The sequence below is a fragment of the Paenibacillus sp. V4I3 genome (genome assembly GCF_030817215.1).
Taxonomy (GTDB): domain Bacteria; phylum Bacillota; class Bacilli; order Paenibacillales; family NBRC-103111; genus Paenibacillus_E.
In genome coordinates, this window is record NZ_JAUSZA010000001.1 from 4,684,127 (window position 1) to 4,799,469 (window position 115,343).

A 115,343-nucleotide genomic window follows, 5' to 3' on the forward strand; every position below is an offset into this window, starting at 1 on the left:
TCGTCCCATGACACGACCGCAGATTTGTTTATTATCGATCCGAATAATCCAGATGCTGCTCATACGACAGTATATCCCGACAAATTCAGCTCAATACCCGTGTCTTGGCAAGGCGGCAAGATGGTTATCGGCAACGACGGTAATGTCTATGTGAGCATCGGTGCGAAATTGTACGCAGTTGACGCCAATTCTGCCAACAAAGACGCGGTTGCTTTAATCGGGGCAGGTGTGACGCTGCTGACAACGGATAAGTACGGAGATCTTTATTACGTGAAGCACGAAATTAATCTCTACAAGTACGATAAATAGTGGACTATTTAATTCTTGTTTATTTGACCATGTCATCGACATGGTCTTTTTTTCATGAGATTACAATGCTCCTGCATCTCTAGCTGAATAAAACGAAGGGAAGATTGGTCGATAGTTTAATTCTTCTCTGATGCGTGTTGTATCTACGATCATATCCCATGGATTGAACTCTTGCTGCATGGCTTCTGTTAATTGGTTGTCAGTAAAACCATGGAGTCGAAATAGTTCTTCAACCGTTATGGGGGAATCATCAGCAACGTTATAAATGTTGCCATCTATTCCATGCATGCATGCAGCAAGCAGCAAAGCTTGACTTACATCCGCATGGTGTACCATATGAAGCCGTTTAGCGAGGTTCCATTTGCTCATTATTGGCAGAAATTCTGTGACATGGGGATCATGTTCACCATAGACAAAACCAAACCGCAGAATACGAAGCCCCAATCCCTTCTCACGATGAAGACGGAGCAAGGCTTCTTCTGCTGCGACTTTGGTTTGAGGATAAGGGAATCCAGGTCGTAATTCGTCCTCTTCGCGGCTCGGTCTGTTAGGAGCTCCAGCTCCAGAACCATATACTAAATTGGTGCTCGCAAACACAAATCTTGGAACTTCTGCATCTAAGGCAGCACTTGCTAAAGCAATGCTGGCATCGATGTTTGACAGTTTCGCCGTAGCTTCATCTACACCGCGAAACTGAGCGGCCAGGTGCACCACGACGTCAGTGCCTTGTAAAGAACTTGCTAGACTTTCCGTCTGCAAAAGATCACCTTCGATAACCTCAACACCTAGCTGTTGAAACGTACTCGCCTTTGAAGCATCTCGGATCATTGCTTTAACGTTATGCCCGCGCTGCATCAAACGTGGTACAAAGCGGCTTCCTATTTTTCCTGTTACCCCAGTTAAAAAAACATTCATTTTCGATTACCTCCTCGGTTTTGTCAATGCTATACTAACAGTATTACAGAAACTGGAATCAGCAGCCTTCCTGTGTTAAACGTAGGATTGGCAGTGTCAGGATAAGGGGAGCAGCCTATGAAAGAGTTTTCTTCCAGCTTATCGCTGGGTGAATTTTTGCGGGCACGCAGAGAGCGTCTTACTCCAGAGGAAGTTGGGTTGCCGTCTTATGGCCGACGTCGAACGCCAGGGCTTCGGCGAGAAGAGGTGGCCCAACTTGCCCATATTGGTATTTCATGGTATACCTCATTGGAACAGGGGAGAGATGTAAATCCATCAGAGGAAGTATTAGATAGTTTGGCGGAAGCGTTACGGTTATCCGTTGATGAGTGCCGCCATCTCCATATGCTTGCGATGCCAGCGAAACTGGAGGTAGAAGAGGAACAAGAAGTGAGTACCGGGTTGGAGCAAACGGTGAGGGCTCTTGAACCTAATCCAGCTTTCATTTTGGGAAGAGGTTGGGATTTATTGATGTGGAATCGAGCGGCAGAACTTGTATTTCGACTACCGACATTCTCAAAGGAATTACAGCAGCGCCCTAATTGGTTGAGACGTTTTCTGACGGATTCGACTCTACAAACGAATAATTTGGATTGGGAAGCTAAAGCAAAGGTCATGATTGCGCGGTTTCGTGCGGATTACCCACTTTTCTCGAACGACGAAAAGCTTAAGGGGTTAATTGAGGAGTTTATGGAGGTAAGTGGATTATTTCGTTCTTTTTGGCCAAAACATGATGTTCAGACCGTCGCTGACTGCCACAAACGATGGAACGATCCCTTTATTGGGGAGATGGAATTTGAACATGTGACCTTACAGCCACCGACCAATCCAGAACTTAAGATTATGATTTACACGGCATCTCCATCTACGGCAGAGCGTTTGAAAACATTACTAAAAACTTGGAGCGGGTTATGAAAGCATTAAAAGAGACATTGAATATTACAAAATATCCCCAGAAAATGAGTACCCTTACAGAAGAGCTGGGATTAAGAAGGTATTGGACTATTTAAATATTAACAAGTCGGAAGCAATCGCGTTTGGTGAAGGTGATAACGATATCGACATGTTGGAGTATGTTGGATTGGGAATTGCAATGGAAAATGGTGAGGAAAGGTTAAAGAAGAAAGCTGATATAAGAAGCCGTATCAACCATTGAGGTAAGATACGGCGTTTCTTCAAAATTTCCTTTGCTTTTAAGTTAATTTCCAAAGCCTAGCTTCTTCGCCATGCTGTAGCCAGCAGGCCCGAAGTTATACCTTTTTCGCAGTTCAATCAGATTGGGTCCGAATGTCTGTTCTAGCGTTTCACGGTGCGCTTGCATAATCTCATGGATGTATAGGTCATGGATGATGACCTCGGTGATCGGCATGACGAGACCGGGGTGCATGGTCCAAGCGGCGCGGCTGTCCGTTCCAAGAGAAACTATACCGGCTACCACTTCGCTGTCGTCTATGCTCGCCACAATCCAACGGCCGCCGTATTCCCGTGTAATCTCTTCACTCGAATCGTGCGGGTACACTTGCGCAAAATCGAACTGTAGTTCTCCATATACGACGATCAGAATCTCGACGCCTCGTTCCGCAGCCCTCCGTAGTTCCGGTTCCAGTAGCTTGGCTTCTTCTGTCCAGATTTCTAGCAAAATACGCCCAGCTGCCCGATTAACCGCTTCCGCCGCCCGGCTCAAAATGGCTTCAAACCCGGTGATGTTCCAAATGTTTTCCCGATTTAAGGATACATAAGAGTAGTGGGCAAGCGCAGTTTCAGCAGCTTCGAATGAGGAGTCGATTTTGCTTTTTTTCAGCCGGATCAGCTCTTGAGGCGGCAGTGGCGTATACAACGAAGGATCTTCGTGACTGACCATAACTTCGCCGCGCTCCACCATTCCGCTTAGCACTTCATAAATTTTAGAACGCGGAACACCCGAGTTCAAAGAAATCGCATACCCTGATAAAGGAGATTTATCCAGAAGGGCTAGGTACGCTTTGGCTTCATATTCGGTAAAATTCAAATCCTGCAACATCTTAATGATTTCTAATTTCATTTTTTAACCTCCTACCCTCCGCGTCGTACATAAGTCCTATTCTTTCACTTATCTGATCTACTCCATTATTACACTTGACAGACGATAGTGCCAATGCTGTATCATGAATAATAGTAGCTACAAAAGTAGCTACTACATTCAATTCCTTAGAATTACTTGGAGGTACAGCATGGATACATCAAATGAAATCCAAAAGGTGCTAATAGCAAAGGCCCAAAAAAGCAGCAGCTTTTACCTATTCGCTGTCATTATTGCCATTTTGCTATGGAGCACCTCGTTTGTTGGGACTAAGATTGCATACAATTCCTTTCCACCTCTCACATTGGGGGCGGCACGCTTTGTAATTGCTTCCTTCATTTTAGGAGCGATTATGCTGTCTAGAAAAGAATTTATAAGGCCTGCACCGAAGGATATGGGTTTGATGGCGCTGAGCGGAATATTGGGAACGACTCTTTACTTTGCGCTGGAGAATATCGGGCTTGAACTGACAACGGCATCGAGTGCCGCACTGATCGTCGCTTCTTACCCGGCCATAACAGCGCTGCTTGAGTTCATTTTTTTTCGAGTAAAAATTTCCTGGCTGAAGGGGCTTGGGATTGTGATGGCAGTAGTCGGAGTGTATCAGATTTCGGGCGGCAGTTCGGGGGAGAGTTCAGGACAGCTGACGGGTAACCTAATTCTAATCCTGGCGGGCGTTGTCTTTGCAACTTATAACTTTACAACTCGCAAAGTTGTCAGAAACTACTCAATGGTAACCGTTTCGTTTTACCAGACGATTGCAGGGACGCTTGCATTCATTCCGCTTGCACTGATTGAGCGGTCAAGATGGCAGATGCCTAGTGTAGATTCTCTCTGGATGCTGCTCTATCTTGGGGTTTTCTGCTCAGTAGCAGCCTTTATGCTTTATAATTATGGGCTGCGCAACCTCAGTTCCGGTACTGCAATGGCGCTGATGAATCTCGTTCCTCTTTTTGGCGTGTTATTCTCAACCGTATTCCTACATGAAGTCTTGCATATATATGATTTGATCGGTGGAATGATTATAATTGTTGGGGTTATTCTGAGTGTAAGGGAAAAGTGAGCTAGTTATCGCAGTATTGATTTATATATTCCTTTAATTAGTGAACCTCAGAACGTTATTCCGCTAACGGGACACGAGAGCTTAATATAAATTAAGCTGGTACATTTCATGAGCAGATTTGCATACATGAACATCTACCAGCTTTTTATAACATTTATTCATCCATTTTGCTTGTTAGTTGACTTCTTGGATGGCATTAGCAGCTAAGTCCGCGAGCAGTTGTTGTCCTTCCAAATTAGGATGAACATCTTCAGGAAGAATAAGGAGATTTTGCTTCCCGATAAACGCTGTGAACGCATCAGCAATTTTGATGCTTGGATCTGCCTTAAAAGAACTGATCGCTACGTTTGCTCCATATAGCAAAGCACCGGCTTGTGCATCCATTCCATAAAAAGGATTATAAATTGTATATAATATAATCGGTGCATCTGTCAAAGTGCGAATATCAAAAACAATTTGCTGTAGATTTGTAACAAGATTTATCGTGATATTTTGCATTAATGATACATCCTCGAGTGTAGGTTGATAATTCGGAATCGTTAGCAGTTTGGCAATAATCGGACTTGCACCCTTTAAAAAGTCGGCACTTCCGATATTAAGTGTGATCACATCAGCATGACGAACTGCTTGACGATACTTTTCAGTCTTAAGAAGAGTTAGGAGGTTAGATGACGTATCTCCCGGAACTCCAAGATTTCGCACACGGTACTTTTCGCCTTCCACTGATAACTCCGGAAATGCTTCTTTCGACGGGTGATTGTTTTTTGTGTCTAAGTTATACCCAAAAGTGATGGAATCTCCGAGAGCAACAAGAGATTTTTGTTCCTGTGCAAACGCTGTCGGTACCATAATCGCAAAACATAATGCAAAAGATAACGCCAATTTTACTGTAGATTTAAACATAGTTTCCTCCTTAGTGGTTTGTATGATACATAATGTATCAATTATAAACTAAAAGTCCTGAAATGTCTGTCATATTTCGCCGTCTTGCCCGGAAAACGGTACTAAAGTACGTAGGGTTTTCGTATCCGACCATTTCGGAGATGAAACAATAGTCCAATAACAATAGGAGAGGCTACGGGAAAGCATAATAAAATTAAATAGATAATATTTTTACATAAAAAGGTAGTTTGTATTTTTTAACGAATAGTATATCTTAGTTGAATAAAACGCTTTAAATAATCCAGTAAGAAAGGACGTTTTGCAGTGCCACTTACAGAAAAGAAAGTATTGGATTCAAACAATGGGTTGGAATTGCAAGATTTAAGAAACGAAGAAATACATAGGGTCTGTTTCAAAGAGGCTTCTTTTAATAATATTGATATGAGAGATACTTCATTTGCTAATACGAATTTTGTGAATTCTAAGTGGGAACATATCTATTTCTCGGATGTAACTGTTAATATGATTCAGATGGGAGGAACTATATTTGAAAATATTGTTCGACCTAAAGCGGGAAAAAGTCAGTTGCTTGAAGAGCCTGGAACAGGAAATTGGGTAAATGTCGAATCAGTAATGTTTAAAAAATGTTGATTCTCCCTGCATTTTTAGGCATCATAACCTCATTTTTGAGAAATCGAATCTTAATGTACATTGTATTTGCTTGGTCGTTGCCTTACGGTCTTTATTTATCTGTCGCGTCAATACCAAGTATTTGGAACTTTTTTAGTGTAGTCCTTTTTTTATACCTCGTTTCCGCCTTAAGAATGAGCAAGAGCTAACTTATGGTTAAAGGGCTTTATTGAAATTTTAAATTGGGTCATCTTATTTGATTAAGGTTAGCATCTGATAGACTTGGCGTTGATCTCCTTTCAGACGAACATAGCGGCACTGCAACTGGGAGGAACCATCTCCGTCCAAATAGATGCCGTCTACCAGCCTTCGATCGCTAAAGCTATCGAGAATGGCTGTTCGGAACTCTTCAATGGTACAGTACGAAGGTGTTACAATCATATAAATGTTCTCTTGACTATCATAAACAACTGCCGTACGCATATGACCTTCGTTATAGGCTGGCATTTGCTCCAAAATCATATCACTCTCCCAGCCAAAGCTATCGTTAAGCTTCATGCTGACACCCCCCTGTGCCCAATAACGCTGCTTATCTGTTACGGTCAGTTCACCGGCATGCGTGACTACTTGAATCGAGAAGCGTTTAGTGACGTCATCCCAAACAAGCGTTCCACGCTTTAAGTTAGTGTCAATGCCAGTGTTGTACCAGCCAGATCCGTAATCGCCAGGCATTCCTTTCAAAGGTTGGTCATTGATAACTGCGATACTTAGCAGAGCTCCTTCCCAGAAAAAGCCTCCATTAATACCGTAATAGGGAGTTTTCGTTACATTCATCTCGATCGCCTGCAGTCGAACATTATCCGGAGTAGTCCGAATTGTATGCAAAACGACGCCATTGGAAGCCTTATGTTTTTCATAATGGTAATTACGGGGATTCGCAATATCCCTTTGATTATATCCAATTAACGAGACAAGCAATGCGGTGGTAATAAAAATAAGAATTACATGAAAACGATTGAATCTAGAAGGCAAGAATTTCGTTAATATTGAATAGTTCACAAGTACACTCCTTGTCGGATAAAATAGACCGTATCGGTCCCACCCCTTTAATAAGGGGAATTAACTAGATATTGAGTATGTGGGATACATTTTACAACACCATGTGCTGTGGAGGTAATGCGTAATAAAAGGATAGGATAAGCTATTCTCTAAATTCCCTCAATTTCCCTTTTTTTCCTTTTGATTGATGTAACTTAAAACATTTTTATATGTCCATACGCTTCCTGCCGGGATGTGTCGGCGTCCCGGAAGGTCAGCCTGTCGTGGATTTGGCCAAACAGATTGTTGAGCTCTCTAGTCTTGTCTTTCGTGGTTTGATAACATTTGCGGGTCACTCTTACGATGCCAAGGATGTGTTTGAAATGGAGAAGTTTGCCATTGCCGAAGGGAATGCAGCGCGTACAACCGCTCAATTGCTTAGAAACAGCGGCTTACGTGCAGATGTGATAAGCACCGGTACCTATCTCCCGCTTCTCTGACAATGAACGGGATCACAGAAATTCGTCCAGGTACCTATATATTTGGTGATTTAATGCAAGTGAGCTTGGGGGCACATGCTTTGGAAGATTGCGCATTAACCGTGAAAACAACAATCGTCAGCAGACCCTCTGCGGATCGAGCGGTTATTGATGCAGGCACTAAGGTATTTAACGGTGTTGATCCAAGCATTCCGGCATCCATCCTGAAAACGCATGGGGACTGGCATACCAACGACGATGAATCCCACCCAATAGCTTAGTCTTGGGGGTGGATTTTTTGTTTAGTCATTTTTGGGATCAAAATCGACGAGCAATATCTGCGAGCAGCCTGACTCCATCCCGCAATTGCCCCTCATTGACGAACGAATAGCTTAAGCGGATCCAGGACCGCATCTCTCTGAGCGGATCACAGATGATACCCGGAACAAAAGAGACCGAATGCCGGACGCTTTCTTTCAAAAGCTCTTCTACAGGAAGTGCTTCGGGAAGCTTCAGCCATAAATTGAAGCCTCCTTTTGGACTGACCCAACTCCATCCGGTAGTGGACAATTCCTCCTCTACAATTTCTTTTCGTATTTGAAGGGCGATGCGCAGCTTCTCCAAATGTTGCCTAATCCGTTCAGACTCGAAGTAGTGTAGAAAAATTTTCTGGTTGACTAGAGGAGTTCCGTTATCAGCCAACGATTTTGCGGTAATGAGTGGTTTTATCACGGACGGCCGACCGATGACGGCGCAAATGCGTAGTCCAGGTGCCACATATTTACTGAAGCTGCGGAGATATACAACCCACCCATCTGTATCGTATGAAAAAATGGGCTGAGGAGGCGGCTGATCAAAATACATCTCGTGAATGGCATCATCTTCTATTAGTAAACAGCGATATCGTTCAGCCAGTTCGACAAGCTGCTTGCGTTGGTCTGGAGGAACCGTAAACCCGGTCGGATTGTGAAAGGTAGGATTCATATAAAAGATACGGGGGCGGTGCAGTTTCATTAGCATTTCGACTCTCTCCAAATCATAGCCTTCGGGGGAAATGTCGACAGGAATAAACCGTGCACCCTGTTGGCGGAATATATCGAGCGCGGCACTATATGTCGGTCTTTCTACCAAGATGAAATCCATCGGTCTGATGTATACCCGAGAAATTAGGTCAATCGCCTGCTGCCCCCCAGTCGTAATCAATAGATCGCTTACTGTGAGTTGAATACTATGATGGCGCTTCATGTACTGGCAAAGGAATTCACGCAGTTCTTCATCCCCTTGTACACTGGAGTAGGTTCCCATTAATTTCGGATAGATGTCGAAAACTTTCTTAACATATTCGGATAGGTAAAGATTCGGCAGCAAATTCGGATCGATCAGTGATTGGGAAAATTGATAACTAACGGGTACCTGTTGAATTTCAGATAAGGAGTTTTTCAAGTGGCCGGAAGAGGCGATGGGGCTTCTCTCCGTATACTCGGAAATAACATGTTCCGTGAATTCTGGACTTACATAATAACCCGCTTTCTCCTTTACGTAGACCTTATCGTCTTGTTTAAGCAACTGATACGCTCGAAACACCGTTAGTCGGTGCACCCGGAGCTCTTGGGCAAGCAGTCTAATCGAAGGGAGCTTGTCATGTGCTTTTAACTCTCCACGCTCGATTCTGGTGACGATATAATCGTATGTTTGTCTAAAAAGTAGTTTGGTATCATTCGTCGATGTGTCCGTATTCTTCATACCTTGTTCACTCCCTAATTCACTTATTATATATCATGCCCAAGTAATCTGTTCTGTTATATTTCATCTGTTCTATTACCTATCTTGTATAATACATATCAAGAGGGGGAACATCCATGATTATTTTCAATTACTTGCTCGTATGTCTCATTTTTGGCACGACGTTTTTAGCGATAAAGGTAGGTGTCGACGCTTCAACGCCGCCTTTCTTCTCAGCGGGAATAAGGTTCTTTGTTGCAGGTCTGATACTGTTCTTTTGGATGGTATGGAAGAAAAAGGCCAACTTATCGCTATTAATTCACAAAGAAATGCTGCTCACGGGAATAGGCCTGACTTTCGGTACATTCTCGACATTGTACTGGGCCGAGCAATATGTTTCCTCCGGTTTCGCTGCCGTTTTATCAGCTACGGCTCCAATGATGATGCTTGTGCTGCAAACACTTGTCCTGCGGCAGAAGACAACGTCACGATCTGCATTCGGTTGCATCCTCGGTTTCGTTGGAATCGTATTGTTATTGCTTCCACACCTTACAATAACTGCTAATATAAGGTGGATAATCGGATGTGTCGCTATTTTGGTCGGACAGATCTTCTATTCCTCGGGTGCGTTATATTCCAAACGGGTCATTCAGCGATTCCCACAAGCATCGCCCATTGCGCTTAACGCGGCTCAGATGATTTATGGAGGTCTGCTGCTTCTTATTCTGTCTTTATTCACGGAAAACGTGGACATCAATAGCTTGTTGTCAGCAAGGGCGATCGGATCTCTTCTATACTTAATCGTTATTGGCTCGATGGTAGGGCATAGTCTTTTCTATTGGCTCGTCGCCAAAACGAATCCCGTCTTTCCGACTACATGGCTCTATGTTTCGCCGACGATTGCCCTCACATTCGGAGTGCTCTTATATGGCGAGACGATCACTTGGGTATCGGCAATAGGGGTGATAACGATTATCACTGGAACGGTTTTTGCTAATTTGGACAGCTTGAAACAATTGATCCATAAGAGGAGAACAGACTCAATACCCGTTAGACAGGCTAAAGTATTAGACTAAAGAGACCGTGGATTCATTCATCCAATCTTGCTCTACATGGAGATGTCTTAAATCGGGATCAATCGTCATATATGCTCAATTGAGGTTACTGGATGAATGAATCCATATTCGCGGTTGAATGATGTTGTAAAAAGTGCAACAATTGCTGCCTAAACATTGGTAACTACTATAACTCATCTACCCTCACGAAAGCTAAATGACTCTAAAATCTACTTTTGGAGTTATGCCTACCAGTTGTGAGAAGGCATAATGAATCAATCTTCAGTATCCTGAATATAAAGTTAACATATGGGAAGAAGCATGAAGAAAATGATGAGGTAATTGGATATATAAATTTACAAATTGATCGGAGAAATAGATCGTAAGGATAGGAAAGGGCAAAGTTCTTGTCTTCTTACACAAATAGAAAAAAACCACCATTTTGGGTGGTTAACGAGTTAAGGTTCATACATATATTCTTCTTCATTTAGGATGCTATATGCAGGATTTCCTGAAGCCTCTGAATAACTAAGCATCCGACTCTCGTTGAAAGCCGGGTGCATTTTTTTATCCATCAAAGGAACCAGATATTTTGCGTAGATTATTATTTAATTGTGGTTGGGCTTGGTTTGAGGGAAGAAGTTGTTTTTCGATGATAAAGTCCGTAATACAGAATGGCAGAGCATGCGACAACCATCCCAGCAATGAAGTACATCGTATGGTAATTCGTTCTTGAAGCAACTGCACCAAGCACATAGGAGCCAATACCGTATCCGGAGTCGAAAAGTAAGAAATAAGTGCCTGTCGCAAGCCCTCTGCGGTGAGACGGCGCGGCTTGAATAGCGATCGTCTGAAAGCTGGGAAGCATCGCCCCGAATCCAAGGCCCAGCATACCTCCTGCGACTAAAAATAGGATAGGAGAAGACGCCATACTTAGGGTTATCATTCCTAATGTGAAAAGGAAGACCCCGGGATACACTAATAAATGAGGACCTGAACGATCAAACCATTTACCTGTAAAAGGTCTGGATATAACAATCATCAAAGCGAACACCATGAAGAAGTAACTCGCATATGTATCCAACCCGATGGATTTGGCGTACACGGAAAGAAACGTAGTAATAGCTCCATAAGAAAAAGCCAAAACACTGCCTGCCAGAGAAATGGGCAAAGCCCGCGGCTCAATGAACTTTCTCCAACCAGACTCTGTTTGCACGGCCACTCTCGAGATAGCTTGAGGAATACGAATGGTCACCCCAAACAAGAAAGCGAGAAGCGCGAACACAATGCACACACCAAATAGAAGACTATTATTGTGATCTTGCATAATGGTGAGCCCCAGAAAGGGACCAACAACCATAGCCAAGCTCATGAAAAGGCTGAAATACCCAATTCCCTCACCTTTGCGCCGCTCAGGAACAAGCTCGATGGCAACTGCACCTGCAGCCGTTGTTACCATCCCGAAACCTATGCCATGAACAAACCTTAACCCTAACAAAAAAGTATATTGATGAACGAGTGGATACAACGCCGTACAAATCATAAAAAGCGCCAGCGAGAAAAGAACGATCTTTTTCCGGTTCCATTCATCCATCCACTTACCAGTTAAAGGCCGTAAAATGACGGTTGAAATAATAAAAACGGTCATGACCAGACCAATTTGCTGTTGTCCGCCGTGCAGCGTATCAGTGACGAAGATTGGCAGCGTGACGGCGAGGATATAAAAGGTCATAAATAAAAAAAAGCTGCTGACACAGACAGCAACAAAATCACGATTCCACAATTTTTGATCCTTATTCACTGTGACTCCTCCAATTCCTTGATGCATGCATTGGCTTGGTTGGTCAATTGGATGAGCATTCCTCGCAAAATCGATGTTTGTTCCTCCGTGAAACCGCTAAGAACCGAGGCGATTACTTTCTGCTCAATTGGCGTCAGGATATCATTCAAAGCTTTGCCTTGCTCTGTGATAAAAGTAAGAAACGATCTTCGATCCGTCTCATTGGCCCGTCGTTCCACAAATCCTTTGCGCTCCAATTGATCGAGGATTCGCGTGATATTCGTCTGATCCTTTTCAGCTCGGACCGCCAGCAACTTCTGCGTAATGCCATCTTCATCAGCTAAACGATTGAGTACAACCCATTGCTCTGTTGTCATATCATAGGGCTGAAAATGGCTGTTCAATAACTGTGTCAAACGTCTACCGGCATGGTTCAAAATAAATCCAAATGAGTTATCTAATCCCAAAATCATTCACCCCACGTAGTTAGTTGCTATAGCAATTATATTCCTAGCAAATAAATTCGTCAACCAAATGCGTTCCTAGATGTATAACTTTTTCGAAATCGGACATATTACTTTACGACGGTGATTCAGCGAGGTGTTGTGTCGCATATCATGCAGCGAACTACCAGGGAAGTTGTTATTGAATCTATATAGAAGCGAGGAGATGTGCCGCAGATTCATTAATGTAGTCGTGTACTACAGGAATGTGATGAGGTAGAGACCCAGCTAAGTAAGGTTCAAGGCAAAAGTACCATCAATCCTTTCACCGTCGAAAAGGACCCTGAAAGGGGTCTTTTTTCTTTGAAAAAATTAAATTGATTTTTGGGATTATATAATTATAATGGATATAAAAGGAATACTAATAAAGCAACGACGAGAAAGAGTAGTTGGATCCCGTTCTTTGGGCAGAGAACTCCGGTAGCTGAGAAGGAGTAAAGAAACGTCTGACGAATATGGTCTCAGAGCTGTGCATCGAACCCTCCTGAGAGGAAGTAGGCCGCACCGGGCGCACCCGTTAACGTGCCAGGTTATAATCACCTCATTTGGTGACGTACCTGTAGAGGCCGGTAACCGTGAGGGATCGGTAAATTTAGGTGGAAACACGTGAGCGATAGCTTTCGTCCTTTTATAGGACGGGGCTTTTTTTGTTTTCAAAATTTATTCGTTTAACAGGGAGGAATTGGAAATGAGTATTTTTATTGGAGGAGCTTGGCCATATGCAAATGGATCACTTCATTTAGGGCGGGTAGCGAGCTTACTTCCTGGTGACGTAATCGCCCGTTATTTTCGGGAAAAGGGAGAAGAGGTGCTTTATGTATCAGGAAGTGATTGTCATGGTACGCCTATTTCGATTCAAGCTAACAATGAAGGTGTTTCCCCTAAAGTAATTGCCGATCGGTACCATAATGAATTTATGGATTGTTTCCGTAAAATTGGATTTTCCTATGATCTATATACTCGGACGGATCACCCATTCCACCACGAAGTCGTACAAGAGCTTTTTGTTCAATTGCTGGATAATGGTGTCCTGTATAAAAAAGCAGTTGAACAAACCTATTGTGACGGCTGCGAACGCTTTTTGCCTGATCGCTATGTGGAGGGGAACTGTCCTCACTGTGGAAGTGCAGCACGTGGTGATCAATGCGACTCCTGTTCGACTATATTGGATCCTCTGGACCTTCATAATCGTTCATGTAAGTTATGCAGCGGGACTCCATCCTCAAGGTTTTCAGAACATTACTTCTTGGCACTATCGAAATTTCAGAATGAGCTAGAAGCTTTTGTTGATCAGGCGGACGGTTGGAGGGAGAACGCCATTGGGCTAACCAAGCGCTATTTAGCAGAAGGGCTACAGGATCGAGCTGCTACCCGGGATTTAGATTGGGGCGTAGATGTTCCCTTAGAAGGTTTTGAAGGGAAAAAAATTTACGTCTGGGTGGAGGCTGTTAGTGGGTACCTTTCTGCTAGTAAGCAGTGGGCAATTCAGTGTGGTGAATCATGGGAAAAGTTTTGGACGAAAGAGGGTGTCAAAGCCTACTATATCCATGGTAAGGATAATATCCCTTTTCATACGTTAATATGGCCTGCTATTTTGCTTGGTATAAGGAATCTACACCTGCCAGATCAAATCGTTTCTAGCGAGTTCCTTACTTTAGAAGGCAAGAAATTTTCAACAAGTCGAAATTGGGCAGTATGGGTGCCCTATATTTTAGAGCAGTATGAAGCGGATTCTGTGCGTTATTTTTTAATCGCAAATGGACCTGAAAATCGTGATACGGATTTCTCCTGGAGAGAGTTTATATACAGCCATAATGGGGAGTTACTTGGAGCGTTTGGGAATTTTGTGAATCGAAGTTTGGTATTTATAGAAAAATTTTATGAAGGGAAAATCCCTAATGGTGCGATAGATTTAAAAATTAAACGACAAATTGAAGACCTGTATCACCTTTGTGGAAACCTTATTGAACAAGGTAGGCTGAAAGAAGCGTTGGAGATCGTATTTGCTTTCATTAGAAGCTGTAATAAATATTTTGATGAACAAAAAGCGTGGATACAGATAAAAGAAAATGTGGACTCTTGTAGCAATACTCTATTTACTTGTGTTCAAGTCATTGCGAATTTATCGATGCTGTTGGAACCTTTTGTACCTTTTTCCTGTAAGAAGATACGAGGTTTTCTAGGCTTGTTAGAGCCTTTCTGGGACTATGTTGAGAGCCCGGCCGGCAGAGAACTTACACAAGTTGAAGTATTGTTCCAAAGGATTGACGTCAGTCGGATTGAAGAGGAGGTCCTGCGATTAAAAAGCCATTGAAAATGAAAGAAGGAGGATTTCTATGGGCGCCAGTGTAGTTGTTTTGGTGATTTAGGAGCTGCAGGGCGAGAGGCTTTTATTCCTCCCGATGACATAACTTTGCATCACCTTTACGTATGTACGGTTGAAAACGCCGAATATAGGCGTCATATCCTTTTTCGAGATTATTTGAAATAAGGGTCAAAAAAAGCGTACAATCCTGATGGAGTGTGCGCTTTTTTGCATGCAATGAAGGAGGGAATTACCTATGTAAGGTATTAGGGATCGATTAATAAATGCCGCCGAACAAAAAAAGAAAGAAAGTTTATTGTCAAATATATTGATATACTTAAGACTAGTAAGGAACAACTTAGAGGGGAGTATTTCATTGACTCTACAACAATTAAAGTACGTTATTGAGGTTGCAAATCGGGGTTCTATTAATGAAGCTGCCAAGCGGTTGTTTATTTCTCAGCCTAGTCTTTCAAATGCTATTAAGGATCTGGAAGAAGAAATGCAGCTTGCGATTTTTGAAAGATCTAATAAAGGGATCTCACTTTCTAAAGAGGGTATTGAATTCTTAAGCTATGCGCGACAGGTAGTTGAGCAGGCGGAATTATTAGAAAGCCGTTACCTCAATGCTAAGCCTTCTCCGCAGCATTTTTCTGTTTCCACTCAGCATTACGCTTTCGCGGTGAATGCATTCGTGAGTCTGGTCCGGGAGTATGGCCAAGATGAATATGAGCTAGCTTTGAGAGAGACCAAAACCTACGAAATTATTGAAGATGTCAAAAATTTACGCAGCGAGATCGGCATCTTATATTTAAATGAGTTTAATGGGAAAGTCATCAACAAGTTGCTCAAAACCGGGAATTTGCAATTCAACAGCTTATTAACAGCTAAGCCGCATATTTTCATCAGTAGTAAGAACCCGCTGGCAAAGCAATCGATCGTAACTATCGACCAGCTTCAGAATTACCCATATCTGTCCTTTGATCAAGGGGAGTATAATTCCTTTCATTTTTCAGAAGAGATTCTCAGTACGATGTCACATAAAAAAAGCATTCGTGTTAATGATAGGGCGACGCTTTTCAATTTACTGATCGGATTGAACGGATATACCATATCGACAGGGGTGTTAAGCGCCGATTTGAATGGAAATGAAATTATTCCCGTACCATTGGATTGTGAGGAAACTATCAATGTCGGTTGGATTTCCCATAAAAATGCTTCACTATCCAAGCTAGGAGCGGCATATATACAAGCACTTATGCAGGCGATATCCCAATAATATTTTGCTATAGCCATTAGCTATGACTAGATATAGTTTATTCCAGTTACACTATACCAACCAATCCGTGATATCTTTCTTGTAACAATTTGTAGAGGAGTTTTACAAGATGATGAAAAGCAGTGTATTGGGATATCCGCGTATTGGTGCGGATCGGGAATGGAAGAAAGCGCTGGAGGCTTTTTGGTCAGGCAAGCTCGAAGAATCAGAGTTTCACCGTCAGTTGCAGGAGATCCGTTTGAATCATTTGCGTAAGCAGCAGGAGAAGGGCATCGACTTCATCGCGGTCAATGATTTCAGTTATTACGATCATATTCTTGATACTTCCACAATGTTCGGCATTATTCCGAAACGCTTTCCGTATAAGGGCGGCACGGTACCATTATCTGTTTATTACGGTATTGCCCGTGGGACGAAGGATGCAACGGCTAGCGAAATGACCAAGTGGTTTAATACCAACTATCATTATATAGTACCGGAATTGGGTGAGGCATCGCCGGTGCTTACCGAAAATAGACCGCTTATGGCTTATCGGGAGGCTAAGGAGAAGCTCGGTATCGAGGGCAAGCCTGTTATCGTAGGACCACTGACATTCTTGAAGCTGTCAAAAGGATACAGTGTTTCGGAGACCGACGACTGGCTGGGACGTTTGCTTCCGCTCTATGTACAGATACTTCAGGAGCTTGTGAGAGAAGGGGTTCAATGGGTACAGATAGACGAACCGATTCTCGTAACGAAGTTAAGCGCAGCTGACGTGCAGCGATTAAAGACAATTTATGAGACGTTTACCGCATCAGTACCGAACCTGAACATCATGCTGCAAACCTACTTTGAATCGGTAGAGAACTACAATTATATTGTCGAGCTGCCCGTCAAAGGAATAGGGTTGGATTTCGTGCACGGTTTATCTGGCAATATGTCGTCGATTAAAGCGCTAGGCTTTCCGGCGGACAAGGTTTTAGGCGCAGGGGTTATTGACGGTCGTGGCATCTGGAAGGCGCCACTGCGCGAGAAACTGGCACTCGTAGAAGAACTCGCTGAAATCGTCACGGCTGAGCGACTCATCGTGCAGACGTCATGCAGTTTACTTCATGTTCCGGTATCGGTAAATCATGAGACGAAGCTCGTAACTGAACTAAAAGGTGCTCTCGCATTTGCAGATGAGAAGCTGGATGAGCTTGTACTACTGGCGAAAGCTGTCTCGCGAGGCGGGGGCGGAGTCACAGGCGAACTGGAAGAACGTGATCGTGCTTTACTGGCACTCAAGCTGTCAGATGAGCGTAACCGAAGCGACATTCAGCATGCGGTCGCCGCCATCAGCGCTCAACATCCTGAGCGCAGTCGACCTTTTTCAGAGCGTCATATTGCTCAGCAGAAGAAATGGCAATTGCCTATTTTACCGACAACGACAATTGGCAGCTTTCCACAATCCCCAGAGGTGCGCAAAGCCCGCCAACAGTGGCGCAAGGGTGAATGGAATAATGAGCAGTATGCAAACTTCATCCGAGAACAGATCGATATCTGGATCAAACTTCAGGAGGAAATCGGACTGGATGTTCTCGTGCATGGCGAATTTGAGCGAACCGATATGGTCGAGTTCTTTGGTGAGAAACTCGCGGGCTTCGCGTTCACTCAGAACGGATGGGTGCAGTCGTACGGTTCTCGCTGCGTTAAACCGCCAATTATATTTGGGGACGTAGCGTTCAAAGAGGCGATGACCGTCGAAGAAACAAAGTATGCTCAGACGCGGACCAAACGCCCCGTTAAAGGGATGCTGACTGGCCCGATTACGATAATGAATTGGTCCTTCGTTCGTGAGGACATCACACGCGAACAAATTGCTTACCAACTGGCCTATGCGCTTAGACAAGAGGTGGAAGCGCTTGAGCAGGCGGGCATTGGCATGATACAGGTCGACGAGCCTGCGGTTCGCGAAGGGCTGCCGCTCAAGGGGGATGACCAAGCGAAGTACCTGTCGTGGGCGGTCAGAGCGTTCCGCATGACAACTTGCACGGTACAGGATACGACGCAAATTCACACGCATATGTGCTATTGCGAGTTCCATGACATGATCTATTCGATCGAAGCGATGGATGCCGATGTAATTTCGATCGAGACATCCCGCAGTCATGGTGAACTGATCAATAGCTTCGAATTGAACACATACAAACTGGGCATAGGTTTAGGCGTATACGATATCCACAGCCCGCGTATTCCGTGCGTGGAGGAAATGACCAGTATGATCGAACGTGCCTTGCGTGTGCTGGATCCGAAGCTATTCTGGATCAATCCGGATTGCGGACTTAAAACTCGTGGAGTCGAAGAAACTGTCGATTCCCTGCGCAACATGGTTGAAGCTACGCACATCGCCCGTGCGAAGCATGTCCAAGAACCTATAACCAATAATCGCTAACTAAATATTCGTGTAAGGACTAAGATTTGGACTTTGGAAATCTTTAGAAAAAAAGAATCGGACAGCGCAGTTTTAAACTGCTCGCTATCCGATTCTTTTTAAATGAGTTTACTCTTTTTTGGACAATCCATAAGCTTCACGAATAAGTGTGAAATACTGTTCGGCGTTTACGATTTTATATTCCTCTCCGAGTGATTCGGAGATGGCCAAAATATCGTGGGGTCTCATCCCCCACGCGTTAACCCCGACGGAAAGGAACAACGGCGATTTACCGTCCCAGCTTTTCTTGGCCTCGGCTAGCATATTAACTCCATCCTGAACCGTTCCAATTCCTCGCATCATCGATACCGGAAGCGTGCCGTTCATGATTTCGATGCCGAATTGATCGCTTACAAGCAGGATGCCGGGAACTTTATAATTTTGCTCGTATGCGGCCGCTTCGGATGCGCTTATTGGAATGTCTTTGGTGACATCCCGGTTTATCACCATCGGAATGGTCATACCGGTCTGTTTGAGATATCGGTAGGTATCCTTCAGGAAATCCGGGAGCGTCTCTTCCGGCCATGGATGTGGATTGAAATAACCAGCACCGGACGGTCCGGCGACCAACAGGTCATTCTCTGTCGCCGTTTTCCGGTAATAATTAAGAACCATTGGAGCGGCATCGTAGAGTAATGGACTGGAAGTCCAGTTAATGGGTACTTTGCCGCGTGCAGGATCTTCCCATAGTATCTCGCGCATATGATTCAAATCGTATTGCAAATTGTCTCCTTCACCGAAAGTGAACGTCACATAGATTTTGTTTTCCAGCTTGAGCGGGTTGGGCTTGATCTTAGGGGCCGCTTCCACCTTCGTTCCCGAGAAGACGGTCATGTTATGGAACCAATCAGCAGCCAATACAAAGACGCTATACCTCGAGAGTAGGTCAACGGAGGCGGCTTCGCCTTCGAAGTCATTGCTAAACCAGCCCAGATAAGGTGTCCCTGGCTCTACATCGGACAGAATCTTCTCTAAGAGTGCTCGCTGATCCGGTACATCCGTCGAAAGCCAGAAAACCATTGCTTTGTTAGAGACCGCATAGTCTCGTAAATATCCATAAGGCTCTTTCTGCTCTGAAGAGAGAGGGCGAATATTGCCGACCGAAACTTTGTATTGATTCCACATCTCCACAGAGATCGTCAACTGTTGCGTGCCTGTAGTAGGTTTAAATTCATACATGAAGTAACTTCCATTATCTGCGAAGCGGTGATCTGCACCCGGTAAATGCTTGGAATTTTGTCTGTCATATAAGTACAATTCTTCATCAGGTGTACCGGCATCAAATTGAGCGATTACCTTCCCGTCTGCCTTTACGGTGATGGCATGAACGGCCGGTCCCCATCCGTCCTGCGTGAAGGAGTCGTCGAAACGAACGTAAACCGCTTCTTTCCCTAAAAACGAAGAAAGGTCGTATTCATACGTTCCCCGGTTACTGGCATCACGTATTTGCCTTTTCTCTTCTGCAATCGTGACGAAGGATTCGGGTAGACCCGGTGGGAGAGAGATCGATGTGTCCGGACTTAGCCCAATCAACATCCGTTGGGTCGTCTGATTCCATAAGTGCTCGTACTGCCATGTGTATGCATCAATTTTATTTTTGAATTTGCCCCGGAAATCTTCGATCACTTTCAATTGGTAGGGAGCTGCGGTTAGCTTACCCGCCAATTCAGGGCTGACGACAACGGCATTCTTGAGTCCCGCCAACGTGGTCGCGACGTTTATGGAATCTGGATTTTTTGGATCGTAAATGATGATTCCTTTTACTTCATTTTTATACAAATCGAAGACATCCATGCTATTATCGTGGAGCTTATGCGGCATGGTCATTTCGTTATACCAGGGGTCAACCTTGTTCTGAATCAGATAAATACGCGGGTTCTCTCGATTCACAATGCCCTGAAGAGTAGCCATCAGCAGTTTGACGTCTCCAGGTGCATTAGAGACATTGACAACGTCCAAATACTTGGGTTGATTAAACGTTGGAAGCGCTTGATTTTTCGGCCATTTAATTCCATCGGGGGTCACACTTTCAGCCTGAGTCGCGGAAATGCTGAAAGGCAGCATTGTCACACATACTAATACCATGCATAAAATTCTTAATTTCCCAATCAATCTGCTCACCTCATTTAGGAATTAATTACAGCGAAGCTGTTGTTGTTTCGACTTGACCTCCTTCTTCGAAGAGTAGCGTGCTTTGTAATGTCATGACATGTTTGTATTAATATGTTTAACATGTTGTATATAATATTTCAAGTGATTCGATAAACAATCTTATAAGAAAGCAAAATATTACCTTATTCTACAAGTTCAAAACTACAGTTATTACATATTTTGCAGTTGAAGAGTCTGCTTAAGTATGTATAAAAATATATTTAAAATATTATATAATACATAATAATGTTCTTGTGTCTAAAAAAGAGAAAGCAACAGGAAGAATTATCGTTTCGGCCAGCTCCATAAGAAAGCTGGTTCAATAAATCTAAAAATTACCAATGGAAAATAAAGGATACTCTGTTGAGTTCCTCGAATTAATATTGTTTGGTCGGATAAGACGAAAGCCAAAGTAGACAAATGGTTATCAGCAGGGTTAATACAAGGGGTGTCGGAGGACTGGTTCGGTCTAAATGAAACGATTACCCGTGCTGAATTCGCGAAGATCGTGGCTCTTTCAATAAGAGTAGAAATAGATACCACATTGAAGACTTCTAGTTTCAGCGATGTGAAAGCAGACGATCCGATATATGGGTATGCGCTCCCCTTTATAGAAGCACTTCGCCAAGCAGGTGTTACTGATGGTATAGACGTAGATCGGTTCAATCCTAGTGGAGAGGTGACTAAAGAAGAGTTTGCTATTTTTTTGGTTCGCAGTCAGGGTAAAAATGCTGAGGCAAAACAAACGCAGGGAGTAATCGATGAAACGATATCCCGTTATGCAAGAGGGTATGTGGCATTGGCTTTGAATTAGTTTCCATATTTAAGTTCTGACGGACAATTCAACGGCGCTATACCAATTGTTCGTCAATTGGTTCTTCTCGGATTGGATGACTTAACAATAAGTTATTGAGGCAGCGGGACTTCGAAGGTGGAGTAATTTCAAGAAAGAAAGTTGGTCAAAGAATGAAAAACCAGATTATTATTACTTTAATAGTGACAGTGAGTACGGCCATAGGGATATGGCTAATTTCTGTTTTGGGGCTATTCCCTTTTGATCAAGTAAAAGATACCCCCGTTAAAAAAGATTTGCTCAATCCAAGCACACCAGTAATTATAAATGAAACACCGATTAAGAAGTCGACTGAGAAAACGCTTAAAGAGTTAGTCGAGCAATACCGTCATTTAAAAGTTATCGATGCCCACAATCATGATGCATCTGATTCAAAGTATCTAAATATGCTGGAAGTTTGGAAGCGTAATGCCGTTAATCAAGTTGTTCTCTTTGGAGATATATCTGAGCCAAGCGCTTTAATGACCGACCAGATGTCATGGATGGCTTACAAAGATAACCCTGATGTAATTATTCCTTACTTTTCAGGCTTCGATATGCATGATAAATCGAGTCTCGATGTAGTGACACATAACCTGGAACAAGGATATTTTGGTTTAGGTGAAATTGCAGCTGCTTCTATGTATTCACCTGTGGTATCAAAAGTGGCATGGAAGGGTGAAAGCCCAATGGACGGCTATTTACCGGACATATACGAAATATGTGCAAAATACAAAGTACCCATTCTGTTGCATATTGACCCACCAAACGGAATTGTTATAGATAAGTTAGAAGAGGCGCTAGACAAACATCCAAACACAATAATCATATTCGCACACGCAAACGCGTTTAATTCACCGGAAAATATCAGAAAACTACTCGAAAAGCACCCTAATTTGTACGCGGATTTTTATGCGGGTTTCACCGCACTCAATCCAGGTAGTGCCAATAAGTTGGATGATTTCATACCTGTGATGAAGCAGTTTCCTGATCAATTTATGTTGAGTACGGACTCTGGATTTGATATTGGTGAGGAGGCTGCAATTGGTGCGATGTATCAGTTATTAGATAAGCTTGACGACCCTAAGCTAGCACGAAAAATTGCACATGATAACCTAGACGCCATTATTCGTAACCAACCAGCTACAGAGACACAGATTGCGGAAATCCGTAAGAAATCCAAAGAAACAGGACAAAGTTATGAATGGAGTCATCTATCGAAGGTAAAGGCCGGACAAATTCTTTGGAGCAAATAATAATATCGATTTTCTGTTATTATGTAGTAAATAGTTATTTCCGAGGTGTTTATCAATGAAAACAATTGGGCTAATAGGTGGAATGAGCTGGGAGTCGTCCTTGCTTTATTACCAAATCATCAATCAGCGTATTAAGGAGAAATTAGGCGGGCATCATTCCGCAAAAAGTCTTATGTATTCGGTGGATTTTCATGAGATCAAGACTCTTCAACATGAAGGGAAATGGGATGAAGCCACAAAAATCATGATTGATTCAGCACAAAAACTCGAATCTGGTGGTTCAGATTTCATTGTCATATGCACGAATACGATGCACAAGATGGCAAAAGAAGTAGAAGAATCGGTCTCAATACCATTACTGCATATAGCTGATGCAACGGCAAATGAAATTGTTAAGTGTGGAATTAAAAAAGTCGCTTTACTCGGTACTGCTTTTACAATGGAACAAGATTTTTACAAGGGTAGACTGATTGAAAAATTTGGTCTTGATGTTATCGTTCCAAATGAAGCCGCAAGGAAGATTGTACATGATATCATCTATCAAGAACTTTGTCTCGGAATTATTAAAGAAAATTCTAAACGATCCTACTTAGAGATCATTAATAGTCTTGTCCAAGATGGGGTAGAGGCCGTTATCCTTGGCTGCACAGAAATCACCTTATTAATATCTCAACTGGATTGCAGGGTGCCTATATTCGATACAACGAGGATCCATGCTGAATATGCAGTAGATTTAGCTTTGAAAGATTAAATAGACAGTATGTAAAGGAGCTGTGCTACTTAATGAGGGTTACTGTTTTAGGTTGTGGAAGATGGGGATCTTTTTTAGCTTGGTATGCAAATAAAATAGGACATGACGTCATGTTATGGGGAAGAGAAGAATCAAAAAATTATCAAAGATTAGTTCATAGTAGAACAAATGAATATTTACAATTACCCCAAAACATACATTTAACAGATAGAATTGCTGAAGCAATTGGGTTTGCCGAAATCATTTTTATCGCTATTAGTGCTCAGGAACTTAGAGGTTTTGCAAAGCAGTTAAATACCATGAGAATTACAAATAAGATCTTTGTTTTATGTATGAAAGGACTTGAAATGGAGTCTGGAGAAAGACTCTCACAAGTTTTTATGGAAGGGATACAATCACCTGTAAATTTAGCAATTTGGGTTGGACCTGGGCATGTTCAAGATTTTGTTAAGGACATTCCAAACTGTATGGTTATTGATTCAGATCACATGCACATAACTAAATTGCTTGTGGACAGCTTCGGAAGTGAGATTATAAGATTTTATTATGGGCAAGATTTGTTAGGCAATGAGATAGGTGCTGCAGCGAAAAATGTAATTGGAATCGCAGCAGGTATGTTGGATGGATTAGGTTATACAAGTTTGAAAGGAGCCTTGATGGCTAGAGGAACAAAAGAAATTGCAAGATTAGTCAAGGCAATGGGAGGGAACGAATTAACCATTTACGGATTAGGACATCTTGGTGATTACGAAGCGACCGTGTTCTCTAATCATAGTCATAATCGACGTTTTGGTGAGGCATTTGTAAAAAAGGAACCTTTCGAGAAACTAGCTGAAGGAGTAGCAACCGTAAAAGCATTATTACGATTGTCCACTAAATATGATGTGGAGCTACCCATTTGCCAGGCTGTTAATTCAGTACTCACTGAAGGTAATGATCCAAACGAACAACTAATAAGATTATTTATGAGACCCGTGAAATTTGAAGGTATTTAATTAACTATCATAATTTTAAAGACACAAATTAGAGAAGATGATATCCTTATTTAGGTAGACTTTTGTCGAACTGGCCCGAATGGCGGTTCGAAAGTCATTTGATATAAGGGAGATGCAGCCGTGGACACAAGACAATGGATGTCGGTAACACTTTTTCTCGCAACGGCGCTGATGGTGTTCGTCTCTTTCTTGTCTTACCGGAAACGCTATCTGCCTGTTGCCAAAACGATGGTTCTGATCATGCTGGCAGCGGCTTGCTATGCGTTCGGCTACGCGTTTGAGGTGTTGAGCCGAAGCCTGAACGATGTGAAGCTGTCGCTTCAAATCGAATACTTGGGCATTCCATTCGTTACTACGCTCTGGTTTTTTCAGGTCATTCAATTTACTGGGACGGCGGCTCGCTACCGCAAGCGTCTCGCCCTAGTGCTGTTCGTTGTCCCCGCAGCGGTATTTTTTCTCCATTTGACCAACGATTGGCATCACCTAATCTATGAGCGTTATATTCGGAATGTGAGCGATTCGGTTCCTTTGTACACGACTGTCAAGGGGCCTTGGTATAAGGTGCATACCGTCTATAATTATTCCGTACTTCTATGCGGAATGTTACTGTTTATACCCATGTATTGGCGAGCTTTACCGATCGTGCGAAAGCAAATCGTCATCCTCCTGTTGGGCGCAGTCGCGCCTATGGTGTTCAATTTGTTCTTTTGGTCCGGAATGGACGTTGATTTGACGCCGTTTGGATTCGCTGTATCGGGGATCGCCTACGTATGGGGGATTTTGCGGTATAATTTTCTTCGATTAACGCCTCTTGCGATGGCTAAAGTGTTCGAAACGATCCGGGATGGAGTCGTCCTGTTCGATTATGAGGATCAAATCGTTAGTTACAACGAAGCAGCCGAAAAGGTCCTTCCCGAACTCGGTTTGCCGAAACGTTACCCCATTGGTATGGAGAAGGTTTTGTCAGAAAGTCCAGAACTGCTTAAACGTATTCGTGCCGCTAGTGATAGGGACGAACGCTTCCCGTTTCACAGATTCCATGCACACCGTAACAAGCACTACAACTGCAGTTTGTCACTGATTTATGATTCGGGCAATGTCCTGATCGGAAAGATTCTGATGTTCAACGATATTACGGAGATGAAGGAGAGCGAAGCCCGGTTGCGTGAGAACGCCCGGCAACTGTCTGAGCTAAATGCGTTCAAGGACAAGCTTTTCACCGTCGTGGCGCACGACATTCGCGATCCGATCGCACTCCTCGTGAGTTTGACCGAGCTGCTGGGCGATGAACTAACTGCCGCCGACTTTGAGCACGCCGAATTGGTGAGAGAGCTTAAAGGACAAGTGCAAAGCACGTTCCATCTCGTCGAAAATTTATTGGATTGGTATCGCAGCCAGAAAGGGAAAGTCGTGTTTCGTCCGTTAGGCTGGAATTTGCAGCAGGTCGTCCGGCAGGCTTTATTGCTTTCTGGCACGAAGGCTGGCATGAAACAAATTCGGATGACAGAGCAGATCAACGAGAAGCTAACGGTTAGAGCGGATAAAGAGATGTTGGATCTTATTCTACGAAATTTGCTTTCGAACGCGATCAAGTTTACAGGAATTGGTGGGGCAATTGAGATCGGGGCCGTTCTTGAAGGCGATCAGATCATCGTGTCCGTAAGCGACAATGGTGCGGGAATCGACGTTAAAACATCAGATCTGCTGCGTCTAGAAGAGCCATTCTTAAAGGTAATGGTGAACGGGGACGATTCGGAGGATATGAGATTCGGACTGGCGTTGATCCGCGAATTCGTTCGTATCCATGGTGGCAGCCTTTGGTTCGAGAGCGAGCCTGGGATCGGGACGACCTTCTCATTCACCTTACCCGGCTCGGCTGGTGTGCGGGAAGCGTTCGACGACGGAGGAATGGAGGAAGAAGTTTATGAAAGTGATTTTGGTGGACGATGAGCCGATGATGCATTTGATTCTGCGTAAAATGCTGGTCAAGCTGCCAGAGGTTCACGTGGCGGGCGCTTTTACGGATACGAAGTCCGCAGCCTCCTTTCTAAATGACAACACCGACATCGGTTTGGCTTTTGTTGACATCTCCATGCCGGGCGGGAGTGGGATGGAGTTCGCCGCCAGGATGGAAGCTTTGGCTTCTCCGCTGCAAATCGTCTTCGTCACGTCACACAAAGAATTTGCCTTGAAAGCTTACGAACTATCTGTGGTGGATTACCTGGTCAAACCCGTTTCCCAGGAACGATTGCAGAGGACGGTAAATCGTGCGTTGGCGAGCCAACGGGGCATTCATTCACCGTCGCTGTCTGCTCCCGCTTCCGAAAACTCTGGCAGGATCGTCCTAACGATGCTGGGTGATGTCGTCGTGAGCAACGATGCGGGCCGTGTCAAGTGGATCTCGAGGAAATGTGCGGAGCTATTCGCGTACTTGCTGTTTTATCGTGGCAAACGAATTCCCCGTTCAAGGCTAGTTATGGATATTTTCGGAGGGATGCACCAAACCAATGCGGAGAACTACTTAAATACGACCGTCTATCAATTGCGGAAGTCTTTGGAACCGCTTGGCATGCGCGAGGTCATACGATCTGAGAATGATGGCTATGCGCTTGAATTAAAGGATTCCGTTATCGATTACGTGGAATTCGAAAAGCAAGTAGAGGAGATGCCATCCATTGACGTCGGAAATGTGGAGAGGGCGCTGCACATTGAACGGCAGTATACGGGCGATCTGTTCGGTGACAAGGCGTATGTATGGGCCATTCACGAAATGGTGCGCTATGCGGAAATGTACACCTCTTTCGTAAAACGGCTTGCCGAAGTGCTTATTTCGTTGCGGGATACGACTTCCGCGTCGAAGCTGCTGCTCAAACTGAACGAGCGCAATCAACTGGACGAATCAGTGATACGTCATCTTATGACGATACGCGAGATGACCGGGGACAAAAAAGGTTTGACCGCTCTGTATACCGATTATGTTCGGCTTCTCAGCAGGGAGCTTGGCATTCGTCCGTCCGAGGAACTGATACATTTATTTGACATGTTAGTAAGTCGATTAACCAACAAAAAATAAATATTTGTGTAGATTTGGGTTAAGTAAGTGGGAGAAATATGAGTTGAGTCTATGGGAAGCAAGCTGCCGCAGGTACATAGTGCGATAGCTTGCTTTTTTTCTTGTGAAATTCACGAAATAAATGGAAACATTTACCTTGAAGTTGCGTCTAAATTAAGGAGTTATATTTGAAAGAATAGGGATGGTGCAACACTTTGAAAAAGTTTCTTTTAGGATTGATATGTGGAATCACTATAACAGCATCAACTGCGGTTTATGCATCGGACACGATTCAGACGTACTTGTTTCCAGTTAGATATGAAATTAATGGCCAAAATAAAGAAATGGAAAAGGAATATTCAACTTTAAATTATAATGGGCATGCTTATGTTCCTATCCGTTTCATCGCCGAAAATATGGGGGCATTTGTGGTTTACAATGAACAAAATAATGAAATTAAAGTCAATCATTTTCCAGCAAGCATGGATTTACTAACAGATAATAAGTATCCAAATATCCATTTTGGCCTTATAGATCTTTACTTGGATGGAGGTTATACAGGTATAAGGGGGTTATTATCCTTAGATGACATAGAAGAGCTGATAATAAAAAAAGAGTACAAAATAGATTTCAAACTAAATTTTTATGACAAAAATAATGAATTAATTGGGTCTGCTTTAGGTTCAACCAAATATGGATCTTCAGATGAAAAACGAACCATAAGTATGGGTGAAATAAAATATGTAGCAGCTGGTGAGGTAGGTGATTTTTCTAAGTATGCTTATATGAAACTTGAAATTTTAAACATTGAAGAGCAGAAATGACGTAGTAAACAGTGACGGTTGCCCCGTCTTTTATTATTCATGAGGATTGAAGCCCACTTTTTCTGTCAAGACTAGTTAGCATGACTTTTATAAAGCAGGATGAGTGGTGAAAATGAAAGATATTACTTTTAAGGCTATGGCCGTCACAAATGAAATTGATCTGAACAAAATCGCCATCCACTGCGGCATTCCCAAGAAATACACATGGGAACAGCCTTTAATCCTAAGAGGCGATATACTTAAATCGATCCTAAAAAAAGAAATTGACGCCTATCAACAAGTGTTGGTGTTTTCTTTTGGCAGTGTAGTTTTTGTAAATCACACACACAAGGATGAGATCACTGGCTTTTTGAAATTCATCCAATCCTTCGAACCAGATATTGAGCTCCAGCCTGCTGACAGATACACGGACGATTACAGTCTTCACATCGAAGAAATCGATAGCATGGAGTTAACTGACAAGTATGTAGTTGTAACTGAGTATGAATCCTTTTACCCAGAATTAATCTCCACTGTCCTTGCCAAATCGGTTGCTCTTGAGAAGATAGAGGAACAGCTTGGGAAAATTCATGATGGCCTCGAAATTATGATTGAAAGACTTGAAAAAGGAAATCTTCGTGTCGGCAACAAAGAATTGGCAAGAACGACTGCAAAAATCGTACGTCATGAGTACAACACCCTTGCTTACATCATGATTTTGGATAAACCTGATCTGACTTGGACCAACAGTACGGCTAGCCAATTTTACGATGGGATGATGGTTTTTTTTGAATTGAACGATCGATTTAAAATACTGAAAAGCAAAACGGATATTTTATATCATATCTTGGAAGGTTTTTCAAATATCAGTCATTCCATTCGAGGGCTATTCGTAGAGTGGATCGTTGTGATTCTTATTGTTATTGAGGTTGTATTAACGATATTACAAATCATAGGTTGGATTCCCTCGCATTAAAAAAGCACAATGAACCAGGAGAAAATAGTTCCTGATCCATTGTGCTTTTTAGCTTGACTTAGACAAAGAAAATAAACAGAAAGCAACTCCTTTTTGTGATTTGCGACCCTTAATAAATGTTTCTTCCGAAGTTTATAGGGACAGCCTGGTGCTGTTCCCTATTTTTCGAGCGTGTAAGGCGACATCTAGAGTCGGATCAACACCCCTAAATTTGTAATGCTGCATATCGTTGCCATGTGCGGCGCGTAAAAGGAAGAGGAGGTTATCTTGAAACATGAAGAAGAAACTACAGGCTCTTATCTCCGTTTGTTCCCTTGGTGTAATGGGGATGGCCGCACCAGTTGGTGCTCAATCGTTAGGACAGGGCACACAAAGTGACCAAGTATTGGATATGCAAGAACGATTAAGCGCACTCGGTTACTTTAAAACAGGAATTACCGGTTATTACGGTAACCAGACTAAGGATGCTGTAAAGAAATTTCAAGCCAGTTATGGCTTGTCAGTTGATGGTGAAGCCGATTCCTTAACTCTGATTAAACTCAATAAAACGATTTCACCCAAACAGTCGGTACTAGAAGAATTGGCGCGAATCATTCATTCCGAAGCACGAGGGGAGTCCTTTTTAGGACAAGTTGCCGTGGGAGCTGTCGTTCTTAATCGAGTTCAGTCCGAAAAATTTCCTGATTCCATCACTGAGGTTATTCATCAGCCAGGTCAATTTTCAGCCGTTGATGATGGTCAGTTTAATCTTAATCCAAATTTATCAGCCTACCGCGCGGCAAAAGCCGCTTTGAATGATTTGGATCCAACAACTGGGGCGCTATTTTTTTACAATCCTGATATTGCCCAAGCATCTTGGAGCAAAAAAAGAACCGCCAAGATTACTATTGGTAATCACGTATTTACCATTTAAGAGTAAATATAACGAGAAAAGTCGCGTAAATCGCGGCTTTTTTTGTTATTAATGACATTAAATATAATTCGTTAAAAGTGGAAACTATAACCATTAATTGACGTCTAACTAATTATAAGAAGATGGGTGAATACGAGTTTAAGCAAGCGGGGACAGTAATTAATTATTTTAAGGATATAAGTGAAAAAAATACGAATTTGAAAAGAGTAGGAAGTGTAGCTGATTCATGAGAAAATTAATATTCGTCGCGTTTTTAAGCTTGTTTTGGTTGAGTGCGTGTTCATCTCAACAAAAGTATACTTCCGTTATCGAAGCCATTAAGTCCGAAGGAATCAATATCACTCAAATTGAATCACCCCAGGAAGCTCAACTTAATGAGACCAACCCCCTAAGTTATAAACTCGATAACAATGAAATCATAAGGGTTTATGACTTTGGTTCGAAAGAAAAAAGAGAACTTGGAAAGAAACGTTTCCAAGAACATCAACAGCTTCTTAGCTCCTATGCACCAATCGTGTATCAGACGAGCAATTATTTAGTTCTTTATTACAGCAACGTTAATAATTCAAAAACTGCAACTCCAAAGCTGAGCGAAACGAAATATGGTGAAAAAATACAAAAAGCAATAAATAGCGTAGAATAGTTATTTTTCAGGTATCATGATAGCTCAAGGAAACCGTCTGCCGCTGCTACAACGGCAGCCTTTTCTGCTAATGAGTAAAGACAGGAGTGTTTAATTAAAATTAAATTTTCAATAAAGACTTTCACAGTTTGATGTTAAACTCTAAATACCGTTAATCAAAAAAATTTATCTTTTGTCAAGGTGAGAAAATAAGTTCAAGTTAGGAGTCTTGGGTTAATATGAAACAGAATAAATATGATGATCTTGGATTTTTCGAAAAATACAGTGAGATGCCTCGCTCGATTGGTGGACTAAATGCTGCGGGGGAATGGCCCGTACTCCGTACGATGATTCCCGCGCTTCGAGATAAAAGAGTTCTTGACCTTGGATGCGGCTTTGGATGGCATTGCCAATATGCACGAGAACAGCAAGCACGGTCAGTGGTTGGCGTTGTCTTAAAGTACATCATTGTCTTGTATCAGGAGGAACTTTTATACTTTCGGTTGAACATCCGGTCTTTACCGCAATTGCTGCACAAGACTGGCATTATGGTACGGAGGGCGAGCGATTGCACTGGCCTGTCGACGACTACCAGAAAGAAGGTCAACGGCAAGCGAGATTTCTGGACAATGATGTCGTCAAATATCATCGGACTATCGCTACCTATGTTAATGCGTTAATTGATTCAGGATTTAGGATTATGAAAATATCTGAACCTCAACCAAATCAAGAAACATTGGACAAGTATCCAGAAATGAGAGACGAAACTCGTCGTCCCATTTTCCTCTTGATCGCAGCAGTCAAGAGTTAGACATTTCAGCTAGGGTAATTACTCCGACTGTAAATAATAGCATCATAACAACAGGCTGCCGGCATTATCGAGGCCGCTGAAAAAGTTCAAATCATATAAACAGGGTACCTTATCACAATTCTGAGGAGAGGTACCCTGTTTTCCTGTATAATTTAGTTAACTAATTTCAGGTGGTGTCTCGGATGATTTCAAACCAACAATCCCTTATTCTTAGTCCATTTATGGCCATTTATGATATCGTAACTTGAAACTAGTCATTTAGACATACTCCTCTTTAGACTGATGATAGAGAACCTTTTAAACCAGACCTATTATAGCAATCCTTATAGGATATTCAAAGATAGGCAAAAAAAAGTCGGTTTCCTAAAACGAAGGTATCATGGTGTTTATATTCAAATCCACCTCTGATCACTGGTGTTCTCGAGAAGGGGTGGGAAAGTGCTATTGACAATATACGTTTGTATAAGTAAAATCAATTTTGTTATTAGTAAATATTACTATTAAATATAACAATTCCAAGCTATAAAGCGCAATCCTCAATTTGAAACGAGATAATTGCCGTTCTTAATAGGGGTGTTTGGTTTTATGTTGACTTTAATCGTAATTTTTACAATAAAATTCAGGGGGGTTGAAAACTATTGTCAACGTGGGACTTATCAGAAACGCGCCATCATGTACTAATTTGCAACGGCGCCAGCTGTATGCGCAGGCATGGGGAAGAGGTCACACAGGCAATTCGAGATGAAATTACCCGAAGAAGGGCTGACGGGCTCATCCACACGAGCAGGACTCACTGCAACGGACGGTGTCAAGATGCCTGCGTAGTCATTGTATACCCCGAAGGGGTTTGGTACAAGGACGTTACACCTGAGATAGGACGGCTTCTTGTTAACCAACATCTACTCGATGGGAAGCCAATTGGGGAACAACATACACATACCTACGACGCAGACGATAAAGGCAGCTTTGTACGTTCGCCGAATGCTGCTAAGGGAGAAGATAAGCAAAAGATGTGTGATAGAAAGGTGTAGACGCATCCAATAATCGTAAAATTTACTAATACAGTACGTAAAGGAGAAGAGATTGAAATGAGCAAGGATCAATTGTACGACATATGGTGGCAGGAAAAGGCGGAAGGCGAACAAAGAATGGAGGAAGAGCATCTTCGCCATTGGAAGAAAGTGCTAGGATTTGTGGAAGAGGAAGATTTGCAACGAAGCGATGTGCTCGATTTTGGATGTAATCAAGGGGGCTTCCTTCGTTTTCTCTACGAGCAGCGCCCGTTCCGGGAAGGAGTAGGTATTGATCTTGCACGTCAATCGATTGAGGTGGCTAATTCACGCAAAGGAAGCTTACCGCTACATTATGAAGCAACATCCACTCCGGAGAAGTTCGAACATCGCTTTGATCTTGCCTTCAGCATTTCTGTCATCTATCTGATCTCCGATTTGAAAGAGCACGCCAGGAAAATAAAAAAAGCACTGAATCCTGGGGGCATCTATTACGCTACGTACACAGATTATAGAGGGAATCCAAGTTTACCGGATATTAAGGATAAAATTAACAGAAGTGGTGCTGTCCCGATGAATTTGCATTCACTGGATGAGATTGCTGGAGCGTTCTGGAGCGAAGGATTCGAAGTGGGTATCCGACGTATGATTCCAACTAATTATACCGAATTGTCTTCAAATGATCGTTGGTTCCGTCGCATTGAAGATCGCATGTTGTTCGAATACGAGCAAGCCTACATATTCCGTTTCATTGCTCCAAGTAACCAAAATTAAAAAAGGAGATCTTATCCCATGTTTTCATACATAAAAACGAAGTTACCCTCTATTCTTATGCTGATCTTAGCCATAAGTCTAACAGCTTGTTCAACAAGTGTTGACAAGAAAGCAGGAGATATTGACACCCAGAAACAATCAGAGACGACTCCGAAGATGATTACGATGGCTTGGAATGCAGATGTTGGAACTCTTAATCCCCATTTATACGGTCCGAGTCAAGTGTTTGCCCAAGCTATGGTGTATGAGCCACTTGTTGACTATGTGGAAGGTGGCAAAATCGTTCCGCGTTTAGCCGAAAAGTGGGAGGTTTCAGATGACGGACTCATGTATACGTTCCACCTTCGGAAAGATGTAAAATATTCCGATGGCTCTGTATTTAACGCGGGTAATGCAAAGAAAAATATAGACGCCATTATGGCTAACAAGCAGCGGCACAGTTGGATGGGAATTGTCACTGTGCTCGATAGAACGGAAAAAATCGACGATTATACGATTCGTCTGATTCTAACGAAGCCGTACTATCCTTTGCTCCAGGAACTAGCATTTGCTCGCCCATTCCGATTTTTGGCGGATGCTGGGTTTCCTTCGGATGGCAAGACTTCGGAGGCGATCGTGAAGCCGATTGGAACCGGACCCTGGGTGTTATCTGAATATAAGAAAGATGGGTATGCTGTATTTAGTCGCAATGAGAACTATTGGGAAATAAAGCCCAAACTTGCTTCAGTAAAAGTACTCATCATCCCGGATTCCGAAACGATTGTAACTGCTTTCGAGAAGCATGAAATTGATTTGATAGTTGGTGCTGGCATTATTAGCATGGACAACTTTAAATACTTGAAAGATTCAGGTAAATACAACACAGGCGCTTCAGAACCGCTAACCACAAGGTCAGTTATCCTGAATAGTGCCAAAGCGCCAACTTTGGAGATGAATGTACGACTGGCGATTCAGCATGGAATTGATAAAGCGAAGATGATCCAAAGCGTCACTTTAGGTTTGGAAAAGAAGGCAGATACGATCATGGCTAGTAATTTCCCTTACTCGAATATTGATCTAAAGCCATATGCCTATGATCCGAAGAAATCAGAGCAGCTGCTAGATGAAGCAGGATGGAAACTTCCTTCAGGTAAGTCAGTACGAGAGAAGGATGGCAAACCACTATTGCTTGACCTTGTGTATGTAAGTACCGATGCGATCCAAAAGCCGATGGCTGAAATCATTCAAGCTGAATTGGCAAAGATTGGTGTTCAAGTGCAGGTCAAGGGCGAAGAACTGATGGTAGGCAATGGAAGATTGAAGTCGGGTGATTACCACTTGAACTTCTGGAGCACCTACGGGGTACCTAATGATCCGCATAATTTTGTTACAACGAGTACACAAGCGAAAACAGGCATACACGAAGCGCTTCTTGGATTGTCGACGAAACCGCAAATCGATGCCCAGAGCAAGGAAGTGTTGGCAAGTACCGATGAGAAAAAGCGAGTAGAGCTATACCGCTCTATTTTGACTCAGATTCACGAGGGAGCCGTGTTCTATCCAACTGCTTACGAATCCATGATAACTGTTTATCATAAAAACTTAACAGGCCTTAAATTCAACGCGACCAAATATGATTTCCCGTTTGGTACGTTGGATATTACAACTAAATGAGTAGTTCAGTACTAAGATATGTGCTAAGACGTCTGGCGGGATTGCCTGTTCAGCTGTTCTGTATTTCACTGCTTGCCTTCATCCTGGTCCGGCTCGTTCCGGTTGAACCAGCCGAGGTGATACTTCGAATGTCAAATTTGACACCTACCGAAGAAGCAGTCGCCTCCATGCGCAATGAACTAGGAATGGACCGTTCTCTTCCGGTGCAATTTGCCAATTGGTTATGGAAGGCTTCTCAATTTGATTTTGGAAATTCGTTTGTCAGCAAAACACCGGTTTGGAGTGATGTTATTGGTAAATTCCCAGCCACGCTTAGGCTTGCAGTGACAGTCATTGGACTGTCACTGCTCATTAGTATTCCGCTCGGAGCTTTTTCCGCATTGTACAAAGGAGGATGGTTCGATCAGCTCTGCAGACTTCAGTCTTTTATTGGGATATCCATACCTCGCTACTGGTTAGGATTTTTGCTTGTTTATTGGTTTGCTCTGAAATTAGACTGGCTGCCAACACAGGGGAACCATAGCTGGAAGCATCTCATTTTACCTACACTCACACTTGCTTTTTCGCAGGTTGCTTTCCTCTCCCGTCTGCTTCGCGCCAGTATGCTTGAAAACATGAAAGAGTCATACGTACAATACGCACGAATAAGGGGAATACGTGAGTCAGTCATTTTATTTCGTCATATTCTTCCCAATTCGCTGCTTCCCATTATCACAGCGACTGGAGTCATGTTTGGCCATTTGCTGGGCGGAACGGTCATTGTTGAGCAAATTTTTAGTTTGCCGGGGCTTGGTCGGTTTCTGATAGAGTCCATCTTGAACCGGGATTATCCGGTCATTCAATGTTATGTGCTGCTGATGGCCGTTGTGATTGTTACGATTAATCTTATTGTTGATATCTTGTACAGGATCCTGGATCCACGTTTGAACATTAAGGAAGGAGTGTAGACAATGATTGGTGCGCTTCGAAACAACAGCTTTCTCCCAAGCATTCGATATAAGGGACTCCAAATTGGCTGCGGAGTCTTGTTAGCAGGAATTGCTTTAACAGGTATCGCCGCTCCGTGGCTCGCTCCGCACGATCCGAACCACGTAGAACTGCTGCATAAGTTTGCTTCGCCATCTCTCGAATATCCATTTGGAACGGATCATCTTGGTCGTTGTGTGCTGTCAAGACTTCTTATTGGGATCAGGACCTCGCTAGGTATTTCCATTGCTGTGATGGTATTTACCCTCTTGATCGGAATGGTAGTGGGAACCTTCTCAGCGCTCAAAGGTGGCTTGGTTGATGCGACATTCATGAGGCTGTGTGATTTGCTGCTTGCTTTTCCTACGCTCGTGCTTGCGTTTGCGCTGCTCGGCATTTTTGGAACGGGGGTTAAGAGTTTGATCATGGCTCTTGTTTTATCACAATGGGTGTATTACGCTCGCATGGTACGGGGGATGGTGCTCTCTATCCATACACGAAGTTTTATTCAGGCGGCAATCGTAAATGGAACACGTCGCTGGATGCTTTTATGGCGTCATATTCTTCCTAACATTTCTACACAGATTCTTGTATTGGCCGCGCTTGAAATCGGTACGGTTATCCTCGAAGTAACCGGATTTTCATTTCTCGGTTTAGGCGTTCAGGCTCCGACGCCGGAATGGGGGATGATGATGAACGAAGCGCGTCAGCAGCTTCGTCAACATCCCGAAATGATGTGGATCCCCGGTCTTGCTGTCATGTTCGTCGTGATCGTTTGCAATGTGCTTGGCGAGTCGCTTCGAGACTACTACGATCCTAAGGGAAGGTGAACGTATGGAAGCGAATCGATCTGTGTTAACAGTCCGTGATTTAACAATAGATCTCAGAAAACCGGAAGGCATTACACGTATAATCAACGGGGTAAGTCTGGAGTTGCAACCAGGATCAGTGCTAGGAATCGTCGGGGAGAGCGGTAGTGGCAAATCGATTACGTGTCTTGCTTGCATGGGTTTATTACCACCAAATGCGATGATAAGCAGAGGAAGTATCGCACTTCTTGGACGGGAGTTGACAATGCTCGCACAGGAAGAGTGGCGTTCACTGCGAAGATCACGTTTGTCCATGATCATGCAGAATCCGATGGCCGCGTTTAATCCCATACGCCGAATAAGCGACCACTTTGTCGAAACGTTAAGGGGGCAAGGGAAGATTAGTCGGGAGGAAGCCTGGGAGCTGGCAATAACCTCATTAGAGCAGTTGAATCTGCCTAGACCTGCACTACTGATGAATCAGTACCCCTTCCAATTGAGCGGAGGCATGCTTCAACGAGTCATGATTGCTATTGCGATGACTGCTCGCCCTGGTGTTCTAATCGCAGACGAACCCACCACTGCTTTGGATACGGGGAGTCAACTGCTCGTATTGCGCGAACTCGGAGAGTTGTGCCGGAATGCCGGTACTGCTTTGATCATCGTGACACACGACTTAGACGTTATCGCAGAAATTGCCGATGATGTTGCGGTCATGTATCAAGGTGAGATTGTGGAAACAGCATCGGTCCATCAGTTATTTAACAATCCTGTACATCCATATGCCCATTTACTCGTAAATACTAGAATCTGTTAATTCGCAGTAATAACGTCAAAGATTGGGGAGGGGATCCGAATGAACTTGCTAGAGGTGTCTGGAGTATCAAAATCTTACCAGTCTGAACGCACCTTATGGGGGAAAACAACCCACTCAATGGTCCTGCACGATATTTCTTTCGATATGTTGGAAGGCGAATGTCTCGGTATCGTCGGGGAAAGCGGATCGGGCAAGAGCACGTTAGGCAAGCTTGTGCTCGGCTTGGTACGACCTGACAAAGGGCGAATCCTATTTCAAAAGAGGGATTGGCTGAATGAATCTGCTAGGGATGCCCATGCGCTTCGCCGGAATTTGCAGGCCGTGTTTCAGAACTGCTCGGATGCTTTGAATCCCCGGATGACAGCTCGTCAAATCATTGCCGAACCTTTGCTCAACTATGAGCGATATTCGGCTCGGAAGCTGGATCTCGTTTGCTTGGAATGGCTGGATGCAGTAGGTTTGGCTTCATCAGATGCGGACAAACTACCGCATCAGTTTAGCGGGGGGCAGCAGCAGCGATTATGCATTGCTCGTGCGTTGGCTCTGCACCCAAAGTTAATTGTGTTAGACGAAGCGGTTAGTAGTCTCGACAGGATCCTACAGGCACAAATTCTTGAGCTATTGCAACACTTCAAGATGAAGTATAGACTTTCCTACCTCTTTATTTCTCATGATATCAAGGCGACTCGCTACTTGTCTGATCGTGTAGCGGTCATGGATCGTGGGGAGATTGTTGATTGGGCAGATAGTCCAAACCACTTAGAGCAATTACAACATTCTGCTTCTAGAAAGCTGCTGGATTCACAGCTTCCTTCACATCCAGATCAGCGGACAAGACGAATAGAGGTGAAGAAATATCGAAAGGCAGGTAATCGTTAAGACGGGCAGGATCTATTTGAATATTGGACAGTTCGTTACTACTATTCTATTGATGTAGTTTGTGAACAAGGAGAATACGTTAATGTCCCTTCGGAATAAGATGATGCGTTATTTCTATGAGTAGATTAAATACTTTGATTTTCAGCAGAATCCGCTGTTATAACAAAACATCGCATTACATTCACCGAACAAAATCGACAGCTAATGGAACGGGAGCTACCCACGATAAAAGCTTGATCATATAGTTAGCCAAACTATTAGAAAATATGATTCGAAAAGGACACATGTTCTTTTTTTGTTGTGCGCCTCACAGTCGTACAATCTAAGTGGTTCAAATCCACTCGGTAACTTTACCCTTTAAAGTGCCGTAGCCGAAGTAGAGGTCCTACTCGAATATGAGTAGGATTGGCAGGGTGTCTCTCTTGATAGGGAATCCGAAGGGCCTGCAGGCAAAGTCCAGCCCGGAATGTGGTGAACCAGAGGTGGCGGCGATGCTGGGTGACCCGCCAACAAAACGGGGAAACCTATACGACTAAGTATATCTTGTAGGAAAACAAACAAAGGGATATGACCTACAGGACTCATCGACGTGAGTAGGGTCAGAATGTACAGATAACTGAGGGAAGTCTCGTAGTTTCCTTGACGCAAACGTGGATAAGGTAGGGGAGGTATAACCTTAAAGGGAAAGCCGAATCGATGGGCTGCGAGATGGAGGATCGTTCCGTAGTAGTGAGTAAGTCCGAGCCGATGAAAGCAGGTAACAGTCTGGAGGAAAAAAACGCGAGTCGCATAACCTGCTCCCACTTCAAAAGAGGGAAGATAGAGGCAAAGGGAATGTGCTTCGTCAAAGACTCATGGATTTTAGCGAGCACATCGGCCGTCCCTCCGTTTCAATGTATAAGTTAAAAATGAGTGGGAAATAATAAGAAGTAAGCACTACCCTTAACCCAATTGCTATTTCGTAGGACCGATTCCATGGCTTACCCATGACGGAGGTTCCTATCGACATTTCTTAGCTTTTGTTAAGGAGGAGATGCTTATGTTAAAGTACAGAACAAAGGAAAAAACAGTAGAAATCTCAGCTCGCTTCGTTATTGCAATTGCTTCGGCAATTAGCACAATAGTCGGAGTACTAGCAGTATATCTATCGAATTAGTTCTGTGCCTGAATGGCCGTCCAATTGGGCGGCCTATTCTAATTCCCCACCCCTTAATTGCTGCTGCTGCTCAACGATCCTCAGCATCCTTGGATTAGCCGCGATCTGAGCGGAAGCAATCTCATAGGCCTCAAGATCAGCCTTCCTGAACACTTCCATGAACAAATACAAGTTCTCTTGAATGAGATCAAACTCGAATGCCTTCGATCTCATATCATCCATGAATTTGCTGTTCTCTCTGAGCTCACGGTTCAATGAGGTGATGTTCTGGATGTTTCGCCTGAGCTCAATAACAAACCCTTGCTTCCACTGCTCCAGATAATCAGCCTCGGCCCCATCTTTCTCATGCTTCTGTTGAATGGCTGCGAACCGCTGTTCAAACATCTCTGGCAGCTTATTAATGAATTCGAAGCGTTCCAATAAAACGGGTGTCGTTTGATACTGGAGCTCAATGATATCTAAATCAAAGTTTGTTATACGCTCGACCCGGGAATGCTCCTTAACGACTACATCCTTCTTCTTCACTAAGTCGATGGTCTTGATATACTCATTCACAGCCACATGGGAAATAGCCTGCTTTGCTTTCTTCGAACAAAGCTCAGCAATCTGTCTGGAAGACTTTCCGGCAGCGAGCCCTTCGGTGATCAACTTCTCTAGCCCGAACTTCTCAATCTTGCTCTGTCTACCCATCGAATCACCGCTTTCTGCTGTTAAGTTATGTTAAGATATAATTCTGTTTTTGTAAGGCAACTGTTAAGTAAACAACGAAAAAAACCTTACGTATGAAGGCTTTGTGCTGTTAAGTTATTTTTTTACACTGTAAAGCACAATGGACGACAAAAATGTGATGATTCTGCACACAACAAAAAAAGCCTAACTTAATAAGGTTTTTTTGTTAACTATTTCCTTTTAATATAGTAAAGATTTATTGGCGTAAAATAATGTTCATTTTTCCTCGAAAAAATCTACTAACATACTCAATGAATGGTTATCATCTATGTCTAACAATTTAACTGTCTCCTTATATCCATAAACAATTTCATCTATAAGAAGATTCTCAATTCTTACTTTTTCATCTGATGCCTTTTCCCATTTTTCATCATGAATATTTGATTCTTCGAGGTGGATTAACATTTCATAACGAAACAATAAATTCAATAGTGTTTGGCTAGCTAGACCTCTATTAGTCTCGGTTAAAACTTGTATAAACTTTTTCCTATCAAGTATTCCTTGTTCTTCATTTTCCTGGTGATCTATCACCTTACTATTGAATAAGTCTACTGTTTGTTTTACTTTTCTATTGGTTGTTGTCAGTATTGGAGCATAAAGAAGAAGTTTCAACGGTTAGACGAATGGACTCGCATGAGGGTGCGTGCCTTTATGCGTCAAAAGAAATCTACGGTTTCTAACTGGCTGATTCCTAACAAAGTATTGGAATCGGCGGAAATGGTATTTCTAACAAACTTACTCACCACACGTTCCTATTTCAGGAGTGAAATAGGCGCAATCCGGCGACGGATGAAGAAAACTCACTCCTAAAGATGGGGAACTGACGAAGGAAAGCCGTGTGAGGGAAATCCGCATTCACGGTTTGACGGGGAGTCCGAGGGAGTAATCCCTCGTATTACCCTACTTTCAAATATCCTATCTTAAACATAAGCCAAGCAGGTCACAAGGGATTACGGTATATGGTCAAAGATCCGATGGCCGCGAAGAGCATGAGCGCAATATTCACAGTGTATTACAGTATAAGCCGTAGCTATTAATGGATAATGGTGCTGATTTAACAATCTCTATTCCGATTATTGTAATAAATGACAGCTATTTGAAGCAAATTATTGAGAACGAGCACGGTGTAGGACAGACGATTGTCGAAGGTTTTGTGCGTACGACGAATTTGATTGTACCTACCCGACGGTTTGTTATTATCGGATATGGAATGGGAGGCCGAGTACTATTGCATTCGGCCTCCCAATTACGTAAATATCGAGCTAAAGTAGCCAGTTAAATGCTAAAGCAATTAAGCTATCGACTTTAAGGATGCAGTCTAACAATCGAGGTGTCTAAAGTATGAAGGAGCTTCTGTTGTCATTAGGAGCAGGTTTAATTATTGGTGTTTTATTCAAGGTGTTGAAGCTGCCTTTGCCCGCACCGCCTGTACTTTCGGGTATTCTTGGCATTGTAGGTATTTATGCAGGCGGCAAGATAATGGAGTTGTTTATAAAATAGGAAACAGGACTGAATGAAAAAGGAGGAGGAGCTTTGACGGGGTTCATCCTTCTTTTTCTATGTTAACGAAGATTTTGCATAAACTTTGGATAAAAGGAAGCGATTTATATGAACAAATCCAGACTTTGTTTAATAGGTGCGGGTTTTCATGCATCAACGAATATTTTCCCTTCAGCCATTGAAGCCGGAGCGGAAATAATTGGAATTGCTACACGAAGTTTGGATCGATCAAAAGCTGCTCTTTTGCGTTTCGGAAGCAATGGAAGACCTTATGACGTAACTGATTACGAATGGAACGCTTGGCGCTGTACGTTCATTTGAAGCCAGATTCGCAGTTGACTGTACGCCATTTTGCAAAAACGAAGAACAATTCATGAAACTGGCCGCCATTCATATCATCGAATTGATGCGACATTTGTTTGGCGAGGTTTCGCAAGAAACTGGGTTTAGCAATAACATAAATGAGTTGATTTCGCAAAGTATTTCAAGACGTGGTGCCATGGCAAACACTAGAAGAGAACGATACCGTCCTTACGCCATCAGCCTCAGCGATGTCAGGGTGTTATAGAGATCTTTATTTACGCGGATTTGTCGACAAAATGAAACATTTTATGGCGCCAAAATAGATTAACTGGGCAGGCTAATTGAATAAGGTATTATTTACATACGAACAAATGTACTGTATATTTGTTCGTATGAGAAAACTGCATGTATATAAAACAAATAGGTATGGATTATTGAGAAATTAAAAGGAGTGTTAATCATTAACGGGATAGAACTTGTTATATTGAACTTGGAAGAAGTCCGACGTAGAAGTATAAAAGTGTGGAGCGTTATTCCTCTAACTATGCTGGATTGGAGGCCTGATGCACAAGCCTTAAGCATGAAAGAAATGATCCGACACGTATTGGATGGCGAGCATTATTATCATCTTGCATTACTTAATTGTGGAAGTTTGCCTTCTTATGATTCTCCTTATGACAATCGGGAATTTTCTTCGGTGGAGGATGAACTGATATTCGCACAAGTGTACAGAGAACAATTCTTGAATACCGTTAAATTGTTCACTCCTGAGGATTTGTCAAATATTAAAATTAATCGAAGTGACGTAGGGTATGTTCGAAGTTTAGGAGATATGTTAATGAGGATCGCATACCACGAATCCGTTCACACCGGGCAACTGCTAGATTATATGCGAACGGCTGGAATCGATCGGCCTCAAATTTGGGACTGAATGAGGTTGGTGGTGATGGGAATTCACTTGTTTTGGACAAGAAGAAACGACTAATGCCGCTTACAAAATGCTCTTGGAAAATTTTGAGTCATGTTCTCTATGATTTCACATGTTACAATTTGTGAGATCCATGTGGATCAAATAACTCAGAAGGCCGAAGTTTCATGTGAAGCACGGGGGACCCATTATTTGGGGTGAAGCCGCGTCAGCGGCCGGGTGATTACTCTTTGATCCGAATCCGACAGCTAACCTCGCAGGCCGCAAAAAGGAGAGGTTTATTTTGAAACGTTACAAAAAGCTTGTGGTTACCGGCGCAATAGGATTGAGCGTCCTCGTAGGTTCGAGCGCATCAATGGCCGCATCAGCAACCCATTCAGTATCAGGCAATGATACCATGTGGTTAATATCCAAGAAGTATGGCATCAGCTTATCTTCGCTTATTAAGGCAAACCCTCAGGTTGCCAATCCTAACGTGATTTGGTCTGGTATGAGCCTCAACATTCCTGGCAGCACGAGCACAAATGCAGGTACCAAAACGCCAGTTACGAGTGCGCCATCCCAATCAACTTATGCTAGCCAAGTCGTTAACTTAGTTAACCAGGAACGATCTAAAGCAGGACTGCGTCCATTAACCAGCAATAGCGCACTTACCGCAATGGCTTTGGACAAAGCGAAGGATATGTACAACAATGGTTATTTCGATCATACTTCTCCGACCTATGGGTCTCCTTTTGATATGATGAGCAAATACGGCATTCGCTATTCCTATGCAGGTGAAAACATTGCAAAAGGTCAACAAACGCCTGAAGCTGTCATGAAAGCTTGGATGAACAGCACGGGTCATCGTCAAAACATTCTAAGCCCCAACTTCACCCAAATCGGTGTTGTCTTTTATAATGGTGAGTGGGTTCAGGAATTTATAAGTAACTAGCTTTTTTCTAAACATTCAAGGCACACGATATGTGTGTCTTTTTGCATGCCATTTTAGGCTCTTTGTTGACTTGTATGGGACACAAATAGATCGACCTGCCCCATTGTTACAGAGTCGATTAGATAATCTAAAACGCAAAAAGAGGGTCTAGGATAACTAGCCCTCTTTCTTTATATACATCGCTTATCGGCGATGTTCATCAAATTTCCAATCCATGGTAATATTTAAACAACCACAATTAAAAACTAGGAGCAGCCAAATGGAACAAATTTTTGAGTTTAAGAAAACCATGTGAGCTCAAATGATTCTTTCCAATAGCTGTTCCATCAGGATTGAAAGGTTGGTGTCATAAATGCAGTATTTCATAGGCATCGTTCCTCCCGACGAATATCTAGAACGAGTAGTTGCGTTTCAAAAACGTTGGTTGAGTAATGGTCTTCCGAATGTCGTTGAGCCTCACGTGACTGTTAAAGCACAAAGCGGGCTTACCCTAGATATGGCTTGGCTCGAAAAGGTAAAGGTTGTATGCTCATCGTTTTCAAAGTTTCATTTGTCGCTTTCCGAACCTGCTTTATTCGGAAATCAAGTTATCTTCCTCAGTGTTCAATCAAATGAACTATTAGAGCTTCACAAAAAGTTAGTGAATGTAGTAGCACCATCAAATGAACTTATGCAGCACTATGTTGAATTGGACCTTTATACTCCTCATTTGACTTTGGGGCAAACGTATTGGGGGATGAAAGAATCAGAAATATTGGAAATGAAATCTGAGGCGGGATATGTCCTTGCTCCTTTTCCAACATTCACAGTCTCTTATGTCAGAGTTTATAAAGAAGTACAACCCAACAAATACCATCTGTATGAGGACATCAAACTGGCCTAATAATGAGAATGTATGTTCCTGTATATGGATTTGTGCTATGATCTATCCATTATGACTAGGAGGTAATCTAATGAATTTCCGTAGTACAATCAGCGAATACGAACAATTTTGCAGTTGGACAAATATTTTGCACCAACTAAGTGATAAGGATTGGCATAGCCCAATTCAAGTAGGAAAGGCGTCGATTGCCGAAATCATTGCGCATCTTAGAAATTGGGATCTTCATCTAATGAACGTAGTCATTCCTTCGATCAGGGAAGGCAAAGGAATGGAGTTTCCCGATTTCAATTCTTTCAATAGCAAAGCTTATCAATACGCAAATTCGGGTATATCGAAAGATCAACTCCTTCAAGAATTCTCAAGCGATAGAATGAAACTGATGGATCTATTAAAGAGCATGAAATGCGAGGATTTACTGCTAGAAGTAACAGCAAACGGTGTATCAAATTGCCCTAAAACTGGTACGCCATACTCTTTGCTATACATAATTCAAGAATTTACTGAGCACGATGATCATCACAAAAAGCAAATTTTAAGTGTTCTAGATTAAGCTAACGTACAATGATAGTGAAGGAGCTTGCTTCAGCAGCTCCTCTTTTCTATTAAACGGGTGAGATATTTGTAGAGCAATCAAAACGTGTTGATTATCTAGCAATGTTCATCTATTATAATGATAAAAAAATAGAGATAATGGAGTGATTTTTATGGATATTAAAGTAGATGATTTAACTGGATCTAAAGTGATTGCATTAATCGGGGAACATCTTCAGAATATGGAACTTTTATCTCCGCCAGAAAGTACACATGCCCTAAATCTTGATAAATTGAAAAAACCAGAAATTACCTTCTGGAGTGGATGGGAACAAGATGAATTAGTTGGTTGCGGGGCAATTAAGGAACTTGATAGTCAACACGGAGAGATAAAATCAATGCGAACTTCTTCATCACACCTAAGAAAAGGCGTTGCAAGACGAATCCTTGAACACATCATTGAAGAAGCCAAGCGACGTGGCTATCAACGACTAAGTTTGGAAACGGGCTCAATGGATGCTTTCGAACCAGCTAGACGACTGTATGCAAGTTTTGGGTTCCAATATTGCAAGCCGTTTTCGGATTACATAGAGGACCCAAATAGTGTATTTATGACAAAAGAGTTATGAGTTTATTTATATGTCACGAAATTTCGTTTGAATATTAGAACCTTAAGGATGATACAATGGATAATCATATAACTATTCAGGCTTTAAAATATGGAGATTTACTACATTATGAATGGAACACAACTTTATTAGAGAAGACTGATTCACACGTTTTTGTCTTAGGCGAGTACGGAAGAAAATTAAATCATTACACGAAGCAAAAGGTATTTACCATAGAGGCTTGGACTATTGAATATTTCTCATTTCATTCATGGTTTACTGTTAGTGCCGATGTAGTTGGCGGAAAAATACAACAATATTATTGCAATATAAACCAACCTGCGAAGATTAATGGTAACATTGTTTCTTTTGTGGATTTAGACCTAGATTATGTACAAAGAAGCGGTGAATGGAAAGTTGTTGACGAAGATGAGTTTGAGAGCAATGCATTTAAATTTGCATATCCAGAAGCTCTAATTCAAAAAGCTAGGCAAGAGTTAATAGGCTTAAAGGAACTTATTAGAAAAAAAACGTTTCCTTTTGATGGATCACTCGAATTGTTTATTGACCGTATTCCAAGATGAATTATGGAGGGTAATGGTGAACAAAACACTTCTATGGGGTAGTATCTCCGCCACAATAATCAGTTTAATTACATGGAAAATACTTGATGTAAATAAGCTATTTACATTATTAATGTACATCGTACTAGGCACGTTAGTCTTATCCGCAATATTATCTGGGGCTTTATTAAGTGGGGATAGAATAAGAGCAAATTACCATACAGAAGATGCCAAAGACAGAAATGAGAGAAACAGATTCATAAGCAGAATGTTAATCTTTGTTTCCCCATATGCTGTATTAGCCTTCATTGTATATTTGATCAAGTGAGGAAATTCTCATTCTATTTTATAGTGTTACAACTATCTCACCTTTTGATGATATCAACTAGGGTAGAAGTCAAGAAGTGTCTAGCTGTAGAAGTATTGTTTGACATGAGTTCCATGGGAGCAGGACAGCCTGCAATTATAAGTGCTCAACAAATTGTAGATAGTTGGGAAGAAGGTTTGAATAAGCTTCAAGCCATCCATCATCAGTGGGTAACTATATTGTGGACGTGTCAGGAAATGAAGCAGATCTATTTTGCTATGGGACAGCAAGCCACTATTTACCTAATCCGACCGGCCAAAATGTGAGAATATTTGTTGGGTCATACAATTTTCATTTGACACAAATTGAAAACGTATGGAGAATTGATAAATTCAAGTTTAACTAAAAATACATAGATGGAAACAAAGATTTATAATTCATAGTAATTCAAACAGTAGAGACGAAAGGGTGGAAGATATGCCATTTTTATCATTAACGAGTTGGAGCTTACATCGGAATTTGGGACCTTTGCGGTGGACCCGCTGGGATGAGAACGCACGTACTCAAATAACGGCTACCCAAGACCAACCTGAACTCATCTCTCTGCTTGAATTACCGGCGGTTCTTGCGAAGAAAGGTTTTAGATCACTGGAAGTGTGTCATTTTCATTTTCCGGATACAAGTGAAGCCTATTTGCAAGAATTGAAACACGCATTCACGGAAGCGGGTCTCCAGTTTTACACGCTGCTAATTGAATACGGTGATATTTCCAACTCGGATGATTTGCGCAGACAATCGGACATCGCATGGATCAAAGGATGGATCAATATTGCTGCACGAGCAGGAGCTGAAAGGGTACGCGTGATAGCCGGTGATGCGGAACCTACGGATCAAGAAGCTTTGGAAAGATCAGTTGATGCACTTCTAGAACTAAGTAGTTATGCTGCTGCGCAAGGAGTACGCGTTGTTACAGAAAACTTTCATTCACTCACATCAATCGCGGATAATTGCCTTGCTTTATTGGAAGGATGCGGGGAGCTCCTTGGACTAACCTCGGATTTTGGCAATTTTAAAGGAAACGGGAAATATGGTGAACTTGTCAAAATGATTCCGCACAGTGAGTCGATCCATGCCAAAGCACAAACGAATGCGGATGGATATCCGGATGAAGCTGAGTTTAATCGCTGTATGGAAGTTGCCAAGCAAGCTGGGTATGAAGGTCCTATAACTCTTGTATATGACGGACCTGGCGATATGTGGGAAGGCATTGAGCGTATAAGGAAGCTTGCAACACCGTATTTGAATTAAATCAACATTACATGCCGCTTATAATGCGGCTTTTTTAATTTAATGACCAATTAGGAGGTTTTTCTTATATTGTATCGGACTTTAGGCAAATCTTACGCAAGCATACCCGTAATCGGACAAGGGACTTGGAAGTTTGGTGAAATTAAGCAGAATGAAACACAAGAAATTGATGCATTAAACAGGGGTTAATAAAGTTTGTTGGAGTAAGTGTAATTTTACAACAGAACTTATGCAAGAAGCCCAAAGATGTTTGGGTATTAGTCTGTAACCAGGTTGCCTATCATTTGAACGATAGACGTATTGAGAGCAGTGAGCTGCCTTATTGCCAGCAAGAAGGAATTACTATAATGGGGTATTCTCCTTTTGGTTATGCCCCACATATTTTTGGAATGGCTGGTTTTCCTGAGGTTGGCACAAGTGAACGTGATGTTTTAGATAAGATTGGAATAGGAAACATATGATTGATAATGTAGATGCATTAGGATGGGAGTTACAGAAAGAAGACCTTGATCTTATTAACGTTACATTTCCAAAGCAACTTAACTGACCAAAGGGGATGGTTTGTTTGATAAGACTTATGAAATATGATGATCTTACATTATTTAAGAAAGATGTTATTTCTTTTTTAGAACAATTTGAAGTAGAAAACAATTTAGTATTAGGTATCTTACATTCTTTATCTGAAAATGATGAAATTCCTCTTTTTATGGCTACTGTAATAAAGGACAATGACATAGGGTTGGTCTTACTTCAAACACATCCTAATCAAATTATTTTATCAAAATCAGTTTCTTTAACATCAAAGGAAATACACGTTATAGGAGAAAAGTTAATTAACACAATCCAAGATATACCTGGCTTAATAGGTGAAAAGAAATTAACTATTGAGCTAGCTATGTATATTGCGAACGTAAAAGGGATTCAATCAAGTGTCCTAATGGACCAAAAAATTTATAAATTAGAAAAAGTAAAGAAAAAAACAACTACAAATGGAAAACTTCGGAGAATTATAGAAAATGATCATCACACAATTAAAGAGTGGGTGTATCAGTTTTGTAATGAAACTAACCAACCTGTAAGTTTAGAAGAAGCAGATAAAAGAGCTGCAAGAATGATAAATAAAGGAAGTTTAGTTGCATGGGAAGTGAAAGGAGAATTGGTTTCCATGGCTTCTTCAACACGTCCAACCCAAAATAATATTACAATCAGCTATGTTTACACCCCAATTAGCGAAAGAAAAAAGGGGTATGCCTCTGACTGTGTTTCAGCTTTCACTCAGTTCTTGTTAGATCGTGGTTATAAAACAACAAGTTTATATACTGATCTCAGTAATCCTACTTCCAATAAAATTTATTTTCAAATTGGATATGAAACGATAATGGATTCAATCGTTATCCATTTTAAATAACAGAAGGTTACCGATAGCAATGAATCGATAGCCTTTCTAACTCCCATGAAAATTAAAAAGCCCTGGTTCTTAAAAAACGGCAAATTAAAGCAGACCCAGGGAAACACTTTTTTAAAAAAGGCTGAGCCTCTGCTTGAACATAATGGAGTTGGGTGGTAGTAAAGCGACTTTCTTCGAAAAACAAAGGTAAGGCTGGTGCAACCAGTCAAAAAGGATTAATCTCCCATAAGTGCTACCCATATTGGGTGCGACAGTCTGTGATGCACCGTGACGGTTGGAGTCAGACTAACGGTTGGGCTCTAATGGCACCATAGTTTATAGACCTTCTTCTCCCAGCGATAGTAGAAGTATTGACAGACTTTATCCATTTTCATCCTCTGTGGTGCAGCGCTGGTCTTGCGCTGCATGAACGGCTAACGGAAAGTATAATGCAGTAACACGCTATTTTATTACAGTTCACCAATCTATCATGGAATTAGAACATACAAGGAGGAACCTATGGAGGATTTCAATCAAATGGCGAACCGTTTTGTGAAGGCACACTTCGGTGACCGTGCCCAAAATCTTATGCCCCTCGCTGCTGGTGATTGGTCGAAAGCCTATTCCTTCATGCTCGACGGGCATGAAATGGTTATCCGCTTCGGTTCCTATGTGGACGATTTTGAAAAGGACCGTGTGATGGGTACACTTTCCTCGGACATACTTCCGATTCCTAAGGTTCTTGAGGTTGGCGAGACGGAGAGCGGCTTCTACGCTGTATCCAAGCGAGTTTCGGGAAAGCATCTCGATGAACTGAACGGGCCTGAGATACGACTTGTCCTGCCGCAATTGTTTGACGCACTCTATGAACTTCAGAAACTTGACCTCACAGACACAGAGGGGGTTGGCCTTTGGCGTCCAGATGGAACTGGTCTGAGTTGGGGGGATGAGCTTCTCTCTGTAGCTGAACCCAGGGATCGACTAGCGGGCTGGCGCGAGCGACTTGACGATTCGCCTCAGGAGGCACTGGTCTTCGATGCTGGAGTAGAAAGGCTGCGTCAGTTCGTGACACAGCTTCCAGAGAATCGAGGAATCGTCCACAACGACCTCTTGAATCGAAACGTGCTGGTGGACGGAGGGAGGTTAACGGGGGTAATCGACTGGGGAAATGCGTTCTATGGTGATCCTCTTTACGATAACGCTTTGTTTCTTTATTGGTGGCCTTGGTTTCCGGAATGGCAAGAGATTGACTTGCAGGAAATTCTAGATAATCACTGGGACAAACATGGGGGACGGCCTACACAATCAGAAGAGCGTCTTCTCTCCTGTCTCATCCACATCAGCCTCGACCATATCGCCTACAGTGCTTTCAGGCAACGTCCTGAAGATATGAGACGCCACGCCAAGCAATTGATGACCTACATTCTCTGAGATAATTAAGCTTTGAATCAAAAACATGGAGGGAAATCTTTTGGATGAGTTGAATGGATTATTTCGTAAAAGAATTGACATTCCAGAGAATCAAAAACTTACATTTGAAACATTAGATATCATTCTTAGGAAAACAGCAACAGCCCTTCCTTTTGAAAATTTAAGTATCATTTCAAATAAAACAAGTGCTATAACAAAAGAGGATTTGATTACCAAAATGCTCGTAAAAAATGAAGGTGGTCTATGCTATCAATTGAATCCTCTGCTTTATTTTTTCTTAATTGAAAATGGGTTTAATGCAGCGTTAGTTCGTGGAGAAGTATACAATTATGCAACGAAGGACTGGTCAAAACTTGGAAGAACTCATGTTACTATTCTAGTGCAGCATGAAGGTCATACGTACTTGGTTGATACCGGATTTGGTGGAAACCTACCACTAAAACCTGTGCCGCTAAATGGAGAAACTACCTCCTCTGTGAATGGAGAATTTCGAGCCAAAGCAATGGAAAGTGATTATGGGGACTATATTCTTGAAATGAAACTAAAATATAAAGATACAGAGTGGAAAATAGGGTATGCTTTTGATATTAAACGACCATTAGAGAATTTATCTGAATTGAATGAAGTCCAAGGAATCATAGTCCAGCACAAAGAATCACGATTCAACAAAACCCCACTGATTACCCAACTTACAAGCGATGGAAATGTAACGTTAACCGATACTTCTTTCACACAATGGATTAATGGGAAATCGAAAAAAGAACAGATTGACAACGATAAATTCAAAGAGCTAGCAAGACAGCATTTTGGATTTCAAGAACTATGAGAAGCAGTGTTGATGCGGCTCTTTTTGATTTTCGTTCCGCGCTTGAGAATCATTGTGTTACCCGAAATAGTGTATGTTCCAGTACCGCTCTTAGAAGTGGACGAATGGGTACCGGATACGGTAACATCCAGGCTGGCTATGCATATCTGTAATTCCTTATTATCAAGAAATAAGCTTATGTATCCTTTTAAGGCACATAAGCTTATCAATAAGTTATAAACTTATAAAACGTTCAAATATACGTGCTTCCAAAAGTTCTGGAAGTGGGAGGAAGTAACCTGTATCAACAGAAGACTTACACCATTCATACAAAGTCTCATAATGATTCTGTGCAGTCATACCGCCAAACCAATATTGCTTTGTAGGACCTAGGATACAAACCACATTCGTTACATCGCAAGGTCCTAAACAACCCGTAAATGAGAGCTGCATTTTTTTTGATAGTTTATCATTTTTCCAATTGATTTTTAGCCATTCAACGGGGACTTCGGCAGCTCCCAAGTTCGTTTGACCGCAGCAACATCCATTAGCACAAATTAAAACTTGTCCTAAAACTTGAAATTTTGTGTTCAGATTCTGCAATTAATTCCCGTCCCTTCTTATGCAAAGGATGGTTTTCTTTTTGTACCAACTAACCCCAAAACAAAACCCAATATCAAAACAATTAGCATTAATGTCCCAGCTCTTAATTGTGCCGATAAGTTTGGTTGTACGGGGGGAACTTCAAACGCGAATACACCATCCAAAGGCGCTGTCAGAGTTGATTTTTGTCCATTGGGTGAAGCGTGAAAGTTAAGATGGAAATTAGCTGTATCTGGAAAAGCATAGTCAAAATCTAACTTTCCATCTTGAATCTGCGTCCGATTTGAAAACATAGTTATGTTATCGTCCTCGTGATAAAGCGATAGGGAAGTATCCATCCCTTGGATGTATTGACCGGTCTTTGAATCTTGAAAAGTAACATTAAAATGAGCGGGTTCTCCCTTTTGAACAGGATCCATAGGGTTTAACTTTAATTCAGCTTTAACTCCATTTTTTTCAACTACCATAATATGATTGGCCGAAGTCGCTTCGTGCGCCAATGAAGTTGAGGAAAGGGTACCAGCAACTAATAAACTTGCAATTAAGAGTAACGCTGCGGCTGACGATGAATAACGGTTTTTATATTGTGATTGTTTTTTAAATGGATTTTCCAATCGTTTAGCAAAAATTCCACTGAGCATTGCTAACAAAAAGATTGCTATGAACAAAACGATTGTTCGTACGATTTGCCCAAGAGGCACATCTACTTTAATGGGTAAGGTAATTTCAATTGGTTTTTCTATTTCATTTGATGTTGCTTTTATTTTTGCTTCGTATGAACCAGCGTCCCAAAAAATAGACTCAATCTCAAGTTTTCCGTCATACAAAATCGAATCCATTTTATAAACAAGCCCAGTTCCTTCATTATCATCACGTAAGTAACCCACATTGAACCAAGGATTTGTTGCCTTCGTTTTAACAATTTCTAATTGGACATTAGCGTTATTTAAGGGTTCCTTGGTTACAGGATTGGTAAGTTGATATGAGAATTTGGCTGGTTCATGTGCAACTGGATTTTGTGGTACTAAATAATCCCCTTTTTCTTCATAACTTTCGTAGATTGCAACTCCAAATACAAAAGTACCTAGTATAAGTACAGGTAAGATGAGCAGCATCAGAAAACGTAATAGATTGAACTTCATTATTGTCCTCCTTGAAATAATAGTCTTTGAAAAATTTAGCCACACGGGGGAGAGGTGTTACGTTAGTGACAAGGTACTATGGTGACACTGTGACGTGCAGGATGAACAGCATCATGTAACGACATAATCGGTGTGAAGAATAATCCGTACAAGGTCAATGGAATCCAAGAAAGAAGCAAAATCCACTGTAAAACAAACATTATTTTGGCGACATTTTGTCCAATTGATATAGAAGTAAGTCTTTGAATTGCGATATTCATTGTTTCACCTCCTCTGAAAGATTTTTCAAAACATATCCCCCGTATGGCTAAATTTTTCATAGAAAAATGAAAACCCCAACCTAATAGGTTGGGGTAAGAAATTACGAGAAATTCATCCTGTAGAAAATAACAGGGACCTCTTCTTACACCGAACCTTATTCCACGAAGGCTATGTATGATGGTGTTCAAACTAGGTAGGTCTCCTGGCTCACAGATTAACGCTCTCTTTCGCCTTCCCCAAAAGTATGATTGAGTGGCAGTATGAAAGAGATCTCTGTTTTACAGTGGCGGGTCCGCTCGGGATTTTCACCCGATTCCCTGTTACCCCTTGCTCTCACAAGGGCACCTAGAATGTTTATACTATATTGTTCTAACTATGATGAATTTAATCCTATATATGGGTGAAAGTCAATAGTTAATTAGTCAACCGAGGAAATATCCCCAATTTTTCATAGCCACGTAGTTTTGTTTGAAAAAGAGGTACGAGTTGTTCGAGGTGTTTCGGATTCCGGATAACCGACAAAAAGGGTTCCGATGATCTTCTTGTTTTCTGGCGAACCGATAAACCGAAATAACCGTTCATCACGAATGAGTCCAACGCCGCGCGTCCGCCATACCAATCCCAATTCAAGCTCACTTGCCATAAGCCACATCGAATGTATTGCGCATGCAACGGCATATTCGTTATCTTCGGAAGAGTCTACATCATCTGGGATGATATCCGAGGTTACAACGACGAGAAGGGGGGTGCTCTGTATCACACTCATTGATTCTTGAACTAGATTAGGTTTTGAGGGGAATCTTTCAGTTAAAAAATCGAAGGCGATTTTTTCATACTGTTGTTTTGCTTCTTCACGTATGATGTAAAAATGCCATGGCTCACGTAATCTATCATTAGGAGCCCATGTGGCAGATTCCAGTAATTTCAAGATTTTCTCCTCTTCGACTTCACGTGGATTGTATTTTCGAATTGCTTTTCTGGCTTTTAGTACCTCTAGAATACTCAATTAACGGCACACTCCATTCGTTTGTTAGTTTGCATTGATAATCATTATTATTTTTGAATTGTAATTTGCTTTCATTTTGATTGCAACAAAAAAATCGCTACGACTCTTGAATCTCAATATTTAATCTGAATATTTGATAGGAAAAAAAGTAACGGAAAACACGACAATAATAACTTTGAAGACCGCCCTTGTCGGCGGTCTTTTTAGGATCTAAGTTCTTGTCTTTTTCGCAAGATTGATCGGAGGATTGATTATAATTGTCGGGGTTATTCTCCGAATAAAGTGACTTGTTTAAGGGTACCATAATGGAAATCATTAACAGGAGGATGTGCCCTTGTATCATTTGTATACTCATAATGATCTGGATGGAGTAGGTTGCGGTATAATAGCTCGATTAGCATTTGGTGAAAAGGTAGAAATCCGTTATAACTCTGTCGGAGGCTTGAATCTACAAGTAAAACGCTTTTTAGAAAAATCAAGAAAAAAGAGCTATTTGTTTATCACTGACTTATCCGTGGATGAAACGAATGAACAGGGACTTAACGAGTTTGTGAAATCGGGAGGAAAAGTTAAACTTATTGATCATCATAAAACTTCGCTTCATTTAAACAAGTATCCGTGGGGAATGGTACAGATTGCGTATGAAAATGGAAAGCTCGCATCTGCAACTTCTCTATTTTATGAGTATCTGATCCAGAATGGTTTGTTGAAGCCAATGAAGGGTTTAGATGAATTCGTGGAAATGGTCCGTCAGTATGATACATGGGAATGGGAACAGAATGAATACAACAATGCCAAGCGATTAAATGATCTCTTCTATCTAATTTCCATCGAAGAATTCGAGGAAAAAATGGTGGCTCGCATTCAGCAAGGCGAGAACTTTGCATTCGATCCCTTTGAAGAAAAAATTTTGGATATGGAAGAAGAAAAAATCGAACGCTATGTCCGCAGAAAAAAGAGAGAAATTATCCACTCCCGAATAGATGATCACCATGTAGGCATCGTTCATGCGGAATCTTATCATTCTGAACTTGGAAACGAGTTGGGCAAAGAAAATCCTCATCTGGATTACATCGCAATCATGAATATGGGCGGTAAAAAGATAAGCTTTCGAACGATTCACGAACACATCGACGTCTCGGAAATTGCGGGTATTTATGGAGGAGGAGGCCATGCTAAAGCTTCCGGTTGCTCTATGACAGAAGAAGCCTATCAGTGGTACGTAGCTAAACCATTCCCGATGGAACCTATTCGCGCGGATGCGAATAAAAATACATTTAACATGAAAAATTCAGTTTATGGATCACTTTATGAGAATAGAAATGAACAACAAGTGTTTATTTTTCCTTCGGGAGACAGATGGGAAGTCGATGTGGATGGGGTCGAATCCAACCAACATTTTTCTACTTTCGAAGAAGCAGAGCGATATGTAAAAAGGGATTATGCAGCTTGGTTAGTTCGAGACGAAACGTATGTTTCATTCCTAATGGAGCATATGGCCTCAAGAAAAGCAAAAACCCTTGAGAATGTGTAAAAAAGTGCCTCCCAGTGGCATACGTCCAAGCAAGCACTTTGTACCGCACATATGAATATACCGTAGTGAAAAATCACCGAGGGGAATGAGTAAACATGGGAGCAGTAGGTTATGGTGAGGGTTATGGACGTTCAAGTGCATTTATCTTGGTTCTTTTTATTCTTTTGGTAATCATCACATCAGCTTTTGTATGGTAATTCCTTCATCCAACACAAAAAACATCTAGAAAACAAAAACGGCCCTATCGCGAAATCTATGCGAACATGGCCGTTTTTCTCGTTGTTCCATGAAAGCAACCTTTGAATGCCTCGATAAAGGTATACGCATTTTTAAGAATCCATGAATACTCTTTTATCCAGCTGGAGAAAATAACCTTTGAACTGAGGGGCAGCGTGATGAAATATTGGGTAAAAATCCAGAAATTAAGGAAATGGAGCTCTCGTCGATACAAGAAAGAAAAAGTTATTTTCAAACACTTTTAAACAATACGGAAGATTTGGTCATACATACATTGAATTGGAATCAACGACAAGTCAATTTGATTTATTTGGCAACCTTAACAGATCAAGATACGATCCTAGACAAGCTCATCTTTCCATTAAAGCGAATCAATGAAGGCGAGTTTCTAGACGTCATCCCTCTGGGACAGCTTCAAATTACTTGCTTGATCGAACAAGCAGTGGAAGCCCTTTTGAATGGCGGCTGTGTCGTCGATTGTGAGGGTGAGACCGATTTTTACATTTTTCATGCATCCTCTTCGTTTGGACGGAGCATCACAGAACCGATCAATGAGAAGGTGTTCGGAGATTCGCATGAAGGGTTTATTGAAAGGTTAACTACGAACCTTCATCTAATCCGAAGAAAAGTGGTCAACAAGGATTTGATGATTCGTTATTTGATGGTGGGCATGGAGACGAACACACGCTTGGCGATGGTTTACATCGAGTCATTAGCAAATCCGGAAATTGTGACCGAGTTAGAAAAACGAATAACATCGATCCGTATCGATTATATTGCTTCATTAGGTTTTGTAGAGCAGCTCATTGAGGATGCCCCTTTCTCCCCATTTCCGCAAATTTTAAGTACCGAAAGAGTGGATAGGGTAGCAGCCAATTTAATGGAGGGAAGAATTGCCGTATTAGCGGAAGGTTCAGCGAAAGCGATCATTTTACCAATCAATTTCTTTGCTTTTTATCAGTCACCTGATGATTACAATGCCCGTTGGATTAACGGAAGCTTCTTCCGTTTGTTAAGGGTTTCCAGTTTCTTCATTGCCATTACCCTACCAGCTGGATACATTTCAGTTGTCTCTTTTCATTTTGAGACCATCCCGAATGAATTGGTGCTTCTCATGCAAAGTGCTGTACTGGAAATTCCGTTTCCTCCAATTATTGAAGCTCTATTGATGGAAATAACCATTGAAATGTTAAGAGAAGCAGGATTGCGATTACATACTGCAGTAGGGCAAACAATCGGTATTGTTGGTGGGCTTGTTATTGGAGATGCCATCGTGAAAGCGGGGCTGGTGTCCAATATCATGATTATTGTGGTAGCATCGACAGCCCTTGCCTCATTTGTTGTGCCATCCCATGAGTTCAGAGAGACAGTGCGTTTTCTGCGCTTTCCGATGATGCTTTTGGCTGCTACTTTCGGCTTTTTGGGAATTACGTTCGGATTTACATGTATTTTGATCCACTTGTGTAAGTTAGAGGGGTTTGGAACGCCCTATTTTTACCCCTTATCTCCATTCAAATGGAGGGATCTGAAAGACTCTCTCGTCCGGTTACCCATATGGAAAATGAACCGGCGTCCTGCGGACAGTCTTCCCCAAAAAAAGCTGCGAGAATTATTTTCTAGGGGATGGGTGAAGCATGAGCGTAGAAAAAGATAGGATCTCCAAAAAACAGTTGGCTTTTTTCACTATACAAACAGCGATAGGTGAGGGAGCGTTAACTGTTCCTTATAGTGTCTACTCTGAAGCATCGATGGATGGATGGATTTCCATGCTGCTGGCGGGATTTGCGAGCCACCTGGCCATTATCTTGATATGGATGATCTGCAGGACATATCCAAAGAAGACGATGATCGAATTTCTCCCCCAGATGGCAGGGAAATTTGCAGGTCATCTTATTAGTGTTCTTTATATTATTTATTTTATTGGAATAGCAAGCGTGGTCCTTATGAATTACTGCCGAATAATTAATGCCTGGATTTTCCCGACGACACCGAAATGGGTCATTATGACATTGATGATGGTTACCAGTTATTATCTAGCAAAAGAAAAATTGAAAATAATTGCCCGCTTTGAAACGCTGGTTTCTATCCTTCTAATCATTATTATCATTTTGATCATTTTCCCTTTTAGCAAAGGAAACCCTTTGTATATTTTCCCCATCGGTCAATCCGGGCTTAGTAATATGATGAAAGGTATGAGAGAAGCGGTTATTACGCTTGCCGGTTTTGAGCTTTTGCTCATGGTTTACCCTCAAGTCAAGGGGAAAGACGGAGAAATATTAAAAACGATGTTAATATCATACACTTTTGTCACCCTCTTTTACGTAATAATAATCCTGTCATGCTTTATGTTTTTCAGTCCTTTGGAGCTCAAAATCATTCCAGAGCCTGTTCTATACATGCTTAAGGCATTTTCTTTCAGGATTGTAGAAAGATCGGACTTACTGTTTTTATCGCTTTGGGTTGTGATCGTCATGACGTCTATTGTCAATTATGTTTTTCTAGCTTCAACAGGGATAACCCAAATATTGAAAATAGATAACAGTTCTAAGGTGACTTTGCTGGTCGTTGCAGTTTGCTTACTGCTTGCGCTGTTACCGCATAATTTTTTGTTTATCAGCAAGCTCAATAAATGGTTTTCTTATTTCGCTTTGGTCATGATCTATTTGATACCCATACCGTTATTACTAATGACCATCCTAAGGGGAAGGAGGAAAGCAATAGAATGAAAAGAATCCGGCCAATATTACTCGTCATAATTTCCATGAGTCTCTTAACCGGTTGTTGGGATCAAACGTTATTTAAAAACGTTCGTTTAATTCTAGGGATAGGTTTTGACAAAGCAGAAGGTGAAAATGTACTAGTCACCTTTGTCTTACCGGATGTCTCGGATAAGAAGAGAAATGCACCCGAAATCATATCGGTTACTGGTGAAACTGCTCGAGAAGCAAGAGGTAACTTAGGAAAAAAACTAACCTTGGTTCCGGACGGGGCCAAGAACCGGTTTCTTATGATTGGAGAGCAGTTGGCGAAGGTTGATATCTATTCAGTTCTGGATGTTTTTTACCGCGATCCGAAAAGTGCTTTAAACGCTAAAATTGGAGTTGTCGAAGGTCGCGCCGAATCACTTTTGCAAACAGGCTACATGAAAAAGCCAAATTTCATCTTGAACCTGGATAAGCAAATTGTCAGTGCAGAAGCATTCACGATCATTCCAGAAGAAAATATACAATCGATTTGTACAGTTTTATTCGATCCTGGACAAGATGTGATTTTGCCGTATTTGGCAATGGGGGAAGGAACCCCTCTTATTAAGGGAATAGCATTGTTTAACAGTAAATCCTTAACAGGGACTCTAGACACTAAGGAGTCAAAACTCTGTTTATTAATGGCTAATCGAATGGGTAAAAAGGCAAGCCTGACATTACCAATTCCTAATAAACCGAAGAAAATAGGCAGCAAAATGACATTCCGTGTATTTCATACAAAACGGAAATTAGATGTTGATATAATAAATGGCAAGGTCGTGGTCACCATCGATCTGCAGCTGAAGGTAGAAGCGGAAGAATTCTCTCCAGATCATCTAGATGAAACCGGAATGGTTTCCAAAATGAACGAGTTTTTCTCAAAAGAGCTAACACAGGAAGCTCAGAAGGTCATTCAGAAGCTGCAGATGGCCAATTGCGACGTCTTTGGAGTAGGGAGAAGGATCATAGCTTTCCATCCTGATTATTGGAAGACTATGGATTGGAACAGCACCTATCCGCTTATTACGATTCAACCCAATGTGAAGGTAGAAATATCGAGACCCGGAATTATTTTTTAGACCTTACAAATTATTGGGGTATCAATTTAATCATCTAATAAACCAGACCTTGAATTTTTGTTCATTAACTTAGGCAAACTAAGCGTTGTTCGCTCATAAAAATGTGGAGGTGTTCGTAATGCGTCAGGTAAATAAAACAATGGTCGTTGCATCAACTGCAGCCGCGGCAGCAGTCATGGGATCAGTTATTTTTGGCGTTTACAGAGCAAGAAACAGCAACATTCTTGAGCGGATAAAGAACAGATTGACCTAAGGAAAGGGGGCGGGAAACCGCCTCCTTTTTACCATGTATTTATTTACAGCGAAGTGTCATCGGAGAGATTATAGTCGTGAAAACAAGAAGAACCAGCTCTAAGACGCTGGTTCTTCTTGTTTTCGCTCATTGTGATTTTCTCCCCAAGCACACATCACTTCTGTTACAGGGATCAATGTTTTGCCATATTCACTAAGTGAATATTCTACTTTTGGAGGGACGGTGGGGTATACCGTTCTATCGATCACACCATCTTGTTCCAAATCTCGAAGATGTTGCGTAAGCATTTTTTGGGAGACATTAGGGATTAGCTTTTCCAGATCGTTGTAACGCTTGGTTGATTCCATCAAATGCCATAAAATCATTGGCTTCCATTTTCCACCTAAAACATGAATGACTGTTTCAATTGGACATTCGCGTTGATGAATCATTGGTAAATCACTCCCTTACTTTTAAGTAAGTGCCGTACTTTAAAGTGCGTTCTTAACAAAATATTATTACCGATATACAATAAAGTCAATCAAATAAAATGGAAAAAGGAGACAGACAAATGAATAAAAATTATTGGGGACCAAAGTCAGTAACATTTTGGTTAGTGGGTGTAGTTACGTTGTTGATGTTGTTTTTAGGAGTAAAAGGCTTTATCCTGCCAGAAGCAGCAATTCGAGATTTTGGTATACCACTGCATGACACTGCGGATAGATATCTTGTTCATATAAAAGCAGATCGTGATCTGTTTATTGGTATCTTCCTTCTAGCCTTGATGGTACTTCGTATGAGAAAAGCATTACTTGTTGTTATGTTTACTTCTATCTTAATGCCTATAGTAGATGCAATATTGGTATTAATGAATGCAGTAGATAAAACACCTTCTTGGATTCATATTGTTACTGCGGTATATGGACTTGTTGTAGGTTGGATGTTGTATCGAGAAGAACAACGAGCTAAAATAGTTGATAATAGGACAGTATCATTCGGGTAAGATACCCCCGGAGAACCCGTTCCGGTATTAACAGAGCATTTATAAAATAGGGAAAATAACATGTATATTTATCTATTGTTCATCCATAAGCAGCTTACGCTTCTGCAGCAGACGCAGGGCGATGATTTGCCTGACGCGTACCGAATGAGCCGCAGACGCTCCGCCTGGCTGGAAGGGATCGCGAATCTTGCCGCTAGTATTATGGTCAATTAATACGAAGAATATAGCAGAACTATTTGAGGAGTTGTGAAAATGAGTACTTTAACTAAAGCAATACTAATAGCCGCGAAAGCTCATGATGGTCAAACAGATAAAGGTGGAAATCCATACATATTACATCCTGCAAGATTAGCAACTAAAGCCAACAGCGAAGAAGAATCTATTGTAGCAATGCTACATGATGTTGTGGAAGATTCAGATACTACTCTATTTGATTTAAAGAATGCAGGTTTTAGCGCAGATATTATAGAAGCACTGGATTGCCTTACAAAAAGAGCAGATGAATCATATGAAGACTTTATCAAGAGGATCAAATTAAACCCCCTAGCGAGGAAAGTGAAGCTTCTGGATCTAGAGGATAACAGTGATATTGGTCGAATTCCTAACCCAACAGATAAAGACTATGCAAGGATTGATAAGTATAAGAAGGCAATTGCAGAACTGAAATTCTAATACAACAAAATTGAATGAGAATAACATAAATACAGCATGAGAGGATTGCAGATGTAATGAGTGATACGGTTAATCTTACTATTGGAGGCTCCTATGTTTTTGCTCCAGATAATCCAAGAAAGACGAAGAATCGTGGTAGGAAATGCACCATCCTTTCTTTCGAGTTGGATAATAACTATGAACTAGAAGTTAGGGTTATATATCATGATACGAATAGAGAAGCACTATTAAAAGTAAGTGATTTAAAGTCAATAACTGAATGAAACAAATATGCTAAGAAGTGAAACCCTGAAACGGCAGTCGGTCTAATTGATCGGCTGCTGTTTCGTCTCCTAATTGGAAAAACTGGGGTAGGAAGTTGATTTAAGTGTATAATATAATAGGAATTTTATAGAGATAGAAATAGAAAGAGAGTGAGAAATCATATGATAACAAAATCCTTATCACAATTAGTAGCAGCACTAGATTTAAAGCCTCATCCTGAAGGCGGGTGGTACAAGGAGCTATGGAAAGCTTCCTTTGAGATTCCAAAAGAGGTGCTTGATGAAGCGTACACAGGTTCCCGATACGCGGCTACTTCCATTTATTTCGTGCTTCATCCAGATGAGTTTTCAGAGTGGCATACGGTTTTATCGGATGAACTTTGGCTCTGGCATTCAGGTAGTCCACTGTTGTTAACACTTGGAGGTACAAAAGACAAGCCCGAGGAAACACAAGAGATCATTCTAGGACCAGATGTCCTTAAGGGACAGAGTCCACAAGCCTTAGTTCCGGCCAACGTTTGGCAGACGGCAAAACCGATAGGAACCGAGCCTGTTTTTGTCTCCTGTGTTGTTGCACCGGGGTTCCATTATGATGATTTTAAGTTAATCCAGAAATAACCTAACAGGAAACAATATTCAAATATCTGAATAATAACAATAGAATAGTAACCAAAAAATAGGGACAGGCTGAATCGACTTATGATTCCTCTGTCTCTTTTGCATGCATGAATTGTGTAATATGCGAGAAAAAAAGTATCATTCTCCCCTTAGGAAAGTTGAAACGCCTATCTCTTGCGATTCTTACGCTCCATTATAATGTTCATATATAGAGAAATCGGAGACTAAGAACCAGATGCGCTGAAGGATTTCGACGCACTTTTCTTAACTCTTTGAACCTAAGAGGAGGAAGACAGAAATGAATTATTATTTAACGAATCAGGAATTAGTGGATGCTGGAAAACACTATCTTCAAGAGTATCCAGAGCTTGCGGAGGCTTCCATTGAGAAAGCGGAGCAAGCCTGTAAGAATATGTTTCGCGTTCCTTATACGATGGACATGGATCATTGGGTTTACATGGGGGATCCCATAGATTGGCTATATAATCCTTCTAACGATCTCGAATTCACGTGGGTACTCAATCGGCATTGGTACATGCTGGATTTGGGCAGAGCCTATTTGATGACGCTAAAAGAGGAGTACGTCCACACATTTATTAAACACCTGCGTGGTTGGAGGCTGCAAAATCCCGTTCCAAACAATCTTCCCTACGACAAAGCTACTTTCTTTCAACAACCGGGGCCTTGGCGCTTATTAGAGGTGGGCTTGCGTGTTCAATCATGGATATCCGCTTTTAAATACATGGAAGGGAGTCCGGTTATTTCAGATAGCTTCAGAGAAGAGTTTCTATTGGCACTAGTCGAGCATGCGAATTATTTGACTAGTTATTTGGGGAGCACGGAAATCAATCATGCCATCATGCATATGCAGGGCTTATTTATAATAAGCGTTTTTTATCATGACCATCCAAGAGCCGCATTTTGGCGGCAGTTTGCAACCGAGAGATTGGAGTTGTGCATGGTTCATCAGATTGGCCCGGATGGCGTGCAATGCGAATTAACGACGCATTATCATAATGGGAGTATTGAAATGTTTGGTGCTCCCTATTTGCTCGGGAAGGTATCCGGCTATCCGATGTCGGAATGGTATGCGAACAACCTTCGCAGAATGGGGGCATTCACACATGCGCTGATCAGACCCGATCACGGGTCTACAGCTGCAGGTGATTCCGACCTGTTAAGTTCCGGTACGGAGCGTCTTGCCTTATTGGGTGCGATCCTAGAAGATGAGCAGTTTATCTCAATGGGCGAGATTAGCGCTGAAATTCTCTGGATGTTCGGTAGTGAGATGTATGAAACGTTCAAAAAACAACAGCAATCCTTCAACCCGCCGCTTCCAACTACAGTATCCTTCCCTCAAACGGGGTTTTATGTCACAAAGGATGAACAAAACTATTTGTTCTTTGACGCCGCCTCCATGGGAGGGGCCCATGGACATGCTGATGCGTTAAATTTGGAATGGATGTGGAAGCGTAACTTGCTCTTTCTCGATCCAGGTAGGTATACCTACGAAGAAGGGGAGTGGCGCCGTTATTTCAAGAGCACTCGGGCACACAATACCGTTACAGTGGATGGACTGGATCAGACGCCTTATGTTTCCTCACAGGAATGGGGAACGCCGCTAGCGGAATGTGTGACGAACCGATGGATCACGGGGGAAGAGTATGATTTTATCGATGCCTCCCATAATGGTTACATGAGGCTTGATGCCCCAGTTCTTCATCGCCGATGGCTGCTGCTTTGGAAAAAGAGCAGTCTGATGATCATCGTGGATTGGCTGGATGCCGAAGGGGTACATGACATTGAACAGAGGTTTCAACTTCCTCCCTCTGCGAATGTTCGAATCTCTGATGAAGGCAATACAGATATACTGAAGTCAACTATTGACTATTCCTCAACCATTCAGTTACAAATGCATTGGAAGACAAGCAGCGATCCTACCTGTGATTTTGCTATTGTCAGCGAAAAAGGATGGGTATCTGAAGTATATGGAGTCAAAAAGGAAACATCCACAATTGTCGGTAAAGGAACAATGACCGGTAAAATGGGCATTGTGACCGTATGCACACCGGTTGACTTAGAGGAAGAAACGGTACCGCCACTCATAACTAGGCTGGATATTGACCATATCCGGCAAGATGTATCGATCTCAACTACAGATAAAGATGGAAGTTTGGATATTTATCTCGATTGCAATGAAATTAACTGGATTCGCAGGTAACCAATTTTTCGTATTTGATCATATTGGAAATAAGCCGCAGAGAAATCTTTTGCGGCTTATTTCCGTTAGACGAGGATAGAGAGGTAGCTTATTTCATCAATTAAAACAGTTGAATTGTCCTACGGACACAGTTGAATTGCCGCTCCCGTACCTTATCGAGGTTGTACTATGCTTGGAATACAAAAACCAAAAGGAGCAGATGCACGATGCGAAAAAGGCTTTCTCTTTTTAATTCCTATGTATTCATTTTTCCTAGTCTATTTTTGACTTTGGCGCTTGGGATCTATCCGATTGTATGGGCGCTTAGCTATATGTTTTACGATTATCAGGGGTTCGGAGCAAAGAAATTTATTGGACTTGATAATTTTTCGAGATTATTGCGCGATCAGGAATTTTGGCACTCTGTGTATAACACGTTCATTTATGCGGGCGGAAAAATTATCATTGTCCTGCCGATTTCACTTGTACTTGCCGTCATTTTGAATCGAGGACTGAAAGGCAAAGTGTTTCTGCGCGCCGTCTACTTCATGCCGACCATTATCAGTACATCGGTGATGTCGATCGTATTTTTCACCATATTTAATTCGTATAACGGATTACTCAATCAATTTCTGATCAAATATGGTTTGATCTCCAAAGCGGTGGATTGGCTGGGACCGAATTACGCTATGATGACGGTGATTATTACGGCTATCTGGGGTGCTATCGGCAACTATATGCTGCTTTTCATCGCGGGGCTCCAAGGCATTCCCGATGATCTGTATGAGAGTGCATCAATCGATGGAGCGAATGCGGTGCAAAAATTTTGGAGCATTACGATTCCTATGCTTGGGCCCGTTCTACAAATGATTATAATGCTCGCCATCATCACAGCACTCAAAGGTTATGAGAGCATTATGGTCCTGACCGAGGGCGGTCCCTTCGGTAAAACCGATGTCATGTACCTATACGTGTACAAATTGTTTTTCCCGGTTTCGGCTTCTACGGCAACTGTGCAACAAATCGGCTACGGAAGCGCAGCGGGGTTTGTAACGGCTTTGATTGTCGGATTAATTACGATCGTCTATTTCTATATGTCCAAACGGTTGAATCGGGATTAAAAAGGGGGACTGCATGATGCATACAAATACGAAATTAGGCGTTATCAGAAGCGGTCATTTCACTGGACAAACCTTGAAATGGGTATTTTTGCTGGTTATAGCTTTCTTTACGCTATTTCCAATCGTTATGGCCATTCTGGGTTCATTTAAAACGAATGCAGAGTTAACAACGGGAGCAACCCTGTTGCCCTCTGTCTGGAAGTTCTCTAATTACGCAACGGCTTGGAAGCAGGCGAATTTTGCACGGTTTACGTGGAACAGCCTCTTTATCAGTACAATTGTGACGATCGGCACGCTGCTTATCGCCTCTATGTCCGCTTATGCTGTCGATCGCACGAGATTCCCTGGCAAACGATTGTACGTAATCCTGCAAGCTAGTACGATGTTCATTTCTATTGGTGCAGTAGTATTGAGGCCGCAGTTCGATCTGATGGTCAAACTTGGCTTGAACAAATCGCTCTGGGGGGTCATCATCATCTTGATCAGCGCGCATGCCACGGTCTACTTTATGCTGATCGGCTTTTTTAAGGCGATTCCCAAAGATCTGGACGAGGCCGCCTACATTGATGGATGCAATTTCTATACGGTTTACTGGCGGATTATTCTTCCGCTGCTGAGTCCCGCACTTGGCGTTACTGCCTTGTTTACGTTCCGCGGCGCATGGAACGAATACATCTTGCCTCTAGTGTTCACAATGACGAATCCGAAACTGCAAACGCTGACGGTGGGGCTGGCAAATTTACGCTACGGGATCGGTGCCGCTGCTGAATCACACCTCATGATGGCGGGCGCGTGTCTTTCATTCCTTCCGATCCTAGTTGTATACGTATTGGCGAATAAGTCATTTATACAGGTAACAGCGGGGAGTGTAAAAGGATAACTGAATTGCGGATACCGCAGGAAAGTGTTTTATCCCACTATTAAAAGTTGATTTGTCCTTCACGGTACCAAGTGTTAAGGAATTATGATGAAAGCAGTTACATTTTTGTTATAAATCAAGTCTTAAGGTAAACTAAATTAGGAGGGTTTTACAACATGAAGAAAAAAATGGTGTTAAGCACACTGCTTGGCGTTACGCTGGTCGCTTCATTAGCGGCTTGCGGTGGACAAACGGAACAGCCAAAGAGTACAGCTGCGGCTACTTCCGCTGCAGCAGGAGGACCAAAGACGAAGCTGACTTACTGGACGGTTGACCGTCACGATGCCGATTACATGAAGGATGTCATCAAGAAGTTCAACGAAACGAATAAGGATAACATTGAAGTTGAAATGACGGTTCTTGCCGATAACTTTAACCAATCGATCGATATCGCTTTTGCAAGCAATCAAGCGCCCGACATTTTTAGAACAAATGATTTTTCCGGGTTTGTGAAGAAGGGCTATTTACAACCGATCAACGACATGATGACGGACGAAATGAAGAAAAGGTACGATAAATTGCTTGTGGAAGAACTGAATATGGTAGATGGCAAAATTTATTCGCTGCCGCACACAGGGCAATATTGGAGATTGATTTATAACGTCGATCTCTTCCAAAAAGCCGGAATCAAAGATCCGCCGAAAACGGTAAAAGAACTGGTTGAAGATGCTAAAAAAATTACGGAAGCCGGTAAAGATATTGGCGCATACGGCTTCGCGGAAAACTTCAAAAACGCCAACTCGGCTTTCGCTCGGATCGTTAATCCAATCGGATCGTTCAGCGGAACTTCCGAGGTAGACGGATACAATTACAAAACAGGCCAATTCGACTTCTCGGTGTACAAGCCAATTGCCGAGGCGCTTCGTCAGATGAAGCAGGACGGCAGCATGCTGCCGGGCGTTGAATCTCTCGATATCGATCCGCTGCGTGCACAGTTCGCCGCTGGGAAAATCGGCATGTATTTTAACCACTCCGGCGAGCCGGGTGTGTACCAAAATCAATTCCCGACAAAAATTAACTGGAGCGCAGCATTGCCTCCTACCATCGATGGCAGCCAACAGGGAACTGTATCCGTCATTGCCGGTAACTATATTGGCATCAGCAAAAACACAACAAATAAAGACAAGGCTTGGAAATTCTTGCAATATATTTATAATTTAGATTTCCAGAAAGAATACCATGAGAAAGGGTTCGGGATCTCCATTGTGCCGGATGTCAACTCTGGTGCGAAAAAGCCGTCCATTCCGGGCATTGAAGGCTTCCTGCCAAGCAAATTTGACGCGCTATACGCCCCTACTCCACTATCCGTGACGGAGGCAAAGGTAGAAGGCAACAAGTCGGGTAACGCCATCCTTAAATATATGATGGAAGGCGGAGATGTGGACAAAGTGCTGAATGACTTGACAACCCGCTACAATGCAGGTCTTGAAAAAGCACGTGCCGCTGGCGATACGAAGATGAAACCGAATCCGAGCTTTGATCCGAATAAGCTGCAGGGCAGCCTCGCAAAATAAGGTCAAATACAGCAAGGGGCGCGCAGCCGAAAGCAGCGCGTCTCTTCTCTTTAGAAAGGGTGGGGGCAGCTTGAAAAAATGGTTTTACCGGCTTTCGCTCCGCCGCCGGTTGTGGATTTCGTTTCTGATGCTGACTATTCTCTCAATCGCGCTAACGGGTACGATGTCTTATTGGATTGCCTTTCGATCGACAGAAAAGGAAGCGTTTCTATCCAGTCAGAATACGCTTAATAAATCCGCGAGCGTGCTTGACGAAAAGCTTCGGCATATCGTTGTGACGGCTTCAACCATGATGCTCAGTGATTCGTTCAAGATGGCTATGGAGGACGTGTACGCGAGAGATTCGGGATCTTATTATACAAGGTTGTCATCTCTGCAAACGCCGCTTGGACAAATGAAACTGATTGAGCCTTCCATTCAATCTGTCTTGATCTACACGCCTGTAGGCGAACTATATGCTACAACCGATCTCCGTAACAATCAGAACCGATTCAAGGATACGATATTTTCGCGTTATCTAGATAGGCCCGAGCGTGTCATATGGGTGGAAGATCATCAGGATCCGCTTTTTTCAGGAAATCAGAGGGTCATTTCTTTGATCATGAAACCGATAACAGAATTTAATGTTCAAGATGTTTATGTTGTAGTTAATGTAAAGGAAGACGTAATCCGTAAAGCTGTCACCGACGACTTGCTCGATCCTGCGGACAACTATTTTCTAATGTCAAGGAGCGGTGACGCCGTGCTTCCGCTTAATTCCCAGACATCTTCTTTTCAACATGATCCTGGATTCATGAATTTGCTGCAGGGCCAAGACAGAGGCTTTTTCAAATATAACATGGGGGGGAACTCTTATTTAGTTAATTATTCAAGGCTAACCATGGTGGATGATTGGACGATGGTCAGCGTTCAAACACAGTCGGAATTGCTTCGTCAGGTGAACAATATCAAAACGACCACATTATTGATCATGTTGTGCTGTGCCGTATTGGCATTCTTGCTCTCTAATGTTATCTCGAGTTTATTATTGAAGCCTCTGCACAAACTGCAGGGGCTGATGAAGAAGGTTGAGCAAAATAACCTCGATGTGCGGTTTACCAGCAAATATGAGGATGAGGTTACACAGGTCGGATTAAAGTTTAACCGTATGCTGGAGGAAATCTCTTCGCTTATTGATGACGTCAAGGAAGCCGAGTTTGAGAAACGTAAAATGGAGGTCAAAGCACTGCAGGCTCAAATAGATCCCCATTTTTTGTATAACACATTAAACACGATCATTTGGAAGTCAGAATCCTCCCAGAATCAAGATGTCACGGAGATGATCACCTCACTGTCACTGCTGTTCCAATTGGGACTCAACGGTGGGAACGAGTTAACGACACTAGCCAAGGAAATTGATCATGTTAGGCAGTATTTAAATCTTCAGCAAAAATGCTATGAAGGTCTGTTCGATTATACGATTGAGCTGGAGGATGATTCGCTGCTGGAGAAACCGATATTGAAAATTATTTTGCAGCCCTTAGTGGAAAACTCCATACTGCACGGATTTGAAGAAATGGAGGAAATGGGAAAAATCAGGATTTCAATTACATGTCTGAGCGATACTCTGCGTCTACGTGTGGAGGACAACGGTGCTGGCATGGACGTCCAAACAGTAAAGGCTGACATACGGATAGAACAATCTTTGAAAAAAAGCTATGCCCTCCGTAACGTTTATGGACGTTTGCGGCTTCATTACGGTAGTGAAGCTGATATCGACTTGAGCAGCGAACCCCATGTATCTACCTCGGTCACATTAACAATACCACTAGCAGGGGAGGGATATAACGATGACGACAGAACTTAGGATGTGCGTAATTGATGATATCAAGACCGTAGTGCAAGGAATCTCGGACCAAATAAATTGGGAGTCTCACGGCATTCGCATTGTAGGAACAGCGAGCAACGGTGAGAAAGGTATTGAACTCATCCATCAAACGGAGCCCCATATTGTTTTGACCGATATTCGGATGCCCAAAATAAACGGTTTGGAGATGACCAAGCAGGTATTGAAAAAGTTTCCACGTACGAGAATTGTTTTTTTAAGCGGCTATACCGATTTTGAGTATGCGCAGCAGGCTGTTCAGCTCGGAGCATTCGATTATATTGTCAAACCGTATACGCCGCAAAAAATTATCGAAGTGGTCTTAAAGGCGAGAAAGTCGATTGAAGAGGAAATGGGGGAGACTGAGCGCTATCATGAGATGGAAAGAAAGCTGCGGGAGAGCTTGCCGTATTTAAGACAGGAATATTTTCAACTGCTGCTGCAATTTCGAACGACACCCGAACAAGCGGCCAGACGTTGGGACTTCTTGAACATCGGACTGGAGCGGGAGCGCTTTGTTGTTATGCTGACGGAAATCGATCAGTTCACTGAACAAACCGAGACTCTTCCTGTGCAAGAGGTAGAGCTGATCCGGTTTACTGTGCAAAACATTTTGGAAGAAAGTTTAAGGCGGTTCACCAAAGGATTTGTGTTCCGTGATAACACGAACCGGTTTGTAGTCATATTCAATCCGCCGGATTCACTTAGCGTGGAAGCCATTTCGGAGCAGTGCCGTGAAAATGTTGAAAAGTATTCCAGATACACCATATCCCTGGGTCTTGGAGAAGAAGTAAAGGCGATACATCAAATTTCGCACTCCTATGCGCAAGCACTCGCGGCCCTTTCTTATAGTTTCTATACTGGCGGCAATACTGTGTACAGTTATCGACATATGAGCCCGATCCACCAGACAGCGCCGCGCTACTCTCCAGAAAAGGAAAAAGAACTTTTTTATTGCCTGCGGTCTGGAAACTTGCATAAAGCATGTGCTATTGTGGACGAGCTATTTGAGGAAACCGTTACTGTTTCCGTGCCACCAGCTCCCGAGGCGGTTAAGGGGTATTGCGATGAGTTGGCTTTTCTGATCAATCGTGTTTTCTCCGAAAAACTGACGTTTGAAGAAATGAAACAGGTCGAACGTCATGTTATGTACTTCAAAAATCTTTCATCCTATAAGCTAAAGGAACTCCAAGAAAACATCAAGGAACTGTGCAAGATCGGCTGCGAAATGATTCAAAAACGACATGTGGAAGATGCAAACCAAGTCGTGGAACAAGTTATTGAGCACATACGTCAAAATGTGGCATCGAACATGACTGTTAATGATTATGCCAAGCTGGTATATTTGAGCGGCAGTTATTTTGCCAATCTGTTTAAGAAAGTCACGGGTATGACCGTCGTTCAGTTTGTGACAACAGAGCGGATGGAGCAGGCCAAGATCTTGCTCGCCCAAGGCAAACAAGTTCAAGAAATTGCGCAAGCACTCGGATATGAAGACAGGCCGCATTTCAGTGAACTGTTTAAAAAGCATACAGGCATGACACCATCTGAATTCAAACAGCTATATAGCGCAAAAGGATAGAAACCGACACAATCACAAATGAAAAGAACAAAGTCGCAGAAAATGCGGCTTTGTTCTTTTTAAGAGTAAGACGATTAAGAAGTTGTCTTCTTGCCCATGACCAGACTCAGAGTGATTGATACATTATTTTCTGTGTCCAGAACAACGGTATGTGGATTCTTCATCCCAAAATCATCAAAAGTCACAGAGGTACTGCCCCCAAGATTAATAACATCCTGGTTATAAACAGCATCGGTCTTAAATATTACGTCTTTCGTTATATTTTTAATTGTGAGAGTTCCTAGCATGTCAAAGGAGACTTTCTCACCTTCTTTCCATTCTTTCGGAAAGTTATCGATTGATTTGAGCGTAAACTTGGCTTCAGGGAACGTTTGTGCATTTAAGTATTGCTGACCTTTAATGTGGCCGTCCCTTTGGGAATTACCAGATTGCAGCGAATCGATACCAACGAAGGCTTCTGCTTTCATTTTGGCCAGTTCAGCGGTGTTTAATGCCCATTTTCCTGTTACTGTGCTGCCTTCAAAGTTAACTTTTTCCTTGGATGTGGTCACTGAGAAGTAGACTTTAGAATCTGGCTGAATGCTCCAGTCCCCGTTCAATTTTCCTGTATTAACAGCAGCAGCTGTACTGACCTGAGTAGAAGAGCTATTCACAGGTATAACTTCCCGAATGGTCACATGATTGCCGGCATAGTAATCATAAGCATAATAAGCTCCACCTATTACAACAAAAGCTCCAACAGCCAACGTCGTTAGTTTTAGTTTCATCTTTATCCCTCCATGTGGATGTAATCTATAAATACTATTTTATAAAAGGAATACCTCTGTAACATTACCTCCACTTCTTGAACACTACACAACGTAGTGTTTTAGTGCAAAAAATAATGAATCGACACTATAAAGTGTAGTGTTGATAAGTTTGATTTTTATACTAACAATATTATCTGAAAATCTACTGAAAACAACCTTAAAATAACCTGAAAGTTTTGGTTTTTCGAAGTACTGTTCTCTAATTGGGTTACATTTTGGGGCATGGATGGCTAACGGGAAACTATGTCGAACAAAACAAAGAGCAAATCTGCCACTGCCGTCCCGAGACCGAATCCTTATTCGCCGTCAAGAGGTGTATATCAAAGTAAACACTGGCAAAGCGGGTTCCAAAATGAAGGTAAAACAATGCAATCGAGATTATTGAAGACTGATCCAAATAAAATAAACAGCGGCAGTCTAGGGCTTAAAAATAAAGTCCTTGACTGCCGCTGTTTATTATAGAACCCTCGGTATGGTGAATTTTCTTACGAATGCACGCTCATTCGCAGGATTTCCTCTTTATTTATATATTTTCAACGGTAGATGAATCAATGATTGGCCTGGAGCAGAAGTAGTCAAATTATTCTCCAAGTCAAATGACTCCATTGGTTCTATACGAGAAATTTTTTGTAGGAATGCCGTTAAGGCTATGTTCAATTCTAATCTTGCAAGAGGTGCGCCAAGACAAAAATGCGGTCCATTTCCAAATGTTAAATGCTTTTTATTATTATTACGATGAATATCTAGAACGTACGGATTCTCAAACATATTTTCATCCATATTGGCTGCACTCATCCACGCGATGACAACATCCCCCTTTTTTAATTCAATACCCAAAATATTGTTATCCTCTTTAACCGTACGATGCCTTTTTGAGATCTGAAACCGGTAACGAAGCATTTCTTCAACTGCTTTTGGAACGAGTTCCAAGTCATTTCTTAATTGTTCATATAACGTGTTATCATCGTACAGAAGCGAATAAAAGGTACTTGAAAGCGTGTGACTTGTTGTTTCGACGCCTGCCCCTAACAAAAGCATGGTTGTTCGAACGACCTCATCTTCCGTAAATCTTTCACCCTCTATCTCAACTTTCAATAAGTCCGAGATGATATCATCAGAGGGATTTAACTTTTTTTGAACAACAATAGGATACAGGTATTGGTAATACTCCTTGGCAGCAGACTGCTTTTTATATTCGATCTCATCCTGGTTTTCTTTGATATTAGGTTGAAATAGAATATCAACCCAATTTTTAAACAAGAAACTATCCTTTGAGGGGACACCAAATAAGTCGGCCATTACCATACAAGGTAAGGGCCCTGCCAGTGCTTGGACAATGTCGACAATGGCATTTGCCTCCATGTCATCTACAAGTTTATTCGCAATTTGCCTGATTCGTGGTTCCCAATTTACTAAGCTGCGTGGTGTAAAAGCTGCTGACAACAGCGTACGAGATTTTTGATGTTGGGGAGAGTCCATGCTCGAAATCATTATTTTACTTGGGGCCGTTCCTTCTTTATTTTTCGCACCAACAGTTACCGTTGTTCTTGAGCCTTCATTTGAAAATATTTCATGGTTGCTCAATACCTGTTTGACATCATCATACCTAAAAACATTCCAGGTATCTGTTTCTTTATGAAAATAAACGGGGTCATTACTCAGCTCTTCTTGTACCAATCTAGAGGAAAAAATTCCTCAGATCTCGTTTGAAACTTTGTGATGTCTTGCAATGAAATAAGTTCTTTGTACATAAAGAAATTACACCTCCGAAATGTCTATAAAATAATTTACAGTATGTTATATAATAAACAATCTGTAAATTAAATTATATCCAGAAATAGTATGTTTACAAGCGATATACTTTGACAAAGTGTAAATTAGTTTATACGGAAAACTTTTATGTAGTTTATCTTGAAAAAATACGACGTAAGACCGGAAATTGTAGCCTACTTTGTAAAGGAAAGGAAAAGGATATTTATGTAGAGTATTTTTCGCGTTCGGAGCTATCCCGAAGGACATAGAAGTGGATGGGTTCCTTTTTTATGGAACTGCATTCTAATGTATACTTATACTCACCTGTTTAATCTTTCAAGTTTATCGTGGACTAAATTTACAATGTGTATTATACTTTACACAATATAAATTATATCTGGCTTACTAAATAAAAGGACAGGAAAGGGATATATGGATAATAGAACGTCCCGCACCGATCCCCGCATACTCCGCACACGTCAATTACTTAAAGACGCTTTTGTGGAATTGCTTCAGGAAATGGATATCGAGAAAATTTCGGTAAATCGCATCGCTGAACGCGCCACTATCAACCGTGTTACCTTTTATCTTCATTATCGGGACATTCCGGATATGCTGGAGAAGATGGCGGATGATATGATCGAGGACATTAATGGAATTTTGAAATGCGCGCCTGGAAATCAGAATCCCACAGAAGAAGAGAGTTGGCCGTTACTGATGAACTTACTCGAACATATCGCCGAACATGCTAAATTTTATAAAGTCATTCTCGCGTCGAAACGTACCCCGATCTTTACGGATCGATTGTTAAAGCTGCTGACGGAATTGGTAACCTCAAGAATAGAGAGAATGGGGAACGAATCTTTCCTTTCCAAAGCAGGTATTCAAAAGGATATTGCCATTTGGTATGGATCTTCAGCCTTGATCGGTACGATCGTTGCTTGGCTTCGTAAGGATATGCCGTATACGCCGCTTTTTTTGGCCAAGCAATTTGCTTTGATGCGCTCTCTAAAATATAGTTAACTTTCAAGACCTGCTGATCAAGCAGGTCTTTTTGTATGCAAAAAGTCGTGTAAGCGTTAGTCAATTAGTCGTCATACTATTAGTTGACCTGAATGCATTGCAATAGAATGAGATAGAGAACTCGATGCAATTGACTATACCACTAATGTCATGGATTATCATCATAGTACCCCCTAAGGAGATGATGGCACGGCTCTTCCGCTCCGTATTCTTTTATTTTTAATTTGTTTTTTGAATCCAAGGAAGCTCTAGATATTGATCGAGATGAATTACCACAGTTATTAGATTTGTACAAAAACTTGGTGCTTACCGTGTTAATCTATCCTCAAGAATAAGGTCCAGGTGTAGACGTTAAACCAAACTTGACCACTTAGTATTTCAAAAAGTTGATCACATCAATGATCTCTGTCTAAGACTTACTCTTTGTCTGACAATTAGATGTGAGTGGGCTTTTATTTGCTTAAGCAACTTTATTTAGTACTTGCTTGTTGTAGGCTTGCCATTCCTTCTTGCATTCGTACATTCGGTCCATCCAAGGTTACACCGTAGGAAATCGACTCCAGATATGTTTGCTGCTTTTTCACATACGCATCCCCCTTAGGAACAATCTGGTTTTTCTCGATGTAATAAGGGTGAAAGGACATGTCGATACGGTCGCCGTTCAGCGTTAGGTAGAGCAGTCCCGTATCCGCCTTCGGACCACTTACATAGTCAGGAAAGAGGAAATTACCAATGGAATAAGCGATAGGCTTCCCTTTGTAAAACTCAAACCCTTGCAGCACATGCACATGACTGCCAATGATCGCATCGGCCCCAGCATCAATCATTTGACGAGCGAAGTCGCGCTGCCACTTTTCTGGCTGGTTTTTCATTTCCACCCCCCAGTGGATGTAAGCCAACACATAATCTGCGTCCTCACGTTCACGGGCTATGGCATCCAGCACTGGTTTCCTATCATAGGCTTGGGCGATCCCCGGTTTATTCGTCCCAGCAAACCAATCTCCTGTTGGTATGAAGCGAGAGAATGCCAGGAATTTCACCTTTTTTCCTTTTAGAATGATGCTCTTCGCGCTGTATGCTTCTTTGGCATTAAGACCGCCCCCCACATAGAGCAATCCCGCCTTGTCCAGGTTATCGAGTGTGTCCAGGAAACCTTTCAGTAAAAAATCCATCGAATGATTATTGGCGACCGAAACCATGTCAAATCCTGCATTTTTTAGCCCTATAAGTGATTCCGGATTGGATTTGAAATTATAAATCTGGTTGCTATCTTTGTCATTCTCAAGCGTAACTGCGCTTTCCAGATTGACGAATGCGAAGTCGCTTTTTTCTACTTCTACTTTAACATGCACAAATGGAAAATCAGGGCCATGCTGGGCGATTGCTTCTTTAACAGACCAGTCAAACATAGCGTCTCCCGCATATAGGATCGTTATTGGTTCTTGCAGAAGGGGTTGAGGTTCTGGTGAGGCAATTGAAGTTGGAAGTAAAGTTGGTATAGGAGTATACGCCGGCGCTTGTGTTTCAGCGGGTGTTGTAGATAAATGGTCATCAGTTAACTGTTCGGAAGACATTTCTATTTGACAACCGTATAGCAAAAATGCAGTTAACGCGGCTAAAAGGAAAGGCACATGCTTTCGGGACATCTAAACCCACTCCCTCAATCGAATCGATACATTTATTGTTATTTCATATATATATTACAATTAGTTAATGCAGATGTTATCGATCGATGAGTTAGAGAAAAATAAAAATCGGCGTACACCTTATAGTTCTAATATCCATTGTGAAACAATTACAAGCACACTCCGTCTATACCTTTGATGTGAGAGTGATGAGAATTAGTCGAAAGAAGGATTAAATATGAGAAAGTTGCTATTTGTTATCTTTTTAATCTTGCTAACAAGCTGTACTCCGTTTGAAAAAGCAAAGAATATCTTACGGCCAGTCGTTAGTTCAAATTGCGGCGGGATTATCGATTGGGTTGATTTTTTAATGATCAACGATATTCATTATGGAGCCGAGCAGCAGATCGGAAATCAGTCAATGCAAAAGGGGAAGAAGCTGGGTGAAGTTCAATACCGAGTGGCCGATAATGTAACGTGCACCGACTACCAGACTAAGAATGGGGATGCTGCATTTTTACAGGAAGGAACGGAAATTTATGAGATTCAGGGATATTCAGAGAAATTTCGTGTGATGGCAGGGGGTAAAGTATATGAAGTTACAGAAAACCACAAAGCCAAAACCATTGAAGACCTATATGACATCAAAGGAAAAGTGGCTAAAATCATCATCTTCCGCGATACTCATGATCAGGACATTCGAACGATCGATCCGACAAAAGTAGAAAGAATCACGAATTTGTTCCTGGAGTGTGAACTAATTAGCCTTCCAGAAATCTATAGACGCGGTGTACCTAAAACTACTTTCCAATATTTTATGGAATTCATTTTACAGGATGGCACATCAGTAAGGACAATGTATATGGCCGGAAGTGAGGTATTCAGTCGAGGAGCATATCTTGGTCCGGAACTGGAAAAAGAATTGAAAGCCATCACGATGAAGGAATGGAATCAATAGTGAAGAGGAAGAAGCATATGAAGCAAACAGCGACCATGGACTTGAAAAATACCGATATTTTTAAGGAAATTCATTTGATACTTCTCATGTAAAGGGCAGTAGAACACATAAAAATGTGACTTTATTCGATTGTAAAATTGTGCACTGAATTAAGTATGGAGAAGAGGTTTCGTCCAGTTTACGTCGAAATATCTTAGAAAGATAGTTACTATCAGGTTAGATCACTGTATGGATTCTCCGCAAAGAGGTTCATCCAGCGAGTTGAGATACTCAAAACCTGCAAAAGTGCAAGAATTTGGCAGAAAAAGTGCATGAATTCAAAATAAAGGTAGAAATACCTGTACTATCCTTCACACTGCCGATTCAGCGGAAACACAAAGGTTGGGAAATCACGCTGTGGACACCAGATTCCCTCAAAACTAAGAAGAAAGGTCGCGATACTTTGCCCGTCTTTGAATCGAATCAATCTCATAAACGTAAGGAGAATAATAATAATCAGAACTCACAACAAAAGGAAAGTTTATCCCTAAATCAAAATGAGACGCTGCAATTGCAACAGATTAAGAGTCAACGTTCTTCACCTGTCTTGCCTTCGAACATCTTGCAGCTTCAGAAAGCATACGGAAATCGGGCGACCGAGCAATGGGTGAAATCTCGTTTCCAGTCTGATCTGCCGATTCAAAGAGCCGTGGACAAAGAGAATAAGACCGGCTTGCCAGACCAGTTAAAGAGTGGTGTTGAGAATCTCTCAGGCTTATCGTTGGATGATGTGAAGGTGCATTACAATTCTGCCAAACCAGCAGAACTAGAAGCTCTCGCATATGCTCAAGGCACGGATATTCATGTAGGACCCGGACAGGAGCAGAATTTGCCTCATGAGGCTTGGCATATTGCACAGCAGAAGCAAGGAAGAGTCAAGCCAACCCTCCAGATGAACAAGCATGTACAGATTAATGATGATGCAGGGCTGGAGAATGAAGCCGACCAGATGGGCGCGAAGGCGATGCAGCTCAAATCTGTAGAGACAGCCACGGCCATCAACGGCAGTGAACGTGCGCAAACGGACGTAGTTCAGCTGCGCGGAGAGAATCCCCATGCACAAGCCGGGGCGCTCGGAGGGTGGGATTTAACAGCACATCATATTGTTGCTCACTCCAAATTAGAAGATTCCTTGAAAAAATTGAAAGAAAAAGAAGAAGCTGGAGAAGGTACGCCATATACAGATGTGTTGCTGCATGCAATCCCGGATAAGCTAACGAAAAATATGTTAGATAATCTGAAAGTGGTTGTGGAAGATTCAGACGATAAAAGAGAAGAGTATAGACAAATCTTATTGGACAAAAGCAGGGGGCACAACGAAGAGGTATACAATATAAGACTTGGGGATGTTCGGAAATCATTTTTTGAATGGCAGGGTGGTAATCAATATATGGGACCGAATACATCCATTCGTGCAGAACCAACCTCTAATAAAGATGACATCGATTTCGATGGCGAATATTTCGGCAACTTGACCAATGACAAATTTAAGAAATTGACTGAATTGGGAGGTAAACTGGATCAAGATAGTGAAAAGGACAACATAGAGAAAAATCTTAAAGCCATTCTGGATATTACCAAAAACGAAGTTCCCAATGTGTTTGACGCCAGCAAATGGACAGAAATAGGTTCCCTTGCAACTTTAACTGAGCTTTCCAAGAACCTTGAACTGAAAAGAGACCATATTCTTAAGTACTCCTTTTTTAAATTAGGTATGGATGAAATCGGTTTAGGTAAAAAGTATTCAGATATAACGAATTCTTCCGGAGAATATAAATACAAAGGATTGCCCATGGAGCTGCAAGCAAAGGGTACTTCCGGTTATATCCCTGTAGCTAAAGCTCAAACCATTGTTCCTAAGGAAGAAAGCTCCAAGACACTTCTTTCTTTGCTTGGTGATCTGAAGGTGCCGGTGACGACGGATGGCGCTAAATATGTGATTCCTGTGGACGATGACATCATTAAGCTAGTAGCGGGTAAGAAATTTAAAGTCAAAGGCTATGAGGACAGTATTCCATATATGAAAGCGGAAGGAGAAGGCGCTCAGCTTGAAGCAGCGAAAGGCTTGGTTGATAAAAAGCTAATGAAAGTCGTCAAGGAATTAGACTCTTTATATACGTATTGCGAGAAATCCGGAACGGCAACATCCAGTTACTTGCCTAAAGAGCTTTATGATGCTTTAATGGCTAAAAAAGTGTAAATGAGAACATAGAACGGAACTTCACAGTTCAAGGCAGTATGGTTACTGTAAAACCAAGATTCTCTAGCTTACGAACGGATTGTTTGATGATGACATCTTGCTGTCGTTTTTCAAAATAATCAGCACCTCGGAGGAAGATAAACTTGAATGGTAAGTAAGCTACTGTTTTTTTCGTTTCATCAACCTCTACTAGTCAGATGCAAAATTGTATTTGGCTTTATTATTTCGCTTCTTTAAACAAAACCACATCTTATGTAAATTCTACCAGTAATGTATAATAGGGTTTTACTAAGGTTAGGTTTTACTAAATCCCGAGTTGGATACCGATTTATCTTTATTTCCAAACCTGTAGCGTAACCTATCCTTACACTGTAGGTTGTAAATAACTAGTACTCTAAATGAGAGGATGATTCCATTGTTCAAGAAGTTTGCGGCGGATGCATTAGGTTTAAGTGATATCGGTAAGGTAATTAGTCCGAGTGATTTTGACAAGGTAGATTCAGATGATTATGTCATGCATGAAGATGGCGAGAAGATTTTTTTCATCATCAAGTCGAAGAAGGACGAATACTGCTTTACCAACCTTGCCCTAATCCACCTTGATGGAGATAGTGCTATTAGCAGCAAGCGTATGCTAAAACGTTACAGCTACCACACAAATGCAATTTCCAAGGTTTATATGGAAACTGCAGGAACTATCGATCTTGACGTCGAGATCAAGTTCCTAATCGGTGACGTCAATTTCTCGATTGATGTGGACAAGAAGCAAATTGAGCAGATCAAAGACTTGTATAAAGCCTTAATTAATATTTCCGAGACAGTAGCACATAACGAGGACTTGTTTGGTTACGCGAAGCAAAGCATAGTTATTGCTAAGGAAGCGACAGGTCGTATCACAACTCAAACTACTTCCCCAGTAGCCCAATTCGATGCAATCAACGAATCAACCTACAATTGGTTGAAGGGTAAGCACTCTGAATTAAAGATTAAGGATTTCGGTTACATCTTCGAACGCTATATCAACAACTAAATGGTTATCCATCGGTGTTATAAATATTAATATTGGAACGGTGCAATTGCCTGTCTCACTGCTAACGTATCAACTATCTTTTCTTTCATATTTAATTCAGTTCAATAAACACATTCAAAGGCTGCCGATCATGCCGGCAGCCTTTGCTCACCTAACCGGCAGATTAGTTAATGTAGTTGTAGGAAGTAAAATGGAAACTGTCAATCAAGATCCGAGACGGATAAGGGATTAAAGTAAAAAGATTCTATCTTTTAGTAAAGCGGTTACATTTTTCGACAGCTTCGATTAGCGTAATATTATATTGTAAGCGAATAAATAAAGAACAGGGAGGTCAAAGAAATGAAGTTGTTCAGTAAGATGGAAAGTTTAAGTTTGGTTACTGTCCTAACGGTGTCGCTTGCCGCGTGCGGCAGTACGAAAACCGAAAGCCAATACTTGCAATGTCGGAATTGGGCCTCACTAAGTTACGTTCGAATTTGTTGAGTGGAACTTTGTATAGTCGAATGTTCGGTTGTAGTAATATTAGCGAATTGACTCAGCTTTTGTCCAAATTGCCTGAAGATGCGGCGGATTATGTGCATGGTACAAGAATTAAGAAAAGGAACGAGATTGTAAATAATGTACTGGACTATATGATAAATGATTTCCGAAACCCCGAAGTCTCTTTGGGTTCCGTTTCCCAAAAGTTCCATCTTAATTCCAGTTATTTAAGTAGAATCTTCAAACAGGAAATGGGGCAAGGCTTTACCGATTATTTGCTAAAACTTCGTATTGATGAAGCCGTTAAGCTCATGAACGAGACGAACTGGAAAGCTTATCAGATTGCGGAGAAAGTAGGGATAAAGGATCCTTATTATTTTAGCCACCGATTTAAAAAAGTAACGGGAGTTTCCATCCAAGAATACAAGAGAACTTCACAAGACTAGAATATCCTGCTAATCCTAACATTTACTGAAGGGGAACTCTAATTATCGGTTGAACGAAAAGAAGAAAATTGGATACAAAAAATGAAGATCGCTATCCCACTTGTCTGTTTAGGTGGTTGGCGATCTTCTTGATTTCATTGTACAGAAAGGGGGCCATATTCGAAAGAACATATTCATTGGCCTCGTTCTTAGACCAGATTCCTTATTACGTTGAATGATTCAGTCTTAATCCAAAGACAAGACCTTAACACCGTAAGGAGGGATAATCAGACTTCCTGCCGCAAGTCGTTTGCCTTCCAACATGGGACGCACCCCGATGGAATGGTTATTCGAATGTCGTCTAGTAGTGGCGAAACAGCAACTTGTGTCTACCAGATGGACTATTAAACAAGTGGCCGAGTATACCGGATTCAACCAGAGTAGCTACTTCATTGCGCGTTTCCGGGAGCACACCGGATTGACACCGCAGGAATATCGGCGTTTGTTCAATTCATGATTATACAAAGAAGCATGTGATTAAGTATATACCGTTAGAGTAAGTAATAAATAAGGGGGGAACTGTCTAGAAGAGGGCAAACTAACGATAAAATATGCAGCGTGCGAGGGGGGGCTTGGAGAGGATGATTGGAGATCTCACAGGGAAGAAAGAAAATAAAAAACAAAAAGAAGAAGCCTCAGTTGTTGTTCAAACCTAAAAGGACCGTCAGGATGATCTTCCTGACGGTTTTTCTTACGGCATTGTTTCGGGCTGTCCTCCGCCGTTCAAATGGCAGAACTGGCAAAAAGGCGTGCCTTACTGAAAGCTATGTTTCAGCCTTGGAAGCTCGCTCAGTACACAATGTTCCATAAAGTGACTGCCTTCTGTTTTTTGTACTAGTTCAACAACCCCGGTTCATTCTGAGGTTCTTTTTTGCATGCTCGCCTTTGACGGAGGATAGCCTTTAATGGATCTGAATACATTACTGAAATAGCTGATGTCTTTGTACCCGCAGCGTTCCGCCACTTCCGAGACGGAAAACCCGCCACCTGATAGCATCATTTCCGCGTTGTTAACCCGTATGATGTTGATGAAGTGCTTGACGCTGAAGCTCGTGCTGGTTTTGAAGAGCTTGCCGAGATATACAGGGTGCAGATTGACCACCTTGGCGACGGTCGCCAAATCCAGCTCATTTGAGTAGTGGTCGATGATGAACTCCTTGACTTTGTCGATCCGGATATCGAAATGGGATTTCGGGGAATGGTGAAAGGAAATCGCCAGCAACCGGTGGAGGATCAAATGAAAGATGCCCCTCGCGAACATCCGATATCCGGGCTGCATGCCGCTCCAAACGCGATTAAATTCAAGGATGTAGTTTAAGATTTCGCTTGAGATTCGATTTTTGGTTACGGTTTCGAACGGAAATCGGATTTCACCGTAGGGCTGCAACAGAGTAAAGTTGAAGGCGTAGGAATGCATAGGATCATCTTTGAAGGTATGCGCCTCGCGGATACTTCCCTGGGGAATGTAAAGCATATCCCCTGCTTCCACCGTGATTTTCTTGCCGTTAACAAAATAATTCGCTTTTCCTTCGACGATGAACGTCAGGTCGTGAAAATCGATTTCTTGTCGGATGATTTCCCATTCGGGGAAACAGCGGCGGTCGACGAATAAGAACACCTCGGGGACAATTGATTCGAACTGCTCGAAGTCCATGGCAAAGATCAGCTCCGGGATTATTCAGGATCACTTCCTTTCTCGGGAAAGGAGGCACTATGTCCATCATAACATGCCCATATGGCGCTTAAAAAGATATTTAATAATTACAACTTTTCTTGTATTCTTCTATGGCAAAAAAATAGGCTATTTTGTAAAATAATATTAAATAAATGGTGTCATGCTACAAATGAAACCCCACCAGTTTGCGATTGGAATATTTAATAATTACAGGTTTTTATGACTCGAATAAGACGGGGAACGGCAATTGAGGTTCAGCTTGTATGCGGTTTCTGAAAGCGTATACGAATCCAAACGGCTGGTGATGAAGCGCGATTGCGAAGATTTTTTTGGTGTGATTAGGGGACAATTTTCCAATAGAAAGTGGTAGGTGATTGTATGTCAGTTGCGAATAAGGCGGTTTTACAGACCCCTCTTCTGAGACACGTTAGGAAGGAGTGGAAGTTATATTCCTTTCTAATTATTCCCGTTATTTACTTTATCATTTTCAAGTACGTTCCTATGCTTGGTAATGTAATCGCTTTCCGTAAGTATAGAGGCGGAACTAACTTGTTCGGGACGGAATGGGTAGGATTATCTTACTTTACCATGTTCATGAAGGATCCCTCCTTTTGGAGAGCCTTCCGCAACGATTTGTATTTAAGTGTCTTGTATTTAGTCATTCGTTTCCCGCTCACTTTGATTTTTGCGCTGTTGCTGAATGAACTGCGGCGGATTCGCATCAAGAAATTCGTACAGACGGTATCGTATCTGCCTCACTTTATCTCCATGGTCATCGTCGCGGGCATGACCAAAGAATTGCTATCCATGACCGGGCCGATTAACACACTGCTCACCAATCTGGGTTTGGAGAAAATTGCATTCATATCCTTACCGCAATGGTTCCCGACGATTTATGTGACGTCCGGCATTTGGCAAGGGCTCGGTTGGGGCACCATTCTCTACTTGGCGGCGATGACCGGCATCAATACCGATTTGTACGAGTCGGCCAAAGTGGATGGGGCTAATCGGTTGCGGCTAGCATGGCACATTACGATTCCAGGTATTTTGCCGACGATCATGACGCTGCTCATTCTCGATATTGGCGGCATATTGGGAGCGAATTTTGAGAAAATCCTGCTCTTGTACAATCCATTAACCTATGAGTCGGCAGATGTTATCTCCACTTACGTCTACCGGATGGGGATCACCGGCGGGAACTTCAGTTATGCCACTGCAGTTGGTCTGTTCGAAGGCGTCATCGGTCTTATTCTGGTCACGTCGGCGAACTACATTTCCAAGAAAACAACGAATTCGAGCTTGTGGTAGAAAGGAGTAGTTCAGATGAAGGAGTCAGCGTCCTACCGTATGTTTCAGATTTTTAACGGATTCATCATGGCCCTTGTCGTCGTCATGACTTTGTATCCGTTCTTATATCTAGTCGCTCAGTCGTTCAGCTCGGAGGCTGCCGTATATGCAGGGAAGGTCACCGTATTCCCAGTTGACTTTACGGACCAAACGTACCGAGCCGTGCTAAGCAGACCTGAATTCTTCAAATATTATGGCAATACGATCCTGTATGCCATTGTAGGCACGGTGATATCAGTAGCGGCGACGGCCGTTATGTCTTACCCGTTGTCGAAGGATAGGTTGCGTCTTAATAAATTTTTTATCCCTTTCGTCTTGTTCACGATGTATTTTGGCGGCGGGCTTATCCCGAACTATATCTTGGTCGCAAAAACGCTGCACATGAGGGATACCATCTGGGCCATTATCATACCCGGCGCCATCAGCGCCTTCAATGTCATCCTAATGAAGACCTTCTTTGCAAGCTTACCGAACGAATTGGAAGAGGCGGCTAAGGTCGACGGCCTAGGCGTCTACCGCATCTTCCTAAGGATTACGCTTCCGCTCTCCAAACCGATCCTGGCAACGATGGTGTTGTTCAGCATGGTCTCCATCTGGAACAACTGGTTCGGCCCGTCTCTCTACCTGGAATCGAAGGATAAATGGCCGGTCGCCCTCTATTTGCGGCAGATCATCGACAGCGCGATTAATCCGACGGAAGCCGGACTTAGCAGCGATGCGACCGCTCAGATCGCGGCAACCATTAAATCCACTGCGATGGTGTTGACCTCTTTGCCGATTATTTGTCTCTATCCTTTCGTGCAGAAGTATTTTGTACAAGGTATGATGATTGGTTCCGTAAAAGGGTAAACGCGTTATGTTTGTTTCGGAAAGGCTGCAATCGCGGGTTGTTACTAATAGGCATCTATATGGCAGCGTTTCTGTTATATAAAATAAATACATTTGAAAGGGTGGCACTGAATGAAAAGATCTGCAAAAGCAGTAGGGATCGCATTGGCGGTTATGATGGCCGTCGGCATGACAGCATGTACGAATAGCGACACGAAAGAATCGTCCAGCAGCGCATCCCCAGGCACGAGCTCCGCAGCACCACAGAATTACACCTTTGGCGAAGGTCAAACGTTCCGTTCGAATGATCCTGTGAACTATTCGATTATGTTCAGCGATCAACCGACCTATCCGTATAAGAAGGAATGGCGGCTCTGGAGCGCGATCACAGAGAAAACGAACGTATCGTTTGACGTAAACGTAGTGGCTGCTACCGAATACGAGAACAAGAAGTCGCTCTTAGTCAACAGCGGCGACGCTCCCTTTATTATTCCCAAAACTTATGACGAATCCGCTTACGTAGCCGGAGGCCAAATTGTACCGATCAGCGATTGGGTGCAGTACATGCCGAACTATCAGAAGGCTGTAAAAGCTTGGGGAATGGAAAGAGACCTGCAGCAGAAGCTGAAATCGGACGGGAAATATTACGTGCTGCCAGGGCTGTGGGAATCGCCGGGCGCAGGATATTCCTACATGATTCGCAAGGACATTTTTGAAAAAGCGGGAGTCGACGTCAAAGGTCAGGAAGGCAAATGGACTTATGAAGACTTTTATCAAGCCCTCAAGAAAGTGAAAGAGTTTACCGGTGCGAAGTACGTAATGTCCGATGAATTCACCGGAAAATCGACGCTGAATATTACGGCAGCTCAATACGGCGTAACCGGCGGTTGGGGAGTTGCCAATGGCACGCGCTTCAACGAACAGACGAAACAGTTCGAATTCGCAAATTCGACCAATGAGTTCAAGGAATATGTGACGTTCTTAAATAAGCTGGTCAAAGAGGGGCTGCTCGATCCGGAGTCCTTCACCCAAGACGATAAAACCGCACAAGCCAAGTTCTATAAAGGCGATACTTATGTCATGAACGCCAACTACCAGATACTGGCCGATTCCAAGACCAAGATGCAGGTGCCGAATACCGATCTGTATATGATCGTTCAACCGGGCGGTCCGAAAGGGATGCTTCAAATCGAAACGTCCCGTCTCGAGAACGGAGTTATGATCAGCCAGAATGCGCTCAAGAAGCTCGGCAAGGACAATTTCATCAAAATGCTTCGCTTTGTTGACTGGCTGTGGTATTCGGACGAAGGCCAAACGCTCAGTTTGTGGGGCGTCGAAGGCGAGACCTATACGAAGGATGCGAGCGGCAACATCACGCTCAAACCGGATATCTCCTTTAACGGCATGAACCCGACAGCAACGAAAAAATTAAACGTCGACTTCGGCTTCGGCGGCGGCAACTTCGCGTACGGCGGTTCCACTAAACTGCGGATGTCCAAAATGACCGAAGGCGAGAAAGACTACCTCAGCCGCATTCAGACTCATCGTAAACCGAGAACGCTAGCTCCGCCAATCATGGGTACCCCGGACGAAAGCGAACAAATGAACCTGATCTCAAAGCCGCTGATGGATTATGTGGATACGATGACCCTGAAGTTCGTCACCGGCCAAGCTAATATTGCAAACGATTGGAATGCCTATGTGGCTCAGGTCGAAGCACTCGGCGCTTCCCGCTATAACAAAATGGCAAATGATATTTTTAACAAGACGAAGAGCAAGCTTGGATATTAATCATAACAAATAGTGCCCTTATAGGATCTGCGACAATAGACATTGTCGCAGATCCTGAATTTTAAAATATGAAAATTAATCGTGGCGTTAGCCCGAGTCATCTATATATGAAACAGCGATAAGGATCAAGTCTCTCTTAATGACTTATAAGTCATTTTATACATATTTCAGGATACCTTTGAGCGTGGGAGTAAACGATGAATAAGAAGACACTGTTTAATAGTGGATGGGAATTTGCCAAGAGCAGCCTGGATGTGACGGATGGCGCCGGTTTGACATTTGAGCCGGTAGATCTCCCTCATGATTGGCTGATCTACAATACATTAAATCTGTATGAAAATAGTATCGGCTGGTACAGGAAGAGATTTACATGTACCAAAGAAGCGGATCGGGAAATTCTAATAAGCTTCGATGGGGTCTATATGGACTCTTCCGTTTATGTGAATAAGCGATATATAGGAGAATGGAAGTATGGTTATTCTTCCTTCGAACACGAGATCACGGATGCGATCGTGGGAGGGGAAAATGAAATCGTGGTGAAGGTCGTCCACCAAAGTCCGAATAGCCGGTGGTATTCGGGGGCCGGTATCTACCGCAATGTGTGGCTAAAGACGAGAGCTCTCACTCACATTGTAACCGACGGAATCTATGCTGCTGTGAAAAGGGTCAACGATAGCTGGGAGGTAGAAGTTGAGACGGAATTGAGCCTTCATGAGGACGTCCGAATCTCGCATACGATCCTGTACAAGGGTGAAATTGCGGCGAGTGCGACAGATAAGATCGTTGCAGGCGGCTTTCTTCATCGACAGACGCTATCGATAGATCGTCCCCATTTATGGAGCACGGCTGAGCCGCATCTGTACCAGCTTGTCACCCAATTGCAGCGTGCTGCAGAGGATCGGGAAGTCATAGTCGTAGAGAGCATCACTCAGAATCTCGGGCTTCGTGAGATCAAACTTGACCCTCAGCTGGGCTTTTATTTGAACGGCACAAGAATGAAATTGAACGGGGTTTGCGAGCACCACGACTTAGGAGCGCTTGGAGCAGCCTTCCATAAAGAAGCACTGAGAAGAAGGCTTCGGATATTGAAAGAAATGGGCGTTAACGCCATTCGAACCGCTCACAATATGCCGGCGGCAGAACTTATGGATCTAGCGGATGAGATGGGGTTGCTGGTCGTCTCGGAAGCGTTCGATATGTGGGAAAGATCCAAAACCCCTTACGACTATGCGAGATTTTTTAAGGATTGGGCTAAGGCTGATGTGAAAAGCTGGGTCAAGCGGGATCGGAATCATCCGAGCCTGATGATGTGGAGCATCGGGAATGAGATTTACGACACTCATGCAGATGCTAGAGGGCAAGAAATCTCTCGAATGCTTATTGATGAAGTGCTGAAATACGATCCGAAGCAGAACGGCAGAGTGACCATCGGTTCCAATTATATGCCTTGGGAGAATGCGCAAAAATGTGCGGATATCGTGAAGGTTGCCGGCTACAACTACGCGGAGAAATATTACCATAAGCACCATGAGGAGCATCCCGATTGGATCATTTACGGCAGCGAGACGGCCTCTCTCGTTCAAAGCAGAGGCATCTATCGATTCCCGTTCGAGAAGTCCATTCTTGCCGATGACGACGAGCAGTGCTCGGCTCTAGGAAATAGTGCGACGAGCTGGGGAGCCAAGTCAGTCGAGGCCTGTATTATCGCGGAAAGAGAGGCGCCTTTCTCTCTAGGGCAATTCATATGGACCGGCTTCGACTATATTGGGGAACCGACGCCTTATCATACCAAGAACTCCTATCTCGGACAGATTGATACGGCTACATTCAAGAAAGATTCGTATTACATCTACCAATCGGCATGGATTGACTACAGGACGAATCCGATGGTCCATATTTTTCCCTATTGGGACTTTAATCCGGGCCAATTGATCGATGTTCGAGTGTGCTCGAATGCGCCGAAAATCGAATTGCAATTGGGTGGCGCTATCGTGGGAACTTTTGATATCAATCATGAGCATGGAACCCAGCTGGTTGGCTGGTGGAAGCTTCCTTATGAAGCAGGGGAATTGAAAGCAATAGCCTATGATGTAACGGGCCGTGTAATTGCGACGGATATAAGAAGGTCCTTTGGGGATGCGAAGAAGATTTGTCTGCTGCCGGATAAAGAGAGCCTGATGTCAGATGGTACGGACTTGATCTTCCTGGAAATCTACATGGAAGATTCGGATGGCAATCCGGTGGAGAATGCAAGCAATCGGGTTCGTGTCGAGGTGACTGGGGCAGGCCGTTTGCTTGGTTTGGATAATGGCGACAGTACGGACTATGATCCATATAAAGGGATTAGCAGAAGACTATTCAGCGGCAAACTTATGGCAATCATCGGGGCTGCCCTGGAGCCCGGTAAAATTCGGGTTATGGTTTCTTCCGTCGGTTTGGAGAGTCAGACGGTGGAATTTGATGTTCTTCCGGTAAGGGAAGAAACATCCTTAGATGGGGTTTCCGCCCATACCAAGAATCAAGAGTTGCCACCGGTCATGGGTACCGTAGACGAAATCCCATTACGCAAGATTGAAATCGTAAGCCCGTCCGGACAAATGTTCGACGAATCGAGAAAAGTGATGACGGTGCAAGCCTGCCTGTACCCCGCAGATACCTCCTATCAAGAGGTCGAGTGGATTGTAGTGAATGATGCGGGAATTGCCTCTAACCTTGCGAAAGTGGAAGCATTTGGTCATGAAGCGAGAATCACCGCGTGGGGCGATGGCGATTTCCGGCTTCGCTGTATGAGTAAGAACGGTACGAACAAGACGAAGCTCATCTCCCAGCTGGAATTTAAAGCAGCGGGACTAGGCACAGCTTACAAGGATCCTTATGGATTTATCTCTGCCGGCCTTTTTGATTACAGTAAAGGGGAAGTTGGAAACGGAAACGAGAGAGGCGTAGCTACAAGCCGGGATGGTGAAACTGAAGTCGGATTCCGTGATATTGATTTTGGTTCATATGGGTCCGATCTGATTACGATTCCGATTTTCGCCTTGTCCAGTGAAGAGTATTCCCTGCAAATTTGTGAAGGCATGCCGGATGAAGAGGACAGTGTACTCCTAGCGGATGTCATCTATCAGAAACCATCCAAGTGGAATGTGTATCAAGAAGAAACTTATCGGTTATCCAAGCGTCTTTACGGGATCACTTCCATTTGCTTCGTCCTTCAGAAGAAGGTGCATATCAAGGGTTTTTCGTTCCAAAAGCAGAACAGAGCCTTCGAGAAAAATTACGCCACGGAATGCGACCGCATTTATGGTGATACGTTTACTATCTCGGAAGCAAGCGTTGAAGGGATAGGAAATAATGTTTCCTTGGAATTCGACCACTTGGATTTTACAAGCCTAGGGGCAACGCAGCTTGTCGTCTATGGCCGATCGCTTCTTGATAAAAATACCATCCATATTCGTTTCTCTAATCTGGAAGGTGAGGGAAATCAACTCATCGAGTTTACACAGTCCGATGGTTACGAAGAGCGGGTATTTGAATTGGAAAAAATAACAGGCCTCCAAAAAGTAACCTTCCTATTTTTGCCGGGAAGCCATTTCGATTTCGGTTGGTTCCGATTTGAGAGGTCGTTTACCTGAATGAACATAAACTATCGGAGGTATCACGATGAGTCACATCACGAACGCATATGCCTGCTGGTTGCGCAATGCGCCGATAAAGGATGATAAGAGGGTAGAGGAATATCGGGAGTGGGCACGAGAGATCGCCGTGCCCGGACCTTTATCAGAGGTGCTTCAGACTGCGGTCGCGGAGTTAATGGATGGTCTCGATGCCATGCTTGGAGTGAGGCCCCTCCGTTCAACGGCTTCCAATGGGTGCGCCTGCATCCTGATCGGCGTTCGCGGGCAGTTACAGGATCTTGATGCAAAGTTAAGTTGGCAGGATGGATCCGAGGACAGTTACGTGATCAGAAACGTATCGATAGATGGACAATCAAGGCTTGTGGTTGCCGGCCATTCGGCTAAAGGAGCCTTGTATGCGGTTTTCCATCTACTGCGGCTGATGCAATGCGGCGAGAGTTTGGCTGATCTTGCGATAACGGAAACGCCTGCGAACGGATTACGGATGCTAAACCAATGGGATAATATGGACGGTTCGATTGAACGGGGCTATGCGGGAAAATCCATATTCTACCGAAATAATGAGATTGTTCGAGACATGTCCCGAATCCGTGATTATGCCCGCTTGCTGGCATCGGTGGGGATCAATGCCATTTCGATCAACAACGTGAACGTACACTCCGTAGAATCCTTGCTGATTACGGATAAGCTGCTACCGGATGTCGCCCGGGTCGCCGGCGTATTCCGGCGCTATGGAATCTCAACGTTCCTAAGCGTCAACTACGCCAGTCCGTTAGAGCTTGGAGGCCTGACCAGCGCAGACCCGCTTGACGAAAGCGTCAGACAGTGGTGGAAGGAGAAAGCTGAGGAGATTTACCGGGATATCCCGGACTTTGGCGGCTTCCTGGTAAAGGCAGATTCCGAGGGGCGACCCGGGCCGTTCACTTATGGGCGTGACCATGCCGATGGTGCGAATATGCTGGCAGAAGTGCTTCAGCCCTTCGGAGGTATCGTCATTTGGCGCTGCTTCGTATACAATTGTCAACAGGATTGGCGCGATAACAAGACCGACCGGGCGAGAGCGGCGTTCGATCATTTTACACCACTTGATGGAAAGTTTCGCGATAACGTCATTCTGCAGATTAAGAACGGACCCATGGATTTCCAGGTCCGTGAGCCGGTTTCTCCGCTTCTCGGAGCGATGTCAGCGACGAATCAGGTGCTGGAGCTGCAGATTACGCAAGAGTACACGGGCCAGCAGAGACATCTGTGCTACCTGATCCCCCAGTGGAAAGAGGTTCTCGATTTCGATACGTTTGCCCATGGGAGCGGAAGTACGGTTGCGAAAGCGGCAAGCGGCCAGTTGTTCGGGAGACGGCTTGGGGGCATTGCGGCGGTATCGAATATCGGAGACAACCCGAATTGGACCGGACACACGCTTGCACAAGCCAATTTATATGGCTTTGGAAGGCTTGCTTGGAATCCACAGCTAACAGCTGAGCAAATCACGTCAGAATGGATCTACATGACATTCGGTTCTGACCCCGATGTAGTACGCAGTGTATCGAAGATGCTTCTCGATTCGTTGAGAATCTATGAAAATTACACAGCTCCTCTTGGCGTAGGATGGATGGTCAATCCGGGTCACCATTATGGTCCGAACGTAGACGGTTACGAATATTCGAGATGGGGGACATACCATTTTGCCGACTGCCACGGCATCGGCGTAGATCGAACCGTCAAATCGGGAACAGGGTACACATCCCAATACTTTGCGCCGCGTTCGGAATGGTACGAGTCGAGGGAGTTATGTCCGGATGAACTGCTTCTCTTTTTCCATCATGTGCCCTATACGCACAAACTGAAGACGGGTAAGACGGTCATCCAGCACATCTACGATACCCACTTCGACGGCGTTCTTCAGGCGGAGGAATTGACCCAGATCTGGAGTTCGCTAGAGGGGAAAATAGATGCAGAGCGCTTCGAAGATGTGAGGAGCCGACTGCGAGAGCAAGCGGCACATTCGAAGGAGTGGCGCGACCAGATCAATACATACTTCTTCCGCAAATCGGGCATTCCTGACGAGTACGGCCGTATTATAAATTAATATATGGAAGACGGGATAAACAAGATGACGGGTCACCGGTGTCTGTCTACAGTCCCGTCTTTATTTTACTGATCAATTTAAATAAGGGATGGTTTGGATGACGATTACAATTGGACAGATTATTGATCGATTGTTAGAGCAGGCTCCAGTAAACGAGCCCACTGTGGATTCATTGAGAGTCGGATCGGCCCAAACGGAAGTAACGGGAATTGTCGTTGTTTTTATGGCCACGCAGGCTGTGATCGAGCAGGCTGCGGCTTTAGGAGCCAACTTGATCATTTCACACGAAGGGGCGTTTTACCGCCACCAGGAGGATATGAAAGGGGCGCAGGATGATCCGGTTATCAACGAAAAGCGTGAATTGCTTGATCGTACCGGAATCGCCATTTATCGTTATCACGATCATATTCACCGTTACAAAACGGACGGTATTATGATGGGGTTAATAAATGCACTGGGCTGGGCGCCCTACGTTGAAGAACATCTGCCCGCCGCAACAGTTGTGCAAATTCCTTGCATGACCCTTGAACGAACGGTGCAATACTTGAAGGAAAAGCTTCAAATACCATTCGTGCGCGTAGTGGGGGACATAGAGATGCCTTGCACCCGCATTGGACTATTGGCAGGCTACAGAGGGGGGGCATCCTTGGCACTCCCATTGCTGAAAGATTACAATCTTGACGTGGTTGTCGTCGGAGAAGGGCCGGAATGGGAAACGCCGGAATATATTCGCGACGCTGTTCATCAAGGCAAGAACAAGGCATTCATCGCATTGGGTCACGCGGAAAGCGAAGAGCCCGGCATGAAGGAATTGGCGGAACGATTGCGGGAACAGTTCCCCGGCCTTCCCGTTCATTTTATAAGGGAAAAGCCTTTATTTCATATTTTGTAGTCACGTAACCGGAGACCAAGAACTGCCAGTCCAATCCTTCAGCAAATACTGAAGGATTTTTTTGGAGTTTTCCAAGTATTTACAAACGAGGTGGACACGATACTCTGGAAAAAACCTGATCCAGTACAGCCTGGAATTGTAGCTTTGCCTAATTGAACCATCGAATGGCAAGCTATTTCATAAAAACCCTAAAATGGGGGCGTTAGTTCAGTGGGAGAATATTTCGCTGGCAGTGAATGGGTCGGCGGTTCAAATCCCCCACGCTCCACCATATCAACAAGCGAAACGACAGAGGTGTCGTTTTTTTATTAATATCTGTATAATTGAAACTGACACGTAGAGATTGTAGGTGGGAGTAATTCAAAATGCTCAAGCTGATAAATTGAATTGAACGCGAAGAAAGAGGTTGTGGAATGTCTTCAGAAAACCAAAAAATCAAGGTACTCGGAGACTTTTTAAAATCCCGTCGGGAACGGATCAAGCCTGATCATGTCAGCATTGTCGGTCGGTTTGGAACAAGAAGAACGCCGGGATTACGCAGAGAAGAGGTTGCTCATCTTGCGGGAGTCAGCATCACCTGGTATACCTGGCTGGAACAAGGCAGGGCCGTCACCGCCTCAAGAGAAGTGATCGAGAGCATCAGTAAAGCCTTGGAATTAACTTCCGATGAACATCTTCATTTGCTTCGTTTGGCAAATTATGGCGGAGACGGGGACTCTTACCCGAACGCTAAGGAAATAGATCCAGAGCTTCAGAACATTATCGACCAATTGAACTATCCGGCGATCATCGCAAACAATCGAACCGAAGTGTTGGCCTACAATCGAATGGCTTCTGAAATCATTGTGGACTTCGATGCGATACCCGTTGAGAAACGCGTGATGACACATTTGATATTTACCGATCCAAACCTGCGCAAGCAATTGGTGAATTGGAAGGAATTTGCTGATTTTACGTTAGGGGTATTTCGTATGTATTTTGACCAAAAGGCGGGCGATCTCTGGTATGAAGAATTCGTGCGGCGGATGTGCGAGGAAAGCGAGGAGTTTCTCACGTTATGGCGTTTGCATGATGTGCACCTAAAGAAAGCCATACATTACACGTTTGATCATCTCGTCGCAGGGCGATTATTCTTTCAATTGAACACCTTTTCTAATATTAACGGCAATGAAAACCTACACTGCTGTGTATTTACTCCCATTGCAGGTACCGACACTGAGCAAAAATTAGTACATATTCGCAAATAAGCCTGTTACTCTGGATACCTGTATAACTGCAAACAGGTTGCCTCCTTGGTCGTCGAATATAATAGACTTATTCTCAATCAAGGAGGTTACACAAATTGAAAGCTATCATAATTGATCGACCAGGAGGACCTGCAAATTTGCAGTTGCGAGAGAAACCAGATCTACAACCGGCCCCCGGTATGCTGACCATTGACGTTGCTTATGCTGGAGTAGGTTATTTCGAAGTGTTGCTTAGCCGTGGCGAATTCATTTCCGCTTTTCCGATGCCGCTTACTCCCGGTTTGGAAGTGTCGGGATATGTACGTGCCATCGGGGAAGGGGTAGAGGGCTTCTACGTTGGTCAACCCGTTGCCTCGATGACACTGCATGATCTTAACGGCTTTGCATCAATGGCGAATGTACGGCCAGAACTGACGGTTCCGTTAGATCAATTAGGAGCCGACCTCGACTTAGCGACAGCGGCAGCCTCTATTGTAAATCTGACAACCGCTTATCTGGCTATAAAAGATGTTTATAGAATGAGAACGGGTGACAGCATACTCGTTCATGCAGCGGTTGGCGGGCTGGGCAGTTTTCTGGGGCAAATGGCGAAACGTCTGGGAGCAGGCAAGGTATTGGGAACCGTCGGAAGCGCCGAGAAAGTAAAGCTGGCCGAATCCCTCGGATACGACGAATTATTTGTCCGATCCGATTTTGTGGAGCAAACCCTACGAGCAACCGAACAAAAAGGCGTTCATGCCGTCTTTGATCCTGTCGGAGGGAATATGCGCAAAAAAAGCTTAGAGGTGCTTCGTCCGTTAGGGAAACTGGTTGTAGTTGGAAACGCAAGCGGAGAAGAGGATGTTATACATTCTTATAATCAAATATGGTTTTCCAACAAACAGTTCGCAGGTTTTACATTAGGCGGATACAGCGACAGTAATCCTGTGGAGACTGGGAAAGCGGCGCGAGAAGCGTTAGGTATGCTGGCAAGAAAAGAAATACATGCGGAGATTCAAGGCGTGTATCCTCTGGAAAATGCCGCAGAAGCACTTGCACTTTTGGAAGAGAAGAACACGGTCGGAAAACTGGTCTTGCAAATATAAGCCTTCTGTCTACTATCAAGTAAAGCAATAAGAAAAGCCGCTCAGTTGCGGCTTTTTTCATTTTAACGATATATGTTATTATCAAAAACTATACGTATACAGTAAATCTAATATTAACTCAAAAAATAAAAGACGCCTTTCAAAATGCACTTGGCGCGAGTTGGTCAATGCAAACTAACGATCAAAATACAGTCACACCTACAGCACCTCCAAATAAATATTCTTGGTATGATTTTACTCCAATTAAATCAAATTCCTATGGCACCGTGGTTCAATGGGAATACAGTACGAATACCGTCTTTCAAGACGTAAATAGAGACTGGGTAGATTTATATATGACACGTATAGTGGGTGGCTTTCAAGACGGTATTTTTCAGCAAGTCGTATCTGACTATCCTCCGACTTATTAATAGTAGAAGAGAATCAGAGAACTTCCAAACGTTTTATCTGCCATAATTGCTTCAGGCGGAAGGTTTGAGGTATATACAGTGATTTGCGTGTTGATTGATGGGTTTTCATGATCATCCCTTTTGTGTTAAAATATTCCACATAGACTGAATTGAACCTTTGCTCTATTCAGTTTTTCTTGTTATAAGGATAGGGAATGTCGTATTGCCACTATAATCAAAAGGAGGGGATAACAATGTTTCCAACGATTTATGGGGATGATTGGCCAGAGAGAGGTTGGTGCTGAGATCTAGTCCAAAGATGGCTGTGATTTCTTTGACTAATTCACTAGAATAGAACTGCATGGACGGCAAACGGGAAACGATAAATCAATAAAACAGCGGTAGTCTAGGACTTTTCTCGTCCAAGGCTGCCGCTGTTTCTTTTATTGGGGTTAGTCTAAAACTTATTTTACGAAGGTGCCGATTTGTAATTCTAAAACCACGCGTGGGATCAGCAGCTCCAGTTTAAAACTTTATTTTCAAATTCAAGTAACTAAGATATTTATTGATTGTTAAACTAACGGAAACGTTAGTTTAACTTCATCTAGCTGTGATTACTAAAACCGGATTCCCTTGTAAATATAGAGGTTGATCCGGTTTATTCATGCAATGAATTGTTTGGCGTACGAATTTTTCCGTTTCGTGAGCTCTCTGGTACAGGTAATCGAGGATATTAGCGCCGCAACGCACATCGTATCGCATTTGGACGGATATCCGAACATTCGTCAATGGAGTGGTTATGCGTTCACTCTTTTGGGTGAACGCTTATTATTTTAAGGATGGAGGAGGAGACTATGTGAACGAACGAATATTCTTAGGTGTTTATTTAAGGACATGTGGACACCGGAAGGTAGCTCGTGCGATTAAACTAACGTGCAGGATAATGGAAAAAACCTGAAGAAATTATAGATGGGTGGAATAAAATCCTGTGGGGTGTTTGTGTTGAACGAAAATGAAAAATGGCATCCGCATTTAGGAGCATATGGGATTTGCTTTTATGAAGAGAAGCTATTAGTCATCCGAAAGGTTAGCACAATACTGAATGAACTTTCAAAAGCTGGCTTTTATATAGATCAAGTACATGAAGAATCTAGAGTTCCTGATAGAGACGACTTCGGGAACTAAGAAGATTTTTTAGGGATGAGGAATCAGGCAATACACTTGCATTGCTTTAAGGCAGACCCTCAAAGGCCAAGGTGGTGGGGCGTCGGTTAGCAACGCTAACGAGAAACGAGAGCTTAATAGACAACAAGAGGGGGCAGTAATGCAATGCACAATAAGTAAGGAGGAAACCATTGGTTTGATAAAGAAGTACAATTATACTAGTCATAAAAAATGATACACACGAGGCGGTGTTATTAAATGTTACTACAAAACGTTAGGAAGCCTGAATTAAGTGAAATTATTGCAATTGATGCTGAAGCAATGGGGTTTAAAATGTCGTGCGATTTAGAAACGGCTTCTTTATTAAGGACTCTAGCCGGTTCGTGTAAAAATGCGGCGTTACTAGAACTAGGTACTGGAGCGGGCATCTCGACAAGTTGGATATTAGATGGTATGGATCGCGTATCATCTGTATTGACTGTTGAACTTGATGAAGCTGTCCAAAGTATAGCCAAGAAACATTTAAGCTCAGATAAAAGAGTACAATTTTTCACAATGGATGGAGCAGATTTTATAAAAGAATTAGGAGATCAAAAGTTTGATTTTATTTTTGCCGATACTTGGCCTGGGAAGTTTTATTTTCTAGATGAAACTTTAGATTTACTAAAGTCGGGGGGGATTTATATCATTGATGATTTATTACCGATCCCATCCTGGCCTGAAGAGCATGTAAAAAAAGTGGAAGACTTGATCAGTTACTTAGACAACAGAGAAGATTTAGTTATAACTAAGTTAAATTGGTCAACCGGATTAATTATCGCTACAAAGAAGTGAGCAGACAGATGATATTCAACTAACGGAAACGATAGGTAAATACTGAATAAGGAGATTAACAAGGTTGAGAGCAAGTTTAATTCTAAACAAAAAAGACAGCAAGAACGCGAACTTCTTGATGAATATCACAAATTGGTAACTGAACAACCCTTGGAGCCATTGTATCAATCGTTTTTGGAATGGAAACAAGGGACATTGCCATATTTCGAACTTCTGAGCAAATCCACTTATTCCATAAAAAGAATCAGGAGATATATAAGGACTTTGAGTACACAGGTTCTAAAGAACTCGTTCTCCTTGCTAAAATGAAATTGGGCCGATTAACTGAAGAGGATATTTTAGAAAATTAATGGCTTTTGGATCGATGGGGTTATGAGGACAATAACAAATTCTAAAACTATAACTTCATCCAGATTCAGGCCTTGCGCTATATGGTCCATAAAGATCCGGTTCAAGCGGAGGGGACTCTCGATGGGATGTTGGCCGAAGCCCGGCAAGGACTTCACGATATTCGCTCTTCCGTGTATGACCTTGCCGACGATCGATCGAAATCCGAGATCATCCCCTTGAAAGCATTGCTTTCCCGGATGGAAACCTCAGCCTCCATTCGATATACGTTTCGAGACGATTTAGACGGCGCACAAGACGTATATAAAACAAGCCTGGCTGCAAATGCGCTTTAAAAAGTGATCGCCTCCGGCCTCATTGTTCCTGAAAAGGGGAAAGAATCGCATTTATTTAAGCCTTTGACGGGTCGGGAGCAGGAAATTCTGCAAGAAATGGCCTATGGACTGCGTAAAATGACCAGATAGCCCAAAAACTGTTCATTACCGAGGGAACCGTAAAGTCGCATGTCCACCGGATCCTGCAAAAGTTTGAATGCGAAGATCGAACGCAAGTTGTTGTAGCAGCGCTTCGTAACGGAATGGTGAATTGAAAAGCCGGTTGCCGGTGATCGATATAGTTGATAAGGTTCTGTTAAATTTCACCGTTAGAGTGATACGGAGAACCGTACCACAAATCATTGAACTAACGGAAAGAATAGCTCAATTCTCTATCTTTACATATTCCCTTTTTTTATTATAATTCAAAGCAAAGGATATCTAAGCCCATGGGAAGTCGGTGTTTTCCTCAACATTGGTTTATCCCATCATGTAACCGCTTACTTTGAATGCTGCATTTTGAGGCCTATTCCAGAAGGGGGACACTTATGAAAAAAAACAGGTTCAACCTGTTGGCCAAATTGTTGATTTCCTATATATTAGTGCTGCTGTTTCCCGTCATCGTTATTCTATTCTACTATTACCCGAATTCAACGGAAGTTGTGAAGCAAAAGGAAATGGACTGGAACGCTCATGTCACCGCACAGTTCATGAACTCGATGGATATTTTCACCCGTTATGTGTACAACCTCCCGTCGGAGCTAGTGAACAACCAGGAGATCAAGTTGTACTTGGCTGGGGACGACGATTATCAAAGAGTCGTCATTGCAAACGAAATGCGGAAATACAATGCGACGGATGCATTCATCGACAACACCTTCTTGTATGTTAAAAGCATCGGTTTTCTGTTTGCCAAGACAGGAAGTGCCTACAGTATTCACGATTTCGAGAGTCCAGGAGTCGGATATTATTACGAAAATTGGCCGCATAAAGCCATGTTCGAGGAATTGAACAACTTGACTTCACCAACGGTTCGGCCGGCGGAAAACGTCATCGTATCCGGCAATAACCGGATGCGAATGTTGACTTTTTTATCGCCGTTACCGTTAGGCGGACTCAACTCGCCCGGTACAGTGCTCATCATGGTGAAAGAGGAAACGATTATCCGGCTGATGAAGTCGGTTTCCGAAGCTTTTACTGGTGATTTCTTTATTTTTGACTCAAAGGGAAATCGTTTGGTCGCTTCAAACGAAACCTCATACAGTAATTCAAGTGAATTCAAAGATTTGGTGTCCGGCTTGGGTGAGCGTCGGTCCGGATCAGGTATTTATCAGATCAACGGCAAATCTTTTATCGTTTCGCACGAAGTATCGGATAAAAACGGCTGGAAATATGTCACTCTGATGGCTGTGTCTGAAACGTTGCAAGATATCCGATTGATCCAGCGTAACACCGTCGTTCTTTTTATTTTGATTTTATTGCTCGAAGTGATTGTCATCTATGTGTCCATCCGTAAAAATTATCATCCGATCAAAGGCTTGGTCCATTTCGCTAAAAACCTGTTTACGCTAAGAGAGCCGAGAACAATGAACGAAATCGATACGATACGGTATGCGCTCGATCAACTTTCTTCCGCCAACTGCAGGCTAGACGAGAGGGTAAAAAGTACGCTACCAGTTATGCGTGATAATCTGTTGTTCGAGCTGATATGCGACCGTTACCCGACATGGGATGCGTTTCAAAAAGAGGCCGATCCGTACGGAGTTTGCTTCAACTATTCTCATATTGCGGTTGCTGTCCTTTCTTGCGAAACAAAAGAAGGCGGCATCGAAGCGTTTGCTGAATATTGCCGGATAGAGGAGAACAGCTTGCCTGAAGGACTTCAAGGTTACTTCTTCAATAGCATTTATAATCAAGAGATCGTCTTTGTTGGTTCCCACAATCAGAACTTTCAATTGAAGGCGTATCTTTGCGGTCTTCAGCAGGAGCTGCTCGAACGGACCGGCATACGTACACTGATCGGAATTGGAACACCGGGACAATCCTCGGAAGGGGCTCACCTCTCTTATTTGCAGTCCATTCGCGCTGCCGAGCATCTTCGGGTCCGGAATCAATACTCGGTTCTTGTTTTCGACGAAATCGAAGTCCAGCAAACCAGCGCAGTTTCCTATTTTGCAGAACAACTGCAATCACTTGAGCTATTCATTTTAAAAAACGACGTCTCCGCAGTTGAATCGGTTATGGAGCGCATCATCGCATATATCGGGCACGACGGTACGCCGCCGCATATGGTCAGAGCTGTTTATATGAACACGGTCATCGTCATATTCAACGGATTGCAGCGTTTCCGGCAGGGCGACCAAAGCTTGCTGCAATTGACCAGCGTCTCTTACCTTCATCGTTACACGATCGAGCAGATGATCGATATTATGCGTGAAAGCTGCTGTAAGCTTTGCGATCTCATTCGCAGCTCACAGCCAACTTCCAGGACAGCGTCACAGAATGACATCCTTGCGTTCATTGAAGGAAATGGCATGTATCCTGAATTTTCGCTGCAGCTGATTGCCGATCATTTTAGCATGTCGATCTCAAACTTCAGCTATCACTTCAAGAAAACGATGGGACAAAATTTCAAGGAATATATCGATCAGCTTCGTATCCAAAAATCCCTTGTATTACTTCGAAGCTCAGATGAAACGCTGGAATTGATCGCGCAGCAAGTCGGCTATTCGAATACGTCGAGTTTTATTCGCTCCTTCAAAAAAGTGGTCGGCATTACGCCGGGCCAATACCGGGATTCAAAAAAATGAAAGTAAGCTACCCGTTGTAGAGAGCGTGGTAGCCGTTTTTTTTCGTAAAGATGCATTTTTTGAAGATATGCAATTTTTGAAATCCGTCTATAGGACGCATCTGCAAGCGCTTTCGGAATACCGTTGTTAAGCGGTTTCAAAAAATGGGGATTCATCAAAAACTGATCGTTTACGCCTCCTCGAACGAAGATTACAGTTAAGGTGGAATCGGCAAGGATTGTGCATAACCAATACTTTTGAGGGGTGATGACGGCAATGCGTAAAAAATTAGCAGTTGTACTATCATTGTTTATGGTTTCTGCCGTAGTAATGGCAGGCTGCAGCGAATCCAGCTCCAAAACCGAAGGAACTAGCGACACGGGTTCGGGAAATGCAGGTAAAAGCGGTACGAAAGTACAATTAACGGGCATAATGGTCAAACACCCGCTTACAAAACCGCTTGCAGAAATGGAATGGCTGAAAAAGGTGGAAGAAGAAGCTGGCGTTGAAATCAAGTGGCAAGAAATTACGGCAGACTGGGGACAGAAGAAGGGTACTATGCTTGCCAGCGGTGATGTTCCGGATTTATTTGTTGGTGCTAATGTCATTACAGACGCCGATTTCGCGCAATTTCAAGGCCTGTTCCAAGATTTGACCGATTTGGTCAATAAAGATGCTCCGAATGTTCAAATGATGTTCAAAGCTAAGCCCGAAACCAAAGACATCGCCACGCAGCCTGATGGAAAAATTTATGGGTTGCCCAAATACCAGCGCTTTTGGCCCGCTTCTGCTACAAGACAATTTATCAATAAAAAATGGTTGGACAATCTGGGATTAAAAATGCCAACAACATGGGATGAATTATATAATGTGCTGGTAGCATTTAAAGAAAAAGATGCTAATGCAAACGGCGATCCGAATGATGAGATCCCCATGGACTGGCCGGGAGGTATCGGCGGATATTTCAATCCTGCTGTTCTCTTGGGAAGTGAAGGCATTACTTTATCCGATGGAAGCCCCCAAGGTTATTATGTAGAAAACGGGAAAGTGAAAAACTTCCTGATCGATGAACGTTTTAAAAATTTAGTCGTATTCTTGAATAAATGCTACGCAGCCAAATTGATTAACCCAGAAGTATTTACGCACGATTACACGAAATACCAGTCAATTGCCCGCGGTACGGGAGATACGGCGAAAGTCGGATTCACATGGGGTTGGGTCGCTTCAGACAGATTCGGAGACCAATTGGCTCCGCAATATACATCCATGTCTCCATTAAAGATGTCAGCAGACTCTAACTCTAAAATAGCTTGGAGCTATGACTACAACTCCCTAAACTTTGGAAGCAACATGGTTGTCATGTCGGCGAAAACGAAAAATAAAGATGCGGCTATGAAATTCATCAATCAGTTGTATGACCCTAAAGTCAGCATGCAGGTCTTGTTTGGTTCACTAGGTTCGAATATTAAAGATAATGGAGATGACAGTTACAGCGTATTGCCTCCGACAGATTCCAAAATGGATCCTGGCACATGGAAATGGACATCTACGATGGCAGATAACGGACCTATATATATTTCAGATTCTTTAAAATTGAGTCTTGGCAAAGATATGAGCGAGGTTCTTACACAATCCGAATCGCTAAAGAGCGCTCTGAATGTGAGTACAAAGTCGGATGTATTCCCTGGCTTGTTTATCAAATATTCGACTGCGGACAATAACACATTAAGCTTGAACAACACGAATCTCATGAATTTGGCGAATCCCAAATTTGCGCAATGGGTTACCAAAGGCGGCATTGAATCCCAATGGGATGCTTATGTGAAAGAATGCCAAAAAGCCGGATTGCAGCAAAATATCGATATTATGCAAAAATACTACGTTAGCTTCATGAGTAAGAACAAATAATATAGCATGATGATAGATGCTATACCATCTTTGTGGACGGTATAGCATCTATCCAAAAGGGAGAATGCCTGGATGAGCTCTCAAATAAGCGAAATCGATAAACATACGGTCAGTATCCGATTAACTAGAAAACCGACTGTCGTAAGCACGTTCAAACGCGACCACCAATTGTGGATTATGATTTTTCCTGCAATCGCTGTTATATTACTTTTTAATTATGTACCGATGTACGGCATTCAACTTGCTTTCCGGGACTATGATTTTACCAAAGGGCTCACAGGAGGAGCATGGCACGGACTCTACTACTTTAAACAATTTATGAACAGCTATTTGTTTGTCGATTTAATGAAAAATACGTTTACCATAAGTTTGGCGTCGATTGTATTCGGGTTCCCCGCTCCTATTATTCTGGCATTGATACTGAATCAGATCAGAAGAAAAAGAGCAAAGCAAACCTTACAAACGACTGTGTATTTACCTCACTTTATTTCGACCATCGTATTGGTTGGGATGCTAAATGTTTTGTTATCGCCGGAAACCGGCATTGTTGGATACCTGATGAAGTCCATTGGTATGGGCGATGTTAATTTGCTGGCTTCTACAAATACATTCATGCCCGTCTATGTACTTTCCGATATTTGGCAGCATTGCGGATGGAACAGCATTATTTATTTAGCTGCGCTTTCCACTGTCGATCCGCAATTGTATGATTCCGCCAAAATTGATGGGGCAAGCAGATGGCAAACGATACGTTATGTGGATATACCAGCTATTGTTCCTACGATGATTATTTTGTTTATTCTCAGCATGGGGAATGTGCTCGGTACCGGCTTTGAAAAAATCTTTTTAATGCAAAATGCGTTAAATCTTCCTGTTTCCGAGGTTATTGCCACTTATGTATATAAAATCGGTATTGTATCTAATCAATTCAGTTACTCGTCGGCAATTGGTTTGTTCAATACGGTCATTAATTTTATTTTCTTGATTGCCGTGAACGCCATCTCGAAGAGATTTTCAAATATGAGTCTATGGTAATTGGATGTCGAAGGGAGGAGTGGACTTGAGTCTATTAAGCAAGAATGGCAATGAAATCATATTCCGTCTTATTCTATTTGTGCTATGTGTTTTGATCTTTCTACTCATTGCATATCCTTTATATTTTATCATTATTGCATCTGTTAGTGACTCTACCCTTGTTTCAACCGGTCAAGTTTTATTTATACCGAAAGGCATCAGTTTTTTTGGATACCAGGAAATTTTTAAAGACGCTAGAATTTGGGTCGGTTATCGTAATACACTTGTCTACACATTTCTCGGAACTTTTGTAAATTTGCTGTTCACCTTACCGGCAGCCTATGTGCTATCAAGGAAAGAATTTATGGCTAGACGTGCTTTAATGTTGATCTTCGTCATTACGCTATTTTTTAACGGAGGCTTAATTCCAACTTACTTATTAATGAAAGGGCTGCATTTGACAAACACGATGTGGGTTTTCATTTTGCCATTTTCCGTTAATGTGTTCAATCTCATTATTGCGCGAACGTTTTTTGAAACGTTGCCATCGGAATTGCACGAGGCAGCTGCTATGGACGGTTGTTCTCATTTCAAGTATTTTATACAGGTGGCTATGCCTTTGTCCAAAGCGCTTATATCCGTTATCGGCCTTTATTACTTGGTCGCACACTGGAATGATTTCTTCACGGCTTTAATTTATATAAGAAAAAATGAGCTGCAGCCGCTGCAAATCATTTTAAGGGATATTCTTTTATCGAATCAGGTTTTTGCGAGTGGAGCAGGCGTTGGCGGCGATGCGGGAGGCTATGCGCAAAGATATGCGGATCAAATCAAGTATGGTGTTATCATCGTATCTACGCTGCCGATTTTAATCCTATATCCTTTTATACAAAAATACTTTGAAAAAGGCGTATTGATTGGCTCTATAAAAGGCTGAGCGTGGGGAGTGATGGATGTGGGGTTCCAACCGCTGTTGAATCTCACAGCCAACACTCTTCTGTTATACTATTTGTATGAAGAACGATAATGGAGGAGCTAGCAGGGATGCAGCTCCTTTTTCATTGTAACGGGCAGATCACTTGCAACAAAATTAATACTTAGGGAGTCTATATCAGGGGGACAATATCTGGAAAAGGGTGGGAGATAATGCGGAAATTCAGTGTTTTTATAATGGTGTCCTGTATACTCTTGGCAATATATTTTGTCGGTCTAACCGCGCAAATAACTAGTGGTGACCATATCTGGTGGGGGTTATCTAAAGATTCTGCCCATTATTTTTATTTACCGTGTATTATTTTAGCGTTTATTTGCTTGATTATTTATTTAAAGTCTGATGATTAAGTTTACCTCTTGCCGATGTTTGTATTAACGGTAAACGAGGGTAACATAACGACACAGGTTGCCAATCATCGGCAGCCTCTTGAGCTATAGTGCAGCAGTTTAGTGCGCTATTAAATCAGGTACTAGAAGAAGATAGCACTACTTAAATAAACCCAAACACCTTATAATCTGTTTAAAAGATACCTAAAAGGGAGTTATTAAACTAATGTTTAAGCTTGCCTTGCCTGTAGTGCTTTCATTGTTATTTTCATTGTTTTACAGTATCAAGCTAAATAATAACCAAAAATTTTCCACTATAATTTCAATCGCAAAAGTTATTAATATTGTTTGTTTGCTTATAGGTACTGTTTGGTGGTGGGTAACTGAACCAGATGGATTGGGTCAAGTTATACAAATCATTATTTATGCTATCTGTTTTGGCTTTATATTATTAACTAACATTACTGCTATCTTAGTTGCAAAAAAGCGTGGAAAGACTAAATAATTAGTTGTATTTATTTATCGAGGTTAGCCTTCTCCGCTAAAGCGATATCTAACCAACATAGAGATGATTTTGCACACACTCCTACGCCCTTTAAGGTAAATAACATTTTATTGATGTACATGCGTTACATATTGATTAAAGGTTTAGAGGATAAGATTCATGTTAATCAGAGCGAATAACGGAGGATGGGGTAATGCCACGAATCACAAAGATAATTTTAAGTTGTTTTTTGCTGATTAATTTAGTTGGATGTTATAAAGATCCTAAAGTTGAAGGGGCAAAAAAGATAAGCCAAATGGAAAGAACAAAAACTTCGGAAGGGATATTGAATCAAAACAAGGATGCTGACATTATATGTGTTTACGGATCGCGGTTTTATATACGCGCGGAGAATCAGGAAAAGTACACACAAATGAGCTTGAAAATCAACCATGAATTAGGTGAAATAAAGAAGAAGTATACCGCAAAGCACGCCTTTGACGATTATATGTCTACGAAATTACCAGTAGGAACGAAAGTATATACGATACAGGGTGAAATGCAATCTGAATTGCTGCTTGTAAGAGAGGGACTAGACTACGTTGTTTATGTTTATAAGGCATCAAAGGAATTAGAATAATAAGGGAATTAGGAGAGGCAGGAACAAAGCTGTTTATAGGTGAAACCGCAGTTATTGAGATCACGGGACTTCGCAATCCTTGTTCACAAATTGACAAGAGAAATACGGGTTATCTCTTATTTTGGACAAATAGATTAAAGAAAAGGGGTAAAATGACAATTTTGAAGCAAGAATTCGCTCAGATTATCCATTACAATAAATAAACAGATCCTCGCGAAATCGCTTACATCATTCCGCCAAGGATTACAAGCTTGCTTTTGAAAAACTCATCCCATCACTTACAAGGAGGTATACATCTATGTTAATGAATAAAGTGAAGAAGCGAATGCTGCTCCCGGCGGTGTGCTCATTAGGAATGCTGATGCTTTCTATCAGTCCCGCGGCCTTAGGAGCCGATTCCACCGGTGCGGAAGCTCCTAAGATTGTCAAGGCGGAGGCTGTTACACCTACCATGGTGAAGGTTACCTTCAACGGCAAACTGAGCACCTTCAATCCCGACGACCTGGAGCTCGATGCGGCCTTGGGCGATTGGTACAGCCTCAATCCTAAGCTGACAAAGACGTTCACCATTAAGAAGGTGACGGAGGAAACAAATGCAGACGGCCGGACAACGGTCCTGCTCGAGACGGAGCAGGCGATGAATCCGGATGCTACGATCACCCCGCCGATCACGGAGAATCCGAAGAGCGTTCCTTTTCAGAAGGCAGCCTATTATACGGGAGACGCAGCGAAAGACATTCAGCAGGCGGACAACCTGTTAACCTGGCAGACAGCGGAAGGAGGCTGGTATAAATACAGTATCAGCGACAAATACGGTCGGGCTTGGGACGGCCAAGAGATAAAGTCGGACTGGCGAACCAAAGACGGAAAGGATATCGGAACGATCGACAATAATGCCACAACGAATGAAATTCTGTTCCTCGCGTTGATGTACAAGCAGACCGGTGACCCTCGTTACAAGGCGGCTGTAGATAAAGGGTTCCAGTTCCTTCTGACGATGCAGTATCCGAGCGGAGGTTGGCCGCAGGTCTATCCTGTGCGTGGGAATTATTCCGATTATGTGACATACAACGACAATGCCATGATGCGTGTGATGAACGTTCTGACTATGGCCAAGAACAAGAATTATCCGTTTAATACCGATATCGAAACGGAAGACATTGCCGTCAAGCTGCAGGACAGCTTGGACCGGGGCTTGGATTATATCCTCAAGTCCCAGATTGCCGTTAACGGCGTGCTGACCGCATGGTGTGCACAGCATGATCCGGTGACCTATGAGCCGAGGGGGGCCAGAGCATATGAGCATCCGTCCATCTCGGGCTCGGAATCGGTGGATATTGTCAAGTATTTGATAGCGCTTCCCAATCAGACGCCGGAAGTGAAAAAAGCGGCGGAAAGCGCATTGGCTTGGTTCGATGCGAATAAATTAGCCGGTATCAAGTACGTCTCCGGAGATAAGAACAATGTATATTTCGTACCGGATCCGGCGAGCACATCATGGTATCGCTTCTATGAAGTCGGAACGAACCTGCCGATCTTCTCCGGCCGTGACGGGATTATCAAGCATAACATTCTGGAGATCGAGGCCGAGCGCCGCAACGGGTACAGCTGGGGAGGTTCCTGGCCGCTGAATTTGCTCAAGAGCGCTAACAGCACAGGCTACTTTGAGAAACGGGTCTATGTAAAAGTCGTGGGCAGTGGCTCGCAATCGGCGTCCGGTCAATCCTTAACGGCGGGAGATGTGAAGAGAGTCGAGGATTCGATTGCGCCGGTGATTACGCTTCAGCCGTTTGGCAAGAAGACAGGCAATCACTATAACATCGATAAATCACCGTGGACCTTGAGCGGTACGTTAAGCGAGAAGGCAGAGTTAAGGGTGAATGGAGTCCAGGAGCAGGTGAATGGCAATCTGAGCTTTACCTCGGCGCCGATCCCGCTGCATTCGGGTATGAATGACATCACGGTAACCGCAGTGGATGCGGCCGGGAACCAATCGGTTCCGCTCACGCTTCAAGCGGTTCCGACGGAAGGTACGGTGAAGCCTTAATTCACAAAATAGGAGATAACAAGGCGTGCCCCCTCTGTAGAATCAAGTCTATAATAAAACTCGCCCCGCATTTAAATATATAAACTCAGACCTCAGCCCATTGCTGTGGGTCTCTTTGTTACAATTCAACTAAATGACAGGTTAGTTGATAAATTGCCTACATTCAACATCCAAAAGATGTCGGTTAGCGTAGTAATATTTGTTTGTTGTAATCCCCCTGAAAAACAACCTCTTGTACTACCAAATAACCCACAAGCACATGCGGTGATTTATTTTGATGATCCAGATGGAAACTCACTTGAGTTCATAACACCATTACGTTTAGACTACGATGAAGAATTTCCAATGATGGCAGTTGAAAAATCGAAAACAAAAAGAATGATTCATTGGCATCCTTTAATATTTTTTATTAAAGCTCGTCGATTGCTAGAACTATGTAAATGAATCTCGTAGAAATGCTTTTATTAGAGTATGAATCACTGATTTTGACGTCCATATCTTGGTATAATTTCAGGTCCAAAAGCAAAAACTATATTGGATTTGAAGAATCAACCATACCTTAATAATGGAGGGATTTTATGAGTAACAGCTTAGATGCAATCAAAGCCGATCAAGCAAACTTTCTGGACAAAACTGAGGATGAAGTAAAAGAGGTTGCTGCCACAACTGATGTGAATGAAGCGGTAGAAGCCATCACAGCTCATATTAACAAATACGATGAGCAAGAAGATGAGACAATTCAATAAAGACTATTGATATCTCGGCCAAATGAACCTCAGGGCTTTATTGTTGATTGGCTGCTAGGAGATCCAACAGCATCCTTAGTTAAACTAACGATAAACGTTATTTCAATTTTCCCTAAGAAAAATCCAAAACATAAATGTAAAGCCTAGACTTCTCCCCGAAGGCTAGGCTTTTATTTATTCTTGCTCAGTGTTACTTAAAACCATTTTCTCTATAGTCATCGAGTATATGCTTATCATATACTTAATTGGAATTTAGATAAATTCCTTTATAAGAATGGAGTGAATGTATTGCAAACCATGTTCCATTACAATTGGCAAGTCAGGGAAGATTGGTATCGGTGGTGTGAAGATATTTCACCAGAGGACTTACTTCGGGATAGAATCGGAGGGGCAGGGGGAATTTTGCGTACACTTTTCCATATCATTGACGTAGAGTGGAGCTGGATTCGATCTTTGCAAGGGAAGCAAGATTTCCAAGAAAACTTTGAAGTTTACAATAGACTGGAGATGGTCCGCAAGCTAGATGCTGAATTCCAAGAGGAGGTAAGACCATTTGTACGGAACTGGGAGGAGAAATTGGAAAAAAAGATCTTTACTGACATAAGGCCAGATGGTAGCAGCGCATCTTATGCATGGGGGGAAGTCATGCGTCATGTAATCGCCCATGAAATACACCATATCGGGCAACTGTCAGTTTGGGCGCGTGAAATCGGCAAAAGGCCCGTTTCTGCCAATTTGATCGGCCGAGGGCTATCCATTTCATAGAAACGAGTAGACTTCGGGAGCTGTCCGCGAGGGCAGCTCCTTTTTGATGTTCATTGAAGTATCGGGCAGGATAGTTAAATATAATTACCAAATAAACGGAAATTTTGTGTTAAATTATAGATGAAGTACATTTTTTTCAAAAAATATTATTTAATATCACGATTTGGGTGAGGTTGTGTATGACAGGTAATTAAAGAAAGGTTATGATCTAGTTAAATATTTTTTCTTTCGAAGATTCATTTGTAAAGATACAACCTCGAATATTAAACTCCCTTGTTCCGGACGGAACAAGGGAGTTTTTAACTAGATTACGATTTATTGCAGAGACGCCGCCAAACGGATCAAGACGTCAGCCTGTTGCATCGTCAGCCTTTTGCCGGTTTGTGCCTGCACTTCATTGATAAAAGCATCGTAATTACCGTGCTCAAGCTTTTTCACAAGCGAGTTCGTAACCCCGACTGCACCCGGTCCTGTCACAAATGTACGGGTTACGTTCGCAACGGAACTAATTGTCGTCTGCACCGTGTATGTAAACGATGCAGATGCTGCGTTGCCGGCGGCATCCTGAACGTCGATGGTCACGACATGCGAGCCAAGACCCAGCTCATAGGCCGGAGCATGCACAAGGTTCGCGGTGCACGGATTATAGACGAGGCCCGAAACCGTATCGGAAGCGGTACATTTTATTTGAACGGTTTGGTCTACGGAGAAAGTGGTCCCGCCGCCCATTTGAATCACTGGGGCTGAACGGTCGATGCGAATTTCCATGCTTTTCGCTATTTCCACGTTGCCGGCGGCATCCTCGGACCGGTAAAGAAGGGGGGTCACTCCGTCGGCCTCAACGGTAACAAGCCCGCCGTACGGCTGCCAGCTTACGCCGTTGTCGGTGCTGTATTGCGTGGAACTGACGCCGGTCAGGTCGTCTGTCGCCGTAAGCTTCACGGTCGCCTCCGAAACGTACCAGCCGTTATGCATCGTTCCTTCAACGGTTGCCGTCGTCACAGGTGCTGTCACATCAAGTACGTTCGTTATCGCAATCGCGTTGCTGGCCGCACTTTCGTTGTGGAGGCGGTCCACAGCGGTAATGAGATAAGTATACCGCGAGCCGTCAACGGCAGTCCGGTCGATGAACGATCCCTTCGCGCCCTCCTGCTTGCGGACGGTAGCGACGATCTTCGACGCATCCTGCAAGCTTCCTGCCGTATTGCCCTCGAAACGGTAAACGACATAGTAGGCTGCGTCTGATAGACCATTCGCCCAAGTCAGCTCCACACCGGATGGTTTGCGGAAGGCGGAAGCGAGAACAGGGGCGTTCGGGGCTTGATCGTCGAGCCAAGGCATCGCAGGGACAAGGGTAGGGTAGCGGTAGAGATCGGTTTTTAACCGGTCCGTAAAGCCCAGCGGATTCGCCGGCAGCCATTTGGCACTGAAGAAGATGCTTCCTTTGACGTTACCGAAATTGCGATTATAGCTTACTTGGTCCCGCATTTCGTTCGGGTTCAGCCAACCTGGATCATTTGAGCCGATGCGATAGGTGGCCTGGCCGCTATAGAGGTGAACGTTTTTGCCGGCAACCGCGCCGTTCCACCATTCGATCAGCTTGTCGTAGGCGGCCGGCGAATAGCCCATGTACCAATAGATTTGCGGTGCGATGTAATCGATCCACTGCTGGTCAACCCATTTTTTCGAGTCCGCATAGATGGCGTCGTAGCTGCTGAGACCGTTCGTATCGGAGCCTGCCGGATCTTCCCCTTTATTTTTCCAGATGCCGAACGGACTGATACCGAATTTGACGTAGCTTTTCTCCTGCTTGATTCTGGTGCCTATCTCCTGTACGAACGAATTGACGTTGTTACGTCTCCAGTCCGCTTTGCTTGCAAAGCCCGTGCCGTATTTCTGAAAAGCATCCTGGTCGGGGAAGTCGACACCGCTGACCGGGTACGGATAGAAATAATCGTCAAAATGAACCGCGTCGATATCATAATTTTTCACGACTTCCATAATGCCGTCCATGATGAATTGCTTCGCTTCCGGAATTCCCGGGTTGAAATACAACTTCCCGCCATACGAAACGACCCAGTCCGGATGCTGGCGTGCAGGGTGATCCGGCACCAGTTTGTCGAGACGATCCTGCAGGCTGATCCGGTACGGGTTGAACCAAGCGTGGAACTCCATATTTCGCTTATGCACTTCCTCCATCATGAACGCAAGCGGGTTATAGCCGGGATCCTTGCCCTGCACGCCCGTCAGCCATTCCGACCAAGGACCGAATTGGGAAGGGTAAAAGGAATCCGCAGTCGGCTTTACCTGCACGATGACAGCGTTGATCCCTGTAGTTTGCAGCTGCTCCAGAAGCTTTGTGAAATCGCGCTTTTGTTGCTCCTGGTCCGTTACGCTTTTGTTCGGCCAGTCTATATTGTCGACTGTAGCGATCCACGCTGCTCTGAGCTCGGACTTCGGAATGGTGGCCACTTTGTTCACCGTCAAGTAGAAATCACTCGTTTTCCCGCCATACGTCGCAGTAATCCGGGAGGTGCCGAATTTCAGCGCCGTAACAACACCGCTTACACCCACCGCAGCGACTGCCGGGTTGCTGCTCGTATACGTAACGCCGCTAGTCAGCTCGACTTGCTCCGTAAGCCATGTGTAGGTGCCAAGCACTTTCGCCTGCAAGGTATCGCCAACCGTCATCGTATGGAGCTCAGTCAGCTTGATGCTCTGCAATATCGGTACAGGGGCGTTTACATTCAGCGTATAAGCTGTTGAGACGCCTTTATAGGACATTGTGATCGTTGTCGTTCCAGGTTTTACGGCTTTCACTAAGCCATCGGCATCGACGGTTGCAATATCAGGAGCACTGCTTTCAAATGTTGCTCCGCTCAGTACGGTAACGGGTTCGGTCATATCCGTGTACACTGCGTACAGGCGAATTTTATTCGTAGAGCCCGATTCCAGCTTCTCCAAGGAAGATTGCTCTATTCTAGAAGGCACGGCTGCGCTCGTTGAGACGGTCAGCACGTAAGATGCTTCAGGAGCCGTCCCATAGG

The 115,343-nt window shown here is 42.9% G+C and carries 104 protein-coding genes, 5 pseudogenes and 2 riboswitches (2 of these 111 running past the window's edge); of the genes and pseudogenes, 90 read left to right on the forward strand and 19 right to left on the reverse strand.

Annotated elements, in window-relative coordinates:
* A protein-coding gene (locus QFZ77_RS21510) for an NHL repeat-containing protein (RefSeq protein ID WP_307442535.1) crosses the window boundary here: on the forward strand, window positions 1-309 show its final stretch. It extends 2,325 nt beyond the left edge of the window; 309 of the gene's 2,634 nt are visible here — the last part of the coding sequence; the start codon falls outside the window, past its left edge; its stop codon occupies window positions 307-309.
* Between the two features lie 60 nt (window positions 310-369).
* Here the strand turns inward: QFZ77_RS21510 and QFZ77_RS21515 are convergent, their stop codons facing one another.
* Window positions 370-1,224, reverse strand: a complete 855-nt coding sequence (locus QFZ77_RS21515) for an NAD-dependent epimerase/dehydratase family protein (RefSeq protein ID WP_307442537.1) — start codon at window positions 1,222-1,224, stop codon at window positions 370-372.
* 117 nt (window positions 1,225-1,341) lie between these two features.
* Here QFZ77_RS21515 and QFZ77_RS21520 point away from each other — a divergent pair, with 117 nt between their 5' ends.
* Entirely contained in the window at window positions 1,342-2,178 is an 837-nt protein-coding gene (locus tag QFZ77_RS21520; RefSeq protein ID WP_307442539.1) for a helix-turn-helix transcriptional regulator, read from the forward strand.
* Window positions 2,115-2,395 (forward strand): annotated as a pseudogene (locus QFZ77_RS21525) (HAD hydrolase family protein); the annotation flags it as partial. The gene QFZ77_RS21520 and the pseudogene QFZ77_RS21525, both read left to right, overlap by 64 nt.
* Window positions 2,396-2,461: 66 nt before the next feature.
* Here QFZ77_RS21525 and QFZ77_RS21530 read toward each other — a convergent pair.
* Window positions 2,462-3,304: a TrmB family transcriptional regulator gene (locus QFZ77_RS21530; RefSeq protein WP_307442541.1), complete on the reverse strand. Its 843-nt coding sequence runs from the start codon at window positions 3,302-3,304 to the stop codon at window positions 2,462-2,464.
* 169 nt (window positions 3,305-3,473) lie between these two features.
* Between QFZ77_RS21530 and QFZ77_RS21535 the strand changes: the two genes are divergently transcribed.
* On the forward strand, window positions 3,474-4,385 hold the full coding sequence (locus tag QFZ77_RS21535; RefSeq protein ID WP_307442543.1) for a DMT family transporter: 912 nt from the start codon (window positions 3,474-3,476) through the stop codon (window positions 4,383-4,385).
* Window positions 4,386-4,559: 174 nt separating this feature from the next.
* Here the strand turns inward: QFZ77_RS21535 and QFZ77_RS21540 are convergent, their stop codons facing one another.
* Window positions 4,560-5,288: a GDSL-type esterase/lipase family protein gene (locus QFZ77_RS21540; RefSeq protein WP_307442544.1), complete on the reverse strand. Its 729-nt coding sequence runs from the start codon at window positions 5,286-5,288 to the stop codon at window positions 4,560-4,562.
* 303 nt (window positions 5,289-5,591) lie between these two features.
* On the opposite strand from QFZ77_RS21540, the gene QFZ77_RS21545 reads away from it, so the two are divergent.
* Window positions 5,592-5,918, forward strand: coding sequence for a pentapeptide repeat-containing protein (locus QFZ77_RS21545; protein ID WP_307442546.1), 327 nt, complete (start codon window positions 5,592-5,594; stop codon window positions 5,916-5,918).
* 231 nt (window positions 5,919-6,149) lie between these two features.
* Here QFZ77_RS21545 and QFZ77_RS21550 read toward each other — a convergent pair whose 3' ends face one another.
* Window positions 6,150-6,956: a hypothetical protein gene (locus QFZ77_RS21550; protein ID WP_307442548.1), complete on the reverse strand. Its 807-nt coding sequence runs from the start codon at window positions 6,954-6,956 to the stop codon at window positions 6,150-6,152.
* A gap of 209 nt (window positions 6,957-7,165) precedes the next feature.
* Here QFZ77_RS21550 and QFZ77_RS21555 point away from each other — a divergent pair, with 209 nt between their 5' ends.
* Together QFZ77_RS21555 and QFZ77_RS21560 are read left to right on the forward strand one after the other, a co-directional pair.
* Window positions 7,166-7,435 carry a hypothetical protein gene (locus QFZ77_RS21555; protein ID WP_307442550.1) on the forward strand — a complete coding sequence of 90 codons (270 nt, stop codon included), beginning with the start codon at window positions 7,166-7,168 and terminating at the stop codon, window positions 7,433-7,435.
* A gap of 80 nt (window positions 7,436-7,515) precedes the next feature.
* Window positions 7,516-7,695, forward strand: a complete 180-nt coding sequence (locus QFZ77_RS21560) for a hypothetical protein (protein WP_307442552.1) — start codon at window positions 7,516-7,518, stop codon at window positions 7,693-7,695.
* Window positions 7,696-7,732: 37 nt separating this feature from the next.
* On the opposite strand, the gene QFZ77_RS21565 is transcribed toward QFZ77_RS21560, so the two are convergent.
* On the reverse strand, window positions 7,733-9,157 hold the full coding sequence (locus QFZ77_RS21565) for an aminotransferase-like domain-containing protein (RefSeq protein WP_307442555.1): 1,425 nt from the start codon (window positions 9,155-9,157) through the stop codon (window positions 7,733-7,735).
* A gap of 116 nt (window positions 9,158-9,273) precedes the next feature.
* Here QFZ77_RS21565 and QFZ77_RS21570 point away from each other — a divergent pair, with 116 nt between their 5' ends.
* Entirely contained in the window at window positions 9,274-10,212 is a 939-nt protein-coding gene (locus tag QFZ77_RS21570) for a DMT family transporter (RefSeq protein WP_307442557.1), read from the forward strand.
* Between the two features lie 583 nt (window positions 10,213-10,795).
* Here QFZ77_RS21570 and QFZ77_RS21575 read toward each other — a convergent pair.
* On the reverse strand, window positions 10,796-11,992 hold the full coding sequence (locus QFZ77_RS21575; RefSeq protein ID WP_307442559.1) for an MFS transporter: 1,197 nt from the start codon (window positions 11,990-11,992) through the stop codon (window positions 10,796-10,798).
* Window positions 11,989-12,438, reverse strand: a complete 450-nt coding sequence (locus tag QFZ77_RS21580; RefSeq protein ID WP_307442561.1) for a MarR family winged helix-turn-helix transcriptional regulator — start codon at window positions 12,436-12,438, stop codon at window positions 11,989-11,991. Before QFZ77_RS21580 ends, QFZ77_RS21575 begins: the two co-directional genes overlap by 4 nt.
* A 724-nt stretch (window positions 12,439-13,162) precedes the next feature.
* Between QFZ77_RS21580 and metG the strand changes: the two genes are divergently transcribed.
* From metG to metE, 4 genes and pseudogenes are all read left to right on the forward strand, one after another.
* Entirely contained in the window at window positions 13,163-14,788 is a 1,626-nt protein-coding gene (gene metG / locus QFZ77_RS21585; protein ID WP_307442563.1) for a methionine--tRNA ligase, read from the forward strand.
* 57 nt (window positions 14,789-14,845) lie between these two features.
* Window positions 14,846-14,965 (forward strand): annotated as a pseudogene (locus tag QFZ77_RS21590) (GrpB family protein); the annotation flags it as partial.
* A 190-nt stretch (window positions 14,966-15,155) separates the two neighbouring features.
* Window positions 15,156-16,058 (forward strand): LysR family transcriptional regulator, encoded by a 903-nt coding sequence (locus tag QFZ77_RS21595; RefSeq protein ID WP_307442565.1) that lies wholly within the window; start codon window positions 15,156-15,158, stop codon window positions 16,056-16,058.
* 109 nt (window positions 16,059-16,167) lie between these two features.
* Complete coding sequence (metE, locus tag QFZ77_RS21600) at window positions 16,168-18,471, forward strand: 5-methyltetrahydropteroyltriglutamate--homocysteine S-methyltransferase (protein ID WP_307442567.1); 2,304 nt, start codon at window positions 16,168-16,170, stop codon at window positions 18,469-18,471.
* 108 nt (window positions 18,472-18,579) lie between these two features.
* Here the strand turns inward: metE and QFZ77_RS21605 are convergent, their stop codons facing one another.
* Entirely contained in the window at window positions 18,580-20,622 is a 2,043-nt protein-coding gene (locus QFZ77_RS21605; RefSeq protein ID WP_307442569.1) for a GxGYxYP domain-containing protein, read from the reverse strand.
* A 421-nt stretch (window positions 20,623-21,043) separates the two neighbouring features.
* On the opposite strand from QFZ77_RS21605, the gene QFZ77_RS21610 reads away from it, so the two are divergent.
* The 18 genes and pseudogenes from QFZ77_RS21610 (at window position 21,044) to QFZ77_RS21695 (ending at window position 38,580) form a co-directional block, all read left to right on the forward strand.
* Window positions 21,044-21,475: an S-layer homology domain-containing protein gene (locus QFZ77_RS21610; protein ID WP_307449714.1), complete on the forward strand. Its 432-nt coding sequence runs from the start codon at window positions 21,044-21,046 to the stop codon at window positions 21,473-21,475.
* 152 nt (window positions 21,476-21,627) lie between these two features.
* Window positions 21,628-22,749, forward strand: a complete 1,122-nt coding sequence (locus tag QFZ77_RS21615) for an amidohydrolase family protein (protein ID WP_307442570.1) — start codon at window positions 21,628-21,630, stop codon at window positions 22,747-22,749.
* A 55-nt stretch (window positions 22,750-22,804) separates the two neighbouring features.
* Window positions 22,805-23,500, forward strand: a complete 696-nt coding sequence (locus QFZ77_RS21620) for an aspartate/glutamate racemase family protein (RefSeq protein ID WP_307442572.1) — start codon at window positions 22,805-22,807, stop codon at window positions 23,498-23,500.
* Window positions 23,501-23,532: 32 nt separating this feature from the next.
* Window positions 23,533-24,495 (forward strand): NAD(P)H-dependent glycerol-3-phosphate dehydrogenase, encoded by a 963-nt coding sequence (locus tag QFZ77_RS21625; RefSeq protein WP_307442574.1) that lies wholly within the window; start codon window positions 23,533-23,535, stop codon window positions 24,493-24,495.
* 120 nt (window positions 24,496-24,615) lie between these two features.
* A complete protein-coding gene (locus QFZ77_RS21630) occupies window positions 24,616-26,445 on the forward strand; it encodes a sensor histidine kinase (protein ID WP_307442576.1) in 1,830 nt (609 codons plus the stop codon).
* Window positions 26,420-27,568: a response regulator gene (locus QFZ77_RS21635; RefSeq protein ID WP_307442578.1), complete on the forward strand. Its 1,149-nt coding sequence runs from the start codon at window positions 26,420-26,422 to the stop codon at window positions 27,566-27,568. Before QFZ77_RS21630 ends, QFZ77_RS21635 begins: the two co-directional genes overlap by 26 nt.
* A gap of 194 nt (window positions 27,569-27,762) precedes the next feature.
* A complete protein-coding gene (locus tag QFZ77_RS21640) occupies window positions 27,763-28,371 on the forward strand; it encodes a stalk domain-containing protein (RefSeq protein ID WP_307442580.1) in 609 nt (202 codons plus the stop codon).
* A 112-nt stretch (window positions 28,372-28,483) separates the two neighbouring features.
* Entirely contained in the window at window positions 28,484-29,326 is an 843-nt protein-coding gene (locus tag QFZ77_RS21645) for an RMD1 family protein (protein WP_307442582.1), read from the forward strand.
* A gap of 274 nt (window positions 29,327-29,600) precedes the next feature.
* Window positions 29,601-30,239, forward strand: coding sequence for a cell wall hydrolase (locus QFZ77_RS21650; protein ID WP_307442584.1), 639 nt, complete (start codon window positions 29,601-29,603; stop codon window positions 30,237-30,239).
* 226 nt (window positions 30,240-30,465) lie between these two features.
* Complete coding sequence (locus QFZ77_RS21655) at window positions 30,466-30,882, forward strand: hypothetical protein (protein ID WP_307442586.1); 417 nt, start codon at window positions 30,466-30,468, stop codon at window positions 30,880-30,882.
* A gap of 218 nt (window positions 30,883-31,100) precedes the next feature.
* A pseudogene (locus tag QFZ77_RS21660) lies at window positions 31,101-31,672 on the forward strand (class I SAM-dependent methyltransferase).
* A gap of 638 nt (window positions 31,673-32,310) precedes the next feature.
* Window positions 32,311-32,703, forward strand: a complete 393-nt coding sequence (locus tag QFZ77_RS21665; protein WP_307442587.1) for a (2Fe-2S) ferredoxin domain-containing protein — start codon at window positions 32,311-32,313, stop codon at window positions 32,701-32,703.
* A 57-nt stretch (window positions 32,704-32,760) separates the two neighbouring features.
* The gene (locus QFZ77_RS21670) at window positions 32,761-33,456 is read left to right on the forward strand and encodes a class I SAM-dependent methyltransferase (protein WP_307442589.1); all 696 of its coding nucleotides are present in this window, start codon (window positions 32,761-32,763) and stop codon (window positions 33,454-33,456) included.
* 18 nt (window positions 33,457-33,474) lie between these two features.
* Entirely contained in the window at window positions 33,475-35,109 is a 1,635-nt protein-coding gene (gene nikA / locus QFZ77_RS21675) for a nickel ABC transporter substrate-binding protein (protein WP_307442591.1), read from the forward strand.
* Window positions 35,106-36,056, forward strand: a complete 951-nt coding sequence (gene nikB / locus QFZ77_RS21680) for a nickel ABC transporter permease (protein ID WP_307442593.1) — start codon at window positions 35,106-35,108, stop codon at window positions 36,054-36,056. Before nikA ends, nikB begins: the two co-directional genes overlap by 4 nt.
* A 3-nt stretch (window positions 36,057-36,059) precedes the next feature.
* Window positions 36,060-36,905, forward strand: a complete 846-nt coding sequence (locus QFZ77_RS21685) for an ABC transporter permease (RefSeq protein WP_307442594.1) — start codon at window positions 36,060-36,062, stop codon at window positions 36,903-36,905.
* A 4-nt stretch (window positions 36,906-36,909) separates the two neighbouring features.
* On the forward strand, window positions 36,910-37,701 hold the full coding sequence (locus tag QFZ77_RS21690) for an ABC transporter ATP-binding protein (RefSeq protein ID WP_307442596.1): 792 nt from the start codon (window positions 36,910-36,912) through the stop codon (window positions 37,699-37,701).
* A gap of 39 nt (window positions 37,702-37,740) precedes the next feature.
* The gene (locus QFZ77_RS21695; protein WP_307442598.1) at window positions 37,741-38,580 is read left to right on the forward strand and encodes an ABC transporter ATP-binding protein; all 840 of its coding nucleotides are present in this window, start codon (window positions 37,741-37,743) and stop codon (window positions 38,578-38,580) included.
* Between the two features lie 1,189 nt (window positions 38,581-39,769).
* On the opposite strand, the gene QFZ77_RS21700 is transcribed toward QFZ77_RS21695, so the two are convergent.
* Window positions 39,770-40,426, reverse strand: coding sequence for a hypothetical protein (locus QFZ77_RS21700; protein WP_307442601.1), 657 nt, complete (start codon window positions 40,424-40,426; stop codon window positions 39,770-39,772).
* 1,075 nt (window positions 40,427-41,501) lie between these two features.
* On the opposite strand from QFZ77_RS21700, the gene QFZ77_RS21705 reads away from it, so the two are divergent.
* The 17 genes from QFZ77_RS21705 to QFZ77_RS21785 all read left to right on the forward strand — a co-directional run bounded on the left by QFZ77_RS21705 (window position 41,502) and on the right by QFZ77_RS21785 (window position 51,974).
* Window positions 41,502-41,744 carry a hypothetical protein gene (locus QFZ77_RS21705; RefSeq protein WP_307442603.1) on the forward strand — a complete coding sequence of 81 codons (243 nt, stop codon included), beginning with the start codon at window positions 41,502-41,504 and terminating at the stop codon, window positions 41,742-41,744.
* A 62-nt stretch (window positions 41,745-41,806) separates the two neighbouring features.
* The gene (locus QFZ77_RS21710; RefSeq protein ID WP_307442605.1) at window positions 41,807-41,965 is read left to right on the forward strand and encodes a XapX domain-containing protein; all 159 of its coding nucleotides are present in this window, start codon (window positions 41,807-41,809) and stop codon (window positions 41,963-41,965) included.
* A gap of 108 nt (window positions 41,966-42,073) precedes the next feature.
* Window positions 42,074-42,286: a hypothetical protein gene (locus tag QFZ77_RS21715; protein WP_307442606.1), complete on the forward strand. Its 213-nt coding sequence runs from the start codon at window positions 42,074-42,076 to the stop codon at window positions 42,284-42,286.
* Between the two features lie 442 nt (window positions 42,287-42,728).
* A complete protein-coding gene (locus QFZ77_RS21720; protein ID WP_307449718.1) occupies window positions 42,729-43,199 on the forward strand; it encodes a DinB family protein in 471 nt (156 codons plus the stop codon).
* A gap of 142 nt (window positions 43,200-43,341) precedes the next feature.
* Window positions 43,342-43,474, forward strand: a riboswitch (cyclic di-AMP (ydaO/yuaA leader).
* A gap of 5 nt (window positions 43,475-43,479) precedes the next feature.
* Window positions 43,480-44,130, forward strand: a complete 651-nt coding sequence (locus QFZ77_RS21725) for a CAP domain-containing protein (protein WP_307442607.1) — start codon at window positions 43,480-43,482, stop codon at window positions 44,128-44,130.
* A gap of 352 nt (window positions 44,131-44,482) precedes the next feature.
* Window positions 44,483-45,013 carry a 2'-5' RNA ligase family protein gene (locus tag QFZ77_RS21730; protein ID WP_307442609.1) on the forward strand — a complete coding sequence of 177 codons (531 nt, stop codon included), beginning with the start codon at window positions 44,483-44,485 and terminating at the stop codon, window positions 45,011-45,013.
* Between the two features lie 70 nt (window positions 45,014-45,083).
* On the forward strand, window positions 45,084-45,563 hold the full coding sequence (locus tag QFZ77_RS21735) for a DinB family protein (protein WP_307442611.1): 480 nt from the start codon (window positions 45,084-45,086) through the stop codon (window positions 45,561-45,563).
* A 154-nt stretch (window positions 45,564-45,717) separates the two neighbouring features.
* Window positions 45,718-46,173 carry a GNAT family N-acetyltransferase gene (locus QFZ77_RS21740; RefSeq protein WP_307442612.1) on the forward strand — a complete coding sequence of 152 codons (456 nt, stop codon included), beginning with the start codon at window positions 45,718-45,720 and terminating at the stop codon, window positions 46,171-46,173.
* A 56-nt stretch (window positions 46,174-46,229) separates the two neighbouring features.
* A complete protein-coding gene (locus QFZ77_RS21745; RefSeq protein WP_307442614.1) occupies window positions 46,230-46,736 on the forward strand; it encodes a DUF402 domain-containing protein in 507 nt (168 codons plus the stop codon).
* Window positions 46,737-46,749: 13 nt separating this feature from the next.
* Entirely contained in the window at window positions 46,750-47,043 is a 294-nt protein-coding gene (locus tag QFZ77_RS21750) for a DUF5316 domain-containing protein (protein ID WP_307442615.1), read from the forward strand.
* 104 nt (window positions 47,044-47,147) lie between these two features.
* Window positions 47,148-47,348: a hypothetical protein gene (locus QFZ77_RS21755; RefSeq protein WP_307450116.1), complete on the forward strand. Its 201-nt coding sequence runs from the start codon at window positions 47,148-47,150 to the stop codon at window positions 47,346-47,348.
* The gene (locus QFZ77_RS21760; RefSeq protein ID WP_307449720.1) at window positions 47,270-47,428 is read left to right on the forward strand and encodes a hypothetical protein; all 159 of its coding nucleotides are present in this window, start codon (window positions 47,270-47,272) and stop codon (window positions 47,426-47,428) included. Before QFZ77_RS21755 ends, QFZ77_RS21760 begins: the two co-directional genes overlap by 79 nt.
* Before the next feature lie 71 nt (window positions 47,429-47,499).
* Entirely contained in the window at window positions 47,500-48,330 is an 831-nt protein-coding gene (locus QFZ77_RS21765) for a sugar phosphate isomerase/epimerase family protein (protein WP_307442617.1), read from the forward strand.
* A 212-nt stretch (window positions 48,331-48,542) separates the two neighbouring features.
* Entirely contained in the window at window positions 48,543-48,791 is a 249-nt protein-coding gene (locus tag QFZ77_RS21770) for an aldo/keto reductase (protein ID WP_307449723.1), read from the forward strand.
* Between the two features lie 104 nt (window positions 48,792-48,895).
* Window positions 48,896-49,738, forward strand: coding sequence for a GNAT family N-acetyltransferase (locus QFZ77_RS21775; protein WP_307442620.1), 843 nt, complete (start codon window positions 48,896-48,898; stop codon window positions 49,736-49,738).
* A 498-nt stretch (window positions 49,739-50,236) separates the two neighbouring features.
* The gene (locus QFZ77_RS21780; protein WP_307442621.1) at window positions 50,237-51,148 is read left to right on the forward strand and encodes a phosphotransferase family protein; all 912 of its coding nucleotides are present in this window, start codon (window positions 50,237-50,239) and stop codon (window positions 51,146-51,148) included.
* A 40-nt stretch (window positions 51,149-51,188) separates the two neighbouring features.
* A complete protein-coding gene (locus tag QFZ77_RS21785) occupies window positions 51,189-51,974 on the forward strand; it encodes an arylamine N-acetyltransferase family protein (protein WP_307442623.1) in 786 nt (261 codons plus the stop codon).
* Between the two features lie 213 nt (window positions 51,975-52,187).
* Here QFZ77_RS21785 and QFZ77_RS21790 read toward each other — a convergent pair whose 3' ends face one another.
* The 4 genes from QFZ77_RS21790 to QFZ77_RS21805 form a co-directional block, all read right to left on the reverse strand.
* A complete protein-coding gene (locus QFZ77_RS21790) occupies window positions 52,188-52,556 on the reverse strand; it encodes a (2Fe-2S) ferredoxin domain-containing protein (RefSeq protein WP_307442625.1) in 369 nt (122 codons plus the stop codon).
* Between the two features lie 17 nt (window positions 52,557-52,573).
* A complete protein-coding gene (locus QFZ77_RS21795) occupies window positions 52,574-53,698 on the reverse strand; it encodes a hypothetical protein (protein ID WP_307442627.1) in 1,125 nt (374 codons plus the stop codon).
* Between the two features lie 62 nt (window positions 53,699-53,760).
* On the reverse strand, window positions 53,761-53,958 hold the full coding sequence (locus tag QFZ77_RS21800) for a CbtB-domain containing protein (protein WP_307442629.1): 198 nt from the start codon (window positions 53,956-53,958) through the stop codon (window positions 53,761-53,763).
* A 176-nt stretch (window positions 53,959-54,134) separates the two neighbouring features.
* Window positions 54,135-54,323, reverse strand: a riboswitch (cobalamin riboswitch).
* 84 nt (window positions 54,324-54,407) lie between these two features.
* Complete coding sequence (locus QFZ77_RS21805) at window positions 54,408-54,965, reverse strand: nitroreductase family protein (RefSeq protein WP_307442631.1); 558 nt, start codon at window positions 54,963-54,965, stop codon at window positions 54,408-54,410.
* A gap of 334 nt (window positions 54,966-55,299) precedes the next feature.
* Between QFZ77_RS21805 and QFZ77_RS21810 the strand changes: the two genes are divergently transcribed.
* The 6 genes from QFZ77_RS21810 (at window position 55,300) to QFZ77_RS21835 (ending at window position 60,812) form a co-directional block, all read left to right on the forward strand.
* The gene (locus tag QFZ77_RS21810) at window positions 55,300-56,499 is read left to right on the forward strand and encodes a DHH family phosphoesterase (RefSeq protein WP_307442632.1); all 1,200 of its coding nucleotides are present in this window, start codon (window positions 55,300-55,302) and stop codon (window positions 56,497-56,499) included.
* Between the two features lie 95 nt (window positions 56,500-56,594).
* Window positions 56,595-56,696, forward strand: a complete 102-nt coding sequence (locus QFZ77_RS21815; RefSeq protein ID WP_307442633.1) for a YjcZ family sporulation protein — start codon at window positions 56,595-56,597, stop codon at window positions 56,694-56,696.
* 206 nt (window positions 56,697-56,902) lie between these two features.
* The gene (locus tag QFZ77_RS21820; RefSeq protein WP_307442634.1) at window positions 56,903-58,390 is read left to right on the forward strand and encodes a spore germination protein; all 1,488 of its coding nucleotides are present in this window, start codon (window positions 56,903-56,905) and stop codon (window positions 58,388-58,390) included.
* Complete coding sequence (locus QFZ77_RS21825; protein WP_307442635.1) at window positions 58,371-59,462, forward strand: GerAB/ArcD/ProY family transporter; 1,092 nt, start codon at window positions 58,371-58,373, stop codon at window positions 59,460-59,462. The genes QFZ77_RS21820 and QFZ77_RS21825 overlap by 20 nt, the downstream gene beginning before the upstream one ends.
* Entirely contained in the window at window positions 59,459-60,559 is a 1,101-nt protein-coding gene (locus QFZ77_RS21830; RefSeq protein WP_307442637.1) for a Ger(x)C family spore germination protein, read from the forward strand. Before QFZ77_RS21825 ends, QFZ77_RS21830 begins: the two co-directional genes overlap by 4 nt.
* Before the next feature lie 118 nt (window positions 60,560-60,677).
* Window positions 60,678-60,812 (forward strand): hypothetical protein, encoded by a 135-nt coding sequence (locus tag QFZ77_RS21835; RefSeq protein WP_307442639.1) that lies wholly within the window; start codon window positions 60,678-60,680, stop codon window positions 60,810-60,812.
* A 98-nt stretch (window positions 60,813-60,910) separates the two neighbouring features.
* Here QFZ77_RS21835 and QFZ77_RS21840 read toward each other — a convergent pair whose 3' ends face one another.
* Window positions 60,911-61,243 (reverse strand): winged helix-turn-helix transcriptional regulator, encoded by a 333-nt coding sequence (locus QFZ77_RS21840; RefSeq protein ID WP_307442641.1) that lies wholly within the window; start codon window positions 61,241-61,243, stop codon window positions 60,911-60,913.
* Between the two features lie 119 nt (window positions 61,244-61,362).
* On the opposite strand from QFZ77_RS21840, the gene QFZ77_RS21845 reads away from it, so the two are divergent.
* From QFZ77_RS21845 to QFZ77_RS21890, 10 genes are all read left to right on the forward strand, one after another.
* The gene (locus QFZ77_RS21845; protein WP_307442642.1) at window positions 61,363-61,794 is read left to right on the forward strand and encodes a DUF4267 domain-containing protein; all 432 of its coding nucleotides are present in this window, start codon (window positions 61,363-61,365) and stop codon (window positions 61,792-61,794) included.
* 60 nt (window positions 61,795-61,854) lie between these two features.
* On the forward strand, window positions 61,855-62,007 hold the full coding sequence (locus QFZ77_RS21850; protein WP_307442644.1) for a hypothetical protein: 153 nt from the start codon (window positions 61,855-61,857) through the stop codon (window positions 62,005-62,007).
* 39 nt (window positions 62,008-62,046) lie between these two features.
* Window positions 62,047-62,466: a GTP pyrophosphokinase gene (locus QFZ77_RS21855; protein ID WP_307442646.1), complete on the forward strand. Its 420-nt coding sequence runs from the start codon at window positions 62,047-62,049 to the stop codon at window positions 62,464-62,466.
* Window positions 62,467-62,894: 428 nt separating this feature from the next.
* Window positions 62,895-63,347 carry a cupin domain-containing protein gene (locus QFZ77_RS21860; protein ID WP_307449727.1) on the forward strand — a complete coding sequence of 151 codons (453 nt, stop codon included), beginning with the start codon at window positions 62,895-62,897 and terminating at the stop codon, window positions 63,345-63,347.
* Between the two features lie 298 nt (window positions 63,348-63,645).
* Complete coding sequence (locus QFZ77_RS21865; RefSeq protein ID WP_307442647.1) at window positions 63,646-65,568, forward strand: alginate lyase family protein; 1,923 nt, start codon at window positions 63,646-63,648, stop codon at window positions 65,566-65,568.
* A gap of 206 nt (window positions 65,569-65,774) precedes the next feature.
* Window positions 65,775-66,668 carry a carbohydrate ABC transporter permease gene (locus QFZ77_RS21870; RefSeq protein WP_307442648.1) on the forward strand — a complete coding sequence of 298 codons (894 nt, stop codon included), beginning with the start codon at window positions 65,775-65,777 and terminating at the stop codon, window positions 66,666-66,668.
* Window positions 66,669-66,684: 16 nt separating this feature from the next.
* The gene (locus tag QFZ77_RS21875; protein WP_373462756.1) at window positions 66,685-67,548 is read left to right on the forward strand and encodes a carbohydrate ABC transporter permease; all 864 of its coding nucleotides are present in this window, start codon (window positions 66,685-66,687) and stop codon (window positions 67,546-67,548) included.
* A gap of 155 nt (window positions 67,549-67,703) precedes the next feature.
* Window positions 67,704-69,101, forward strand: a complete 1,398-nt coding sequence (locus QFZ77_RS21880; protein WP_307442652.1) for an ABC transporter substrate-binding protein — start codon at window positions 67,704-67,706, stop codon at window positions 69,099-69,101.
* Window positions 69,102-69,171: 70 nt separating this feature from the next.
* Window positions 69,172-70,947, forward strand: coding sequence for a sensor histidine kinase (locus tag QFZ77_RS21885; protein WP_307442654.1), 1,776 nt, complete (start codon window positions 69,172-69,174; stop codon window positions 70,945-70,947).
* On the forward strand, window positions 70,931-72,547 hold the full coding sequence (locus tag QFZ77_RS21890; protein ID WP_307442656.1) for a response regulator: 1,617 nt from the start codon (window positions 70,931-70,933) through the stop codon (window positions 72,545-72,547). Before QFZ77_RS21885 ends, QFZ77_RS21890 begins: the two co-directional genes overlap by 17 nt.
* Window positions 72,548-72,621: 74 nt before the next feature.
* Here the strand turns inward: QFZ77_RS21890 and QFZ77_RS21895 are convergent, their stop codons facing one another.
* Window positions 72,622-73,314 (reverse strand): YceI family protein, encoded by a 693-nt coding sequence (locus QFZ77_RS21895; RefSeq protein WP_307442659.1) that lies wholly within the window; start codon window positions 73,312-73,314, stop codon window positions 72,622-72,624.
* 561 nt (window positions 73,315-73,875) lie between these two features.
* Window positions 73,876-75,107 (reverse strand): annotated as a pseudogene (locus tag QFZ77_RS21900) (cytochrome P450).
* Window positions 75,108-75,540: 433 nt separating this feature from the next.
* Here QFZ77_RS21900 and QFZ77_RS21905 point away from each other — a divergent pair.
* A complete protein-coding gene (locus tag QFZ77_RS21905) occupies window positions 75,541-76,131 on the forward strand; it encodes a TetR/AcrR family transcriptional regulator (RefSeq protein ID WP_307442661.1) in 591 nt (196 codons plus the stop codon).
* Between the two features lie 470 nt (window positions 76,132-76,601).
* Here QFZ77_RS21905 and QFZ77_RS21910 read toward each other — a convergent pair whose 3' ends face one another.
* Entirely contained in the window at window positions 76,602-77,777 is a 1,176-nt protein-coding gene (locus QFZ77_RS21910; RefSeq protein WP_307442662.1) for a CapA family protein, read from the reverse strand.
* 217 nt (window positions 77,778-77,994) lie between these two features.
* Between QFZ77_RS21910 and QFZ77_RS21915 the strand changes: the two genes are divergently transcribed.
* The 5 genes from QFZ77_RS21915 (at window position 77,995) to QFZ77_RS37875 (ending at window position 83,405) form a co-directional block, all read left to right on the forward strand.
* A complete protein-coding gene (locus tag QFZ77_RS21915; protein WP_307442663.1) occupies window positions 77,995-78,714 on the forward strand; it encodes a hypothetical protein in 720 nt (239 codons plus the stop codon).
* 295 nt (window positions 78,715-79,009) lie between these two features.
* Complete coding sequence (locus QFZ77_RS21920; RefSeq protein WP_307442665.1) at window positions 79,010-80,953, forward strand: eCIS core domain-containing protein; 1,944 nt, start codon at window positions 79,010-79,012, stop codon at window positions 80,951-80,953.
* 415 nt (window positions 80,954-81,368) lie between these two features.
* Window positions 81,369-81,983, forward strand: coding sequence for a PH domain-containing protein (locus tag QFZ77_RS21925; protein ID WP_307442666.1), 615 nt, complete (start codon window positions 81,369-81,371; stop codon window positions 81,981-81,983).
* Window positions 81,984-82,474: 491 nt separating this feature from the next.
* Entirely contained in the window at window positions 82,475-82,909 is a 435-nt protein-coding gene (locus QFZ77_RS21930) for a helix-turn-helix domain-containing protein (protein WP_307442667.1), read from the forward strand.
* Window positions 82,910-83,210: 301 nt separating this feature from the next.
* Window positions 83,211-83,405, forward strand: coding sequence for a helix-turn-helix transcriptional regulator (locus QFZ77_RS37875; RefSeq protein WP_373462757.1), 195 nt, complete (start codon window positions 83,211-83,213; stop codon window positions 83,403-83,405).
* 396 nt (window positions 83,406-83,801) lie between these two features.
* Here the strand turns inward: QFZ77_RS37875 and QFZ77_RS21935 are convergent, their stop codons facing one another.
* Window positions 83,802-84,602, reverse strand: a complete 801-nt coding sequence (locus QFZ77_RS21935) for a helix-turn-helix transcriptional regulator (RefSeq protein ID WP_307442668.1) — start codon at window positions 84,600-84,602, stop codon at window positions 83,802-83,804.
* 399 nt (window positions 84,603-85,001) lie between these two features.
* Here QFZ77_RS21935 and QFZ77_RS21940 point away from each other — a divergent pair, with 399 nt between their 5' ends.
* The 21 genes and pseudogenes from QFZ77_RS21940 to QFZ77_RS22040 all read left to right on the forward strand — a co-directional run bounded on the left by QFZ77_RS21940 (window position 85,002) and on the right by QFZ77_RS22040 (window position 112,296).
* A complete protein-coding gene (locus QFZ77_RS21940) occupies window positions 85,002-85,931 on the forward strand; it encodes an ABC transporter permease (RefSeq protein WP_307442669.1) in 930 nt (309 codons plus the stop codon).
* Window positions 85,932-85,946: 15 nt separating this feature from the next.
* On the forward strand, window positions 85,947-86,819 hold the full coding sequence (locus QFZ77_RS21945; RefSeq protein WP_307442670.1) for a carbohydrate ABC transporter permease: 873 nt from the start codon (window positions 85,947-85,949) through the stop codon (window positions 86,817-86,819).
* A gap of 111 nt (window positions 86,820-86,930) precedes the next feature.
* Window positions 86,931-88,589, forward strand: a complete 1,659-nt coding sequence (locus QFZ77_RS21950; protein WP_307442671.1) for an ABC transporter substrate-binding protein — start codon at window positions 86,931-86,933, stop codon at window positions 88,587-88,589.
* 197 nt (window positions 88,590-88,786) lie between these two features.
* Window positions 88,787-92,221 carry a glycoside hydrolase family 2 TIM barrel-domain containing protein gene (locus tag QFZ77_RS21955; RefSeq protein WP_307442672.1) on the forward strand — a complete coding sequence of 1,145 codons (3,435 nt, stop codon included), beginning with the start codon at window positions 88,787-88,789 and terminating at the stop codon, window positions 92,219-92,221.
* Between the two features lie 28 nt (window positions 92,222-92,249).
* Complete coding sequence (locus tag QFZ77_RS21960; protein WP_307442674.1) at window positions 92,250-94,310, forward strand: alpha-glucuronidase family glycosyl hydrolase; 2,061 nt, start codon at window positions 92,250-92,252, stop codon at window positions 94,308-94,310.
* Between the two features lie 97 nt (window positions 94,311-94,407).
* Window positions 94,408-95,202, forward strand: coding sequence for a Nif3-like dinuclear metal center hexameric protein (locus tag QFZ77_RS21965; protein WP_307442675.1), 795 nt, complete (start codon window positions 94,408-94,410; stop codon window positions 95,200-95,202).
* A gap of 413 nt (window positions 95,203-95,615) precedes the next feature.
* A complete protein-coding gene (locus QFZ77_RS21970) occupies window positions 95,616-96,449 on the forward strand; it encodes a helix-turn-helix transcriptional regulator (RefSeq protein ID WP_307442676.1) in 834 nt (277 codons plus the stop codon).
* A 95-nt stretch (window positions 96,450-96,544) separates the two neighbouring features.
* Window positions 96,545-97,534, forward strand: coding sequence for a quinone oxidoreductase family protein (locus QFZ77_RS21975; RefSeq protein ID WP_307442677.1), 990 nt, complete (start codon window positions 96,545-96,547; stop codon window positions 97,532-97,534).
* A gap of 1,811 nt (window positions 97,535-99,345) precedes the next feature.
* A complete protein-coding gene (locus QFZ77_RS21980; protein ID WP_307442678.1) occupies window positions 99,346-99,921 on the forward strand; it encodes an O-methyltransferase in 576 nt (191 codons plus the stop codon).
* Between the two features lie 476 nt (window positions 99,922-100,397).
* On the forward strand, window positions 100,398-100,604 hold the full coding sequence (locus tag QFZ77_RS21985; RefSeq protein ID WP_307442679.1) for a hypothetical protein: 207 nt from the start codon (window positions 100,398-100,400) through the stop codon (window positions 100,602-100,604).
* Between the two features lie 57 nt (window positions 100,605-100,661).
* Window positions 100,662-100,858, forward strand: a pseudogene (locus tag QFZ77_RS21990) (response regulator transcription factor); the annotation flags it as partial.
* A 273-nt stretch (window positions 100,859-101,131) separates the two neighbouring features.
* On the forward strand, window positions 101,132-103,393 hold the full coding sequence (locus QFZ77_RS21995; RefSeq protein WP_307442680.1) for an AraC family transcriptional regulator: 2,262 nt from the start codon (window positions 101,132-101,134) through the stop codon (window positions 103,391-103,393).
* 255 nt (window positions 103,394-103,648) lie between these two features.
* Window positions 103,649-105,280: an extracellular solute-binding protein gene (locus QFZ77_RS22000; protein WP_307442682.1), complete on the forward strand. Its 1,632-nt coding sequence runs from the start codon at window positions 103,649-103,651 to the stop codon at window positions 105,278-105,280.
* 177 nt (window positions 105,281-105,457) lie between these two features.
* Window positions 105,458-106,315: an ABC transporter permease gene (locus QFZ77_RS22005; RefSeq protein ID WP_307449730.1), complete on the forward strand. Its 858-nt coding sequence runs from the start codon at window positions 105,458-105,460 to the stop codon at window positions 106,313-106,315.
* A 25-nt stretch (window positions 106,316-106,340) separates the two neighbouring features.
* A complete protein-coding gene (locus QFZ77_RS22010) occupies window positions 106,341-107,231 on the forward strand; it encodes a carbohydrate ABC transporter permease (protein WP_373462632.1) in 891 nt (296 codons plus the stop codon).
* 609 nt (window positions 107,232-107,840) lie between these two features.
* The gene (locus QFZ77_RS22015) at window positions 107,841-108,119 is read left to right on the forward strand and encodes a hypothetical protein (protein ID WP_307442685.1); all 279 of its coding nucleotides are present in this window, start codon (window positions 107,841-107,843) and stop codon (window positions 108,117-108,119) included.
* Between the two features lie 193 nt (window positions 108,120-108,312).
* Window positions 108,313-108,738: a hypothetical protein gene (locus QFZ77_RS22020; protein WP_307442687.1), complete on the forward strand. Its 426-nt coding sequence runs from the start codon at window positions 108,313-108,315 to the stop codon at window positions 108,736-108,738.
* Between the two features lie 298 nt (window positions 108,739-109,036).
* Window positions 109,037-110,785 (forward strand): pectate lyase, encoded by a 1,749-nt coding sequence (gene pelA, locus QFZ77_RS22025; RefSeq protein WP_307442689.1) that lies wholly within the window; start codon window positions 109,037-109,039, stop codon window positions 110,783-110,785.
* A gap of 153 nt (window positions 110,786-110,938) precedes the next feature.
* Window positions 110,939-111,229 carry a hypothetical protein gene (locus tag QFZ77_RS22030; protein ID WP_373462633.1) on the forward strand — a complete coding sequence of 97 codons (291 nt, stop codon included), beginning with the start codon at window positions 110,939-110,941 and terminating at the stop codon, window positions 111,227-111,229.
* A gap of 134 nt (window positions 111,230-111,363) precedes the next feature.
* Window positions 111,364-111,531: a hypothetical protein gene (locus QFZ77_RS22035; protein WP_307442691.1), complete on the forward strand. Its 168-nt coding sequence runs from the start codon at window positions 111,364-111,366 to the stop codon at window positions 111,529-111,531.
* A gap of 288 nt (window positions 111,532-111,819) precedes the next feature.
* A complete protein-coding gene (locus tag QFZ77_RS22040) occupies window positions 111,820-112,296 on the forward strand; it encodes a DinB family protein (protein ID WP_307442693.1) in 477 nt (158 codons plus the stop codon).
* A 315-nt stretch (window positions 112,297-112,611) separates the two neighbouring features.
* Here QFZ77_RS22040 and QFZ77_RS22045 read toward each other — a convergent pair whose 3' ends face one another.
* Window positions 112,612-115,343 carry the 3' portion of a family 10 glycosylhydrolase gene (locus tag QFZ77_RS22045; protein ID WP_307442695.1) on the reverse strand. It continues 859 nt past the right edge of the window, so 2,732 of the gene's 3,591 nt are visible here — the last part of the coding sequence; the start codon falls outside the window, past its right edge; its stop codon occupies window positions 112,612-112,614.

Coding starts and splice junctions, on each gene's coding strand:
- QFZ77_RS21515 (WP_307442537.1), bottom strand. CDS start 1,224: ATGAATGTTTTTTTAACTGGGGTAACAGGAAAAATAGGAAGCCGCTTT.
- QFZ77_RS21520 (WP_307442539.1), top strand. CDS start 1,342: ATGAAAGAGTTTTCTTCCAGCTTATCGCTGGGTGAATTTTTGCGGGCA.
- QFZ77_RS21530 (WP_307442541.1), bottom strand. CDS start 3,304: ATGAAATTAGAAATCATTAAGATGTTGCAGGATTTGAATTTTACCGAA.
- QFZ77_RS21535 (WP_307442543.1), top strand. CDS start 3,474: ATGGATACATCAAATGAAATCCAAAAGGTGCTAATAGCAAAGGCCCAA.
- QFZ77_RS21540 (WP_307442544.1), bottom strand. CDS start 5,288: ATGTTTAAATCTACAGTAAAATTGGCGTTATCTTTTGCATTATGTTTT.
- QFZ77_RS21555 (WP_307442550.1), top strand. CDS start 7,166: ATGTCCATACGCTTCCTGCCGGGATGTGTCGGCGTCCCGGAAGGTCAG.
- QFZ77_RS21565 (WP_307442555.1), bottom strand. CDS start 9,157: ATGAAGAATACGGACACATCGACGAATGATACCAAACTACTTTTTAGA.
- QFZ77_RS21570 (WP_307442557.1), top strand. CDS start 9,274: ATGATTATTTTCAATTACTTGCTCGTATGTCTCATTTTTGGCACGACG.
- metG (WP_307442563.1), top strand. CDS start 13,163: ATGAGTATTTTTATTGGAGGAGCTTGGCCATATGCAAATGGATCACTT.
- metE (WP_307442567.1), top strand. CDS start 16,168: ATGATGAAAAGCAGTGTATTGGGATATCCGCGTATTGGTGCGGATCGG.
- QFZ77_RS21615 (WP_307442570.1), top strand. CDS start 21,628: ATGAAAAACCAGATTATTATTACTTTAATAGTGACAGTGAGTACGGCC.
- QFZ77_RS21620 (WP_307442572.1), top strand. CDS start 22,805: ATGAAAACAATTGGGCTAATAGGTGGAATGAGCTGGGAGTCGTCCTTG.
- QFZ77_RS21625 (WP_307442574.1), top strand. CDS start 23,533: ATGAGGGTTACTGTTTTAGGTTGTGGAAGATGGGGATCTTTTTTAGCT.
- QFZ77_RS21635 (WP_307442578.1), top strand. CDS start 26,420: ATGAAAGTGATTTTGGTGGACGATGAGCCGATGATGCATTTGATTCTG.
- QFZ77_RS21645 (WP_307442582.1), top strand. CDS start 28,484: ATGAAAGATATTACTTTTAAGGCTATGGCCGTCACAAATGAAATTGAT.
- QFZ77_RS21650 (WP_307442584.1), top strand. CDS start 29,601: ATGAAGAAGAAACTACAGGCTCTTATCTCCGTTTGTTCCCTTGGTGTA.
- QFZ77_RS21655 (WP_307442586.1), top strand. CDS start 30,466: ATGAGAAAATTAATATTCGTCGCGTTTTTAAGCTTGTTTTGGTTGAGT.
- QFZ77_RS21670 (WP_307442589.1), top strand. CDS start 32,761: ATGAGCAAGGATCAATTGTACGACATATGGTGGCAGGAAAAGGCGGAA.
- nikA (WP_307442591.1), top strand. CDS start 33,475: ATGTTTTCATACATAAAAACGAAGTTACCCTCTATTCTTATGCTGATC.
- nikB (WP_307442593.1), top strand. CDS start 35,106: ATGAGTAGTTCAGTACTAAGATATGTGCTAAGACGTCTGGCGGGATTG.
- QFZ77_RS21685 (WP_307442594.1), top strand. CDS start 36,060: ATGATTGGTGCGCTTCGAAACAACAGCTTTCTCCCAAGCATTCGATAT.
- QFZ77_RS21690 (WP_307442596.1), top strand. CDS start 36,910: ATGGAAGCGAATCGATCTGTGTTAACAGTCCGTGATTTAACAATAGAT.
- QFZ77_RS21695 (WP_307442598.1), top strand. CDS start 37,741: ATGAACTTGCTAGAGGTGTCTGGAGTATCAAAATCTTACCAGTCTGAA.
- QFZ77_RS21700 (WP_307442601.1), bottom strand. CDS start 40,426: ATGGGTAGACAGAGCAAGATTGAGAAGTTCGGGCTAGAGAAGTTGATC.
- QFZ77_RS21705 (WP_307442603.1), top strand. CDS start 41,502: ATGGATAATGGTGCTGATTTAACAATCTCTATTCCGATTATTGTAATA.
- QFZ77_RS21710 (WP_307442605.1), top strand. CDS start 41,807: ATGAAGGAGCTTCTGTTGTCATTAGGAGCAGGTTTAATTATTGGTGTT.
- QFZ77_RS21715 (WP_307442606.1), top strand. CDS start 42,074: ATGAACAAATCCAGACTTTGTTTAATAGGTGCGGGTTTTCATGCATCA.
- QFZ77_RS21730 (WP_307442609.1), top strand. CDS start 44,483: ATGCAGTATTTCATAGGCATCGTTCCTCCCGACGAATATCTAGAACGA.
- QFZ77_RS21735 (WP_307442611.1), top strand. CDS start 45,084: ATGAATTTCCGTAGTACAATCAGCGAATACGAACAATTTTGCAGTTGG.
- QFZ77_RS21740 (WP_307442612.1), top strand. CDS start 45,718: ATGGATATTAAAGTAGATGATTTAACTGGATCTAAAGTGATTGCATTA.
- QFZ77_RS21745 (WP_307442614.1), top strand. CDS start 46,230: ATGGATAATCATATAACTATTCAGGCTTTAAAATATGGAGATTTACTA.
- QFZ77_RS21750 (WP_307442615.1), top strand. CDS start 46,750: ATGGTGAACAAAACACTTCTATGGGGTAGTATCTCCGCCACAATAATC.
- QFZ77_RS21755 (WP_307450116.1), top strand. CDS start 47,148: ATGAGTTCCATGGGAGCAGGACAGCCTGCAATTATAAGTGCTCAACAA.
- QFZ77_RS21765 (WP_307442617.1), top strand. CDS start 47,500: ATGCCATTTTTATCATTAACGAGTTGGAGCTTACATCGGAATTTGGGA.
- QFZ77_RS21780 (WP_307442621.1), top strand. CDS start 50,237: ATGGAGGATTTCAATCAAATGGCGAACCGTTTTGTGAAGGCACACTTC.
- QFZ77_RS21795 (WP_307442627.1), bottom strand. CDS start 53,698: ATGAAGTTCAATCTATTACGTTTTCTGATGCTGCTCATCTTACCTGTA.
- QFZ77_RS21800 (WP_307442629.1), bottom strand. CDS start 53,958: ATGAATATCGCAATTCAAAGACTTACTTCTATATCAATTGGACAAAAT.
- QFZ77_RS21815 (WP_307442633.1), top strand. CDS start 56,595: ATGGGAGCAGTAGGTTATGGTGAGGGTTATGGACGTTCAAGTGCATTT.
- QFZ77_RS21825 (WP_307442635.1), top strand. CDS start 58,371: ATGAGCGTAGAAAAAGATAGGATCTCCAAAAAACAGTTGGCTTTTTTC.
- QFZ77_RS21830 (WP_307442637.1), top strand. CDS start 59,459: ATGAAAAGAATCCGGCCAATATTACTCGTCATAATTTCCATGAGTCTC.
- QFZ77_RS21835 (WP_307442639.1), top strand. CDS start 60,678: ATGCGTCAGGTAAATAAAACAATGGTCGTTGCATCAACTGCAGCCGCG.
- QFZ77_RS21840 (WP_307442641.1), bottom strand. CDS start 61,243: ATGATTCATCAACGCGAATGTCCAATTGAAACAGTCATTCATGTTTTA.
- QFZ77_RS21845 (WP_307442642.1), top strand. CDS start 61,363: ATGAATAAAAATTATTGGGGACCAAAGTCAGTAACATTTTGGTTAGTG.
- QFZ77_RS21850 (WP_307442644.1), top strand. CDS start 61,855: ATGTATATTTATCTATTGTTCATCCATAAGCAGCTTACGCTTCTGCAG.
- QFZ77_RS21855 (WP_307442646.1), top strand. CDS start 62,047: ATGAGTACTTTAACTAAAGCAATACTAATAGCCGCGAAAGCTCATGAT.
- QFZ77_RS21865 (WP_307442647.1), top strand. CDS start 63,646: ATGAATTATTATTTAACGAATCAGGAATTAGTGGATGCTGGAAAACAC.
- QFZ77_RS21870 (WP_307442648.1), top strand. CDS start 65,775: ATGCGAAAAAGGCTTTCTCTTTTTAATTCCTATGTATTCATTTTTCCT.
- QFZ77_RS21875 (WP_373462756.1), top strand. CDS start 66,685: ATGCATACAAATACGAAATTAGGCGTTATCAGAAGCGGTCATTTCACT.
- QFZ77_RS21880 (WP_307442652.1), top strand. CDS start 67,704: ATGAAGAAAAAAATGGTGTTAAGCACACTGCTTGGCGTTACGCTGGTC.
- QFZ77_RS21890 (WP_307442656.1), top strand. CDS start 70,931: ATGACGACAGAACTTAGGATGTGCGTAATTGATGATATCAAGACCGTA.
- QFZ77_RS21895 (WP_307442659.1), bottom strand. CDS start 73,314: ATGAAACTAAAACTAACGACGTTGGCTGTTGGAGCTTTTGTTGTAATA.
- QFZ77_RS21905 (WP_307442661.1), top strand. CDS start 75,541: ATGGATAATAGAACGTCCCGCACCGATCCCCGCATACTCCGCACACGT.
- QFZ77_RS21910 (WP_307442662.1), bottom strand. CDS start 77,777: ATGTCCCGAAAGCATGTGCCTTTCCTTTTAGCCGCGTTAACTGCATTT.
- QFZ77_RS21915 (WP_307442663.1), top strand. CDS start 77,995: ATGAGAAAGTTGCTATTTGTTATCTTTTTAATCTTGCTAACAAGCTGT.
- QFZ77_RS37875 (WP_373462757.1), top strand. CDS start 83,211: ATGGGACGCACCCCGATGGAATGGTTATTCGAATGTCGTCTAGTAGTG.
- QFZ77_RS21935 (WP_307442668.1), bottom strand. CDS start 84,602: ATGGACTTCGAGCAGTTCGAATCAATTGTCCCCGAGGTGTTCTTATTC.
- QFZ77_RS21940 (WP_307442669.1), top strand. CDS start 85,002: ATGTCAGTTGCGAATAAGGCGGTTTTACAGACCCCTCTTCTGAGACAC.
- QFZ77_RS21945 (WP_307442670.1), top strand. CDS start 85,947: ATGAAGGAGTCAGCGTCCTACCGTATGTTTCAGATTTTTAACGGATTC.
- QFZ77_RS21950 (WP_307442671.1), top strand. CDS start 86,931: ATGAAAAGATCTGCAAAAGCAGTAGGGATCGCATTGGCGGTTATGATG.
- QFZ77_RS21955 (WP_307442672.1), top strand. CDS start 88,787: ATGAATAAGAAGACACTGTTTAATAGTGGATGGGAATTTGCCAAGAGC.
- QFZ77_RS21960 (WP_307442674.1), top strand. CDS start 92,250: ATGAGTCACATCACGAACGCATATGCCTGCTGGTTGCGCAATGCGCCG.
- QFZ77_RS21965 (WP_307442675.1), top strand. CDS start 94,408: ATGACGATTACAATTGGACAGATTATTGATCGATTGTTAGAGCAGGCT.
- QFZ77_RS21970 (WP_307442676.1), top strand. CDS start 95,616: ATGTCTTCAGAAAACCAAAAAATCAAGGTACTCGGAGACTTTTTAAAA.
- QFZ77_RS21980 (WP_307442678.1), top strand. CDS start 99,346: ATGTTACTACAAAACGTTAGGAAGCCTGAATTAAGTGAAATTATTGCA.
- QFZ77_RS21985 (WP_307442679.1), top strand. CDS start 100,398: ATGTTGGCCGAAGCCCGGCAAGGACTTCACGATATTCGCTCTTCCGTG.
- QFZ77_RS21995 (WP_307442680.1), top strand. CDS start 101,132: ATGAAAAAAAACAGGTTCAACCTGTTGGCCAAATTGTTGATTTCCTAT.
- QFZ77_RS22000 (WP_307442682.1), top strand. CDS start 103,649: ATGCGTAAAAAATTAGCAGTTGTACTATCATTGTTTATGGTTTCTGCC.
- QFZ77_RS22005 (WP_307449730.1), top strand. CDS start 105,458: ATGATTTTTCCTGCAATCGCTGTTATATTACTTTTTAATTATGTACCG.
- QFZ77_RS22015 (WP_307442685.1), top strand. CDS start 107,841: ATGTTTAAGCTTGCCTTGCCTGTAGTGCTTTCATTGTTATTTTCATTG.
- QFZ77_RS22020 (WP_307442687.1), top strand. CDS start 108,313: ATGCCACGAATCACAAAGATAATTTTAAGTTGTTTTTTGCTGATTAAT.
- pelA (WP_307442689.1), top strand. CDS start 109,037: ATGTTAATGAATAAAGTGAAGAAGCGAATGCTGCTCCCGGCGGTGTGC.
- QFZ77_RS22035 (WP_307442691.1), top strand. CDS start 111,364: ATGAGTAACAGCTTAGATGCAATCAAAGCCGATCAAGCAAACTTTCTG.